Raw genomic sequence first — 99,795 nt, 5'->3', positions numbered from 1 at the left:
TCTGCAAGACGCCCCGCCGTGAACCGAAGGTCGAGATATCCGCTCAATTTATTCCCAGATGGAGCCTGCCATGCGCCGCCGTAGTTTTTTGATCAGTACCCTTGCCGCCACCACCCTGCCGCTCATGGCACAGGCCCGGACCGCGGCCTATGATCCGAGCCCGCAGATCGTCCCGGTGAAGGCGCAATATGTCGCCGGGGCAATTGCTGATCCTGCCGCGCAGCCATTACCTCTATTTCGTGACGGCGCCGGGTCAGGCGATGCGCTACGGCGTGGGCGTGGGCAAGGCCGGGCTGGAGTTCACCGGCACCGCGACCATCGACGTGAAGAAAGAATGGCCGACATGGCGCCCCACCAATGAGATGATCGAACGCGAGCCACAGACCTACAAACGCTTCATCGGCAATACCGACGCCCAGCCCGGCGGTCCCGGCAACCCCTTGGGCGCGCGGGCGCTCTACCTGTTCCAGAACGGCCGCGACACTTTTTTCCGCATTCACGGCACGACCCCAGCCCAATTCCATCGGGCGCTCGGTGTCGAACGGGCTGTATCCGCATGCTCAACGACCATGTGATCGACCTCTACCAGCGCGTGCCACTCGGCACCAAGGTCACGGTTCTGTAAGACCCTCGCGGGGGACAGCAAAAAAGGCCGGGCAGACGCCCGGCCTTTCCATTTTCATCTAGGCTGCGATCAGCGGTTCACTTCGTCCAGTTCCGCCACCCTCGACCGTGCCGAGCCCTTGCTGGCAGATCGACATGTCGGCGCGTTCGCCTTCAGACCTCGACATATTCACCTTCGGTAAAGGGAATGTCGTCGCTGACGATTGCCCAGACATCGCCGTCTGGCGTGGTCAGCGTGTGGCATTCGACGCCTTCATTCACCCGGCCCTCCAGCGCGATTTCCTGGCTGGCATCGGCCGATCCGGCGACGGATGAAGTACACCCGATTTATAGGTATAACCCCGGTCGGTATCGACGACCGAAGGTCAGATAATCCTGCGGCTCGGCCCATTCGGGCACGCGTACTTCGGTGCGCAGCTCACCATCGGCGGCCACCTGCACTTCGCGCAGGGCGCGCCATTCGGAAGAGGTTTCGCCGACGCCCCCACGGTCACCCAGTCCATTGGGGCGCAGGTTGCGTGCGATGAGGGTCACCTCGCTGCCGACCTCGGCTTCGGTCGGGGTCACGCGGATGCTGCCCTGCCGCTCGTTCTCTGCTGCGGCACCTCGAGCACATCGCCCACGGCCATGCGCAGCGGGTCAAGGTCCTCATTCTCGTTCAGAAGCTCGAAAAGCGAAATGCCGAGCGCCGAGGCGATGGCATAGGGCGTGTCGCCCTGCTCCACCCGGTAGGTGCCCTGGGCATTCGCGGTGCTGCGCGTCGTGTCCGTCCGACGTGCCGCCGCTGGCGCTGCCCTCAAAGGGCAATGCGGGTGCCCACTTCGATGTCGCGCACGTCACCGATCTGCGGGGTTCAGGTCCATAATGCGCGACAGCGAGACACGGCATTGCTGCGAGACCTTGTGCAGCGTGTCGCCGTATTGAATCTGATAGCTGTTGCCGCAGGCGCTCTGGGCGGATGCGGCGCTGGCCAGACCGGTCAGGGCCGTGGCGGACAGCGCGGAAGAGGATGAATTTGCGGAGGGACTGTGTCATGTCGTCCTCCTGTGGTGTCCTCTGCCCGTAAAACGAGCACCCCCGGGGGCCATGTTCCAAGATTTTTCCTCAGAAATGGAAAAGGGCCGGCGCAATGCACCGGCCCTTCCGCTCTGTCATGGGGGCCAAGGCTTACTGAAGGCGCCTTGTCGGTGATGTCATGGGTCCAGGCGCCTTCGGGTTCCTTGGTGATCATGCCACCTTCCATGGTGATCGCCGCGCTGCGGTCAAAGGCCGCCTCGTCCAGACGCCCGTCGCTGCCCTTGGTCAGCTTCACGATCTCGCCCATCATCCGGGTCTGATGCTTCTCGGTCCTGGGCGCCGGTCTGGTCATTCTCCAGCAGCGATTTCGGCGGCTTCTTCGACATTCTCCTCGGCGTATTTCCAGCCCTTCATCGAGGCCCGCACAAAGCGCGCCAGCTTTGTCGACCATCTCGGGGTCTTCGAGGTTCTCTTCGGTGGTATAAAGACCGTCCTCCAGCGTCGAGATGCCCTCGTCCTCATATTTGAAGACCACCAGATCCTCGGGCGTGAGACCCGCATCGATCACCTGCCAATATTCGTTGTAGGTCATGGTGGTGGCGCATTCGACCTGCTTTTGCAGCAACGGGTCGACGTTTGAAGTTGATCTTCTGGATCGTCACCCCGCCGTCAGAGCCGTCGGTGGGATAGCCCAGCTTGCCCATCCAGCTCAGCAGCGGAATCTCATTGCCAAAGAACCAAGTGCCCAGCGTGTTGGCCCGGGAAGTCCTCCGGGCTTTCGATGCCATGCTCTTTCAGACAGGTCAGCATCAGCCCCGATTTGGCGAAAGGCTGCGCGATGTTCACGATCCGGCGCGCCCTTCTCCCGCGCGGCCAGAGCGGAGGGCAGCCAGTCCACCATCACATCCGCGCCGCCCCCAAGCAGCACCTGCACCGGGGCAATATCCGGCCCGCCCGGTTTGATCGTGACATCGAGCCCCTCTTCCTCGTAGAACCCTTTGTCCTTGGCGACGTAATAGCCGCCGAACTGCGCCTGCGTGACCCATTTCAACTGCAAGGTCAGCTCATCCTGCGCCTGTGGCCATACCGCCCCAGAGGCCCAAAGCGGCCCCGGCTGCGATCTTCGTGATATTCTTCATTTTTATCTCCCTGTTGGTTGGTCGTCTTTATGTCCTTTGGCTGGGGTGCCAAAAGGGTCACCCGTCCTTCGATAAGAGCCATGATACCATAGAACGCCGATCCGGCTATCGCCGCGACAACAATCTCGGCCCAGACCAGATCAAGCGCAAGCTGCCCGACCGAGGTGGAGATGCGAAAGCCCATGCCCAGCACCGGAGAGCCGAAGAATTCAGCGTACGATGGCGCCAAATGAGAGCAAGCGTGGTGCCGATCTTCAACCCGTTGAAGACAAAGGGCAATCGCCGCAGGCAGGCGCAGCTTCAGCAGGGTGCGCCCAATAGCCCGCCGCATAGGTCCGCATCAGGTCGCGCTGCATGGCGTCACTGGCCTGCAAACCCTGCACCGTGTTCACCAGCATCGGGAAGAACACCATCACGACGACAATCGCCGCCTTGGACTGCCAGCCAAAGCCGAACCACATCACCATGATCGGCGCCATGCCGATGATCGGCAGCGCAGCGGACGAAATTGCCCACCGGCAAAAGCCCGCGTTGCAGAAATGGGAAACGGTCAATCGCCAATGCCGTGAGGAAAGCCGCACCGCAGCCGATGATGTAACCGCTCAGCGCCCCCTTGATGACGGTCTGCACAAAGTCGATCCACAGGATGTTCGAGCGAGGTGGCAATGCGGGCCGCGATCACCGAGGGTGCCGGCAAGAGCACCTGGTTGATGTCAAAACCGTGCACCACCCCTTCCCAGACCCGCGATCAGCGTCAGCCCAAAGACAATAGGCGCGGCCAGCGCCGCCCAGCGAGAGGGCCTTTGCCGGGCCAGCCAGACGTTGAGCGACAGCCCGGCGACCCATGCGACAATGGCAAAGAGAACCCAAAACATCATGCCATCCCCATCCGTTTCAGCGTCAGGCGCTGGACCAGGCCAATCAGACCCCACCATCAGCGCGGCCAAAGCCGCCGCCATCAGCAAGGCGCTCCAGATCTGCACCGTCTGCCCGTAGTAGCTGCCAGGCCAGCAGCCGGGCGCCGAGCCCCGCCACAAGCGCCCGTCGGCATCTCCCCGACAATGGCCCCCGACCAGTGAGGCGGCAACGCCCACCTTCAGCGAGGGTAAAGAAATAGGGCATCGAAGACGGCAACCGCAGTTTCCAGAAGGTCTGCCAGCCGCTCGCGTTCCATGTGCGCATCTGGTCCAGCTGCATCTGATCCGGGCTGCGCAGCCCTTTGACCATGCCCACGACCACCGGGAAGAACGACAGATACATGCTGATGATCGCCTTCGGCAGCAGACCCGAGAGCCCGACCGCATTCAGCACCACGATGATCATCGGCGCGATGGCGAGGATCGGGATGGTCTGGCTGGCGATCACCCAAGGCATCACCGACATGTCCATCGTGCGGTTGAACACGATCCCCACCGCCAAGAGCGTGCCAAGCCCGGTGCCCATGACGAAGCCCAGAAAGGTCGCGCTGAAGGTGACCCAGGTGTGATAGACCAAGGACCCGTTTCGAGGTCACTTTCTTCATCACCGTGGTCTTCCAAAGCTCCGCCCCCACCTGATGCGGGGCGGGCAATTTGGGCTTATCCTGCGACCATGTATCGGCCACCAGTTCCGAGGACTGTCAGCGTCTTATCCGCCCGCGCCGCCACATCCCGCGCCCATTGCGCGTTGGAGCGCAACCGCCCGCGCCATACCAGATCAGGATCAAAAGGCCCGACAACCGTTGAGAATGGGAATGACATTACGCATCAATCGTCCCCATGCCCGGCGCGGAGCCCTTCGCGCACGCGGTGCGCGATCTCCAGAAAAACTCCGGTGTTTCACGAATCTCCAAGGGGCCGTTCGCGCGGCAGCGGGCTTTCGATCACATCGGTGATCCGCCCCGGTCGCGGGCTCATCACCACGATCTTGGTCGAGAGATAGACCGCCTCGGGGATCGAATGGGTGACAAAGGCAATGGTCTTTTCGGTCCGCGCCCAGAGCTTCAGAAGCTGCTCATTCAAATGGTCCCGCACGATCTCGTCCAGCGCGCCGAAGGGCTCGTCCATCAGCAGGATATCGGCATCAAAGGACAGCGCCCGCGCGATCGAGGCGCGCTGCTGCATCCCGCCCGACAACTGCCAGGGAAACTTCTTCTCAAAGCCGCTCAGCTCGACCAGTTCCAAGACCCGCTGCACCCGCTCGGCCTGTTCCGCGCGGGGGATGCCCATGATTTCCCAAGGGCAGACGGATATTGCCGCCAATGGTCCGCCACGGGTACAGCCCGGCGGCCTGAAACACATAGCCGTAAGCCCGCGACCGGCGCGCCTCTTCGGGGCTGACCCCGTTGATCGTCACCACGCCCCCGGTCGGCTGCTCAAGGTCCGCCATGACCCGCAGAAAGGTTGTCTTGCCACAGCCCGAGGGGCCGATGAAGCTCACGAAATCGCCCTTGTCGATCTCAAGGTTCACGTCTTTCAACGCATGGATCGGCCCGTCATTGGTCTGAAAGGTTCAGATCCAGATTCCGGGCGCTGATCACGCTCTGGTTTTCTTGCACTAATTTTTCTTCCCTGTTGGTCGGCCGCTTTTGGCGCGGCACTTTACCTGTGTTGAGATACTTTTACATCATTCAGATCCCCGCCGGAATGTTCAACGGATCGCGCTTGATCATCTTGGGGCTGTTCAGTTCCCTTCCACTTGCTGAGCGCGACGTTCGCGCTCCGGGAAGGCCGGGCGCGGCACGAAACGGCCCCGACCGGGCTGCGGCTGGCTGTTCTGCCCCCAGGCCCAGATCACCTCGCCCCGGCTCAGCGTATATAGCGGCTCTGGCGCCGTGACCTCGAAACCTTCGAAGACGTTGTAATCCAGCACCGAATGATGGTTCGCGGGGCCTGATCGTCTTGGTGATCTTCGGGTCCCAAACCACGATATCCGCATCCGCCCCTTCGACGATCGCGCCTTTCTGCGGGTAGATATTCAGGATCTTGGCGATATTGGTCGAGGGTCGCGGCGACAAATTCATTGGGCGTCAGACGCCCGGTCTCCACCCCTTCGGTCCAAAGCACGGCCAAGCGCTCCTCCAACCCGTTCGAGCCGTTGGGGATGATCCGGAAATCATCACGCCCCGCGCGTTTCTGCTCGGTGCTGAAGGCGGCGTGGTCCGTCGCCACCACCTGCAAGCTGCCCGCCTGCAACCCGGCCCAGAGACTGTCCTGATGGTCCTTCGAGCGGAAGGGCGGCGACATCACGCGCCGCGCGGCGTGGTCCCAATCCTTGTTGAAATACTCACTCTCATCCAACGTCAGGAACTGGATCAGCGGCTCACCGTAGACCCGCATCCCCTTTTGCCGCGCGCGCCGGATCGCCTCATGAGTCTGCTCGCAGGAGACATGCACGATATAAAGCGGCAACGCCCGCGGTATCGGCGATGGTGATGGCCCGGTTCGCGGCCTCGCCTTCCAACTCCGGTGGGCGGGAATAGGCATGGCCCTCCGGCCCGGTGATGCCCTGGTCGAAATACTTCTGCTGCAACTCGGCCACCAGATCGCCATTCTCGGCATGGACCATCGGCAGCGCACCCAGCTCGGCACAGCGTTTGAAGGGAGGCGAACATCTCGTCGTCCTCGATCATCAAGGCGCCCTTATAGGCCATGAAATGCTTGAAGCTGTTCACCCCCATGTCGACCGCGTCTTTCATCTCGTTAAAGACATTCTCGTCCCAGCCGGTGACGGCCATGTGATAGCCGATGTCGCTGCAAATCTGCGGCGCCGACTTGCGGGTGCCATTCGTTGATCGCGTTCTTGATGCTGCCATCGGCGCCCGGCAGGCAGAAATCGACCACCATCGTGGTGCCGCCCACCGCCGCGGCCCATGTGCCGCTCTCAAAGGGTCTCTGCCGCCGTGGTGCCCATGAAGGGCATTTCCAGATGGGTATGCGGGTCGATCCCGCCGGGGATCACATAGGCCCCTTCCGCATTCGATATATTCATCGCCCTTCAGGTCTTCGCCAATCTGCTTGATCTTCTCCCCTTCGATCAAGACATCGGCTTTCCATGTCCGGTCCGCCGTGCAGACCATGCCACCTTTGATTACCTTGCTCATCTTTCTCTCCCCATTCTCTTTCTGGCCAAGATACTACCGGGGGGTCTGGGGCTGGCCCCCACACCGCCCCCCAATATCTCAGCCCTCTATCTCTGCGGTCTCCAACACCGCATGGAGCAGCACATCCGCCCCGGCCTTGGCCCAGTCCTTGGTGATCTCCTCGGCCTCGTTATGGCTCAGCCCGTCGACACAGGGGCACATCACCATCGCCGTCGGCGCCACGCCGTTGATCCAGCAGGCGTCATGGCCCGCGCCCGAGATCAGGTTCATATGACTGTAGCCCAACCGCTCCGCCGCCATTGCGCACCGCCCTCACGCAGCCTTCATCAAAGGCCACCGGATCGAAGCCGCCGACCTTCTCGAATTCAATCTCAAGCCCCCATATCATCCGCGATCTTCTGCCCCTCGACGCGCAGACGCTGCTCCATATCCTCGATCACTGCCAGATCGGGGCGAGCGGAAATCGACGGTGAAAACCGTCTTGCCGGGGATCACGTTGCGCGAATTGGGATAGACCTCGATATGCCCTGCCGCCCCCACCGCATGGGGCGCATGGCTCCAGGCAATCTCGCTGACCTTCTCCAGCACCCGCGCCATGCCGAGCCCCCGCATCGCGGCGCATCGGCATCGGGGTCGAGCCGGTGTGGCTGTCCTTGCCGGTGATCGTCACCTGCGTCCAGCTCAGCCCCTGCCCATGGGTGACCACGCCGATGTCCTTGCCCTCGGCTTCCAAAATCGGCCCCTGCTCGATGTGCAGTTCAAAGAAAGCATGCATCTTGCGCGCACCGACTTCCTCCTCCCCCTTCCAGCCGATCCGCTCCAGCTCATCGCCAAAGCTTTTGCCCTCCGCATCGGTCTTGGCATAGGCCCAGTCTTGGGTATGGATGCCCGCAAAAACGCCTGAGGCCAGCATCGCGGGGGCAAAACGCGTGCCTTCTTCATTGGTGAAATTGGTCACGACAATCGGGTGTTTGGTCTTGATCCCCAGATCATTCATCGTGCGCAGGATTTCCCAGCCCGCCCAGCACAGCCCAGAACCCCGTCATATTTGGCCGCCCGTGGGCTGGGTGTCGAGGTGGGAGCCGACATAGACCGGCAGCGCCTCGGGGTCCGTCCCCTCGCGGCGGGCGAACATATTGCCCAATCTGGTCGAGGCCCATGGTGCAGACCCGCCTCTTCGCACCATTTCTGGAACAGGGCGCGGCCCTCGGCATCCTCGTCGGTCAGGGTCTGGCGGTTGTTGCCGCCCGCCACGCCCGGGCCGATCTTGGCCATTTCCATCAAGGAATCCCACAGGCGGTCGGGATCAATCTTGAGGTTCTCTCCGGGGGCGGGCATAGGTCACTCCTCTGTCATCTTCGCATCGGCTTTTGCCGTGTTGTTTTTTTTACCATTTTGGTAAATCCACGATTGCGATTAGGTTATGGTCTGTCAAGAACTGCTTTGAAACAACCCGCCGCCGATCCACCAAACGCCTTTTTTCGCAGCACCACGAGGATCCCCGCCTTGCCCGCAAGCTCTGCCAAGAAACCCAGCCGCATTCAGTTGCGCAACCGTCGGGTGATTCTGGATGCCGCGCTAGAAGTCTTTTCAAAGCACGGCTATCGCGGCGCGACATTGGATCAGATCGCGGCCGAGGCGGGGCTGAGCAAGCCGAACATCCTGTATTATTTCGACGGCAAGGAAGACATTCACGTCACCCTGCTTTCGCGTCTGATGAAGACATGGCTCGACCCTCTGGTCGCGCTTGACCCCGATGGCGACCCGCGCGGCGAAATCCTTGATTACGTGGACAGAAAGCTGAAAATGGCGGGCGAACTGCCGCGCGAAAGTAGGTTGTTTGCCAATGAAATCCTGCAGGGCGCGCCGCGCATTTCGCCCGGAGCTGCACAGCCATCTCAAACCGCTTTTTGACGAGAAATGCGCGGTCATCGCAGGCTGGGTGGAGAGCGGCAAACTGCCACCGCTCGACCCGCAGCACCTGCTGTTCTCGATCTGGGCCACCACCCAGCATTACGCGGATTTCGAAGCCCAAGCGCAGGTGCTGCTGGGCGCCGAGGCGGACCACCCAGCCCCGGGCCGCGGCCCATCTCGCGGGCGATGTTCGGCGCGCTATTGGCGCAGCCAAAGGGATCGGCCAGCGTCTCTTAACCAGCTTTCCCGAAAAAACGACGGCTGTTTACGTTCCGTTAGGATTCCGGGCGCAGATTATCCCCGGGGTGAGGGCTCCTTTAAGATGTGAAAGGGGCAGAGATGACTGCATTACTGCTGACCAATACCATCGCCGCGCAACAGGTAGCGCAGGCGCAGAAAACCGGGGCCGCGCCAAATCTATCCGCGGCCACCCTATCCGCACCGGGGCAATCTCAGGCAGAGACGTTGGGCACGGCTGCCGGGCCCCAGGCGGTGGCCCCCGCGCAGAGCGGGCGTGACGCCCGAGCATCGGGGCAATCGTCCTGCTATTCGGGCAGCGGCAGCGGCGCAGGTGGCGCCGCGGCAGAGCAGCCCGTCTGGACCCGGCGCCGCCCGGATGCCACGCCGGAATCGGTGGTCGCAGCGCGGACGCAGACGACAGCCTCGGACCGTCTGGAGGAGATGGCCCGCGACGCTGCGCTGGCCGTGATCGCCGCGCGGCGCGAGGCCGCTTTGCTTGCGGGTGCGTCGCCATCTGCCGAGGTCATCGACAGGGCCCAGCAGAGCCGCGACATGGCAAATGAAATGCCAGACCCGCTGCCCACGGCCCCGGTGCTTCAGAAAAACTGACACCGGGACCATGGCCTGCCGATCTACTTCTGCCGCCTCGGGCGTCCTTGGCGGCAGGGTTGTTCGGATGGGTTGTCCAATTGGCATATTCCGGCGAGACGACATCGCCGTGTGCGCAGGTCCATCGCCCCTGCGGCCAGCGCATCCATCGAGATACAGTCTCTCCACCGGGCAGACATTGACGCAGAGGTTGCAGGCCACGCATTCCTCTTCGATCACCGTGAAAGTGCGGTCCTCAGACATGGCGATGGCTTGGTGGCTGGTATCCTCGCAGGCGGCAAAACAGCGGCCGACAGGAGATGCAGAGATCCTGATCGATCTTTCGCCTTGGCAACGTAGTTCAGGTTCAACTGGTTCCAGTCGGTGACATTCGGCACCGCGCGGCCCACAAGCTCATCGACCGAGGTCATGGCCCTTCTCGTCCATATATTCCGACAGGCCCGAGATCATTTCCTGCACCACCTTGAAGCCATAGGTCATCGCCGCCGTGCAGACCTGCACATTGCCCGCGCCAAGGGCCAAAAACTCCGCCGCGTCGCGCCATGTGGTGACGCCGCCGATGCCGCTGATCGGCAGGCCGTGGGTTTCGGGGTTGCGCGCAATCTCGGCCACCATATTGAGCGCGATGGGTTTGACCGCCGGGCCGCAATAGCCGCCGTGGGTGCCCTTGCCGTCGATCATCGGCTCCGGCGCAAAGAGGTCGAGATCAACCGAGGTGATGGAGTTGATCGTGTTGATCAGGCTCACCGCATCCGCACCGCCGCGTTTGGCGGCCTCGGCGGGGTAGAGCACATTCGTGATGTTCGGCGTCAGCTTCACGATCACCGGCATGCGGGTGTACATCTTGCACCAGCGGGTGACCATTTCGATATATTCCGGCACCTGCCCCACGGCAGAGCCCATGCCGCGCTCGGCCATGCCGTGCGGGCAGCCGAAGTTCAGCTCGATCCCGTCGGCGCCGGTCTCCTCCACATGTGGCAGGATCGCCTTCCACGCCTCTTCCTCGCAGGGCACCATGATCGAGGCGATGAGCGCCCGATCCGGGTAATCACGTTTCACCGCCTTCATCTCACGCAGGTTCACCTCCAGCGGGCGGTCGGTGATGAGCTCGATGTTGTTGAGCCCCAATAGCCGCCGGTCCGCGCCCCAGATCGCGCCGTAGCGCGGGCCGTTGACATTGACCACGGGCGGCCCTTCGGCGCCGAGGGTCTTCCAGACCACCCCGCCCCAGCCCGCCTCATAGGCGCGGCGCACGTTATATTCCTTGTCCGTCGGCGGGGCCGAGGCCAGCCAGAACGGGTTGGGGGATTTGATCCCGATGAAGTCGCTTCTCAGATCAGCCATGTTTTGTCTCCCTCTCGGCGCGGCCTCAGCCCGCCGCCCCCATCAATGTGGTGTGAATGTCCATCGCCGCATCGCGGCCCTCGGCCACGGCGGTCACCGTCAGATCATCGCCGCCGCTGGCGCAGTCGCCCCCGGCCCAGACCCCGTCGAGGCTGGTGCGCCCGGTGCCGTCGACCTTGATCTTGCGCCCGTCGAGGTCGGGCAGCCCCTCGCCCATCAGCGTCTGGCCAATGGCCTTGAACACCTGATCCGCCTGCAAGCGCAGGGTTTGACCGGTGCCTTTCATCGCGTCATCGACATATTCAAACTCGATCTCGCGCACTGCACCATTGCCATGCACGGCAATCGGCACCGCATGGGTCACGATCCGCACGCCTTTGGAGGCCGCGAGGTCCTGCTCAAAGACGCTGGCATTCATCCGGTCACGCCCGCGGCGGTAGACCAGCGTCACATTGAGCGCGCCCAGCAGTTTCGCCTGCACCGCGGCATCCACCGCCGTCATGCCGCCGCCGATCACCACCACATCGCGGCCAATGGGCAGTTTGGACATGTCGCCAGTCTGGCGCAGTTCGGCGATGAAATCGACCGCATTGGCGACCCCGGCCTTGTCCTCGCCTTCGGCGCCAAGCGCATTCACGCCCACCAGCCCCATGCCGAGAAACACCGCGTCATAGTCGTCCTTTAGCTCCTGCAGGGTCACGTCGCGGCCCACGGCCATTTCGTGACGGAAGTTGATGCCGCCGATCTTCATCAGCCAATCGACCTCGGCCTGCGCGAAACCATTGGGCGTCTTATAGGCCGCGATGCCATATTCATTCAGCCCCCCGGGCTTGGGCCGCGCATCAAGGATGTCGACGTCATGGCCCAGCATGGCCAAACGATGCGCACAGGACAGCCCCGCCGGCCCCGCGCCGACGACGGCCACGCGCTTGCCCGTGGGCGCGGCGCGCTCAAAGGGATGCAGCCCTTGGGCCTGCAAATGGTCAGTGGCATAGCGCTGCAACTGCCCGATCAAGACCGGCTTGCCTTCGGCGACCTCACGCACGCAGACCTCTTCGCAAAGCGTCTCCGTCGGGCAGACCCGCGCGCACATGCCGCCCAGGATGTTCTGGCTCAGGATCGTCTTGGCCGCCGCATCGGGGGTGCCGGTGGCGATCTGGCGGATGAACAGCGGAATGTCGATATCCGTCGGACAGGCCGTCATGCAAGGCGCATCGTGGCAGAAGTAGCAGCGGTCCGCCGCGACCAGCGCCTCATGTTCATCAAGCGGCGGATGCAGGTCCGAAAACCCTTCATCGTAGTTCTGCGGGGCCAGCCGCCCGGGTACGATTCCCGGCTCAAAGACATCACGTGCCATATCAAAATCCCTGTTGTTTCTTGCTGTTTTGAAAATGCTCACACGGAATCATTTTTTTATCAACTGGTAAATTTTTGGGAATGTGGATGGGCTGAATGGTGCTTCCCCCGCCCCTTTTGTGACAAAATCACGAAATTTCATGCGCGTATCCTTGCCGGTTGGCCCATAGGCGCGAAAAATCCTTGATTTTAAAAATAGGGATTCCAATATCGAAGATGCGACGCGAAGACTTATCGACCCGGCTGCCCTACGGCTCCACCGATCACGAATTCGACCGAGCCACGCTGCCGCATGTTGCGGGCAGATCAATTAGAGGGAGACTGCGGGTCATGGCTACTGGCACCGTCAAATGGTTCAACACGACTAAAGGCTACGGCTTCATCGCGCCGGACAGCGGCGGCAAGGACATCTTTGTCCATATTTCTGCGGTAGAGCGTGCCGGGCTGACCGGTCTGGCCGACAATCAGAAAGTGACATTCGATGTGGAAGCCGGCCGCGATGGCCGCGAGAGTGCGAGCAACATCGCGCTGGCCTGAACTGGCCGCATCATAGGTTTGAAACGGACGCTGCGGCGTCCGTTTTCGTTTCTGGGGGGTTACTCTTGCGCGGCCCGTTCGGCCAATTGCGCAACCGCCGGGCCGATGTCTTGCACGATCAGCGCCACGCCTTCGGCATTGGGGTGGATGCCGTCGCCCTGAAAATAGCGGCGAATGGTCTCGCTGCGCGCCGCGGCGCTGCCCTGTTCTGCGGCCAGCAACCCGGTAAAGAAATCGGGGTAAAACAGCGTGTCATACTCTTCTGCCAAATCCGGATAGAGCGCTTCAAACTGCGCCTGATAAGCGGCGCCATAGTTCCCCGGCGCGGACATGCCGACCAGCAGCACCTCCACCTCGGCCTGTTGTGCGGCGGCCAGAATCCCGTCGATGTTGCGCCGCGCCTGTGCCGGGTCGAGCCCGCGCAGCATGTCATTGCCGCCCAAAGTCACGATCATCGCATCAACCTCGGGCGTCAGCGTCCAATCGACCCGGGCGAGGCCGCCTGCGGTCGTATCGCCCGAGACGCCCGCGTTAACGATCCTCGCCTCGACCCCTTCGGCGTCCAGCCATCCCTGCAATTGCGGCACGAACCCCTCTTCGGCAGGCAGACCGTAGCCCTGGGTCAGACTGTCGCCCAGAGCCGCGATCACCACCTCTTCGGCCTGAGCGGTGCTGCCTAAAACAAAGGCAAAACAGATCAATACCTTGCGCATCCTCCACGGACCTCCATATCCAACTGATACCCAGAACAAAGGCGGCCCGATGAGCGACCCTGTCTATGATCTTCAAGATGTCACGCTGAGCCTCAAGGGCAATGCCGGGATCGTCGATATTCTGCGCGGCATTTCGCTAGAGGTCCAGCAGGGCGAGAGTATCGCGCTGACCGGGGCCTCGGGGTCGGGCAAATCCTCCCTGCTCATGGTCATGGGCGGGTTGGAACGGGCGACGGGCGGTCAGGTGATGGCGCTTGGCCATGATCTCAGCGCATTGCGCGAGGATGGGCTGGCGCGGTTTCGGCAGGGGCGGATGGGGATTGTCTTTCAATCCTTCCACCTCATCCCCACCATGACCGCGTTGGAGAATGTCGCCACCCCGCTGGAGCTTGCAGGGGCCGAAGATGCCTTTGACCGCGCGCGGGTCGAGTTGGAGGCCGTGGGGCTGGGCCACCGGATCAACCAATATCCCGCGCAGATGTCGGGCGGCGAACAGCAACGTGTGGCGCTGGCCCGGGCCGCCGCGCCGCGCCCGGCGATCCTCTTGGCGGATGAGCCGACCGGCAGTCTCGACAGCCGCAACGGGGCCGCGATCATGGACCTGCTGTTCGAGTTGCGCGACCGCCATGGGGCGACGCTGGTCTTGGTCACCCATGCCGATGATCTGGCCGCGCGCTGCGACCGGGTGGCGGAACTGCGCGACGGGCGTCTGGCATGAGCCTGCGCCTTGCGGCCCGTTTCGCCCGCCGGGAAATGCGCGGGGGGCTGCGCGGTTTTCGCCTGCTGCTGGCCTGTCTTGCCCTTGGCGTGGCCGCTCTGGCCGCCGTCGGCTCGGTCCGCGCCGCGATCGAGGCGGGGTTGGAAGCCGAAGGCGCAGCGCTTCTGGGCGGCGACGCGGAGCTTGATTTCACCTATCGTTTCGCCAGCGCAGAGGAACGCGACTGGATGGCCGCGCGGGCCGAGCGGGTGTCCGAGATCGTCGAATTCCGCTCCATGGCCGTGGTCGGCAATGGCGCTACCTCCGAGCGGGCGCTGACGCAGGTCAAGGCGGTCGATGACCTCTACCCGCTGATCGGTCAGATGGCGCTCGACCCTCCCATGCCGCTCGACCGCGCCCTCGCCCCCGTGGACGGGGTCGCGGGCGCGGTGATGGAACGGGCGCTCACAGATCGGCTTGGCCTCGCCCCTGGCGATGTTTTCGCGCTCGGAGAGGCCGAGTTCCGCCTGAGCGCGCGCATCATCCGCGAACCGGATTCGGCGGCCAGTGGCTTTTCGCTCGGCCCCCGCACGCTGGTCCTGCGCCGCGCGCTCGACGGCTCCGGCCTGCTGTCCGCCGGGACGCTGTTCAACAGCAAATACCGGCTCGACCTGCCGGATGGCACCCCGCTCGCGCCTTTGGAGGCCGAGGCCAGACAGCGCTTTGCCGAGGCCGGGATGCGCTGGACCGACGCCCGCAACGGCGCGCCCGGCGTGGCGCGATTTGTCGAACGGCTCAGCGCCTTTCTGGTGCTGGTGGGGCTTTCGGGTCTCGCCGTCGGCGGTGTCGGCGTGGCGGCGGCGGTGCGGGCCTATCTGCAACGCAAGACCTCTGTCATCGCCACCTTCCGCGCCATGGGGGCGACACGGGCGACGATCTTTCAAACCTATTTCATTCAGGTCGGTGTCTTGGCCGTGATGGGCGTGGCGCTTGGCCTCATGCTCGGCGCCGGGCTGCCGCTGCTGCTGTCGCCCCTGATCGAGGCAAGCCTGCCTCTGCCCGCCCGTTTCTCCCTCTACCCGGCCCCTTTGGCCGAGGCCGCGCTTTACGGTCTGCTCACTGCCGCGCTCTTCACCCTTTGGCCGCTGGCGCGCAGCGCCGATCTGCGCGCCGCGACCCTGTTTCGCGATGACTGGCAGCGCCAATCGCCCTGGCCCGCTGCGCCTTACCTTCTGGCCATGGCCCTGCTGCTGGCCGCCTTGCCGGCGCTGGCGGGCTGGTTCAACGGATCATGGTCGCTCACGCTTTGGACCCTCGGCGGCCTCACGGCGACGCTGGCGCTGCTGGCGCTGGCCGCCGCGCTCTTGCGGCTGCTCGCACGGGCCGCCGCCAAGCGTCTGCGCGGACACCCGCGCCTGCGGTGGGCGCTGGCGGCAATCGGCGGGCCGGGCGAAGGCGCCACGGCGGTGGTGCTGGCGCTTGGGCTGGGCCTGTCGGTTCTGGCCGCGGTGGGCCAGATCGACGGCAACCTGCGCCGTGCAATCTCGGGCAATCTGCCGGATGTGGCGCCGTCCTATTTCTTTGTCGATATCCAGAAGGATCAGATCGACGGTTTCACCGAACGTCTGACCGGCGATGCGGCGGTCAGCCGGGTCGAAAGCGCCCCGATGCTGCGCGGGGTGGTGACCGAGATCAACGGGCGCCCGGCCCGGCAGGTTGCGGGCGATCACTGGGTGGTGCGGGGCGACCGGGGCATCACCTATGCCGCGCAGCCGGGCGAAGACACGCGGATCACCGTAGGCGACTGGTGGGCCGAGGATCACAACGGCCCGCCGCAGATCAGCTTTGCCGCCGAGGAAGCCAAGGAGATGGGCCTTGCCCTTGGCGACAGCCTAACCATCAATGTGCTGGGCCGGGCCATCACCGGCGAGATCACCAGTTTCCGCGAAGTCGATTTCTCCACCGCCGGGATCGGCTTTGTGCTGACGATGAACCCCGCCGCGCTGGCGGGCGCGCCGCATAGTTTCATCTCCACCGTCTATGCCGACCCCGCAGCCGAAACCGCGATCCTGCGTGATCTGGCGGAGACCTACCCCAATATCACCGCGATCCGGGTCCGCGATGCCATTGACCGCGTGGCGGCGGTGCTCAGGGGGCTGGCCTCTGCGATTTCGGTGGGGGCGCTGGCGACGCTGGTGACCGGTTTCATGGTGCTGATCGGCGCGGCGGCCGCTGGCACCGGGGCGCGAAGCTATGAGGCGGCCTTGCTCAAGACCATGGGCGCATCGCGCCGGGCCATTGCCACCAGCTTTGTGCTGCGCGCCGGCCTGCTTGGCCTTTTCGCCGGGGCCGTGGCGCTGCTGGCGGGGATCACCGGGGGCTGGGCGGTGAGTCATTATATCATGGAAACCGATTTCGCCGTGGTCTGGCCCAATGCGCTGATGATCATCGCAGGCGGGGTGCTGGCGACGGTGCTGGCGGGCTTGGGCTTTGCGCTGAAGGCCTTGAACGCGCGGCCTGCGGATATGCTAAGGGCGCAGGAATGATCCCGCGCCCTTTGGCTGTCTTTATGGTCTGATTATTCCGCCGCTTCGGCGTAGTCTTCCAGCGGCGGGCAGGTGCAGATCAGGTTGCGGTCGCCATGCACGTTGTCGACGCGGTTGACCGGCGGCCAGTATTTGTCGACCCGGAAGGCCCCGGGCGGGAAGCAGCCCTGCTCGCGGCTATAGGGCCGGTCGCCCCATTCCACCACCAGATCCTCCACCGTATGCGGCGCGTTCTTGAGCGGGTTGTTGGCGCGGTCCATGCGGCCCTCTTCGATCTCGCGGATCTCTTCGCGGATCGCCAGCATCGCATCGCAGAACCGGTCGAGCTCGGCCTTGGTCTCGCTCTCCGTCGGCTCCACCATCAGCGTGCCGGCCACCGGCCAGGACATCGTCGGCGCGTGGAAACCGCAGTCGACCAGACGTTTGGCGACATCTTCGTTGGTCACCCCTGCGCTCTCCTCATAGGGGCGCACGTCGATGATACACTCATGCGCCACCCGGCCCGTGGGGCCTTTGTAAAGCACGTCATAAGCCCCTTCGAGCCGCTTGGCGATATAGTTGGCGTTGAGGATTGCGACCCTTGTGGCCTGCGTCAGCCCGTCGCCGCCCATCATCAGGCAGTAGGACCAGGAAATCGGCAGCAGCGACGGCGAGCCATAGGGCGCCGCCGAAACCGCCGCGCCTTCTTCATTCGGGTGGCCCGGCAGATGCGGGATCAGATGCGCTTTCACCCCGATCGGCCCCATGCCGGGGCCGCCGCCGCCATGCGGGATGCAGAAGGTCTTGTGCAGGTTGAGGTGGCTCACATCGCCGCCCAGATCGCCGGGGCGCGAGAGCCCCACCATGGCGTTCATATTGGCGCCGTCGATATAGACCTGTCCGCCGTGGTCATGGGTGATCTTGGTGACCTCATGCACGGTTTCCTCAAACACGCCGTGGGTCGAGGGATAGGTGATCATGCAACCGGCGAGGTTCTCGCTGTGCTGCTCGGCCTTGGCGCGGAAGTCATCGAGGTCGATGTCGCCATTGGCGGCGGTCTTGATCACCACGACCTTCCAGCCGACCATCTGGGCCGAGGCCGGGTTGGTGCCATGGGCACTCATTGGGATCAGGCAGATGTTGCGATGCCCCTCCCCCTGCTTGCGGTGATAAGCGGCGATGGAGAGCAGACCCGCATATTCCCCCTGCGCGCCGGAGTTCGGCTGCATGGAAATCGCGTCATAGCCGGTGATCTCGCAGAGTTTGTCGCTGAGATCGTCGATCATCTCCTTGTAGCCAAGCGCCTGATCGGCGGGCACGAAGGGATGGATGAGCGAGAACTCCCGCCATGTCACCGGCATCATCTCCGCCGCCGAGTTCAGCTTCATGGTGCACGAGCCAAGCGGGATCATCGCCCGGTCCAGCGCCAGATCACGGTCGGCCAGGCGGCGCATGTAGCGCATCATCTCGGTCTCGGCCCGGTTCATGTGGAAGATCGGGTGAGTCAGATATTCGCTCGTCCGCACCATCGCATCGGGCAGACGGTACTCGGGCGTGAAATCATCATCGGCCTGACGGATGCCAAAGGCACGCCAGACCGCCTCGATCGTGTCGGGGCGGGTGCGTTCATCCAGCGAGATCCCGACCCGGGTTTCCCCCACGCGGCGCAGGTTGATGCCCTCGTCCACCGCGGATTTCATCACCGCGGCCTGCAAGGGGCCAACATCGACGGTGATCGTGTCGAAATAGGCTTTCGGATCGACCTTAAAGCCTGCCGCTTCCAGCCCTTTCGCCAGACGCACGGTCTTGCGGTGGATGCGCTGCGCGATGGCTTTCAGCCCCTCCGGCCCATGGAACACCGCATACATCGAGGCCATCACGGCCAAGAGCGCCTGCGCGGTGCAGACGTTGGAGGTCGCCTTCTCCCGCCGGATATGCTGCTCGCGGGTCTGCAGGCTGAGCCGGTAGGCGCGATTGCCTCGGGTGTCGATCGACACGCCCACGATCCGCCCCGGCATGGTCCGCTTCAGCGCATCCCGGCAGGCCATATAGGCGGCGTGGGGGCCGCCGTAGCCTTCCGGCACGCCGAACCGCTGGGTGCTGCCCACGGCAATATCCGCCCCCATCGCGCCCGGCTCTTTCAGCAGGGTCAGCGCCAGCGGGTCGGCGGTGACGATGCCAATGGCCTTGGCCTCGTGCAGCGCGGTCATATGATCGGTGAAATCGCGCACATGGCCATAGGTGCCGGGGTATTGGAAGATCGCGCCAAAGACCTTATCGGCCTCCATCTTGTCGGGGTCGCCGACGATCACCTCAATGCCCAGAGGCGCGGCACGGGTCTTCATCACGGCGATGTTCTGCGGGTGGCAATCGCGGTCGACAAAGAACGCCTTGGCTTTCGACTTCGCGCCGCGCAGCGCCATGGTCATCGCCTCGGCACAGGCGGTGGCCTCATCCAGCAGCGAGGCATTGGCAATTTCGAGCCCGGTGAGGTCGCTGACCATGGTCTGGAAGTTCAGCAACGCCTCAAGACGGCCCTGCGAAATCTCGGGCTGGTAGGGCGTATAGGCGGTGTACCACGCGGGGTTTTCGAGGATGTTGCGCTGGATCGCCGGCGGCGTGACCGTGCCGTGATAGCCCTGACCGATGAGGCTGGTGAGCACCTTGTTCTTGCCCGCGATGCTGCGCATATGCTCCAGCACTTCGCGCTCACTCATCGCCTTGCCGAAATCGAGCGGCTCCTTGGCGCGGATCGCCTTGGGCATCGTGTCGTCGATCAGCGCATCAAGGCTTTCCGCGCCGACAGTGCCAAGCATCTGCGACATCTCGGAAGGGGACGGGCCGATGTGACGCCGGTTGGCGAAATCATAGGGCAAATAATCGGTGGGCTTGAAGCTCATGTCGGGTTCCTCGTCACGGCGCGGCAGCGGCGCCCCCTTGTTTAGACGCGCCGCCCAGGGGGGCGACGCAAGTGATCCGTTCGCGGTGTCGGGCGCGCCAACACCGGGGCCGTTCAGCCGATGAATTTCTGGTAGGTGGCTTCGTCCATGAAGTCGTCCATCTGGCTGGCGTCGGTGAACTTCAGCTTGAAGAACCACGCCTCGCCCTGCGGGTCATCATTGACCATGCTGGGGTTGTCGGTCAGCGTGCTGTTCACCTCGGTGATCTCGCCGTCGATCGGGGCCAGAATATCCGACGCCGCCTTGACGGATTCGATCACGACCACTTCGTCATCCTTGCTGACGGTGGTGCCCTCCTCGGGCAGTTCCACGAAAACCACATCGCCCAGCTGCTCGGCGGCATGTGTGGTGATGCCCACGACCACTTCGTCACCCTCGACGCGCAGCCATTCATGTTCTTCGGTAAATTTCATCTCAGTAATCCCTGTGTAGGTTCAGCGTTTGAAGTTCGCCGCGACGAACGGCATTTTCGTGACAGTCAGTGGCAGGCGCTTGCCGCGCACCTCGCCCCAGAGCGGAGTGTCGACCTTCGCATGCTCGGCGGTGACATAGCCCATGGCAACCGGGCCGCCAACCGTCGGGCCAAAGCCGCCGGAGGTCACTTTGCCCACCTCATTGCCGCCCTCGGCCGCATCGAAAAGCGCCACGCCTTCGCGCATCGGCGCGCGGCCCTCGGGGCGCAGCCCGACCCGTTTGCGCGGCGCGCCATCGGCCAGCTGTTGCAAGATCACCCCCGCGCCCGGAAAACCGCCAGCGCGCTCGCCGTCATTGCGGCGCACCTTCTGGATCGCCCAGTTCAACCCGGCCTCCACCGGGGTGGTGGTGGTGTCAATGTCGTGGCCATAAAGGCAGAGCCCGCTTTCAAGCCGCAGACTGTCGCGCGCGCCCAGACCAATCGGCGCTACCCCGTCCAGCGCCAGCAACCGGCGCGCCAGCGCCTCGGCATCCACATTGGCGACCGAGATCTCATAGCCATCCTCGCCGGTATAGCCCGAGCGCGAAATCGTGGCTTTGACCCCGTCAAGATCGACGTCCTGCGCCACATCCATGAATGTCATATCGGCCACCGAAGGCTGCAGCTGCGCCAGCACGGCTTCGGCCTGCGGCCCCTGCAACGCCAAAAGCGCGCGATCGTCGAGCACGTCAATCTCGCAGCTGTCCGACAGCGCCTCTTTCATCAGCGCGATGTCGTCATCCTTGCAGCCCGCATTGACCACGACGAAGATATGATCGCCCATATTGGCCAGCATCAGATCATCCAGAATGCCGCCCGTGGTATCGGTAAACATCGCATAGCGCTGGCGCATCTTGCCCAGACCCAGCACATCGACTGGCACCAACCGCTCCAGCGCCAGAGCGGCATCCTCATAGCTGCCCGATTTTGCACGCACCACGACCTGCCCCATATGGCTCACATCAAAGAGCCCGGCGGCGGCGCGGCTGTGCAGATGTTCCTTCATCACCCCAAGGGGGTATTGCACGGGCATGGAATAGCCCGCAAAGGGCACCATCTTGGCCCCCAGTTCCACATGTAAATCATGCAATGCCGTCTGCTTGAGATCGCTCATCCGGTTCGCCTTTCCTGTCGCTTCCGGATGACCTTTTGACCACGCCGGCACCTTAGCGCCGCTACCGCCGCGCATGATGCCCCCTCTGTCCTTCCGCCTGAGATCGTTATCCCTTCGGCGTGCGCATCCGCGCCTCTCTCCAGAGTCTTGGTCACGTCACGGTCCTGGGGCCTGAGAGTTTCCGGGGCGGTTGCTCCTTCGGCATCGGTGTGACCCGATTCTCCCGTGACGATTGGCCCTTTCGTATGCTGCGGCATACCTCTGCGTCAAGCATGCTTGTGGGCCGATGCGACACATGTTTTGTTGCGCCCGAGACGGCAATCGGAAAGCACCCCGCATGACCCCCTATTTCTTTGGCTACGGCAGCCTTGTGAACCGCAACACCCATGCCTACCCCGACGCCCGGCCCGCGCGGCTTGACGGCTGGCGGCGGCGATGGGTGCGCACCGAGGGGCGCGATATCGTCTATCTCTCCGTCGTGCAGGACCCGGCCACCCGTATCGACGGTCTGATCGCCGCCGTGCCGGGGGCAGATTGGGCGGCGCTGGACCAGCGCGAATACGGCTATGCGCGTCACGCCTCTGGCGGCGCGGTTGTGCATGATCTGGTCCCCGCCCCCGACATCGCCCATTACGCGATACCTGCCGAGAGCACGGTGGACAGCGGCGATCATGTGATCCTGCTGAGCTATCTCGACGTGGTGATTCAAGGTTTCCTGCGCGAATTCGGCACCGATGGCGCGGCGCGCTTCTTTGACACCACCGACGGCTGGGACACGCCCATTCTGGACGACCGCAAAGCCCCGCTCTACCCCCGCCACCAGACGCTGACGGCCGAGGAAACCGCCGTGGTCGACCACCATGTGAAACGCCTATCGGCGCGCGTGAAACAGCGCCATGAGGCGACCTTCGCGGCCAAAAATTTCTGACCGCGCGCCGGGTCTGCCGCCGCGCGCAATCGTGCGCCGGGCCAGCACCCAGGCCACCACGCCAAAGACCACCCCGGCGGCAAATTGCCCGATCAAGACGCCGGGGGCGCCAAACAGCAGCGAGCCAAGCCAGACGAGCGGGATCAGCGCCACCGCATTGCGCCCCCAATTGGTAAAGGTCGATAGGAAGGGCCGCCCCATGTTGTTGAAAGTGGCATTGGCCACAAACATCACCCCGGGAAAGAAAAACGCCAGCGCCAGCGGCCCGCAGAAAAGATAGATCAATTCCCGCGTAATGCCTTCGGCCTCGAACAGGGCGGCAATCATGTCGCGCATGAAATAAAGCGCCGTGGAAACCACCACGATCACCACGGCGACAAAGACCACCGCCGCGTCAAAGCCGCGCCGCACCCGGTGCAGATCCCCCGCACCAAAGTTCTGCCCGATGATCGGCCCCACGGAGCCCGAGAGCGCAAAGATCACGCCAAAGGCGACCGGCATCATCCGCGTCACAATCGCCATGCCCGCCACCGCCGCCTCGCCATAGCCCGCCATGGCGCGGGTGACATAGGCCTGCCCCACCGGCGTGGCGATCTGCGCAAGAATGGCCGGAAAGGCGATCGACAGCACCGGCCCAAGATCCCGGGCCATCCCCGCCAAACGGGGGGCGGCCACCCCGCCGTGGTGGCGAAACAGCGGCCACATCGCCATGCCCGCGATCACCACCCGCGCGATCGACGAGGCAATCGCCGCCCCGGTCAGCTCCAGATCCAGCCCAAAGATCAGGATCGGGTCGAGCAGCGCATTCACCACCCCGCCCGAGATCGTGGCGAACATCGCCCGCCGCGCATCCCCATGCGCGCGCAGCACCGCCCCGCCCATCATCCCAAGGATCAGAAACGGCACCGAGGGCACGACGATCTGCAAGAACAACACCGCCTGCTGCGCCGTCTCCCCCGTGGCCCCCAAGAGCCCCACCAAGAGCGGCAGCGCCCACCAGATCGCCCCCGAAAACAGCAGCCCAAAGACCGCGCCATAGCTCAGCGCATGGGTGGTCCGCTCCCGCGCCAGCGCGTCATCCCCCTGCCCAAGCGCCCGCGCCACCAGCGCCCCCGCGGCAATGCTGAGCCCGATGCCGAAAGAGGTGGTGAAAAACAAGATCGCCCCGGCATAGCCCACGGCCGCCGCCAGTTCCGATTTGCCCAGCATGGCGATGAAGATCATATCGACGAAATCGACCAGAAACACCGCCATCAGCCCGACCGAGGAGGTCAGCGACATCACCGTCACATGGCGAAACAGATTGCCCGTCAGAAATGTCGCCCGCGCACCCGCTGCCATCCGCCGCCTCCCGATGATCCCCGGCCCTACATCACACCGAAACAACAGGCTGCGCAATGGCACAGCCTGCCCGCAGGCGACAGCGCCCTCTTCTTCATTCTTTTAAAAATACCCGCGGGGGTCCGGGGGCAGCGCCCCCGGTTCCAACGCCCTGATCTAGCCGCGGGCCTTGATGTTTTGCAGCAGGGGCATGACCTGCGCCATCTCCGGCCCGTGCTCCTGCCCGGTCAGCGCCAGACGCAACGGCCGGAACAGGCCGCGCCCCTTGCGCCCGGTGGCCTCCTTGACCTGCGCGGTCCAAGCGCTCCAGGTGTTCTCATCAAAAGGCATCTCGGGCAGCAGCAGCATCGCCTGCGCCACAAACTCGCGGTCTTCCTCGGCGATGACCGGTTCGGCGCCATCGCGGAACATCGCCCACCAGGCGCCAAGATCTTTCAGGGTCGAGATATTCTCGCGCGTCACCGCCCAGAACTGCGCGGCCTTCTCCTCTGGCACCCCAAGGGCGGTGACGTCGTCCTTCACCGCCTCAAGCGGCAGCTGCTGCAAATAGCGCCCGGTCAGCGGGAAGAGGTCTTGCACGTCAAACTTCGTCGGGGCCGAGCCGAAGCGGTTGATGTCAAACCCCTCGATCAGCGCCGCCATATCGCTGCGCAGCTCCACCGGGTCCGAGGAACCCAACCGCGCCATCAGGCTCAACAGCGCGAAAGGCTGCACCCCCTGTTCGCGCAGATCGCGCAGCGCCAGCGTGCCGAGCCGTTTGCTCAGCGCCTCGCCCTGCGGGCCGGTCAGCAGCGAGTGATGCGCAAAGGACGGCACCGCACCATTGCCAAGCGCCTCCATGATCTGGATCTGCGTGGCGGTGTTGGTCACATGGTCCGAGCCGCGCACCACATGGGTCACGCCCATCTCGGTGTCGTCCACCACGCTCGCCAGCGTATAGAGGATCTGCCCGTCGCCGCGAATGAGCACCGGGTCACTGACCGAGGCCGCGTCGATCGAGATATCGCCAAGGATACCGTCGTCCCATTCGATCCGCGCATGCTCCAGCTTGAAGCGCCAGACCCCGTCGCCGCGTTCGGCGCGCAGGGCAGCTTTTTCATCGTCGGAAAGGTTCAGCGCCGCGCGGTCATAGACCGGCGGCTTGCCCATGTTGAGCTGTTTCTTGCGTTTGAGGTCCAGTTCCGTCGGGGTCTCAAAGGCCTCGTAAAACCGGCCCTTTGCGCGCAGATCATCGGCGGCGGCGTGGTAGCGGTCCAGCCGCTCGGACTGGCGCTCAACCCGGTCCCATTCCAGCCCCAGCCATTCGAGGTCCTGCTTGATCCCGTCGACATATTCTTCCTTGCTGCGCTCGGGATCGGTGTCGTCGATGCGCAGGATGAAAGTGCCGCCCGCCTTGCGCGCGATGAGGTAGTTCATCAGCGCGGTGCGCAGGTTGCCCACGTGGATATAGCCAGTGGGGGACGGGGCGAAACGGGTGACGGTGGGGTTGGACATCTGGCGTACTCCTGTTGCGCGCGGCTTGCCACAGGGCGCGGGCGTTGTCCAGTAAAGGCGGGGCGTGGGCCCCCGGCGGTTCACGTCGGCTGGACGGGCCAGCGGTCTTGCAGATTGGCCAGCCCTGCCCGGATAAGCTCGGCCAGAACATCGAGGTCGGCATCGGCCAGCTTGTTCAGATAGAGGCAGGACTTGCCGATCCGGTGTTTGCCCAAACGGGACAGGATCGCAGAGAAATCCGCATATCCCGGCATGATATAGATCGACAGTTTCGCCTTGCGCGGGGCAAAGCCGGTGGCAAGCGAGGTGCCGGAATGGCCCGAGGCATAGGTGTAGTCATAGGTCCCGTAGCCAAGGATGCCGCCGGAGTAGAGCCGGGGGGCGAAGCCGGTAACCTGCTGAAACAGCTGATCAAGCTTTGCCGCTTCGTGAAACCGCCGTTCAGGGGTGACCTGCTCCAGGAAAGCCGCCACCGCGCTCGCCGCCGCCCCGGACAAGGGGGTCAACCGCCGTCGGCGGCAGTGCTGGGCGGTGGGGTTTCCTCAGCCGTCACATCTTCGGTTGGCGCCGCCGCTTCGGGGGTTTCTGCGTCAGCAGGGGCTTCATCTGCAGGCAATGGCTCGGCGGGCGTCTCGGCCTCGGTCTCGCTTTCCACCGCTTCCGCCGTACCGTCACTCAGCGCGCCATTCTGCCAATCGCCCGAGGCTTCCTCGCCGCTGGCATAGCGCATGGTGCCGGTGCCTTGACGTTTGCCGGCCCTGAAGGTGCCCTCATAGACATCGCCATTGGCATAGGTCGCCACGCCCTGCCCCTCGATCTCCCCCTCGGTCCATTCGCCCTCATAGACAAAGCCGCTGGCCATGGTGATCTTACCCTGCCCATGCCGCTGCCCGTCGCGGAACTCGCCCTCATAGACCGTGCCATCGGGATAGGTCGCCTTGCCCTGCCCGTGGCGCTGGCCGTCTTTCCAGCCGCCCTCATAGCGGTAGCCATCGGCATAGGTCATCACCCCTTGGCCATGGTTGCGGGCGTCCTTGAACTCGCCCTCATAGACCACGCCATTGGTATAGGTCGCGACGCCCTCCCCTTCGATCACCCCGGCGACCCATTCGCCCTCATAGGTAGAGCCGTCGGGATAGGTGATCTTGCCGGTGCCATCCGCCAGATCATCGCGGAAGGTGCCGACATAGACCGAGCCATCGGGGTAGGTCACCTGACCCTCGCCCTCGATCTGCCCCGCAACCCAGGAGCCGGTATAGACATAGCCGTCGGTGCCGGTGAAAGTGCCCTGCCCGTCGCGGCGGTCATCCTTGAAATCGCCTTCATAGGTGTCACCGTTTTCATAGGTGACCTTGCCCTTGCCCTCGCGACGGCCCGCGACCAGCGTGCCTTCGTAGACATCACCATTGGGCTGGGTGAGCCTGCCGGTGCCATCGATCTGGCCGTCTTTCCACTTACCGACATAGACCAACCCATCCGGCATGGTCAGCGTGCCTTCGCCGCTGCGCTTGCCGGCTTCGATCTCGCCTTCATAGACCGCACCGTCTGGATAGGTGATCGTGCCAACGCCCTGTTTGACGCCATCAACCCAGTCGCCCTTGTATTCATAGCCGCCGGGGCTTTGCATCACGCCCTTGCCGTGGTGTTTGGCGTTGCGAAAGCCGCCCTCATAGCGCACGCCATTGGCATAGGTCGCAACCCCCTGCCCCATGATCGCACCGGCTTCCCATTCGCCCTCATAGGTGCCGCCATCGGCAAAGGTGATCTTGCCCAGACCGTCCGGCTTGCCCTTGGCGAAATTGCCCTCATAGACCGAGCCATTGGGGAAACGCGCCACGCCTTCGCCCTTGATCTCGCCCTCGACCCATTCGCCGGAATATTCATAGCCATTGGGCAGCTTATAGGTGCCGGTGCCATGCTGAAGACCGCCCTGAAAGGTGCCTTCATAGATGCCCCCGTCGTCATATTCCTTGGTCAGCACCTGCCCATCCTGCGCCCAGAGCGGCGCGGCCAGAAAGGCGATCAGACAGATGGACAGGCTGCGGTGCAACATGGGCGGTACTTCCCGATCTCGTTAAACGTCAGTTCCGCAAGAGGTTAAGGGTGATGCGAGCCAGAGGCAACGGCTTTGCAGGCGGCGCATGCCGGATTCAGCCGATCCGCCTTGCCACAGCCCCCCGTCCGGCCGGGCCCGGGGGTTTCGCCGCTGCCGCGATCTGCTACATCGCGGGAAGCCTATCTCAAGCCGGAGCCTGAAGCATGACAGACCGTTTTCGTCTCACATTGGGGCAGATGAACCCCACCGCTGGCGATCTGTCGGGCAATGCCGCGCTGGCGCGGCAGGCTTGGGAGGCGGGACGCGCCGCGCAGGCGCAGATGGTGGCGCTGCCCGAGTTGTTTCTGACCGGTGCAGTGGGCGATCTGCTGCGCAGCCCCGCCTTTCTGCGCGATGCCCAAGCGCAGCTTGAAACCCTCGCGCGGGCCTGTGCGGACGGACCTGCGCTTGGCATCGGCGCGCCCTGGCAGGAGGGTGACAGGCTTTATAACGCCTATCTGATCCTCGAAGAGGGGCGGATCACCCAGCGGGTGCTGAAACACCGGCTTGCCGCGGAGGAAGCCGCGCTCTTCGACGCGGGGCCGATCTCGGGCCCCTATGTGGTGGCAGGGCTGCGGCTCGGCAGCCCGATCGGCGCGGATATCGCAGATGCCGATGTGGCCGAGACGCTGGAAGAAACCGGCGCTGAGGTTCTGCTGTCCCCCCATGCCGCCCCCTACCGCCGGGGCATATTGGACCTGCGGTTCAACCACACTGTCGCGCGGGTGATCGAAACCGGGCTGCCGCTGATCTACCTCAACCAGATCGGCGCGGAGGGGCGCGAAGTCTGCGATGGTGCCTCCTTTGCGCTGAACCCCGGCGGACATCTGGCCCGGCAGCTCCCCGCCTTTGAGACCGCCGTGGCCCATATCGACCTCGCCCGCGGCGCTGAGGGCTGGCATGTGCTGCCGGGCGAGATCGCGGCGCAGACCGATGCGACCGAAAAAGACTACCGCGCGCTCGTGCTGGGCCTGCGCGATCACCTGCGCAAAAGCGGGCAGAGCAACATGCTGCTGGGGCTTGAAGGCGACGCCGGTTCGGCGCTGGTGGCCGCGCTCGCCGCTGACGCGATGGGGCCGGCGCAGCTGCGCTGTGTCTTCCTTCCCGGCCCGGAAACACCCGATGCCGCGCGGGGGCATGCCGAGTTCACCGCCGCGCAGCTTGGCTGCACCTTGGACGTCGCACCGCTCGCCACGCTTCAAAGTCAGCTGGGCGAGACGCTCGGCGCATTGAAGGGTGCAGAGGCACAGGGCGGTTTAGCTTTGACCGATGGGGTGCGGAGGCTTCTGCTCCAGACCCTCGGCGATGATCTTGGCGCGATGGCACTCAGCAACGCGAGCAAGACCGATGCGGCACTGGGCCGCCCTTCCGCGCAACAAGGCGGCCTTGCGCCGATCAGTGACCTCTATGAGAGTGAGGTACTCACGCTCTGCCAGTGGCGGAACCGGCAGCACCGCGCGTGGATGAACGGCCCGGCGGGCGCGGTGATGCCCTCCGACATCCTGTCCGCAACCCCGGACGCGCCCGACATCGACTCCCTTCTGAAACTGCTGCTGGAGGATAAGGTCCCCCCTGCCGACTGTATCGCTGCCGGATATGAAGAGGCGGTTGTTGAAAAACTGGCAGAGCAGGTCTTCCACGCCAGCCGCATCGCCGCCCCGGGGCCACAAATCTCCGACGCGAAACCCATGACCGCTGAGGGTCTCGCTGCCCAAAAGCGCTGGCTCGATTCACGATAACCACGCGCCCTGCGCAAAGGTTGCACGCCAATCTAAACAGTTGAAACCTAGCAATTTTCCGCCGATCTTCTGCGGTAAATTGCCGAGTTCCCCCCCGCTTTCCCCGCCCCGCGCAAATCGCCAGCAAGGGCGCGGAACCTTCCCGCAATGCTGGTGTTTTCATGGCACGACGCGCAACTGGCGGCGCGGGCATCCTCTTGGGGGGCCGCGCTGCGGAAAGAAAGGATATCGAGATGAATATCATGAAACTCGGAATGGTCTCTGCAATCGCTCTGGGTGCCGCGGCACCGGTCTATGCGCAGACGGCCGAGGCCATTGCAGCAACGGACCTCAACGTGCGGTCGGGCCCCGGCCCACAGTATGACATCGTCGGCGTCATCCCGGGTGGCAAAGCCGCCATGGTCGAAGGCTGCCTTGACAGCGCCTCCTGGTGCCAGGTGAATTTCGACGGCACCCAGGGCTGGTCCTATTCCGACTATTTGGCTGTGGAAGTTGAAGACCAGGCCGTGGCCCTGACCGAACGCCCCGCAAGCATCGAAATCGGCACCGTGACCTATGAAGACCCGGAAGGCACGGCTCGCAATGAAACCGCAGGGGCGACTGCTGGCGCCACGCTGGGTGCGCTGACCGCCGCGGCCGTGGGTGGCCCTGTCGGTGGCATCGTGGCCGGTGGCATTCTGGGCGGTGCGGCAGGCTCCGCAGCAGCGGAACCGGATGAGAAAACGATAACCTACGTCCGCGAGAACCCGGTCGAAACCGTGTATCTTGACGGCGAAGTCGTTGTCGGCGCGGGCATCCCGACCACGGTTGAGACCTATGCGGTGCCGGAATCCGAATACCGCTATGTCAACATCAACGGCGCCACCGTGCTGGTGGACAATGAGACGAACCTGATCGTCGACGTTGTACGCTAAACCGCGCAGATCGCATTCAGGACGGCCCGGAGAGCATTCTCCGGGCCTTTTTCATGCGCTGTTTCCTGCTGCGGCGGCAGGTGAATATGCCTAAGCTGCCCGCAACAGCAGAGGAGCCGCCCATGATCGCCGTTATCTTTGAAGTCTTCCCCGACCCGGACCGCCGCAATGACTATCTCGACATCGCCGCCGAGATGCGCCCGCTGCTGGATGAGATCGACGGTTTCATCTCGGTCGAACGGTTCCAGAGCCTGACCGACCCCGACAAACTGCTCTCCCTCTCCTTCTTTCGCGATGAAGAGGCGGTGCAGGCGTGGCGGCAGCTTACCGCCCATCGCGGCGCGCAACAGGCCGGGCGGGCGGGCATATTCACCGATTACCACCTGCGCATCGCCCATGTGATCCGCGACTACGGCATGTTCGACCGGACTGAGGCGCCGCGCGACAGCCAGGAGGCCCACCCCCCGCAGGACAGCTAGGGTCAGACCGTCTCGCCCGCGTCGAGCCGTTTCAACCAGGCTTCCGCCTCGCGCAGCACGGTTTCACGCCGGTCGGCCTCCATCCGGTCCCATGTCGCATAGCTGTTCTTCATCCGCATATTGCCCTGAAAACGGTCCCGGTGCCGGTCGAGGAAATGCCAGTAGAGCAGGTTGAACGGGCAGGCCTTCTTCCCCGTCTTGGCGCTGACGCTATAGGTGCAGCTTTTGCAGTAATCCGACATGCGGTTGATATAGGCGCCTGATGAAACATAGGGTTTCGAGGCGATCACACCGCCATCGGCAAACTGGCTCATCCCCACGGTATTGGGCGCCTCGACCCATTCATAGGCGTCGGCATAGACCTCCAGATACCATTCATGGACCTGATGCGGGTGGCCCCCGGCCAGCAGGGCAAAGTTACCGGTGACCATCAGCCGCTGGATGTGATGCGCATAGGCGTGTTTCCGGGTCTGCGCGACAGTCTGGCTGACGCAGTTCATCTGCGTCGGCGCGCCCCAGTAGAAAGCGGGCAGATCCCGGTCATGGCGCAGCGCGTTGCGGGTCACATAGTCCGGCCCTTCGAGGAAATAGATGCCGCGCACATATTCGCGCCAGCCGAGAATCTGGCGGATAAAGCCTTCGGCGGCATTGATCGGCACATTCCCGTTCTGCCAAGCCTGTTCCGCCGCGCGGCAGACCTCCATCGGGCCGAGCAGGCCGAGGTTCATATAGGGCGAGATCAGCGCGTGAAAGAGATAGGGCTGCCCCACCATCATCGCGTCCTGATAATCGCCAAAACGCGGCAGGGCGTGGGTGATGAAATGCGCCAGCACTTGCAACGCCTGATCGCGGGTGGTGGCCAGATCGAAAGGCTCCAGATCACCGAAATTATCGCCATAGCGCGCGGCCACAAGGTCCAGCACCGCTTGGGTCTCGGCATCGGGGGTAAAAGTGATTGGGGCTGGAAAATCCAACCCCTCTTTCGGCGGTTTGCGGTTGTCGTGGTCAAAGTTCCATTTCCCGCCCGCCGGGTCGCCGCCCTCCATCAGCAACCCGGTCTCGCGGCGCATCTCGCGGTAGAAATACTCCATCCTGAGCGCCTTGCGCCCCTCGGCCCAATCCTCGAACCGCTTGCGGCTGGCGATGAAACGATCATCCGGCAGCAGGCGCGTGGGGATCGGCGCATGGGTGAGCTTTTCGATCAGCCGCCATTCGCCCGGCTCTGTCGCGATCACCTCGGTTGCGCCGGTCTCTTCGGCGCGGCGCAGCAATTCACCCATGATCGAGCCCGCGTTCTCGGGATCGTCCAGCGGGGTATAACGCAGGGTCCAGCCCTCGGCTTCCAAGGCGCGGGCGAATTTACGCATGGCGGCAAAGACCAGCGCGATTTTCTTGGGGTGGTGGCGGACATATTCCGCCTCCTGCGCCACCTCGGCCATGACCACCACATCGCGCGTCTTATTCGCCTCGCGCAGGGCCGAGAGCTCCGCGGTCAGTTGATCGCCCAGGACAAGGATGAGCCGGCTTACCATGGCACCGTCTTTCCCGCCCAGTCGTAGAAACCGCCGCTGTCCTTTGGGGTCAGCCCGTCGATCACGGCCAGCAAATTCGCCGCCGCTTCAGAGGCCGGAACCGCCGGGTGGCGGTGCAGGTATTTCTCGGTAAAGGCGGTCTTGACCGTCCCGGGGTGCAGCGCCACGCAGATGCTTTGCGGGTGGCTGCGGCTGAGCTCAATGGCCGCCGTATGCACGATCTGGTTCACCGCCGCCTTGGCGCTGCGGTAGCTGATCCAGCCGCCCAGATGGTTGTCGCCAATAGAACCCACCCGCGCCGAGAGCACGGCGAATACCGCCCGCCGGTCGCGCGGCAGCAATGCGCCCGCATGGCGCAGTACCAAAGCCGGGCCGACCGCGTTCAGCGCGAATTGATCCATCATCGCTTTCTGGGTGATGGCACGGAGCGACTTTTCCGGCGCCCCCCCGTCGATCTCCAACGCACCGGTGGCGACGATCACCGCGTCGAAAGGGCCGCTCAGCCGCGCCATCGCCGCATTGACTGAAACCTCGTCCATAAGGTCCAGCCCGTCGTCCGAACGCGACAAAGTGGTCACCTCCTCCCCCCGCGCCCGGCAGGCTTGGGCGAGCGCTGCGCCAATGCCGCCACTGGCGCCGATGACAAGCACCCGCGCGCTCACCGCCGCTGCGCCTGCGTCTGATGTCGAGAATGATGCACGCCGAAAATGCCCTCCGCTTTCAGTGGAAATAGGCGGCGCTGACGCTGGGGCAAACAAAACCCGCAAGACCCCTTTTCATTTGAAAAGACGGGCGTATAACTACCCCTATGACACAGGCCGTCCATATCCCGACCCTGCCGCGCGACTGCGCGGGCCTGCTGCGCGCCAACTTGCTGCTCCTAACGCGCCTCTGAGCGTGCCCTTCGGCGCGCCCGCTCAGAGGGATGTGTTGCGCGCCATGGATACCAGCAAAGAAAGAACCCAGGATGACCGATATGACGAAACAGGACCGTGTGCTGATTTTTGACACCACCTTGCGGGATGGCGAACAATCCCCCGGGGCGACGATGACCCATGCCGAGAAGCTGGAGATCGCGCAGCTTCTGGATGAGATGGGCGTCGACATTATCGAGGCGGGTTTTCCCATCGCTTCGGAAGGTGACTTCAACGCGGTGAGCGAGATCGCCCGCCAGAGCCAGAATGCCGTGATCTGCGGGTTGGCCCGCGCCCAGCTGGGCGACATCGACCGCTGCTGGGAGGCGGTGAAACATGCCCGCCAGCCGCGCATTCACACTTTCATCGGCACCTCGCCCCTGCACCGCGCCATTCCGAACCTGACCCAGGATGAGATGGCCGACCGCATTCATGAGACGGTGAGCCACGCCCGCAACCTCTGCGACAATGTGCAATGGTCGCCGATGGACGCCACGCGGACCGAGCTCGATTACCTCTACCGGGTCGTGGAGATCGCCATCAAGGCCGGGGCCACCACAATCAACATCCCCGACACCGTGGGCTATACCGCGCCGCGCGAAAGCGCCGATCTGATCGCCAAGCTGCTGGAGAATGTGCCGGGCGCCGACGAGATCGTCTTTGCCACCCATTGCCACAACGATCTGGGCATGGCGACGGCCAACAGCCTCGCCGCTGTCGAAGCGGGGGCCCGGCAGGTGGAATGCACCATCAACGGTCTCGGCGAACGGGCAGGCAATACCGCGCTGGAAGAGGTCGTCATGGCGCTGAAGGTGCGCAATGACATCATGCCCTATGAGACGCGCATCGACAGCACCAAGATCATGAACATCTCGCGCCGGGTGGCGACGGTCTCGGGCTTCGCGGTGCAGTTCAACAAGGCCATCGTCGGCAAGAACGCCTTTGCCCATGAGAGCGGCATCCACCAGGACGGGATGCTGAAGAACGCCGAGACCTTCGAGATCATGCGCCCTGCGGATGTCGGCCTCACTGAGACCAATATCGTCATGGGCAAACATTCGGGCCGTGCGGCGCTGCGGTCCAAGTTGGAAGACCTTGGCTTTGAGCTGGGCGACAACCAGCTCAAGGATGTCTTTGTCCGGTTCAAGGAATTGGCCGACCGCAAGAAGGAAATCTACGAAGACGACCTTATCGCGCTGATGCGCACGGCGACCGACCCCGAAGAAGACCGCATTCGTCTGAAATCGCTGAAAGTGGTTTGCGGCACCGAAGGTCCGCAGAGCGCGGATATGGTGCTTGACGTGGATGGCGCGGCGCAGGCGACCAGCCAGACCGGCGATGGCCCGGTGGATGCGGCCTTCAACTGCATCAAGGCGCTGGTGCCACATACGGCGCGTTTGCAGCTTTATCAGGTCCATGCGGTAACCGAAGGCACCGACGCGCAGGCGACGGTGTCGGTGCGGATGGAGGAAGAGGGCCGCATCGTGACCGGGCAGTCGGCGGATACCGATACGGTTGTGGCGAGTGTGCGGGCCTATGTGCATGCGCTGAACCGCCTGCTGGTGCGGCGCGAGAAGGGCGGCACGGACAAGCGCGAGATCAACTATAAAGACGTTGGCTGAGGGATGGGGCGGGGGTAAGACCCCGCCCTTTTCTCCTGAGGGCCATCGCCTGCCCGCGGGTCGGCGATCCGACCTCATGTCGCCGCCACTTTATGGCTCAACCATGATCTGTGTTCGCATTGTCGCGCCCAGCCTCACCAAATCGCCTACCCGGTCGCACCAAAGGTGCGCCTTGAATGATGGCACGCCTTTGGCGTGACGGGCGGGCAGGCACCTGCGGTTTAATTCCGGGCAAGGCGGCATGGGAAACCATCGGGAAAGACGGTCTGCCCCCTTTGCACAGCTACCTGCGGGCTTGTAACACCAGAAGCCATAATGAACGAGGGCCAGCGCCTGCCCGCGGGTTGGCGATCCGACAAGCGCGTCGTGCCACTTTATGGTTCAACCATGATGTGCGCTCGCGAGGTTACGCCCAGCCTCACCAAATCGGCTGCCCGGTCGCACCAAAGGTGCGCCAGTGTATATCGGCACGCCTATGGCGTGACGGGCGGGCAGGCGATGGCCCGGCGCCTGCGGCTTGATTCCGGGCCCGGTGGCAAAGGGAACCGTCGGGAAAGAGGGTCAGCGTCTGCGGCTTACCTACGCGCCGCCCCCCTCAATACGGGTTCTTCGCCCCGCGATCCTCGCTCAGCGACGCCTGCCCCCGCTCCACGATCATCACCGTGGCATCCGCCAGATGCTGGCGCTGGATATGCTCATCTCCCGCCGCCACCCGCAGCTTATGCGCCTCCAGCATTACCTCGGCATGGCTCGATCCGCGCGGGGGAATGAACGTATAGCAGGCCAGTTCGATCAACAGCCCCAGCGGGTCTTTGAAATAGATCGAATGCATGAAGCCGCGATCCTTTACCCCCGAATGCCCGATGCCCCGCGCCTCCAGCCGCTCGATGGTCTGGTCGAACATCGCGCGGTCCACCTCGAACGCCAGATGATGCACGCAGCCGGGGTCCGTCGGCGTGCGCTTGTGGACCCGCTCCCGGGTCTCATTGGTAAAGATCGTGATCAAACGCCCATCGCCGGGATCGAAGTAAAGATGGCCCTCATCCGGATTGTCCAGATTGGGCTGGTCAAAGACAAAAGGCATGCCCAAGACCCCCTCCCAGAAGTCAATCGAGCTTTGCCGGTCTACCCCGGTGAGGGTGATATGATGCACCCCGAGTGTCTGGATTTTCTGCATGTTGCCGCTGACCTCCGTCCTGAATCCCCGTGAATCTCGCTCTGCATGATAGCGCGATGGCAATATCGCGCCACCTTTGCCGCCTTGCCCCTTTCACCCTGACCCCGCGCGTCCTATAAGGGCCAATAGCCCGTACATATTGCATGCGCCGGGTCCGTCCGAATATTTGCAAGGCTCCGCTATTCTATGACCATCCTCGATCAATTCCGCGGTCTGTTCTCCTCTGACATGGCGATCGACCTCGGCACCGCGAATACGCTGGTTTACGTCAAGGGTAAGGGCATCGTGCTGAGCGAACCTTCGGTCGTCGCCTACCACGTCAAGGACGGCGTCAAGAAAGTGCTCGCCGTGGGCGAAGACGCCAAGCTGATGCTGGGCCGGACACCGGGCAGCATCGAGGCGATCCGCCCGATGCGCGAAGGGGTCATCGCCGATTTCGACACCGCCGAGGAGATGATCAAGCATTTCATTCGCAAGGTGCACAAACGCTCGACCTTCTCCAAGCCCAAGATCATCGTCTGCGTGCCGCATGGCGCCACCCCGGTAGAAAAACGCGCCATTCGCCAGTCGGTGCTGAGCGCGGGCGCGCGCCGCGCGGGGCTGATCGCCGAACCGATCGCCGCCGCCATCGGGGCCGGCATGCCGATCACCGATCCCACCGGCAATATGGTCGTGGACATCGGCGGCGGCACCACCGAAGTCGCGGTGCTGTCGCTGGGCGATATCGTCTATGCCCGCTCGGTCCGCGTCGGTGGTGACCGGATGGACGAAGGCATCATCAACTACCTGCGCCGCCAGCAGAACCTGCTGATCGGGGAGACCACCGCCGAGCGGGTGAAAACCTCCATCGGCACGGCGCGGATGCCCGACGACGGGCGCGGCACCTCGATGCAGATCCGGGGCCGCGACCTGCTGAACGGTGTCCCGAAAGAGATCGAAGTCACCCAGGCCCAGATCGCCGAGGCGCTGGCCGAGCCGGTGCAGCAGATCTGCGAAGCGGTGATGACCGCGCTGGAGACCACCCCGCCCGACCTCGCCGCTGACATTGTTGACCGGGGCGTGATGCTCACCGGGGGCGGCGCGCTTCTGGGGGACTTGGACCTCGCCCTGCGCGAACAGACCGGGCTTGCGATCTCGGTCGCGGATGAGCCGCTCAACTGCGTGGCCCTCGGCACCGGCAAGGCGCTGGAGTATGAAAAGCAACTGCGCCACGCGATCGATTACGAGAGTTAACACTGGCAGAGTAGCCAGACCCGGCACGCGGCGACAACGCCCCGCCTGACCGGGTGGGAGTTTCAGCACAGATGGCCAGAGACCGGTCCAGTTCCAGCGATTTCACCGGCCCCCTGCGTCGGCTGCTTCTGGCTGTGCTGGTGCTGGCCCTGACCGGTGTCTTTCTGCTGTGGCGGATCGACAGCCCGCGGGTGGAACGGTTTCGCGCCCAGGTGACGGACCGTTTCGTGCCGAACCTCGACTGGGCCATGGCCCCGGTGACCGGCACGATCAACCTGTTGCGCGATTTCCAAAGCTATCAGCGGCTGAACGAACAGAACCGCGAGCTGCGCTCGGAACTGCGCCAGATGCAGGCGTGGAAAGAAGCCGCCCTGCAACTGGAGCAGGAAAACGCGCGGCTGCTGGATTTGAACAACGTGCGGCTCGACCCGCGGCTGACCTTTATCACCGGCACCGTGATGGCCGACAGCGGCTCGCCCTATCGGCAATCGGTGCTGCTGAACGTCGGCGCGCGCGATGGGCTGGTCGAAGGCTGGGCCACGATGGACGGTATCGGCCTTGTCGGACGCATCGCCGGCGTGGGCAAGAACACCGCCCGGGTGATCCTGCTGACCGACGCCTCAAGCCGCATCCCGGCAACGATCCAACCCTCGGGCCAGCGCGCCATGGTGACCGGTGACAACACCGCCGCCCCGCCGCTTGATTTTATCGAGAACCCCGAATTGGTCCGCCCCGGCGACCGGGTGATCAGCTCTGGCGATGGCGGGGTCTTTCCGGCGGGCATTCTGATCGGACAGGTTGCCGCCGATCCGGGCGGGCGTCTGCGGGTGCGTCTGGCGGCGGATTATGAGCGGCTTGAGTTCCTGCGCGTGCTGCGCCACCATGGCCATGAGGAAGTGCCTGACACCGCGCATGTGATCACCTCGGACGGGCCGCTGGCCGATCCGGCGGCCCCGGTGGGGATCACCCCATGACCGATCTGTCGCGCAGCCGTCTGTGGCTCATGCGGGGCGGTTTCGTCGCGCTGGTCCTGGTGATCCTTTTCTTTCACCTCCTGCCGCTCGAAACCCTGCCGCGCAGCTGGGCCGGGCCGGACCTGCTTTTGGCCTTTGCCTGTGCCTGGGGGCTGCGGCGGCCGGAATATGTGCCGGCGCTGATCTTGGCCGGGGTTTTCCTGCTGGCCGATCTGCTGCTGCACCGCCCGCCCGGTCTTTGGGCCGTGCTGGCCCTGATCGGGGTCGAGAACCTCAAGTCGCGGGGGCGGCATCTGCGCGACGCCAGCTTCGCTGCCGAATGGCTGACCGTCGCGGTGGTGCTGAGCCTCGTGATCCTGGGCAACAGGCTGCTCTTGGGTCTGGCGCTCTTGCCGACCCCGACCTGGACGCTGAACCTGACCGAACTGGTCGCAACCGTCGTGATCTATCCGCTGATCGTCTTTGTCACCCATGCTATCATGGGCGTGCGCAAAACCGCGCCGGGCGATCTTGATGCGCATGGCAAACGGGTTTGAACGGAGGCCGCTGGAATGAGACGCAACCGCGCTGACAATGACGCAAGCCACCTTAAACTGACCCGCCGCGCGGCGCTGCTGGGCGGGGCGCAGCTGCTGTTCATGGGCGGGCTGGCGGCGCGGATGCGCTACCTTCAGGTCGATCAGGCCGATCAGTTCCGCCTGCTGGCCGAAGAGAACCGCATCAACATCCGCCTGATCCCCCCCGCGCGGGGTGAGATTTTTGACCGCAACGGGCTGCAACTGGCCGAGAATGTCCCCTCCTACCGCATCGTCATGGTGCGCGAGGATGCGGGCGATGTGGAAAAGGTCATGGACCGTCTGGCGCAGGTCATCGAGATTGATCCGGAAGCCCGCGAACGCGCGCTGGCCGAAATGGCCCGCTCCGCCCCCTTCCTGCCGGTGACCATCGTCGATGACGTGAGCTGGGAGGTCGTCAGCAAAGTCAGCGTCAACGCCCCTGCCCTGCCCGGTGTCACGCCCGAGGTGGGCCTCACCCGCGTCTATCCGCGCAGCGAAGACTTCGCCCATGTGGTGGGCCGGGTGGGCCGCGTCAGCCAAGCGGATCTGGACGCGCTGGAAGACCCCGATCAGGTGCTGCGCATCCCGCGCTTTCAGATTGGCAAGATTAATGTCGAGGCCCGCGCCGAAAGCCTGCTGCGCGGCAGTGCCGGGACCAAGAATGTCGAGGTCAACGCGACCGGCCGCGTGATGCGCGAGCTGGAGCGGCGCGAGGGTCAGGCCGGGGCCGATCTGCAACTGACGGTGGATGCCAATCTGCAACGCTATGTGCAGGCCCGTCTGGGCGAAGAAAGCGCCGCCGTGGTGATTATCGACTGCGAGAACGGCGACCTCGCCGCGCTGGCCTCCTCGCCCAGCTATGACCCGAACCTCTTTATCGGCGGGATTTCTTCGGCCGATTACAACCCGCTGCTGAATTCCAAATACCGCCCGCTGGTCAACAAACCGGTGCAGGGCACCTACCCGCCCGGCTCGACCTTCAAGATGATCGTGGCGCTGGCCGCCATCGAAGAGGGCATCGTCACCCCCGACGATACCGCCTATTGCCCCGGCCATCTGGAAGTCGCGGGGCGGCGTTTTCACTGTTGGAAACGCGCCGGCCATGGCTGGGTCGATCTGCAGCAGTCGCTCAAGCAATCCTGTGACGTCTATTACTACGATCTGGCCGTGAAAGTCGGGATCGAAAAGATCACCGCCATGGCCAACCGCTTTGGCCTGGGCGTGAAACATGATCTGGCGCTGTCTTCGGTCGCCGGGGGGCTGACGCCCACGAAACAATGGAAACGCGCGGCGCGGGGCGAGGAATGGGTCGTGGGCGACACGGTTAACGCCTCCATCGGACAGGGGTTCAACCTTGCCTCGCCGCTGCAACTGGCGATCATGACCGCCCGGATCGCCACCGGCCGCGCGGTGGACCCGCGGCTGATCAAATCCATCGACGGGGTGGAACAGCCCAGCGGCGCCGGGGCGCCGATGGGGCTGAACGAGAACCACATGCGGCAGGTGCGCAAGGCGATGTATGACGTGGTCAATGACCGGCGCGGCACCGGCTACCGCAGCCGGATCATCGACGACACGATGCGCATGGCGGGCAAGACCGGCACCAGTCAGGTCCGCAACATCACCGCCGCCGAACGCGCCCGCGGGGTGACCCGCAACGCAGACCTGCCATGGGAACGCCGCGACCACGCGCTTTTCGTCGGCTTCGCACCTTTCGACAAACCGCGCTATGCGGTCGCCGTGCTGGTCGAACATGGCGGCGGCGGCTCCACCGCGGCGGCCCCCATCGCGCGGGATGTGATATTGCAGGCCATGGCCGGGGGCGAGCCCCCGCTTGACGCCTATCCGAAATCTGACCGCGGCCGGATCAAGACCCAGCAGGAAAAGCTCCGCGATCTGGCCCCCGGCACCGTCGCCGCGTCAGAGGGTGAGGATCAGGCATGAGCTATCTTGAACATACGGTCAAATCCGTCCCCACCGGGCTGCGCAAGATCCTGTTCATGAACTGGCCGCTGGCGATCTTGCTGACCTCGGTCGCGGGGATTGGCTTTCTGATGCTCTATTCCGTCGCGGGCGGGTCGTTCTCCCCCTGGGCCGAGCCGCAGATCAAGCGGTTTGGCCTTGGGCTCGCGATCATGTTCTCGGTCGGCATGGTGCCGATCTGGCTTTGGCGCAACCTTGCCGGGGTAGCCTATGGCGGGACGCTGATGCTGCTGGTCGCAGTGGAGCTTTTCGGCTCCGTCGGCATGGGGGCGCAGCGCTGGATCGACATTGGCTTCATGCGCTTGCAGCCCTCGGAATTGATGAAGATCACGCTGGTCCTGTTTCTGGCCGCCTATTACGACTGGCTCCCGGTCAAGAAAGTCTCGCGCCCCTTTTGGGTGCTGCTGCCCATTCTGATCATTCTGGTGCCGACCGCGCTGGTGCTGAAACAGCCCGATCTCGGCACCTCGATCTTGCTGCTGACGGCGGGGGGCGGGCTGATGTTCCTCGCCGGTGTGCATTGGGCCTATTTTGCCGCCGTCATCGCCGCCGCCATCGGACTGGTCACGGCGGTGTTCCAATCGCGCGGCACGCCGTGGCAATTGCTCAAGGACTATCAATATCGGCGCATCGATACGTTCATCGACCCCAGCCAAGACCCCTTGGGCGCAGGCTATCACATCACCCAGTCCAAGATCGCGCTTGGCTCGGGCGGCTGGTCCGGGCGCGGCTATATGCAGGGCACGCAATCGCGGCTGAACTTCCTGCCGGAAAAACACACCGACTTTATCTTCACCACATTGGCCGAAGAGTTTGGCTTTGTCGGCGGCGTGTCGCTCTTGTGCCTCTATGCGCTGATCATCCTGTTCTGCGTGGTCTCGGCGGTCAAGAACAAGGACCGTTTTGCCAGTCTGCTGACACTGGGCATCGCGCTCAATTTCTTTCTGTTTTTCGCCGTCAACATGTCGATGGTCATGGGGCTGGCCCCGGTGGTGGGCGTGCCGCTGCCGATGGTGAGCTACGGTGGCTCGGCCATGTTGGTGCTGCTCTTGGCCTTTGGCCTGGTGCAATCGGCACATGTTCATAGACCGAGGTAATTTATGACGATCAATATTCTTTTTGCCGCCAAAGCCGAACGCTGGGCGGGCTATAGGCAACCGCTGACCGACGCGCTGACAGAGGCGCTGCCGGGGCAGGATTTCAAGCTCGACACCGAATTTGCGCCCGAAGAGGTTGATTATATCGTCTATGCGCCGAACAGCGACTTGCAGGATTTCACCCCCTATACCCGCGCCAAGGCGGTGCTGAACCTCTGGGCCGGGGTGGAGAATATCACCGGCAATGAGACCCTGAAAATCCCCCTGACCCGTATGGTCGACTTCGGCCTGACCCACGGCATGGTCGAATGGTGTGCGGGCCATGTGCTGCGCCATCATCTGGGGATGGATACCGACATCCTGCGCAAGGACGCCAAATGGGAGCCGCGCACCCCGCCGCTGGCCCGCGAACGCGGCGTGGCGGTACTGGGCATCGGCGCGCTTGGTCAGGCGGTGACCGAGGCGCTGGTGGGTCTGGGCTTCGACGTGACCGGCTGGTCGCGTAGTGAAAAGCAGATTGAGGGCCTGCGCTGCCTGCATGGTGACGAAGGTCTGACCGAGGCGCTTAAGCGCGCCGAGATCGCCGTGCTGCTGATGCCCGACACGCCCGCCACGCAGAATGTGCTCAACGCCGAGACATTGGCGCAGATGCCCAAGGGTGCGTTCATCATCAACCCCGGACGCGGCCCGCTGATCGACGACGACGCGCTGCTCGCCGCACTCGACAGCGGCCAGATCGCCCATGCGACGCTGGATGTCTTCCGGGTCGAGCCCCTGCCCGAGGACCACCCCTATTGGGCGCATCCCAATGTCACCGTGACCCCGCATATCGCGGCGGCGACGCGCAATGACACGGCGTCAGAGGTGATCGCCGAGAACATCCGCCGCAGCGAGGCCGGGGAGCCTTTGCTGCATGTGGTGGACCGCGACCGGGGGTATTGACCCCCGGCCCCGCGTTCAGGCGGCCAAGCCGCGCCCCTTGAGCAGCGCTTCCACCCCCGGCAAACGGCCCCGGAAGGCGGTGTAAAGCTCTGCCGGATCGCGGCTGCCGCCGGTCGAAAGGATATGGGTCTCCAGCGCTTCTGCCCGCTCCGCGTCAAAGGCACCGCCTGCTTCCTCGAAAGCGGCAAAGGCATCGGCGTCCATCACCTCGGACCACATGTAGCTGTAGTAAGCGCTGGAATAGCCGTCGCCCGAAAAGACATGCGCGAACTGCGGCGTGGCATGGCGCATCCGGATCGCCTGCGGCATGCCGATGCCGTCCAGAACCTCGGCCTGTTTCGCCATCGGATCGGCGGGCGGCGCGCCATCATGAAACTCCAGATCGACCAGCGCCGAAGCGATGTATTCGACCGTCTGAAACCCCATGTCGAAGGTCGCCGCCTTGAGCACCTTGTCGAGCATCTCGCGCGGCATCGGCGCACCCGTCTTGGCATGGGTGGCGAATTTTTCGAGCACCTCGGGCTGGTCCAGCCAATGCTCATAAAGCTGGCTCGGCAATTCCACAAAGTCCCGCGCCACGGAGGTGCCGCTGACGCTTTCATAGGTCACATCCGAGAGCATCTGGTGCAACGCATGGCCGAATTCGTGAAACAGCGTGCGCGCGTCGTCATAGGACAGCAGCGCCGGATCGCCCTTGGCAAAGTTGCAGACGTTGATCACCACCGGGGACTGTTCGCGCGGGAACTTCGCCTGCGCCCGCATCGCCGAACACCAGGCGCCCGAGCGTTTCGAGCCGCGGGCGAAGTAATCGCCGATGAAGACCGCCACATGGTCCCCGCCCCGCGTCACCTCCCAGGCCCGGCAGTCGGGGTGGTAGAGCGGCACGTCGAGGGGGGCAAATTCCAGACCGAACAGCCGCTTGGCACAGTCAAAGGCCGCGTCGATCATTCGGTCGAGCTGGAAATAGGGTTTCAGCGCCGCCTCATCGAGATCATGCTCCGCCGCCCGGCGTTTCTCGGCGTAGTAGCGCCAATCCCAGGGCTCCAGCGGGCCGTTCACACCGTCTTCCTGCATCAATGCGGTCAGCACCTCGGCATCGGCATCGGCCTGCGCTTTGGCGGGCTTCCAGACCGACATCAGCAAGTCGCGCACCGCGTCCGGGGTCTTGGCCATCTCGGTTTCCAGCTTATAGGCCGCGAAATTGTCATAGCCGAGCAGCGCCGCGCGTTCCTTGCGCAGGGCCAGCGTTTCGGCGGCAATCGCGCGGTTGTCGGTCTCGCCGCCATTCGCCCCGCGCGCTTCCCATGCGCGAAAGGCTTTCTCGCGCAGATCACGCCGGTCGGAGAATTGCAGGAAGGGCACGATCAGCGAGCGCGAGAGCGTCACCACCGGGCCATCTGCGCCCTTTTCCTCTCCCGCCGCGCGGGCCGTGTCGACCACGAAATCCGGCAGGCCGGTCAGGTCGCCTTCGCCCAGCGGCATGAACCAGTCGCGCTCATCCGCCAGCAGGTTCTGGGTGAACTGCGTGCCCAAGACCGCCAGCCGCGCCTTGATCTCCTTCATGCGTTTGGCGGCCTCTCCGGTCAGCGCGGCCCCTGCGCGAACGAAACCGCGGTGGGTCAGCATCAGGACCCGGGCCTGCTCATCGGTCAGGTCCAAGCCGTCGCGCGCCGCCCAGACCGCCGCGATCCGGGCAAAGAGCGCCTCATTGCCCGAAATCGCCGATTGATGCGCCGCCAGCTCTGGTGAGAACTCCCGCTGCAAGGCCTCGCGCGTCGGGGTGCTGTCGGCCCCGGCGACGGTGAAGAACACGCTCAGCACCTTGTCGAGCGCCTGGCCGGAGGCCTCAAGCGCCTCGATCGTATTGGCGAAGCTGGGCGCGTCAGGGTTATTGGCAATCGCGTCAATCTCGGCCCGGTGGGCGGCCAGCGCCTCTTGCAGCGCGGGGGCGAAATCGTCGTCGGAAATACGGTCAAAGGGGGCGATGCCGAAGGGGGTGTCCCAATCGGCCAGCAGCGGGTTTGTCATGAAAGTCTCCTTTGCGCCCAAGATGGGGCGCGGGAGGAGGACTTGCAATCACCCGCCGCAGGTTTCGCAGCCCTTTCGCCGGGCGATCGCGATCTGGCGGCTTTCGCCATAGAGCCCGTCATAGATCATCATCTGCCCGCGCAGCACGCTGCCCGCGCCGGTGATCAGCTTGACCGCCTCCAGCGCCATCATCGTGCCGATCACGCCGGGCAGCGGGCCGATCACCCCCGCCTCGGCGCAGGAGGGCGCAAGCCCCGCGGCGGGCGCTTCGGGAAATATGCAGCGATAGCAGGGCGCGCCACGGGCCGGATCAAAGACGCTGAGCTGCCCCTCCCATTGGCTGAGCGCGCCCGAGATCAGCGGCACGCCGGCCGCGACGCAGGCGGCGTTGACCCGGTAGCGGGTGTCGAAATTGTCGGTGCCGTCGAGCACCAGATCATAGTCGGCCACCAGATCGGCGGCGATGTCATCGGTCAAACGGCGGTGGTAGGGGCGCACGGTGACATGGGGGTTCTGTGCCAGCATTTCAGCTTGGGCCGAGAAGACCTTGGGCATGCCGATGGCGGCGTCCTTGTGGATCACCTGCCGTTGCAGGTTGGCGTTTTCCACCGCGTCATCGTCGATCACCCCAATGGTGCCCACCCCCGCCGCGGCGAGATATTGCAGGGCGGGCGCGCCGAGGCCGCCCGCCCCGACAACCAGAACCTTGGCGTTCTTCAGCGCTTTCTGCCCTGCCCCGCCGACCTCGCGCAAGACGATGTGGCGGGCGTAGCGGTTCAACTCGCTGTCCGAAAATCGGCCCGGGGCCTGCGGTTCCGTCTCAGGCGTGGCCCGCGCCCGCAAGGTCGACAGACCCGAGCGGTAAAGCGCCACCAGCGCGGCAAAGCCGGCCAGCAGCAGCCAAGGCGCCGCGCTGCCCCCCGTGGCAAGGCGCAGCGGGTGATCCGCCGGAAAGACCAGATGCAAGGCCAGCAGGGCCACAAACATCACCGCGAGCAGCCCCGCCCGCAGCCCGCGCGGCATGCCGAGCAGACCGCCGCCAAACCAGATCGCCGCCGCGATGATCAGAACCGCTGCCATCAGGCCGCCCCCGTCGAGCCGAACCCGCCTGCGCCACGCGCGGTCTCGTCGAGGCGCTCGGCCAGATCGAACCCCGCCTGCACCACCGGCGCCACAATCATCTGCGCGATGCGCATGCCATGCTCGACCGTGAAGGCTTCCGCCGCGGTATTGCCGAGGATCACCCCCACCACGCCGCGATAGTCGCTGTCGATCGTGCCGGGGCTGTTGATCACCGTAAGCCCATGTTTCAGCGCCAGCCCGGAACGCGGGCGGACCTGCACCTCGAAGCCCTGCGGAATCGCCATGATAAGCCCGGTCGAGATCAGCGCCCGCGCGCCGGGGGCGAGAGTCACCGCGCCGCCGGGCAGATTGGCCCGCAGATCGGCCCCGGCGGCCCCGGTGGTCTCATAGGCGGGCGGCGGCAGGCTCTGGTCTGCGCCCTCGGCCCAGCGGAGTTTGATCGTTGTCATGGTGCCCCCCTTCAGGCCAGCGCTGCGGCGATACGGTCGGCAAGCCGGGCGGCGACGGCGTCCTTGCCCATGCGCGGCCAATCCTCGGCACCGTCCCCGGTGATCAGCGTCACCGCATTCTCGCTGCCGCCCATGATCCCGGTGCCGGGGGAGACATCATTGGCGACGATCCAGTCACAGCCCTTGCGCGCGCGTTTGGCGGTGGCATGGGCCAGCACGTCATTGGTCTCGGCGGCGAAACCCACGACGAGCGGCGGACGGCCCGTGCTGCGCTGGCTGATGGTTTTCAGAATGTCGGGGTTCTCGGCAAAGGAGAGCACCGGCAGGCCATCTTTGGATTTCTTCAGCTTGCGGTCGCTGGCCCCTTCGACACGCCAATCGGCCACCGCCGCGGCAAAGATGCCTGCATCGGCGGGCAAGGCGGCCTCTACCGCCTGCATCATCTCCGCCGCTGTCTGCACCGGCACCACTTTGACGCCCTCGGGCGCCGGCACCTCGGCCGGGCCGGTGACAAAGACCACCTCGGCCCCCAAAGCCGCAAGTGCCCGCGCAATCGCCGTGCCCTGCGCGCCCGAGGAACGATTGGCGATATAGCGCACCGGGTCGATCGGCTCATGGGTGGGGCCGGAGGTGACGACGATACGTCTGCCTTTGAGCGGCCCCGTCCCGAGCTGCGCCTCGACCGCCGCGACAATCTCCAGCGGTTCGGCCATGCGCCCGGGGCCGAACTCGCCACAGGCCATGTCGCCATCGTTTGGGCCGACCATGGTGACGCCATCGCCGCGCAGGGTCGCGATATTGCGCTGCGTTGCGGGATGCTGCCACATGCGCACGTTCATCGCGGGGGCAAGCAGTACCGGCGTATCGGTGGCCAAAAGAAGCGTGGAGGCCAGATCATTCGCCGCGCCCTGCGCCATCTTGGCCATGAGGTCCGCCGTGGCCGGGGCGACCACCAAAAGATCGGCAGCCCGGCTCAGCTGGATATGGCCCATCTCAGCCTCATCACCGAGGTCAAAGAGATCGCGAAACACCTTTACGCCGGTCAGGGCAGAAACCGAAAGCGGGGTGACAAACTCCTCTCCCGCGCGGGTCAGCACCGGGGTCACCCGCGCCCCGCGCTCGCGCAGGCGGCGGATCAGATCAAGCGATTTATAGGCGGCGATGCCACCCCCGATGATCAACAGAATATGTTTGCCCGACAGCATAAAGGCCCCCCGTTTGCATTCGGGAGACCTTAATCCGGGCGGCCGCGATCTGCCAGCCCCAGCGGGATGTTGCAAAGGGTCAGGCCAGGAAGGCAAAGACCTCGCGCGATTGCATCTCAAGCGACTTGCGCATCTTGCCAAAGGCCGCGGCCTCCAGCTGGCGCACCCGCTCTTTGCTCAGGCTCAGCTCATCGCCAAGGCTTTCCAAAGTGCGCGAGGGGTCCCGCAGTTTGCGCTCGCGGACGATGAACTGCTCGCGCTCCGACAGCCCCTGCATCGCGGTCAGCAACCAGTTGCGCAGCTGGGCGGTGTCATGCTCTTCCTCAACCCGCTCGGCGGCCTGCGCGCTCTCATCGGCCAGCGCTTCGATCCACTCGCGGCCCTCGTCTTCGGCAGATTGGGTCGCGTTGAGCGAATAGTCGGAGCCCGACAGGCGGCCTTCCATCATCTCAACGTCATGCAGCGGCACGCCAATCTCGGTCGAGATCATCTGGCGCAGCTGGTGTTTGTCGAGCGTCTCGCCCATGGCGGAGGCTTCGCGCTCCAACCGGGCCTGCACCCGGCGCATGTTGAAAAACAGGGATTTCTGCGAGGAGGTCGAGCCGGTCCGCACCATCGACCAATTGCGCATGACGTGGTCTTGAATGCTCGCCTTGATCCACCAGACCGCATAGGTGGAGAAGCGCACGCCCCGGTCCGGGTCAAATTTGTCCGCGGCTTTCATTAGCCCCAGACCCGCCTCTTGGATCAGATCGTTCATCGGCGCGCCGTAGCGCTTGAATTTGCCGGCCATGGAAATCGCCAGACGCATGTAGGCGGTGATCAGACGGTGCAACGCGGCCTCGTCCCGCTGGTCGCGCCAAGCATAGGCCAGCTCAAGTTCCGTATCCGCATCGAGCAACTCGGCCTTCATGGCAGTGCGGGTAAGTGAAAATTCGCGTGCGGTCTGCAATGACATATTGGATATCCCCCTTAAAGCATGGCTTGGCTTGTGATGCGCCGTTGAGAGAGATACGCAGAGCTATGCCATTTGGTTCAAATATTTGGTGAGAAGATGTTGCCAAGAAATACCTTTGCCCTAGGCGGCGCGGCTTCGGGGAAGTCTCAATGGGCCGAGGCGCTGGCAAATTCCTCTGGTTTAAGAAAGACTTACCTCGCCACCGGGCGCATTTGGGACGATGAAGTTCAAGAACGCGTGAAGATCCACCGCGCCCGGCGGGATGCCGGCTGGCGGACGGTTGAATGTCCGCTTGACCTCGCGGAACCGTTGTCGCGGCTCAGCAGTGGCGAGATTGCGCTGATCGATTGCGCGACCATGTGGCTGAGCAATCATCTGATGGAGGGTCGGGATCTTGCGCAGGCGCAGAGCGACCTGCTGCAGGCCCTGCGCCGCTGTCCCACCCCCTGGATCATCGTGTCGAATGAGGTCGGTCAGGGCATCGTGCCCGAGAACGCCATGGCGCGACAGTTCCGCGAGGCGCAGGGCCGGCTCAACATCGCGCTGGCGGCCGAGGCGGAGGCGGTGGTGCAGGTCATCGCGGGTCTGCCACAGGTGCTGAAAGGGCAGCTTCCATGACCGTGTGGCATTGGGTGCGCCACGGGCCAACCCATGAGAAGACCTTCGTCGGCTGGCGCGATGTGCCCGCTGATCTGTCGGATGCGGCGCAGATTGCACGGCTCAATGCACATCTGCCGCGCGCGGCGCTGCTGGTCTCGTCAGACCTTTGCCGCGCCGTGACCACCGCCGATGCGCTGACCCTGCCAAGCCGCGCGCGCCTGCCGAATGAGCAGGACCTGCGCGAGCTGCACTTTGGCGCATGGGACGGGCTGCATTTCAAGGAGGTCGCCGCCCGCGACCCCGAGCTCAGCCGCGCCTATTGGGAGAGGCCGGGCGATGTGGTGGCCCCGGAGGGCGAAAGCTGGAACCAGACCAAGGCGCGGGTCGATGCCGTGGTGGCCCGGATCAACGCCGCCCATCCGCAGGCCCATGTGATCGCCGTCGCGCATTTCGGCGTGATCCTGACCCAGATCCAGCAGGCGCTCGGCACCGACCCTCTGGCCGCGATGGCCCATAAGATCGACAATCTCTCGGTCACCCATCTGAGCCACACGGACGGCCAGTGGCAGATCCACGGGATCAACCAAGCGCCCTGAGCGCCTTCGCGTTAACCAATCCTAAACAAACCCTGCCTAATCCTTAACCACGTCAGGGCAGGAGAATGAGCGATGGTGGCGCGGGCCTATACGGTCGCATTTCAAGGGGTCGAGGCCCGGATGGTCGAGGTGCAATGCGCCGTGACCGCGGGGCTGCCCGGTTTCTCCATCGTCGGCCTGCCGGACAAGGCCGTGTCAGAGGCGCGCGACCGGGTGCGCACCGCGCTTGGCGCCATGGCCATCGCCCTGCCCTCCAAACGCATCACGGTGAACCTATCCCCCGCGGACCTGCCGAAAGAGGGCAGCCACTTCGACCTTCCTATCGCGCTGGCGCTTCTCTCTGCGCTTGATATCCTGCCCGATGACGTCACCCAGAATGTCGTCGCCCTGGGCGAATTGTCACTCGATGGCACGTTGGTCCCGGTGGTGGGCGCCCTGCCCGCCGCCATGGCCGCCGCCGCCCATGACCGCAGCCTGCTCTGCCCCGCCGCCTCGGGGGCGGAGGCGGCATGGGTCGGGGCGGCGCAGGTCATCGCCGCCAAAACCCTCGGTGACGTGGTGCGACACTATACCGGGCAGGTGCCGATCACCCCCGCCGAACCCGGTGAGGTGCCGCCCCCCTCTGCCTCCCGTGATCTGCGGGATGTGAAAGGTCAGGAACGCGCCAAACGGGCGCTGGAAATCGCCGCCGCGGGGCGTCACCACCTGATGATGGTGGGCACGCCGGGCTCGGGCAAATCCATGCTCGCCGCCTGCCTGCCAAGCATCCTGCCGCCCCTCACGGCCATCGAAGCGCTTGAGACCTCCATGATCCATTCGCTCGCGGGGCTGCTCGACGAAGGCGGCATCTCGCGCGGGCGCCCCTTTCGCGAGCCACACCATACCGCCTCCATGGCCGCGATCATCGGCGGCGGTCGGCGCGCCCGGCCCGGTGAGGTCTCGCTCGCCCATAACGGTGTGCTCTTCATGGACGAGTTTCCCGAATTCTCGCGCACCGTGCTGGAAACCCTGCGCCAGCCGATAGAGACCGGCGAAGTGATGATCGCCCGCGCCAATGCCCATGTAAAATACCCCTGCAAATTCATGCTGGTCGCCGCCGCGAACCCCTGCAAATGCGGCTATCTTCCCGACCCGGCCCGGGCCTGCGCGCGGGTTCCGGCCTGCGGCGAAGACTATCTGGGCCGCATTTCCGGCCCGCTGATGGACCGTTTCGACCTGCGCGTCGACGTGCCGCCCGTGCGCTATACCGACCTGAACCTGCCGCCAAGCGCCGAGGGGTCAGCCGAGGTCAGCGCCCGTGTGCGTGCCGCCCGCGACCGGCAAACCGCCCGATTTGCCGAGCACCCCACGATGTCCGCCAATGCCGATGCCCTGGGCGATTTGCTCGACAGCATCGCCAGTCCCGACAGCGATGCCCGCGCCCTGCTGCTCCGCGCGGCGGAGCGCTTTGCCCTCTCGGCCCGAGGCTACCACCGGGTCATGCGGGTCGCCCGCACCATCGCGGACCTCGACGGCGCGGCAGAGGTCCGCCGCCCGCATATGGCCGAGGCGATCAGTTTCCGCCTGCCCGATCCCGCCGGTCGTCTGGCGCAAGCGGCAAAGTCCTGATCCAGGCGGCGAGCGCCGTGAGCGTCTCCTGCGCCTCGGGCAGATGGTTTTGAAAAAGCGGCCAGACATGGGGCAGATCATGCTCTTCGCGCAGGGTCACCGACACCTCTGTCGCCTTGAGCCGCGCGGCCAGACGGCGGCTGTCATCCCGTAAAATCTCGCTATCGCTGACGCAGAGCCAGATCGGCGGTGCAGTCGAAAAATCAGCGAACAGCGGACTGGCGCGCGGGTCTCTCGCGTCCCTGCCGTTCAGGTAGAGCTGCGCCATTTCGCTCGCGCGTTCAGTCGGCAACAGCACGTCCCGCCCGGCATTCTCGCGAAAGCTCGCCCCCGAAAAGGTCATATCGAGCAATGGCGACAGACCAAAGACACCCGCCGGCAGCGCGCCCCCCTCCTGACAAAGCTCCGCCAAGAGGTTGAAGGCCAAAGCACCGCCCGCACTGTCACCGCCGATCACGATATTCTGCGCCGCGATCCCTGAATCGCGCAAAGCCTCCCAAGCCGCGCGCACATCCTCCAGCGCCTCGGGAAAGCGCGCCTCGGGCACCCGCGCATAGGTCGGCAAAACCGCCCGCGCCGCGCTGCGCGACGCGAGCCGCGCCAGCATGGCTTGATGGGTCTGCGGGCTGCCAAAGACAAACCCGCCCCCGTGGATGTAAAGAATGACCCGCGCGCCCGCGTTCGAGGGGACAAGCCACAGGGCGCGCGGACCCTTAGGCAACGTCCGCCAGACCGCCCGCACATCGCGCGGCCCGCGAAAAAACAACCGCGCCTGAAGCTCCAGAACCCGCCGCAGCAATTGCGGCGATCCGCGCGACAACAAGGGTTTCTCGGTCCAGCGCAGATAGCGGTTCAGCAGATGACGGCGCAGGCTCACCCGCGCCGCGCCTCGATCGCCTCCCAAATCTTGCCCGCGATATTCACCCCGTCAAAACGCTCCAGCTCCTGAATGCCGGTGGGGGAGGTGACGTTGATCTCTGTCAGATAGTCGCCAATCACGTCGATGCCGACGAAGATCTGACCCTTTTCCTTGAGCAACGGACCAATGGCCGCGCAGATCTCAAGATCGCGCTTCGTCAAACCAACCTTCTCAGGCCGCCCGCCGACATGCATGTTCGACCGCGTCTCGCCCGCCGCAGGCACGCGGTTGATCGCACCGACGGCCTCTCCATCCACAAGGATCACCCGTTTGTCCCCCTTCGAGACGGCCGGGAGAAACTTTTGCACAATCAAAGGTTCGCGCGAAAAGCCGGTGAACAATTCGTGCAGCGAGGTCAGATTGCGGTCGTTCGCATCCAGACGGAACACCCCTGCCCCGCCATTGCCATAAAGCGGCTTGAGGATCACATCCCCATGTTTGGCCTTGAACGCTTTGATCGTGTCAAGATCCCGGGCGATGGTGGTCGGCGGGGTGAGGTCCGGAAAATCCAGCACCATGAGCTTTTCCGGGTAATTGCGCACCCAGAACGGATCATTGACCACTAAAGTGCTGTCTTTCAGCCGGTCCAGCAAATGCGTCGATGTGATGTAATGCATGTCGAAAGGCGGGTCCTGACGCAGCCAAACCACATCGAAATCCGCAAGATCAACCTCGCGTTCCTCGCCAAACTGCGCATGTTCGCCTTGGATGCGCTGGACGGTAAAATCATGCCCCCGCGCCGTGATCCGCCCCTCTTGATAGGCAAGATGATCAGGAGAGTAGAAGAACAGCGAATGCCCCCGCGCCTGTGCTTCTTCCGCAAGACGGAAACTGCTATCCGCATTGATGTCCACGTCCCCAATCGGGTCCATCTGAAAGGCGATCTTCATTGGGGTCTCCCTGCTGCTTGCCTCGGTCACGTCCCGACCCAGACCAATGGCATAGGGTGAAAAGGACCTCCCTTAGATGGCGCAGCAGCTGCAGGGGCGCAATAGGTCAGCCCAGACCAAAGGCATTTTCAATGATTTCAGTGCCCCCCTGCCCGTCGACAAGGGCGACATCGAAACGTACCTCCGTCAGACTGCCGGCGGGTTCCCCGGCGAGAAACTCCTCCGCCGATTGGTAGATACGTTGCATCTGTCGCTGCGACAGGCTTTCCGCAGCGCGGGCAAAACTGCGGCTTTGCTTGACCTCGACAAAGATCAATGCCGCGCCATCCCGCAGGATCAGATCAATCTCCCCCGCCTGTCCGCGCCAGCGGCGCCTTGCGACGGCAAAGCCCCGTCTTTCATAGTCCTGCGCAATGCGTTGTTCGGCAGCCAGCCCCGCGTGATAGGCAAGCCGCCCCCGTTGTCGCTTTGTCGCAGAGCGTATCGGCGCAGTCGTGGTAACCATCAAACATCCCTCCTAACCCTCTTTGCCGAGCGCCAATGCGGCCTGATAGACCTGCCGCCGGGGCAAGCCATGGGCTTTGGCGACCAGATCCACCGCATCGCGCATCGAATGCTCTTGCAGCGCGCGCTTCAGGTCTGTGTCTAAGTCAAGTTGATTAACAGATTCTGAACGTCCCCGGTCAATCAGCACCACCACCTCACCTTTGGGCGCTTTGCCGAGGTAAATCTCTGCCAGGTTTTCCAGAGTGTCGCGCTGTACCTCTTCGAATTTCTTGGTCAGCTCGCGGCACATCGCGGCCTGCCGCCCGGCCCCCAGGGCCGTGGCCGCGTCCCGCAGCATGGCGCCCAGCCGTTTGGGCGATTCGTAAAAAACCAGAGTGCCCGGTATGTCCCGCAGCTTCTCCAGCGCCGTCAGGCGCGCGGCCTTGCTGCTGGGCAAAAACCCGGCAAAGAAAAACGCATCCGTGGGCAGGCCGCCCAGGGCAAGGGCTGTCAGCACCGCTGAGGGCCCCGGCGCAGTGGTCAGCATGACGCCTGCCTGCGCCGCGGCGCGGCTCAGCTCGAACCCCGGGTCGGCAATCAGCGGCATCCCGGCCTCAGAGGCATAGGCCACCGATTTCCCCTCCCCAATCGCTGCGATCAGCCGCTCTTGCACCGCGTCGCCGCTGTGGTCGTGCAGCGCCACCACCTGCCGCCCGGCGAGCGGCACCCCGTGGATTTCCATCAGCCGGCGCAGGCTGCGCGTATCTTCTGCCGCCAGCACATCCGCCGAGGCCAGCACGTCCAGCGCCCGCAATGTGATATCCCGCGCCGTGCCGATGGGGACGCCGACAAAATAAAGTCCTGGCGCTAGCTCTGTCTTTTGGAATTTCAACGCTGGACCCGCCTTTCGCAGTCACTATGATCGCGGCCATGTTCCGGCGGCATTTGCCGCCCTGTAACCACCGGGGAGTGAATACCGATGATTGCCTTTTTCCGAGCCATTCGCAAGAAGATGCACCTGCTGTTGTTGCCTCTCTTTGCGGCAATCCTCGCGGCCTGTCAGCCTGTCGCGATCACGGGCGCCAATTCCGGCGGTCCGCGCATTGATACCTCGGCCCCTGTGCCGGTGGCGCTGCTGGTCCCGCGCGGCGGGTCGGCCAGCGACAATCTGCTGGCGCAGAACCTTGAAAATGCCGCCCGGCTGGCGATGCGGGATCTGGGCGGGGTGCAGATCGATCTGCGCGTTTATGACACTGCCGGCAACGCGGGCCAAGCCGCCTCGGTGGCCTCTCAGGCGGTCAATGAGGGGGCCAAGGTCATCCTCGGGCCGGTCTACGGCGAAGCGGCCAATGCCGCGGGGGTGGCCGTGGCGGCCTCGGGCGTGAATGTGCTGTCGTTTTCCAACAACCCGACCATCGCGGGTGGCAACGTCTTTGTTCTGGGGCCGACCTTTGCCAATACCGCGAACCGGCTGGTGAGCTTTGCCAAGCGCAACGGCAAGGAGAAGATCGTTGTCCTGCATGGCCAGGACCTTGCCGGTCAATTGGGCCGCGATGCCATTCTGCAGGCGATCAGCGCCAACCGCGCCACCCTTGCCGGCACCGTGGACTATGCGCTGAGCCAGGAATCCGTGGTCGCCGCGGTGCCGCGGGTGAAAGCGGCGGTCGACAGCACGGGCGCCGATGCGCTGTTTCTGACCACCTCCTCGGCCACTGCCCTGCCGCTTTTCGCGCAATTGCTTCCCGAGGCGGGGGTGCAAGCGGCCAGCACGCAATACATGGGGCTGACCCGCTGGGATATCCCGCCGCAGACGCTGGACCTGCCCGGCGTGCAGGGCGGCTGGTTCGCCCGGCCAGATACTGTGGCCAGCAGAGCCTTTAGCGACCAGTACAGCGCCGCCTATGGCAATGATCCGCATCCGCTCGCCGGGCTGGCCTTTGACGGGATGGCGGCAATCGGCTCGCTGGTGAAAGCGGGCAAATCCAACGCGCTGACCGGCGCGGCGCTGACCCAGGGTGCGGGGTTCAAAGGCGCCAGCGGCATCTTCCGTCTGCGCCGGGATGGCACCAATGAGCGTGCCCTGGCCGTGGCGACGATCCGTGACAACCGGGTTGTCGTGCTGGACCCGGCCCCGCGTGGCTTTGGCGGCGCCGGGTTCTAAATTGGACCTGGCGAAACCGACAACATCCTCAGGCGCGGGGCCACACCCGCGCCTGATTTGCGCCCCCGAACAGATTTTCGATGGTGACAGCGTCTGGCGGGCGCTTTCACAGCTCGACACCACCCATGAAGGCGCGGCCCTGCGCGCCGATATCGTGGCGATCCTGCGCAGCACGCGCGAGGCAGGCCGCGCCGCCATTGCACAGGCTTTTGCTGAATCCCCCTTTGACGCGCGGGCGATGACCTCGTCCTATACCTATCTGACGGATCAACTGCTGCGCACCGTGCTGGGCGTTGCCAGCCATATCCTCCACCCCAATCCCAATCCGACCGAGGGCGAGCGTTTGGCGATGATCGGCGTGGGCGGCTATGGGCGGGGCGAGATGGCCCCCTTTTCCGATGTCGATCTGCTGTTCCTGATCCCCTATAAGGCCACTGCCTGGTCGGAGAGCGTGATTGAATCGATGCTCTATATCCTGTGGGATCTGAAGCTGAAGGTCGGCCATGCCACCCGCACCATCGAAGAATGCCTGCGCCTTGGGGCGGATGATTTCACCATCCAGACGGCGCTGCTGGAACATCGTTTCATCGACGGCGATCAGAGCTTGGCAGAGGCGCTTGCGACCAGCCTGAAAAACGATCTCTTCTCCGGCTCGGGCCATGACTTCATCGAGGCAAAGCTGGAAGAACGCGATAAGCGGCACCTGAAACAGGGCGAGCGCTATGTCGTGGAGCCCAATGTCAAAGAGGGCAAGGGCGGGCTGCGCGACCTGCATTCGCTGTTCTGGATCGCCAAATTCATCCATGACGTCGACCGGGTGGCCGATCTGGTCGATCTCGGCGTCTTCCGCGCCGATGAATACGATACTTTCCGCGAGGCCGAAGCCTTTCTCTGGGCCGTGCGCGGGCATCTGCACCTCCTCGCGGGCCGGGCCACCGAACAGCTGACCTTTGACATGCAGGTGCTGGTGGCCCAGGCCATGGGCTATGAGGACATGGGCGGGCGGCGCGGAGTAGAGGTCTTTATGCAGGCCTATTTCCGCCATGCCACCGCCGTGGGCGACCTGACCCGGATTTTCGTGACCGGTCTGGAAGCCAGCCATATGAAGGCCGAACCGCTGCTGGAGCGGATCTTTCGCCGCCGCCCCAAGATACGCGACGGGTTTCAGGTGGTGCACAACCGCATCGCGGTGAAGGATGATGCCGCGTTCCTGTCGGACAAGCTGAACCTGCTGCGCATCTTTGAAGAAGCCCTGCGCACCGGCATGTTGATCCATCCCGACGCCATGCGGCTGATCAAAGCCAATCTGGCGCTGATCGACGATGACATGCGCCGCACCCCCGAAGCCCGGCGCATCTTTCTTGATCTGCTGCTGAAACATGGCAACCCCGAACGGGCACTGCGGCGGATGAATGAGTTGGGCGTGCTCGGGGCGTTCATCCCCGAGTTCGAGCCGATCGTGGCGATGATGCAGTTCAATATGTATCACAGCTACACGGTCGATGAGCATACCATCCAATGTATCGCCCATCTGGCCCGGATCGAGAAAGGCGAGCTGGAGGAAGAACTGCCCGTCGCCTCCTCGATCCTGGAGCGCGGTGTGAACCGCAAAGTGCTCTATATCGCCTTGCTGCTGCATGACATCGGCAAAGGCCGCCCCGAGGACCATTCCATCATCGGCGCGAAACTGGCGCGGCGCATCGGCCCCCGGCTGGGGTTGAAGCGGGATGAGGTCGACACCGTCGAATGGCTGGTGCGCTATCATCTGCTAATGTCCGACATGGCGCAGAAACGCGACATCGCCGACCCGCGCACGGTGCGCGACTTTGCCAAGGCGGTGCAGACGGTGAAACGGCTCGACCTGCTCTGTGTGCTGACGGTCTGCGACATTCGTGGCGTCGGGCCGAACACCTGGAACAATTGGAAAGCCGTGCTGATCCGCGCGCTTTACCGCCAGACCGAACGGGCCTTGGAAACCGGGCTGGAGGACCTGAACCGAGAGAACCGCGGGGCCGAGGCCAAAAAGGCGTTGCGCGCGGCGTTGAAACACTGGCCGCGCAAGGCGCTGCAAAAGGAAACCGCGCGGCATTACCCGCCCTATTGGCAGGGGCTTCACGTCACCGCCCATGTCGCCTTTGCCGAGCTGCTGCGCGACATCGGCAATGACGACATCCGCATTGATCTGCACCCCGACGAAGACCGGGGCGCCACCCGCGCCTGTTTCGTCATGGCCGATCACCCCGGCATCTTTGCGCGTCTGGCCGGGGCGCTGGCGCTGGTGGGGGCCAATGTCGTGGATGCGCGCAGCTATACCACCAAGGACGGCTTTGTCACCGATGCCTTCTGGATTCAGGATTCCGAAGACAACGCCTATGAAGCCTCCCGCCTGCCCCGCCTGCGCGAGATGATCGAAAAGACCCTGCGCGGTGAGATCGTCGCCCGGGATGCGCTGAAATCACGCGATAAGGTCAAGAAACGCGAACGCGCCTTCAAGGTGCCGACCCATATCACCTTCGACAATGAGGGCTCCGAGATCTACACGATCATCGAGGTCGACACCCGCGATCGTCCCGGCCTGCTCTATGATCTGACGCGCACCTTGGCGGCCTCCAACGTCTATATCGCCAATGCGGTGATCGCGACCTATGGCGAGCAGGTGGTCGATACTTTCTACGTCAAGGACATGTTCGGCCTGAAATATTACGCCGAAGCCAAGCAACGCGCTTTGGAAAAGCGTCTGCGCGACGCCATTGCCGCCGGGGTCCAGCGTGCCGAAGACTAGCCTCCCCAACAAGCCGGACCCAACCGGCAGTTTCCTGCCACCCGCCATTTCCCGCTTTGCTTTTGAGCGCGGATCTTCAAACTTCTCCACACCCCGGCCCAAGCGCTGGAATTCATGAATGAGGGACATATGAGCGTATCACGCGCTGCACTGCCATACCGGCGTCTTCTGGCGCTCTGCGCCGCTCTTTTGCTGACCACCGCCTGCGCCAAAGCGCCTGATGGGATCGACAGCTTTGATTTCGGCGGGATTGATCCACAGCGCCATTTCATGGCCGTGCAGACTGCGCAGGACATGCGCGCCAAGGGTCAACGGGTTTGGTGCGTGCCCTTTGCCCGCAATGTCAGCGGCATCCAGATCCGCGGCAATGCCGAAACATGGTGGGGCAAGGCCAAGGGGCTTTATCCGCGCGGCAAAGAGCCTGTGGTCGGCGCCGTGATGGCCTTCCGCGCCACCGGGTCGATACCAATGGGCCATATCGCCGTGGTCTCCGAGATCGTCTCGCCGCGTGAGATCAAGGTGGATCACGCCAATTGGAAGCGCGATCAGGTCTCGCTCAGGATGGCGGTGATCGATGTCTCCAAGGCCAACGACTGGTCCGCCGTGCGTTTGGAAAGCCGGCCCGGCGCCTTTGGCAGCACCTATCCGATCAATGGCTTTATCTACCCCACCGGGGGGTAAGCGCCGCCGCACCCTTGCCGCGGGGTTTGCGTCCACCCCCGGCCACGCGCCGCATTGCGCCGCGCCAGCGCCCGCGCTAGGGACGGTGCAGCGCAATGTAAGGCTCCCCCGATGAAACCTATCCGTCTTATGTCCGGCTTTTTCACTGTCGGTGTCTGGACCTTGCTCAGCCGCGTGCTCGGCTTTCTGCGCGAAGTGCTGCTCTTGTCGCTGATTGGCCCCGGCCCGGTGATGGACGCCTTCGTCGCCGCCTTTCGCCTGCCCAATATGTTCCGCCGCTTCTTTGCCGAAGGCGCCTTCAACGCTGCCTTCGTGCCGATGTTCGCCAAGAAGCTGGAAGGCCAGGAAGGCGCTGGCACCTTTGCCCGCGACGCTTTCAACGGGCTCGCGCTGGTGGTGCTGGCGCTGACGGCTCTGGGGATGATCTTCATGCCCGCATTGGTCTGGGCCACCGCCGAGGGCTTTGTGGGGGACGCGCGTTTCGACCTCACCGTCGGGTTCGGCCGCATTGTCTTCCCCTATATCCTCTGCATGTCGCTGGCGGCGCTGTTTTCGGGCATTCTGAACGCCACCGGCCGCTTTGCCGTGGCCGCCGCTGCGCCGGTGCTGCTGAATATCTTTGTCATCGCCGCCATGAGCATCGCGGCTTTCACTGGCGGCGAAGTGGCGCTTTGGCTGGTCTGGTCGATCCCGCTGGCCGGTGTGGCGCAATTGGCGCTGACATGGCGCGCGGCGGCGGAGGCCGGCTTTCCGCTGCGCCCTTCCCGGCCCCGCTGGACCCCCGACATGCGCGCCCTCATCGTGATCGCCCTGCCCGCGGCCCTGGCCTCTGGCGTCATGCAGATCAACCTCGTGGTCGGGCAGTTGGTGGCAAGCCAATATGACAAGGCGGTCTCCTGGCTTTTCGCCGCCGACCGCCTGTACCAGTTGCCGCTCGGTGTGGTCGGCATCGCCGTGGGCATCGTGCTGCTGCCCGACCTGTCGCGCCGCCTGCGGGCCGGGGACGACGAGGGTGCGCAGACCGCGCTCAGCCGCGCGGCAGAGATTTCGCTGGCGCTCACGATCCCTTCGGCCGTGGCGCTGATCGTGATCCCCTTCGCGCTGGTCACCGTGCTGTTTGAACGGGGCGCGTCGAGCGTGGACGACACCGCCGCCATCGCCACGGCGGTGATGGTCTATGGCCTCGGCCTGCCCGCCTTTGTGCTGCAGAAAATCCTGCAACCGGTCTATTTCGCCCGCGAAGACACCCGCCGCCCGTTTCACTTTGCCGTGGTCGCCATGGTGGTCAACGCGGCCCTCGCCATCGGGCTGGCGCCCTGGGTCGGCTGGCTCGCCCCCGCCATTGCCGCCACGCTGGCGGGCTGGACCATGTTTGCCTGTCTCGCCCTCGGCGCACGGCGCTATGGCGCGGCGGCCAGGTTCGACGCGCGGTTTCACAAGCGCATCTGGCGCATCCTGATCGCCTCTGCCGCGATGGGCGGGGCGCTTTGGCTCGGCAATGCGGCGCTGCAACCGATGCTCGGCCTGCCGTGGTGGCGCGGGCTGGCGCTGCTCATACTGATCGCCATCGCGGCGGTCAGCTACTTCGGCATCGGCCAGGTGATCGGCGCCTTCCGCCTCTCCGAGTTCAAATCCGCCATGCGGCGCGGTTAACGCTGCTGCAACCGCGCCCGCAGTCGCGTCCATTCACCAGGCGCGACGACAAAGCTCAGGCCAAAGCCACAGAAAAACCCGGCCAGTTCCGCGACCCACAAGAGACCGGTTTCAAAAAAGATGCCCCAGAACAGCTGCAGGCCCATCAGCAGCGCAATCAGGGTAAAGGCCTGATACTGCGGCTCGCCCGACCCGATCAGCCGCCGCCACATGACGAAACTATAGCCCCCAATCAGCCCGTAGACATTGGGATAGGCGCCTGCCAGCCAGACCGGATCATTGAGCAGCGCGCCGTAAGCCAGCGCGCCGCCCAGACCCGACAGCACAAAGATCGCGACAAAAGCCAGCTGCCCCATCGCCTCGGCCACCATCTTGCCCAGAGCCAGGAGCAGCACCACAGCAAAGATCGCATGGGTGAAGCCCAGATGGATGAAAGGATAGGTCACAAAGCGCCAGATATGCTCGATGGGGAACTGCCCCGCGCCGATCATCGCGTCAAAGATCAACCCGGAAAACCCAAAGTCGCGCACCAGCCCCAGCCGCCAGCCGACGGCGCCGGGGCCGCCCACCAGCCCGGCCTCGGCCAAAGACAGCACCACCTCCACCCCGGCGATGGCCAGAAAAAGCAGGACAACCGCGGGCGGCAGCGGGTTTACGGGGGGCTGAAGATCAGGGTCTTGCATGGGCGCTCCTTGACGGGGTTCGCGGCCAGAAGTAAGCCTGCCGCGCAAGACTTTCCAGCCCAGAGGTACGTTGATGTCAGAGAACCAGTTCACCCCGCGCGTGTTTTCCGGCATCCAGCCCTCGGGCGACCTGCATCTGGGCAATTATCTCGGCGCGCTGAAACGCTTTGCCGACGCGCAGGAACAAGGCGTCCAGTCGATCTATTGCATGGTCGATCTTCACGCGATCACCGTCTGGCAAGACCCGGCGGATCTGAAGCGCAGCACCCGCGAGCTCTGCGCCGGTTTCATCGCCTCGGGCATCGACCCGGAAAAATCTATCCTGATCAACCAAAGCCAGGTGCCGGAACATGCGCAACTGGCCTGGGTCTTCAACTGCGTGGCGCGGATGGGCTGGATGGGCCGCATGACCCAGTGGAAGGACAAGGCCGGCAAAAACGCCGAGGCCGCCTCGCTGGGCCTCTTCGCCTATCCCGCGCTGATGGCCGCCGACATCCTGATCTACCATGCCACCCATGTGCCGGTGGGCGAGGATCAGAAACAACATCTTGAGCTGACCCGCGACATCGCCGCCAAGTTCAACCACGACTATGGCGTCGATTTCTTCCCGCTGGTCGAGCCGGTGATCGAAGGCGCCGCCACCCGCGTCATGTCCCTGCGCGATGGCAGCAAGAAAATGTCGAAATCGGACCCTTCCCCGGCCAGCCGGATCAATCTGACCGATGATGCCGACACGATCGCCAAAAAAATCCGCAAGGCCAAGACCGATCCCGACGCCCTCCCGTCAGAGGTCGCGGGCCTGGCCGACCGCCCCGAAGCGCGCAATCTGGTGAACATCTACGCCGCGCTCAGCGACCAGACGGTCGAAGAGGTCCTGGCAGAGGTCGGCGGCCAGCAATTCGGCACGTTCAAACCCGCGCTCGCGGACCTCGCCGTGGCGAAAATGGGCCCGATCACCGCCGAGATGAGCCGCCTGATGGCCGAGGAAGCCGAGATCGACCGCATTCTGGCACGCGGCGCCGAACAGGCCCGCGAGATCACCGCACCGATCCTCAAACGCACCTATGAGATCATGGGCATGGTGGGCTAAGACGCCCAGCCTGCCGCCCCCTCCGCGCCCACCAACCCCGGTCGCGGAGGCCCTCTTCCCCTTCATCCTTTCTTAAATACCGTCCCCACCCCGCCCCAAGGACAGGCTGCGCGTTCTATCCCACCCGCCCCATGGACAATCCCGCTGCCCTGGGCCAGTTTCGCAGCAAAAGGATAGGGGGCAATACGATGGCCACGGGCTTTTTCTGGGACGAACGCTGCTTCTGGCATGCAGGCGGGAACTATGTCTTCACCCTGCCGGCGGGCGGGCTGGTGCAGCCCATGGCCGCCGGTGGCCTGCCGGAAAACCCCGAGACCAAACGGCGGTTGAAAAACCTGCTCGACGTGACCGGGCTTCTTGCGGAACTCGACACCAGCAGCGCCGAGCCTGCCAGCCACGATGCCTTGGCGCGGATCCATCCCGAGAGCTATCTGGCGGAGTTCAAGCGCCTGTCGGACAGCGGCGGCGGCGAGCTGGGCCGCTGCGTGCCCTTTGGCAAAGGCGGGTTCGAGCTCGCCGCCCTCTCCGCCGGGCTGGCGGTCGCGGCGGTGGATGCGGTGGCGACAGGGGCGCTTGATAACGCCTATGCGCTCAGCCGCCCCCCCGGCCACCACTGCCTGCCGGATGACCCGAACGGCTTTTGCCTGCTCGCCAATATCCCCGTCGCGATTGAGGCCGCACAGGCCAAGGGGCTGGCCAAACGGGTGGTGGTGCTGGACTGGGACGTGCATCACGGCAATGGCACCGAGGCGATCTATTACGACCGTGACGATGTGCTGACGATCTCGCTGCACCAGATGGGGAACTACCCGCTCGACACCGGCGCGCTGGAGGATCGCGGGCGCGGCGCGGGCGAAGGCTATAACATCAACCTGCCGATGCATGCAGGGTCAGGCCATACCGCCTATCTTCATGCCATGGACCGGGTGGTGATCCCGGCGGTTGAGGCTTTCAACCCCGATATGATCATCGTCGCCTGTGGCTATGACGCGGCGATCATCGACCCGCTGGCCCGCATGCAGGCCACCGCCGCGACCTTTGCCGAGATGACCCGCCGCATCCGCGACACCGCTGCAATGCTCTGCGAGGGCAAGCTGGTGCTGGTGCATGAGGGCGGCTATTCCGAAGCCTATGTCCCCTTCTGCGGCCATGCGACGATTGCCGCCCTGGCGGACAGCCAGACCAAGGCCACAGACCCGCTGGCCCGGACCTTTGACATCCGCCAGCCCACCCCCGCCTTTGACGCCTTCCTGCGCCAGTCGATCGACGATATGGCGCGGCAACTGGACCTATGAGAGACCGCCATGCCCAAAGCTGATCCCGCCGCCCTTGCCTTTTTGCAAAACCGCCGCTCGCGCCCGGCAAAGACGCTCCGCCCCCCGGTGCCCGACGAAGAGGCGCTGCGCCCCCTGCTCACCGCCGCCGCGCGCACGCCGGATCATGGCAAGCTGGAGCCCTGGCGTTTTATCGTGATCGACAGCGCCGCCATGGCGCGTCTGGCCAGCGTTGTGGAGCGCCGTGGCGCAGCGCTTGGCCTGCCGGAAGAAGACATCACCAAGGGCCGCAGCCAGTTCGATCAGGGCCATCTCGCGGTGGCGGTGGTCGAGGTGCAAAAACCCTCGCCCAAGATCCCGCCGCTGGAACAGACCTATTCCGCCGGCGCTGTCTGTCTGGCGCTGCTCAACGCCGCATTGGCCGCGGGCTGGGGGGCCAATTGGCTGAGCGGATGGCCGAGCCATGACCGGGGCTTTTTGCAAGAGGGCCTTGCCCTCGCGCCGCATGAGCGCATCGCGGGCATCATCCATATCGGCACCGAAACCGCCGCCCCGCCCGAGCGTCCGCGCCCCGACATCGACCGGATCACCACATGGCTCTAGGGGTCATCCTGCGGTCCTTCACCCGCGCCATGGGGCAATTGGGCGACCGCCGCTTTCGCCGCGTGCTTCTGCTGGGGGTTGGCCTGTCGCTGACGCTGCTGATCGCGGCCACGGCGGGCTTTGCCTATCTGGTGGAATGGGTCACGCCCGATAACACCACCCTGCCGGGGCTGGGCGAGGTCAACTGGCTCGATGATCTGCTCAGCTGGGGGGCGCTGTTTCTGCTGCTGGGCCTGTCGGTCTTTCTGATGATCCCCGTGGCCTCTGCGATCTCGTCGATGTTCCTCGACGATGTGGCGGATGCGGTGGAGGATGTGCATTACCCGACCCTGCCCCCCGCGCATCGGCTGAGCCTGGGCGATTCAATACGCGACGGGGTGAATTTCCTCGGTGTGCTGATCGGGGCGAACCTGCTGGCGCTGATCCTCTACCTGCTCTTCGCCCCGGCGGCGCTGTTCATCTTCTGGGGGCTGAACGGTTTTCTGCTGGGCCGGGAGTATTTCACCCTCGCCGCGCTGCGCCGCCATGACCGGGCCGTGACCAAACGCCTGCGCCGCCGCCATGCGGGGACGATCTGGATCGCCGGGGTGCTGATGGCGGTGCCGCTCTCGGTGCCGCTCATCAACCTATTGGTCCCGATCCTGGGCGCGGCGACCTTTACCCACCTGTACCATGCGCTGGTGCCGCATTCGGATGCAGCCAGCCTTCGATATCCGCAACGCTGATCCAGCCCGACAGGATGATCGTGGCGCTGATCGCCCAGAGGATGACAGCCACCAGCGTGGTCCAAAGCGCCTTGCGCCCAAGATGATGATGCTCCGGCGCCCCGGCATGGGTGCCGGGCACGACCGCGCCGAGATCGCCCTGGGTCTGCACCCGGATCGGCAGGGCGATCATGAATGTCATCGACCAGATGACGGCAAAGAGAACGAGTCCCGATACGATACCCATGCTCAGACCTCCTCAAGCTCGACGAGCGCGCCGTTGAAATCCTTGGGATGCAGGAACAGCACCGGTTTGCCATGGGCGCCGATCTTGGGCTCGCCCGAGCCCAGCACCCGCGCGCCGGTGGATTTCAGATGGTCCCGCGCCGCGATGATGTCGTCGACCTCATAGCAGATGTGGTGGATGCCACCTGCGGGGTTTTTCTCAAGAAAGCCGTTGATCGGGCTGTCATCGCCCAAAGGATGCAACAATTCGATCTTGGTGTTTGGCAGTTCGATAAAGATCACGGTGACGCCGTGATCCGGCTCTTCCTGCGGGGCACCGACGGCGGCGCCAAGCGCCTGGCGGTACTGATCCGCCGCCGCGTCGAGGTCTGGCACCGCGATGGCCACGTGGTTGAGACGTCCGATCATTCTGGGTTCTCCTGCTAAGTCGGGCGCAATATGCCCCCCGATCCGCTGAACGACAATGCGTCACGTTAACGCGTCGTTAGGCAACGCGGCGTAACCATGGCCACGCGGATGCTGTTGGAGGCGATGATGGACGATCTTGACCTTTTTCCGAAAACAACCCCTGCCCCCACGGCGGCGCGGCCCCTCTTGGGCCTGACCGTTCTGGTGGTCGAAGACAGCCGCTTCGCCTGCGAAGCGATGCGCTTGCTCTGCCTGCGCTCCGGTGCGCGCATCCGCCGGGCTGACTGCCTGCGCTCGGCGCGGCGGCATTTGCAGGTCTACCGCCCCTCTGTCGCGCTTGTCGATCTGGGCCTGCCCGATGGCAGCGGGCTGGACCTGATCGCGGAACTGACGCATGGCCAGCCGCGAATCGAAGCGATCATCGCCATCTCTGGCGACAGCCATATGGAGCCGGACGCGCGTGCGGCGGGGGTCGATGGGTTCCTGGCCAAACCCATCACCTCGCTTTCGTCTTTTCAGGAGGCGATCTTATCCACCCTGCCGAGCCACCGCCGCCCCATGGGCCCGCGCGTACTGCCGGATGAAAACGTGGCCCCCGACCGCATCGCCTATCAAGATGACATGGCCCATATCGCTGACGTTCTGGATGACCCCCCTGATGAACACGCACTCGACTATGTCGCGCAATTTCTCTGCGGCGTGGCGCGGGCCGCAGATGACAGCGTGCTTGAGGCCGCCGCGCGCGCCCTGGCACATAAACGCGCCCTGGGACAGCCCGCGCGTTCGGAGACAGCGGCATTGGCCGGATTGATCCAACATCGGCTCTCGGACAAGATGGCGATCTAGCGGCGTCGGGCCGATCTTGCCCCCCGTTTTGAAGCGGTCACGGGAGCGTCTATTGCTGTGAGGGCAGAGGCGCGCCGGCGCTCACGGCATTGTTTCTCGGCAGGCAGCGGCCAGCCGGCGCCCTCAGCGACGGAACACCCCCGCCCCGTGGAAGAAAACACCGCGAAAGAAACGAAACCGCCCCACATTCATGCCACATTCAGCGTCCAGCCTTATGTTGTCTGCAAAGACCGGATGAGAGGAGCGTGACATGAGCCAGCCGAGAGAGCCAGAGCACCCCCCGGCCGCGTCGAAACCGGTCGATTGGATCGTGCTCAGCGCGAATGCCCTTGGGCTTTTCGTGGTGGTTCTAGCGTCGCTTCATGCCAAAGCCGATGGCATCATCCAACATGTCGCAAGCTCGGCCCCCAGCGGGGCGATCTTCTAGCGGAGGAACCGGCAGAGCGCTGTGGCGTTATAAGAAGGTGCCACCAAAGGATATTGCAATGCCCTCCATTTATGATGCGATCAAAGACGATCACGACGATCACCGCAGCCTGCTCAACACCATCGCCGACACCGAAGGCGACAGCGCCGAGCGCCGCGAAGCTTGGGACCGGTTTTACAACGACGTGAAATCCCATGCGGCGGCGGAGGAAGAAACCTTTTATTCCAAACTGATGTCGGAAACCTGGGGACAGGATCACGCTCGCCATTCGGTGCATGAGCATCAGCAGCTCGATGACCTGATGGAAGAGCTGCGGGAGACGGAAATGTCCTCATCCGCCTGGCTGACCACATTCAAGAAGCTGAAACATGACTATGAACATCATATGGACGAGGAAGAGGAAGAGCTTTTCACCCGCGCCAAAAAGGTGATCGGGGAAGAGGACAATGACAAATTCGGCGCGGCCTTTCTTGAGCGCAAGGAAAAGGAAGCCAAGCTGATTGACGAAAAGCGCGAAGACAGTCTGGAAGACTGACCGCCGCACCCACCCCATGTGAAACAGAAAACGCACCGGCCCGCGCCGATGCGTTTTTGCGTCTGTCAAACCGAAGGGGCCCGCGCTTATTCCTGCGGGATCACCCGCAGGCCCAGTTCCATCAGCTGATCGCTGGTCGGCTCGCTGGGCGCGTCCATCATCAGGTCTTCGGCACGCTGGTTCATCGGGAAGAGGATCACCTCACGGATGTTCGCCTCTTCGGCCAGCAGCATTACGATCCGGTCGATCCCGGCTGCGCAGCCACCGTGGGGCGGGGCGCCGTATTGGAAAGCGTTAACCATGCCGCCGAAACGCTTGCGCACCTCGTCTTCTCCGTAGCCCGCGATCTCGAAGGCTTTGAACATGATCTCTGGCTTGTGGTTCCGGATCGCGCCGGAGACGAGCTCATAGCCGTTGCAGGCGAGGTCATATTGATAGCCGAGCACCTCAAGCGGATCGCCTTGCAGCGCCTCCATCCCGCCTTGCGGCATGGAGAAAGGGTTGTGTTCAAAGTCGATCTTGCCGGTCTCTTCGTCCTTTTCATAAATCGGGAAATCCACGACCCAGGCAAAGGCGAAACGCTCCTTGTCGGTGAGGCCCAGCTCTTCGCCGATCACATTGCGCGCGCGACCTGCAACGGCCTCAAAGGACTTGGGCTTGCCGCCAAGGAAGAAGGCCGCATCGCCGACGCCCAACCCCAATTGCTGGCGGATCGCTTCGGTGCGCTCGGGGCCGATGTTCTTGGCCAAGGGGCCTGCCGCTTCCATCCCATTGCCCTGATCGCGCCAGAAGATATAGCCCATGCCGGGCAGACCTTCCTTCTGCGCGAAAGCGTTCATCCGGTCACAGAACTTGCGGCTGCCGCCGGTGGGCGCGGGGATCGCGCGGATCTCGGTGCCGTCCTGCTCCAGCAGTTTGGCGAAGATCGCGAAGCCGGAATCGCGGAAATGGTCCGAGACCACCTGCATTTTGATCGGGTTGCGCAGGTCGGGCTTGTCCGAGCCATACCAGAGCGCCGCGTCCTTGTAGGAAATCTGCTCCCAGGTCTCGTCGACCTTCTTGCCGCCGCCGAACTCTTCGAAGATGCCCGCGATCACCGGCTGGATCGTGTCGAACACGTCCTGCTGGGTGACAAAGGACATCTCCATATCAAGCTGGTAGAAATCGGTGGGCGACCGGTCGGCGCGCGGGTCTTCGTCGCGGAAGCAGGGCGCGATCTGGAAATATTTGTCAAAGCCCGAGACCATGAGCAGCTGTTTGAACTGCTGCGGGGCCTGCGGCAGGGCGTAGAACTTGCCCGGATGCAGACGCGAGGGCACCAGAAAGTCGCGCGCGCCCTCGGGGGAGGATGCGGTGATAATCGGCGTCTGGAATTCGCGGAAGTTCTGATCCCACATGCGCTTGCGGATCGAGGCCACCACGTCAGAGCGCAGGGTCATGTTCTGCTGCATCTTCTCGCGGCGCAGGTCGAGGTAGCGGTAGCGTAGCCGGGTTTCTTCCGGGTATTCCTGATCGCCAAAGACCTGAAGCGGCAGTTCGGCAGCAGCACCCAGCACTTCGATGTCGCGGGCATAGACTTCGATCTCACCGGTGGGCAGCTTGGGGTTCACAAGGCTTGCGTCGCGGGCCTTGACCGTCCCGTCGATGCGCAGACACCATTCGGCGCGGACCTTCTCCATCTCGGCAAAGGCCGGGCTGTCGGGGTCGCAGATCACCTGGGTGATGCCGTAATGATCGCGCAGATCAAGGAAGAGAACGCCGCCGTGATCTCGCACACGGTGCACCCAGCCGGACAGGCGCACGTTGTCGCCTTGGTTCTCGAGGCTCAGATCGGCACAGGTATGGCTGCGATAGGCGTGCATGATGGTCCCTTCCTAGGGCTAATTCCGGTTTTGCGCAGGTACACCTATTGGCGGTGGGGAAGTCAAGTGCGCGCTGCCAATAACGCCACGCCGCACCGCAAAAACGCGGGCATCCCGGCCATGAACGCCGCCCCTCGGGCTTCAGACGTGCTGGCCGCCGTTCACCTCGATCTCTGTGCCGGAAACATAGGAGCTTGCCTCGGTGCAAAGGAAATAGATCGCGCGGGCGACCTCTTCGGGCTGGCCCAGGCGCCGCATCGGCACGGTTTCGATGATCTTGTCGGTGCCTTCGCTGAGGATCGCGGTTTCGACCTCGCCGGGGGCCACGGCGTTGACGCGGACCCCGAGCGGGCCGAAATCATGCGCCATCTCGCGGGTCAGCGCGGCCAATGCGGCCTTGGAAGTGGCATAGGCGGCCCCGGCGAAAGGATGCACACGTGAGCCCGCGATGGAGGTCACATTCACCACCGAGCCGCGCCCGAGCGACAGTTCCTCCCGCAGCCCCCGCGCGAGCACGACGGAAGCGAAGAAATTGACGTGAAAGACCTCCCCCCAGACCCGCAGGTCGGTGTCGAGCGTGTTGAGCCGCCCGCCATCCGCGTCCTTTGGCGAAATGCCCGCGTTATTGACCAGCGCGTGCAGCGGCTGCCCATCAAGCAGGGTCTTGATCCGCTCGACGGCATCGATCGTCTTGTTGGGATCGCTGAGATCGACCTGCACATGGTCCTGGGCCCCGCCCGGCCAGGGGCATTCCGGCGAAAACGCCTGCCGCGAACAGCCGATCACGCGCCAGCCGTTTTCGGCAAAGGTCTTGGCGGTGGCATGGCCAATGCCCCGGCTCGCGCCGGTCAAAAGAAGCGTTCTTGGCCCCTGTGCCGCATTGCTCATCCGTCATTCCATCCTTGGTGAGGCGCCAGCGCGGCCCCTATTCGGCCTGCGCCAGCGCGCGTTCGTATTCCTGCCCCGGAATCGCGTCGAGCAGGCTTTGGGTATAGGCGGTGTCGGGGTGATGCAGCACTTTGCTGACCGGCCCGGCTTCGACGATCTGGCCTTTTTGCATCACGATGATCCGGTCGCAAATGCGGGCCGCGACGCGCAGGTCATGGGTGATGAAGAGCATCGACAGATGCAGCCGGGTTTTCAGCTCGGCCAGCAGGTCCAGCACCTGCGCCTGAATGGAGACGTCCAGCGCCGAGACGGCCTCATCCGCAATGATGATCGAAGGCTCCAGCGCCAGCGCGCGGGCGATGCCGATCCGCTGCCGTTGCCCGCCCGAGAACTCATGCGGGAAACGCTTCATCGCGCTTTCGTCCAGCCCGACCAGTTCCAGCAGTTCGCGGGCCTTGGCCTTGGCCTCTTTGTCGGGCGTGCCATAGGCGATCAGCCCTTCGGTCAGGATACGCGACACGCGGGCGCGGGGGTTGAGCGAGGAAAACGGGTCTTGGAAGATCATCTGCAACTTGCGCCGCTGCGCGCGCAACTCAGCCCCCGACATTTCCGCGATGTCGACGCCGTCCATCAGCACGCGGCCCCCGTCGGGGTCCAGGAGCCGCACCAGACAGCGGCCGACGGTGGATTTGCCCGAGCCGGATTCCCCGACGATGCCGATGGTTTCGCCTGCGTAAAGCTCGAAGCTCACGTCCTGCACGGCTTTCACCACCCGGCGCTTGCCGAAAAGCGTGCCAGAACCGGTCGAAAAGGTCTTTTGCAGCCCTTCGACCTTTAGAAGCGGTTTGCGTTCGACCTCCTCCGCGGCTTCGGTTTTCGTCAGCCGGGGAATCGCGTCAATCAGGGCGCGGGTATAGGGGTGCTGGGGTTTCAGCAGCACCTCTTGGGCCGGGCCAGCCTCTACGATCTCGCCCTTTTTCATGACGATCACCCGGTCGGCGATATCGGCCACCACGCCAAAGTCATGGGTGATGAAGATCACCGCCATGCCGCGTTTGCGCCGCAGGTCTTCGATCAGCGTGAGGATCTGCGCCTGCGTGGTCACATCGAGCGCGGTGGTCGGCTCATCCGCGATCAGGATGTCCGGCTCCAACGCCAAGGCCATGGCGATCATCACCCGCTGGCGCTGTCCGCCCGAGAGTTGGAACGGATAGGCGCGGATCGCCGCTTCGGGGTCAGGGATGCCGACCTCCTCCAGCAGTTTCAGCGCCCGCGCCCGCCGCTCGGCCCCGGTGAGCGCGCCATGCGCCTCGAAGACCTCCGCGATCTGCGCGCCGATGCGCATCAGCGGGTTCAGCGCGCTGAGCGGCTCTTGAAAGATCATCGAGATGCGGCTGCCGCGCAGCTTCAACATCTCTTTCTCCGACAGGCCAAGGATCGACTGGCCGTCGAAGGTGATGCTGCCCTTTTCGGGCAACACCCCCTGCGGCAAGAGCCCCATCACCGCATTGGCCGACATGGATTTGCCCGACCCGCTTTCGCCCACGATGCAGAGGATTTCGCCCGGGGCGAGGTCAAAATTGATGTCCTTCGCGGCATAGAGCCGATCGGCCCCCACCGGCAGAGCGATGGACAGGTCACGGATGCTAAGCAGGGTCATTCGGATTTCCTCGTCAATCGCGGGTTCAGCGCGTCGTTCAGCCCCTCGCCGATCAGGTTCAGCGCCAGCACGGTCAAAAGGATCGCCATGCCGGGCAGGAAGGACAGCCACCAGGCGGTGCGGATCACGGTGCGCGCGGCCCCGATCATATAGCCCCAGGACATGATGTTCGGATCGCCCAGCCCCAGAAAGGACAGCGAGCTTTCCAGCAGGATCGCCTGCGCCACCATGAGCGAGGCCAGCACGATGATCGGCGGCAGCGCGTTGGGCAGAATATGCCGCGTGATGATCTGCATGTTGCCGAGGCCCGAGAGGCTCGCCGCCTCGACAAACTCGCGGGTTCTGAGCGACAGCACCTCGCCGCGCACCAGACGCGCCACCGGCGGCCATGACACGATGGAGATCGCGATGATGACAAAGGTCAGGCTGGGTTGAAAGATCGCCAAGAGCACGATCGCCAAGGCAAAGCTGGGGATGGTCTGAAAGAACTCGGTAAAGCGCATGAGCGCGTCGTCGATCCGACCGGCGAAATACCCTGCCGCCGCGCCCACCGGCACTCCGATCGCCAGCGCCACGATGGTCGAGACCAGCCCGACCAGCAGGCTCACGTAAGCGCCATGCGCGAGCCCCGCCAGAACATCGCGGCCAAGCGCGTCGGTGCCCAAGAGCAACCCGTCTTGGGTGAAGGGCGGCAGGAAGGGACGCTGCACCATTTTCCACGGGCTTTGCGGGAAGAGGATGGGCGCGAGGATGGCGGCGACAACCACGAAGGTCAGGATCACCAGACCAATGACCGCGCCCCGGTTATAGCTGAAACGTTTCCAAAAGCTCATCATGTCGTCAGCCTTATCCGCGGATCAACAATGACATAGATGACATCCGTGATCAGGTTGAACAGCAGCACCATGGCCGCCGAAATATAAAAGACCCCGAGGATCACATTGTAATCGCGCTGGTTGATCGCCTCGAACATCAGCCGCCCGATGCCGGGCCAGGCAAAGACGGTCTCAGTCAGGATCGCCCCGCCAAAGATCTGCCCGGCCTGAAGCCCGGCCAGCGTGATCACCGGCAAGAGCGCGTTGCGCAGGATGTGCCGCCGTTGGATCACGCCGCGGTTCAGCCCCTTGGCGCGGGCGGTTTTGACAAAATCGAGCCGCGAGACTTCGAGCATCGAGGCCCGGGTCATGCGCATGTAGATCGCCGTGAAGAACAGCCCCAGGGTGGTGGCCGGCAGGACCAGATGTTTCGCCACATCCAGCACATGGGCCAGCCCCGTATAGCCCGCCCCGATGGTCGAATAGCCAAAGCCCGGCAGCCATTCGAGCCAGACCGAAAACACCAGCGTCGCCATCAGAGCGACCCAAAAGAGCGGCGTGGCATAGAACAGCAGCGCGAAAGAGGAGATGAGCGTGTCGCCCCACCGCCCCTGCCGGGCCGAGGCCGCGACACCGGCGGTCACGCCCAACACCAGCGACAGCACAAAGGCCACCCCGGTCAGCAAGAGCGTCGCCGGCAGACGGTCGCCGATCATCTCGGCCACCGGCATCTGCTGGCGGAAGGAATAGCCAAGGTCGAGCTGCACCGCGCCTTTGATATAGAGCCACAGCTGCATGTAGAGCGGTTGATCCAGCCCGAAACGCGCCCGCAGGTCTGCCAGGAATTTCTCGTCAGCCGCCCCTGCTTCACCCGCCATGACCGCCGCAGGGTCGCCCGGTGCCGCATGGATCAGCAGGAAATTGAAGACAAGGATTGCCAGCAGGATGAACACTGCTTTGAACAACCTGCCCAATATGAAACGTATCACGCTATCCGCCCCGTTTTAGTCCAAGATGCGCCCGAGCCGCCGCAACGGCTCGGGCCTTGAGCGTTTTCGCTCTTATTATTTGTCGATCCACACGTCGCGGAAACCGTCATTCACGCCAAAGGCGGTGTTGACCGGGTTCTTCACGTCACAGCGGTAGATCGTGGGGAAGCCCAGCTCCAAGAGCCAGATGTTCGGCACGTCTTCGACGATCTGATCCTGGATTTCCTTATAGGCCGCCTTGCGCTCTTCGGGGCTGGCCATCAGCGCGGCTTCGGCAAAGAGCCGGTCGGTCTCGGGGTTCTGATAATTCGCCACGTTGTTCCAGGGCGAGCCGGGGGCGGCATTGTCGCCCATATAGGTCCGGGACACGCCAAGGGCCGGATCGCCGTATTGGTAGAGATAGGTGAAGGCGAGATCATAGTCGCGGTCCGCGACCTTCTGGTTCCAGCCTGCCACATCCGAGGGCACGATTTCGGTCTTCATGCCGATCTCGCTCAGGTTCTGTTTGACCGCCTCGGCCCAACGCTGCCAAGTCTCACCGTAAGGCAGGCCCAGAATGCGGATGGTCTCGCCGTTATAGCTGCTCTCTTCGAGAAGCGCCTTGGCCTTTTCCGGATCATAGGAGATGTCCGGCGTGTCGCCGTCATAGAAACGGGTGGAGGACGACAGCGGGCCGGTGGCGATTTTGCCCAACCCGTTCCACAGCGCGTCTTTGGCGAACTGGCGGTCGACAGCATGCATGATCGCCTTACGCACCTTCACATCGTCGAGCGGCTTATTGTCGTTGTTGACCCACATCCAGGACAGCGGGCCAAAGTATTCCCAGCCCTTGTCGGTGATGCAGGTGTTGTCCATCGCCTGAATCCGCGCCACGTCGAAGTTCTCGACCGAGCCGCCGGGCAGCACATCGACCTTGCCGGTCTCATAGGCCACGGCGCGCGAGGCCGCGTCGGGGATCACATGGTAATAGACTTCGTCAACGTAGGGTTTCCCCTCCATATAGTAGTCTTCGTTCTTCACCAGATGGATGAAGCTGCCCTTTTCCCATTCGTTGAACTTGAAGGGGCCGGTGCCGATAGGCGTGTTGTTCGCCTCATTGTTCGCGAAATCCGTGCCTTCGTAGATATGTTTGGGGATCATCGGCGCGGTGCCGGGCTCAAAGATGCCGATGAAGGGGCCGAAGGGTTGCTTCAGGTTAAAGACAACCGTGTGATCGTCGGGCGTCTCGATGCTCTCGACATGTTCCATATAGGTGCGCATCCGCGAATGGCTTTCGCGCAGGAACTTATCCATGGAGAATTCGACATCTTCCGAGGTGAAAGGCTCGCCGTCGTGGAACAGCACACCTTCGCGCAGCTTGAAGGTATAGGTCTTGCCGTCGTCTGAAATCTCCCATGATTCAGCCAACTGGCCTTCGGGCTTCAGATCAAAATCATAGCGCAGCAGGCTTTCATAAATGTCGCCGCCGACCATCTGTGTCGGGCCGTTCTGCACAAGGCCGATCATCAGGCTGGGCGGTTCCGGCTGGATCACGACGTTCAGCGTGCCGCCGGATTTGGGTTCGCCGTCTTGCGCGGCCAGTGGGCCGGCCAGGGCCAGCGCCAGAACGGCTGCGGTCAATTTGGTGGTGTGTAGCATGTAGTTCCCCATTGGTTTTCGGTTAAATCCCGCTCCGCGAAAACCGATCTTGCGTCGGCTTCTTCCCGTGGAACGGTGCCGCGCTATGCGCGGGCGTCGGCGTGTTCATTCATCTGCGGTGAATGATTCAATATATCTGATGATCCCCTCCTTTGCGTCATCTATGTCAGCCCGCATTTCCGCAGCAGCGGCTGCGGGGTCGCGATTCTCACAGGCTGCAATAATTGCCTGGTGATGTCGAACCAGCCCGACTTTCTCGCGTGCGTAATATCCGGCGATCAATGGCCCCATGCGCAGCCACAACCCGCTGAGGATGGACAGCAGGATCGGCATTTCCGCCGCTTCCGCCAGCGCGAAATGGAACTCCTGATTGTATTTGACCGCCTGCGGCCAGCGCGCCGCCACGGCGGCGGCCTCATTGCGCTCCACGATCTTCTTGAGGTGGCGGATTTCCTTTGGGCCGACCCTCTCGGCGGCGCGGCCTGCGGCAAAACCCTCCAGCTCGCGCCGGATGCTTGCGATCTCCAGATATTGCCGCTTGGTCAGGACCGGCACCCGCACGTCGCGCACGCTGCGCTGCACCAAAGCCTCGTCCCGCAAGAGCCGCTGCACCGCGTCGCGCACCGGGGTCGAACTGGTGCCAAGCCGCTCTGACAGGCCGCGAATGGTGACCTTTTCATTGGGACAAAGCCGGCCCTCGACCAAGTCCTGACAGACCCGATCATAGATCGCATCGCCCAATGAAACTTGACTTATTTCGGCCATCGCGCCCTCGTCCTTACCGGTCAATCGGCGACCAGTTTTGATGCATGATGCATCATTTCTATTGAGCCTGCAATTTAAAACTGCAATGCTCCGCCGCAACAACAGCAGCCCACAGGGAATGTGATGAAAGTCTTTTTCGACGCGCGCCAGCTTGGCCATGCGCCAACCCATTATTTTCGGCGCGGCGCTGCCATGCCGCATCAAGAACAGCCGCAACGTGCTGAAATTTTACGCGATATTTTAATTGGCGAAGGGTTCGAGATCACCAAGCCGCAAGACCACGGGCTGGCCCCGATCAAGGCCGTGCACAACCCCGATTACGTCGATTTCCTGCCCACGGCGCATGCCCGTTTCGTCGAAAGCGCAGGGCCGGATGCGCTGGCGATCCCCACGATGCACCCCGGCCTGCGGCGCGGCAAAGAGCCCAAGGATATTCACGGCCAGTTGGGCTGGTGGATGACCGACACTTCGACCCCGCTGACCGAAGGCTCCTGGGATGCGGCCTATTGGTCGGCCCAGACCGCGGTGCAGGCTGCCGAGGCCGTGGCCTCTGGCGACCGCGCGGCCTATGCGCTCTGCCGTCCGCCCGGGCACCACGCGATGCGCGACTGTTCCAATGGGTTCTGCTTTTTCAACAATGCCTGTATCGCCGCCCATCACCTGACCCGGACCTTCAAGAAAGTCGCCCTGATCGACATTGACGTGCATACCGGCAATGGCTCGCTCGACATTCTTTATGAGCGCGGCGACATTTTCTTCTGCTCGCTCCACCCTGACCCCGCGACCTACCCCACCTTCTACCTCGGCCACGCCGATGAAACCGGTGAGGGCGAAGGCGCGGGCAAATCGCTGAATCTGATTTTGGAACAGGGGGCAAGCCAGGACGCGGTACTGGCCCTGCTCGACAAGGGCATTGCCGCGATCCGCGACTTCGGGGCCGAGGCGCTGGTGGTCTCGCTCGGCTTTGACATGGCCGCCGATGATCCGCTTGCCGCGGTAAAGGTCTACCCCGACGGTTTTGCCGAAATGGCGCGCCGGCTGGCGGCGCTGAACCTGCCGACAGCATTAGTGCAAGAAGGCGGCTATCTGGGCCCGTCGCTGGCCGATAACGCCAAATCCTTTCTCACCACATTCCGCGAGGTCACAGCATGAGCGAGACACCCAAAGAGATGAACGGCGCCGAAAGCGTTGTGCGCAGCCTGCACGCGGGCGGGGTCGATGTCTGTTTCGCCAACCCCGGCACCTCGGAGATGCAATTCGTCGATGCGCTGGACCGCACCAAGCTGATGCGCTGCGTGCTGGGGCTGTTCGAGGGCGTGGTGACGGGCGCCGCCGATGGCTATGCGCGCATGGCCCGCAAACCGGCGGTGACCTTGCTGCACCTGGCGCCCGGCTTTGCCAATGCCGCCGCCAATCTGCACAACGCGCGCAAGGGCCGGGTGCCGATCCTGAACCTCGTCGGCGATCACGCCCTGCGCCACCAGCAATATGACGCGCCCTTGTCTGCAGATGTCGAAGGCGCCTGCGCGCCCTTCAGCGATTGGGTCCGCTCGGGCCGGGATGCGGGCAGCTTTGCGGCGGATGCGATGACAGCGCTCGCCGTGGCCCAAAGCAAACCGGGCAAGGTTGCATCGCTCATCGCGCCCGCCGATATCGGATGGGATGCGGGCGGGAAGATGGCCGATGTCGTGGCCCCTGCCGCCCCGGCCCCGCTGGATGAACGCGCGTTGGATGCGAGCGTCGCCGCCCTGGAAAGCGGGGAGCGCACCGTGCTGCTGGTGGGATGCTCGGTCGTGGAAGACCCGGGCGCCATGGCCCTGCTGCATGGGATCGCGGAGAAGACCGGGGCCGATATCCTTGCCCCGACCTCTAACCGCCGTTTGGAACGCGGGCGCGGGCGCTTTGCGGTCAAGAAAATCCCCTACCCGATTGACGCCGCCCTTCAGTCCCTCGCGCCCTACAGCCGCGCGATCCTGATCGAGACCCCGCCGCCCGTGGCCTTCTTTGCCTATCCCGGCAAACCCAGCCTGCTGCTGCCGGTGGGCTGCAACAGCGTGACACTGGCGGCGGTTGATGGCGATGGTCCTGCCGCCATCGCCGCGCTGGCGGACCGCATCGGCAGCAAAGCCGCGACCCCGCCCGCCTATGACCGGCCAGCCGCGCCGCAGGCCGGGGGCATCAGCCTGCACAATCTTGGGGCGGCACTGGCCAATGCGCTGCCCGAAGATGCAATCGTGGTGGATGAAGCGGTGTCTTCGGGCGGCGCCACCTTCCCTGCGGGCGACAGTGCCGCGCCGAACACATGGCTCGCGATCACCGGCGGTTCGATCGGCATTGGCATCCCCCTCTCCGCCGGGGCCGCCATCGCCTGCCCGGACCGCCCGGTGATCACGCTGCAGGCCGATGGCTCGGCCATGTACACGATCCAGGGGCTTTGGACCCAGGCGCGGGAAAACTCCAATGTCACGACGATCATCCTAGCCAACCGGTCCTATGAAATTCTGAAGGGCGAGCTGCATAACGTCGGCGCGCAGCCCGGCCCGGATGCGTTGAGCATGCTGAACCTCGACCGCCCGGAACTGGATTTCGTGGCCATGGCCAAGGGCATGGGCGTGCCGGGCAAACGGGTGGAGGACATCGCCGAGCTGATGCGCACCATCGAAGACGCCGCGAAAGAACCCGGCCCCTTCCTCATCGAAGCGATGCTGTAACCCCTGAAAGGAAACGACATGTCCCTCGATCCTGATCTGAAATCCCGCATCCTTCAGGCTGTCGAAGACGGTTTTGCCGAGCAGGTGAGCTTTACCCAGAAGCTGGTGCAGATACCGTCGCTGCGCGGTCATGAACATGCGATCCAAGACCTGCTGTTTCGCAGCCTGCAAAGCCGCGGCTATGCAATGGACCGCTTCCAGATGGACCGCGCCGCGATTGAGGCGCATCCCGGCGGCTCGAAATACTCCGACGATCACTCCGACGCGCCGATCGTCGTGGGTATCCACCGCCCGCGTGATGAGGCTGGCCGCTCACTGATCCTGCAATCGCATCTCGACGTGGTCCCCGAAGGGCTGCACGACATGTGGGAGGACCCGCCCTTTTCCGCCAAGATCAACGGCGATTGGATGTATGGCCGCGGCGCGGGCGATATGAAGGCGGGGGCGGCGGCGAATATCTTTGCACTCGACGCGCTGCGCCGCATCGGGCTGCAACCGGCGGCCACGGTCTATGTGCAATCCGTGGTGGAGGAGGAATCCACCGGCAACGGCGCGCTCCAGACCTTTCTGCAGGGCTATACCGCCGATGCAGTTTTCATCCCCGAGCCTGAGGAAGAGATGCTGGTCCGCGCCAACACCGGCGTCATCTGGTTTCAGGTGCAGGTCCGCGGCGTGCCGGTCCATGTGCGCGAGATGGGCGAAGGGGCCAACGCCATCGACGCGGCCAGCCGCGTCGTCACCGCCCTGCGCGAGATGGAGGCGGAGTGGAACGCCGAGAAGGGCCAGCACCCGCATTTCGAAGACGAAGCACATCCGATCAACCTCAACATCGGCAAGATCGAAGGCGGCGATTGGGCGTCTTCGGTGCCGTCATGGTGTAACATCGACTGCCGCGTCTCCATCTATCCGGGCCGCAGCGCCGAGGATGCCGCGCGCGAGATTACCGAGCGGGTCAAAGCCTTTGCCCAGAGCGACAGTTTTCTGTCCAATAACCCACCCAAGGTGGTCTTCAACGGTTTCCACGCCGAAGGCTATGTGCTGGAACCGGGCAGCGATGCCGAAGCGGTGCTGGAACGCGCCCATGAGAGCGCCATCGGCGCGCCGCTGCAGTCCTTCATGTCGCCGAGCTATCTCGATACGCGGGTCTATGCGCTTTACAACCAGATCCCCGCGCTCTGCTACGGGCCGAAATCGCGCAATATTCACGGGATCAACGAAGCGGTCAGCCTCAGCTCGGTCAAGAAAATCACCCAGGCCATGGCGCTGTTCATCGCGGAATGGTGCGGAACCGAGGATATCGCCCCATGACAGAGGCCGAGACCGCATTGTCGGGGGGGCTGCCGCCGTTTCTAAGCAATGTCGCCGTCAGCGCCCCCCCGGCTGACGCCGATCTTCTGGCCCAGGCCTCCCCGGCGGTTGACCCCGAGCTGGCGGCGGAGATCGCGCGGCGCCACTATGGCATCTCCGGCGCTGTCAAATCGCTCTCTGCCGAGAAAGACGCGAATTTCCTTCTGCGCCTGCCTACGGGCGAGGCGGCGCTGCTCAAGATCACCAATGCGGCTGAGGACCGCGCGGTGACCGACATGCAGACCGCCGCCCTGATGCATCTGGCCGCGACGGACCCCGGCCTGCCGGTGCAGCGCATCTGCCGCAGCCTGAAGGGCAACGCCTGCGAAATCGCGCAGGCGCGGGACGGTCAGAACCATGTGGTTCGGCTGATGACCTTTCTCGAAGGCACGGTTCTGAGCAATGCGACGCCGGGCGCTGCCTTGTTTCACGCTCTGGGCGATTTTCACGCGCGGGTCACCCTTGGCCTGCGCGGGTTTTTCCACCCCGCCGCCGGGCATTTCCTGCAATGGGACATCAAACAGGCCGGTCATCTGCGCCCCCTGCTCAGCGCCGTGCAAGACCCCGAACTGCGCGCGCAACTGGGTGATATCCTTGATCGGTTCGACGCAGAGATTGCCCCCCGCCTGCCCCATCTTCGCGCGCAGGTCGTTCATAACGACTTCAACCCGCATAATCTTTTGGTAGATGGGGTGGAGGCGAGGCGCCCCGTGGGCCTGATCGACTTTGGCGATATGGTGTATACCCCGATCGCCTGTGACCTCGCCGTGGCCTGTTCCTATCAAATCGCGGAGGGCAGCGATCCGCTTGGCGCGATGTGCGAAATGGTGGCGGGCTATGCCGCTCGGCTGCCGCTTGAGGCGGAGGAAATCGCCCTGCTGCCTTTGCTGATCCGTCTGCGCCATGCCACCACATTGGCGATCGGCGCCACCCGCGCAGAGCGCTACCGCGACAATGCGGCCTATATCCTGCGCAATGCCGCCGCCGCCCAGCGCGGGCTGGCCGCCCTGAACAGTCTTGGTGACAGGGCGGTACGCAGCGCCCTGCAGAATGCCGCGCAGAAGGAATGACCGATGAGCATGATCAACGCTTATGACACCACCCGCAGCACGGCGCTGGACCCGGAAGACAAAGCGCTGATTGACCGTCGTGCCAAAGCGCTCGGCCCGGCGTATCGCCTGTTTTATGAAAAGCCACTGCATATCCAGCGCGGCGAAGGGGTCTGGCTCTGGGACAAGGACGGGCGTAAGTATCTGGACGCCTATAACAACGTCGCCTCGGTCGGCCATTGCCACCCCCATGTGGTGCAGGCCATCACCGCGCAACTGGGCGTGTTGAACACCCATACCCGCTATCTGCACGAAGCCGTGGTGGCCTATGCCGAACGGCTGCTCGACACGATGCCCGACGCCCTTGGCCATGCGATGTTCACCTGCACCGGGTCTGAGGCCAATGACATCGCCCTGCGCATCGCCCGCAGCTATACCGGGCGGCAGGGTGTGATCGTTACCCGGCTTGCCTATCACGGGCTGACCGAAGCGGTGGCCGAGATATCGCCCTCGCTTGGCGAATACACACCGCGCGGCTCTCGCGTCCGGCTGATCGACGCGCCCGATGGCCTGCGCATTCCTGCCGCTGACCAGGGGGCAAGGCTTGCTGCTGATCTGGCCCGCGCCATTGCGCAGATGCGGGCCGAGGGTATAGAACCCGCCGCCTTTATCGTCGATACGCTCTTTTCCAGCGACGGGCTGCACCCCGATCCGGCAGGGTTCCTGCAGCCCGCAGTTGATCTGATCCGTGCCGAAGGCGGTCTGTTCATTGCCGATGAGGTCCAAGCGGGATTTGCCCGGACCGGAGAGACCTTCTGGGGCTTTCAGCGCCACGGGCTGGTGCCGGACATTGTCACGATGGGCAAACCCATGGGCAACGGCTTTCCGGTGGCGGGCGCCGCGATGCGGCCTGAGCTGGTCAAGGAGTTTGGCGAGAAGGCACGTTATTTCAACACCTTCGGCGGCAACCCGGTGGCGGCAGCGGCGGGCATGGCGGTGCTGGATGTGATCGAGGGCGACGGTCTTCAACCCCATGCGCAAAAGATGGGCGCCTTTCTGAAAGCGGGGCTGGAGGAGATCGCCGCAAAACACCCGGCGATCGGCGATATCCGCGGCACCGGGCTGTTCTGGGCGGTGGAATGTGTGACATCGCGCGAGACGCTCCAGCCCGACGCGCATTGCGCCTCTTTCGTGGTCAACCATCTGCGCAACAATGGCGTGTTGATCAGCGCGACAGGTCCGGGCGCCAATATTCTGAAAATCCGCCCGCCGCTTGTGCTACAAGAGAACGAAGCGCGGTTCTTTCTTGACGCTGTTGCCGCAGCCTTTGCCGCCGCCGGGCGTGCATAGGGGGAGGATCTGCACCCGATACTGCGCGCTGCCGCCCGCCCCTGCAGGCCCATTGCAAATCGCGGCACATAGGACACCACTGACAACCCTGCCACCCGATAGAATTTCCAGCCAAGGCCCACCTGCTATGAATACCGCCCTTTCTCAACCTGCCTACCGCTGGGTCATCGTGACCGCCGCGGCCTTCATCCTCGCTGTTGCCATGGGGGCGATTGTAAACGGCATGTCGGCCTTTATCGTGCCGATGAATGACGCCTTTGGCTGGGGCCGGGGCGACACGACGCTGATCAATCTTTTCGGCATTCTGGGCCTATCCTTTGGCGGCTTGATCATGGGGCCCTTGGCCGACCGTCATGGCACGCGGCCTGTGGTGCTCTTTGGCTCGGTCATGCTGGGGCTATGCTATCTGCTGGCCTCTACGCTCACCGCGCTTTGGCAATTCTATCTGCTGTTCTTCGTCGCCGGGTTTCTGGGCGCGGGCGCCATTTTCCCGCCGATCATGGCGGCCGTGGGCAATTGGTTCGCCGTGGGCGCCGGGGTGGCAATCGGCATTGCCTCGGCGGGGCAGGCTTTGGGCCAAGGCGGCGTGCCATTCGTGTCATCCATGTTGATCACATCGCTTGGCATCGACGGCGCTTTCGCCGCGACGGGGGTGTTCATATTGGTCACGCTGGTGCCGCTCAGCTTTCTTTTGCGCCAGCCGCCGCCGGTCGCTACCACCGCCGAAGGGGGGGCCCAGACCCCGTCAGAGACCTACCTCCCGAGCAATGTGGTCATCACCCATCTCAGCGCCGGGATCATCCTGTGCTGCACCTGTATGGCGGTCCCGCTGATGCATCTTGTGCCGCTGATCCAGGACCGTGGCTTTGCGCCGGATCAAGCCGGCAGCGTGATTTTCGTGATGCTTCTGGTGGCGATCATCGGACGTCTGGCCTTTGGCAAATTGGCCGATGTGATCGGCGCCCTGCCCGCCTATATGACAGCGACCGCCTGGATGACCGCGCTGGTCTTTGGCTTTGTCCTGATCGAGACATTGCCGGTTTTCTATATCTACGCTGTGATCTACGGCTTCGGCTACGCAGGGGTCATGACCGGGGTCCTTGCCGCCATCCGCGCGCTTGTGGCGCCTTCCAACCGGGGTCTGGCGTTTGGCATCGTCACCATGTTCGGCTGGTTCGGCCATGCGATCGGCGGCTATCAGGCCGGGGTGCTTTACGACCTCACCGGCAGTTATACCGCCTCCTATGCGGTCGCCGGTGCTGCGGGCCTGTTGAACCTGGTGATCGTCGGCCACCTGCTGCGGCTTTGGCGGCAGGGCAGGCGTGCGGAGCAGGGTCAGGCAGCGGCAGCTGTCTAGGTCGGCGAGGGGCCGCCGCCGCTCTCCACCGAAGATGCCAGACGGATGTGGAGTGCGAGGCTGTCGCAGCCTGCCAGAAGCGGGCTGATCTCTATGTCCGGGTCAGTCCGTTATTGCCGCCAGTGCAATAGTGAATGCCCATTTATCTCTATTTCGCACAGGCTGGCCCGGCCCTATGTTGCGCCCCGATGCCAAGTCTGGGCTACCGCACCGGCAGGGGCACTTCTGCCCTTCCGGTCTTCACATAGGCCCGCTGTTCGACCCATGAAAAAGGAGATCGAGATGACCCTCCAAGACCTTGAAACCATCTGGGCACCGCGGATGCGGAGCGTCCTTCGTATCGCTGCCGGATTGACCTTCCTGTGCTACGGCTCGGAAAAGATCCTTGGCTTTCCCGCAGGCCGCACGCCTGAAATCTTCTCGATGTCTTGGAACGCGGGCCTGATTGAACTGGTCACCGGGGCGCTGATCGCCTTGGGGCTGTTCACCCGCCCCGCGGCCTTTCTCGCGTCCGGCACGATGGCCGCCGCCTATTTCATCGCCCATGCGCCCCGCAGCTTCTTTCCCTCCATAAATGACGGGGCCGGGGCGATCCTGTTCTGTTTCGTGTTCCTCTATCTGCTCTTCGCTGGCCCCGGCCCGTGGAGCGTCGATGCTATCCGGCGTGGCAATAGCCGCAAGGTCTGACAGCAGACCGATTCCCGCACAGAGGGGCCGGTGCCATGCCGCTTGAACGGGGCGCTGGTCATCAAAAAATCTGCCCCCAAAGCCCCTGCCCTGCTGTCTCAGGCAAAACACGGGCGCCCGCCCACCTTATCTAGATATTGACAGCCCGCCGCCAATGCACTCTACATGATGTTGCTTTGGTGTCTGCGATTTGCGTCGCAGGCGAATAGGGAAGCCGGTGAAATCCCGGCGCTGCCCCCGCAACTGTGAGCGGCAAGCCGAGGCCCGAAACCACTGGTGCAGCAGCACTGGGAAGGCGGGCCGAGGCGTTTGAGCCGTGAGCCAGGAGACCTGCCAGAGCACCGAAAACGACGACCGCGGGCGGAGGGCCCCGGGCGCGTGATGCCCGGTGCGATCTCGCGCGCCGTCGTGTTTCGTGTCCCTGTCCTGCCGTGCGCCAGAACATTGGGAAGTATCACATGACCATCACCGTTTATTCCAAACCGGCTTGCGTTCAATGCACCGCCACCGTCCGCGCGCTCGACGCGCGCGGGCTGGCTTATGACCTTGTCGATTTGACCCAGGATGCCGCCGCGATGGACCGGGTTCAGGCTCTGGGCTATCGCCAGGCACCTGTGGTGATCTCGGGCGATGATCACTGGGCCGGGTTTCGCCCCGATATGATCAGCCGCCTGTCCTGAACCGGGTCAGACCGATGCAGCTTGTCTATTTCTCGGGCGGGTCGGGCAATACCGCGCGCATGATTGCCCGACTGGGCCTGCCGGCCATAAGGCTGCCGCTGCGCATCAGCGCGGCTCAGCCGCAGGTCAGCGCCCCCTTCGTTTTGGTCTGTCCCACCTATGCCGATGGGATGGGCCGTCACGCCGTGCCGAAACAGGTGATCCGCTTTCTGAACGCCCCCGCAAACCGCGCCCTGCTGCGCGGGGTGATCGCCGGGGGCAACCGCAACTTCGGCAGGAATTTCGCCCGCGCCGGAGAGGTCATCGCCGCGAAATGCGCGGTGCCCCTGCTCTACCGGTTCGAACTGGCCGGAACCGACACCGATCTTACCCACATCCGTTCCGGCCTCGCCCGGTTCGCCGCCGCTCAAAAGGACACGACATGCTTGATGCAAGCCTAAGCGCCGATCTTGATTACCACGCGTTGAACGCGATGCTGAACCTCTATGATGACGCGGGGCGCATCCAGTTCGAAGCCGACCGGATGGCCGCGCGGCAGTATTTCCTGCAACATGTGAACCGCAACACGGTCTTCTTTCACTCGCTCGACGAAAAGCTGCGCTACCTTGTGGATGAGGGCTATTACGAGCCGCAGGTGCTGGCGCAATATGAGCGCAGCGATCTGCATGCCATCTGGGACGCCGCCTTTGCGCTGAAGTTCCGCTTCCCCAGCTTTCTGGGCGCATTCAAATATTACACCTCCTACACGCTGAAAACCCGCGATGGGCAGCGTTATCTGGAACGCTATGAGGACCGGGTGGTGATGAACGCGCTGACCTTGGCGCGGGGCGATGCGGATCTGGCCATGCAGCTGATGCGCGAGATCATCGAGGGGCGGTTCCAGCCTGCGACCCCGACCTTCCTCAATGCCGGCAAGCAGGCCCGCGGGGAGTTCGTCTCCTGTTTCCTGCTGCGGCTTGAGGACAATATGGAAAGCATCGGGCGCGGCATCAACTCGGCTCTGCAACTGTCCAAACGCGGCGGCGGGGTGGCCTTGATGCTGACCAACATCCGCGAGCATGGCGCGCCGATCAAGGGGATCGAGAACCAGTCGTCGGGCGTGATCCCGGTGATGAAGCTGCTGGAGGATTCCTTTAGCTACGCCAATCAGCTTGGCGCGCGGCAGGGCGCGGGCGCGGTCTATCTCAACGCGCATCACCCCGACATCCTGCGCTTTCTCGACACCAAACGCGAGAATGCGGATGAGAAGATCCGGATCAAGACGCTCTCGCTCGGCGTCGTCATTCCCGATGTGACTTTTGAATTGGCCAAGAAGAACGAGGATATGTATCTGTTCTCGCCACATGACGTGGAAAAGGTCTATGGCTGCGCCTTCTCTGACATCTCCGTCACCGAGAAATACGCCGAGATGGTCGATGACCCGCGGATCCGAAAGTCCAAGATCAACGCGCGGGCCTTCTTCCAGACCCTTGCCGAGATTCAGTTCGAAAGCGGCTATCCCTATATCATGTTCGAGGACACGGTGAACGCGGCCAACCCGATCGCGGGGCGTATTGCCATGTCGAACCTCTGCTCGGAAATCCTGCAGGTGAATGAGGCATCGCAGTTCAACGACGACCTGAGCTATGCCCTGATGGGCAGCGATATTTCCTGCAATCTGGGCAGTATGAACATCGCCCGCAGCATGGATGGCGGTGATCTTGGCGCGACGGTCACCACCGCGATTCGTGCGCTGAATGCCGTCTCCGAAATGTCAGCGATCGACAGTGTGCCGTCGATCCGCAAGGGCAATGACGACGGCCATGCCATCGGCTTGGGGCAGATGAACCTGCACGGCTATCTGGCCCGCGAGCACATTCACTACGGCAGTGCCGAAGGGATCGATTTTACCAATATCTACTTCTGCACGGTGCTGTTCCACGCGCTCACCGCGTCCAACGCGCTGGCAGAGGAACGCGGGCAGAGGTTCAGAGGTTTTGAACAATCGACCTATGCCGACGGCAGTTTCTTTGAGAAATACGTCACCCGCGACTGGTTGCCCGAGACCGACCGCGTGCAAGACCTCTTTGCCCAAGCGGGCATCGACCTGCCCCGGCGCGAAGACTGGGCGGCGCTGCGCGACAGGGTGATGCAAAGCGGGCTCTACAACCGCAACCTGCAGGCGGTGCCGCCCACCGGCTCGATCAGCTATATCAACAATTCCACCTCCTCGATCCACCCGATCACGGCCAAGGTCGAGATCCGCAAGGAAGGCAAGATCGGCCGGGTCTACTACCCCGCGCCCTATATGACGAACGACAATCTCGAATTCTACCGCGACGCCTATGAGATTGGCCCCGAAGCGATCATCGACACCTATGCGGCCGCGACGCAGCATGTCGATCAAGGGCTCTCGCTCACCCTGTTCTTCCCCGCCGATGCCAGCACCCGCGACATCAATCGCGCCCAGATCTACGCCTGGAAGAAGGGCATCAAGACCATCTATTACATCCGCCTGCGCCAAGAGGCCCTTTCGGGGACCGAAGTGCAGGGCTGTGTTTCCTGTTCGCTTTGAGGTTTGCCATGAAAGATTTCATCTCCCCCCGCCCCGTCCCGCGCGCCGTCAACTGGAACCGCATTGAGGATGACATCGACCTCGATGTCTGGAATCGTCTCACGGTGAACTTCTGGCTGCCCGAAAAAGTGCCGCTGTCCAATGACGTGCAAAGCTGGTCGCAGCTTACCGACGAAGAGCGGCAGTTGACCATCCGCGTCTTCACCGGGCTGACCCTCTTGGACACGATCCAGAACGGCATCGGCGCCCCGGCCCTGATGCCCGATGCGGTCACCCCGCATGAGGAAGCGGTGCTGAGCAACATTGCCTTTATGGAGGCGGTACATGCGCGGAGCTATTCTTCGGTGTTCTCGACCCTATGTTCGACCTCTGAAGTCGACGAGGCATTCCGCTGGTCGGCGGAGAACGAGCATCTACAGGCGAAATCCCGGCTGATCCTTGATGAATACGACAGCCCCGCCAGCCCCCTGAAAAAGAAGATCGCCAGCGTCTTTCTGGAAAGCTTCCTGTTCTATTCAGGCTTCTACCTGCCGATGCATTGGTCGAGCCGTGCGCGGCTGACCAATACCGCTGACCTGATCCGCCTGATCATCCGCGATGAGGCGATCCACGGCTATTACATCGGCTACAAGTTCCAGCGCGGCTATGAACGCCTGTCAGAAGCCGAGCGTGCGGAATTGAAAGAATTCGCCTTCTCCCTGCTCTTTGACCTTTACGACATCGAGGCGCGCTATGCCGAGCAGCTCTATGACGGCTTGGGGCTCACCGAGGATGTGAAGAGCTTTCTGCATTACAATGCCAACAAGGCGCTACAGAACCTCGGGTTCGAGGCGCTGTTCCCGGATGATGCCTGCAAGGTGAACCCGGCGATCATGGCCGCGCTCTCGCCAAACTCGGACGAGAACCATGATTTTTTCTCGGGCTCCGGGTCGTCCTATGTCATCGGCAAAGCCGTTGCCACGGAAGACGAAGACTGGGATTTCTGATCTCAAGGGGTCAGCCCAGACCCGCCGATGATCTGGCGGGTCTGGGCGATGTGCTTACCAGGAAGTGATAACGGTGCCTTGGTAGCTCTCGTCGATGAATGTTTTCACTTCGTCGGAGTGATAGGCTTTGAGCAATGTCTCGACCCAAGCGGCCTCTTCGTCCCCTTCACGCACAACGATTACGTTCACATAGGGGTTTTCGGCGCTTTCCATCGCGATGGAATCCTCTTTCGGGTTCAACCCCGAGGCAATCGCGTAGTTGGTGTTGATCAGCGCGGCGGTGAGGTCCGCGAGCGAGCGCGGCAATTGCGCGGCGTCCAACTCCTTGAACGACAGGTCTTTCGGGTTCTCGGTGATGTCCAGCACGGTCGGGGTCAGCCCGGCGGCGGGGTCGACCTTGATCAGGCCAAGCTCTTGCAGCACCAGCAGCGCCCGGCCGCCATTGGTCGGGTCATTGGGGATGCCAAAGGTGGCGCCTTCTTCCAGCGCGGCAATGTCCTCGACCTTGTCGGAATAGACGCCCATCGGGGTGGTGATCGTATTGCCAACCACGGTCAGCGCGAAACCACGGTCTTTCATCTGGGCTTCCAGATAGGGCACATGCTGAAAGGAATTCGCCTGAATGTCGCCATCGGCCAGCGCTTGGTTCGGCACGACATAGTCGGAAAATTCGATCACATCGATCTCCAGCCCCATGGGTTCGGCCACCCGGGCGACCTCTTCCATGATCTCGGCATGTTCCCCCGGCGAGACGCCAACTTTGATTTCCTCGGCGGAAAGGCCGGTGGCCATAAGGGCAAGGACAGAGGTAAGGGTTGTCAGACGTAGCATTCTATTCTCCTTGGAATGAGAGAGCGGGTGTGAGGGATGTAGGGCTTATTGCCCGCCGCTTTTAGGGGCGCGTTTGTCCACCGCGATGGCGATGCGCTCGCCGATGGACTGCACAAGCTGCACCAAGACGATCAGGATGACCACCACGATCGCCATGACATCGGGCATGAAACGCTGGTAGCCGTAGCGGATGCCAAGATCACCCAGCCCCTCGCCGCCCACGGCCCCGACCATGGCGGAATAGCCGATCAGGCTGACGATGGCGAGCGTGAGACCCAATGTGATCCCGGGCAAGGCTTCGGGCAGCAGCACCTTTCTGATGATCTGAAGCGGCGTGGCCCCCATGGCGCGGGCGGCTTCGATCAGACCTGAATCCACCTCGCGGATCGCGTTTTCCACCAGCCGCGCGATGAAGGGCACGGTGGCAATGGTCAGCGGCACAATGGCGGCCGTGGTCCCGATGGAGGTGCCCGCGATCATGCGGGTGAAGGGGATGATCGCCACCACGAGGATGATGAATGGCACCGAGCGTGTGGCATTGACCAGTAGCCCCAGCACCTTGTTCACCCAGGGCGCGGACAGCAGTTCGCCGCGCTGCGACGTGGCAAGGAAAAGCCCCAGCGGCAGGCCAAAGAGCGTGCCAAGAATGGCCGAGACCGCGACCATATAGAGCGTTTGCCCGGTCGCCTCGATCAGCAGATTGATAAGATTAGCCGACATAGCCCAGCACCTCCGTCAAGAGCCCGTGACGTTCCAGAAAAGCCCGCGCCTCCCCGGCCTGCGCGAGCGGCATCGACACCAGCAGATTGCCGAAAGGCCGGGTGCCGATCTCCTCCACCGCGCCGGCGAGGATATTGACCGGGATGCCCATTTCCTTGGTCAGACGGGCCAGCATCGGGTCGGTGGCATGGGCGCCCGCAAAGGTCACGCGGATCACCTCTTCGCCGCCCTGCGCGGGCGGGCTCTGGGTCAGCCGATGTTTCACGAAAGCGGGCAGCGTGACCCCGGTCACACCCGACAGGAAGGAACGGGTCGTGGCATGTTGCGGGGCGGTAAAGATGTCATAGGTGGCGCCATGTTCGACGATGCGGCCCGCGTCAATCACCGCCACATGGCTCGCGATGTCGCGCACCACGGCCATCTCATGGGTGATCAGTAGGATCGTCAGCCCCAGATCGCGGTTGATGTCTTTCAGCAGCGCCAGCACGGTCTGGGTTGTTTCCGGGTCCAGCGCCGAGGTCGCCTCATCCGACAGCAGCACCTTCGGCTCGGTCGCCAAGGCGCGGGCGATGCCGATGCGCTGCTTCTGCCCGCCCGAAAGCTCCGCCGGATAGCGCCCTGCCTGCGCGGTCAGCCCAACCCTCTCGATCAAATCGGCGACCCGCGGTTTAATCTGCGCCGAGGGCACGCCGGCGACTTCGAGCGGCAGGGCGATATTGCCCGCCACCGTGCGCGAGGACAGCAGATTGAAATGTTGAAAGATCATCCCCACGTCACGCCGGATGGCCCGCAGCTCGGCGCCCTTGGCTCTGCCCACGTCCTTTCCTGCGACCTGCACGTTCCCGGAGGTGGGCCGCTCCAACCCGTTGACCATGCGCAGCAACGTCGATTTCCCCGCGCCCGAGCGCCCGATGATACCGGTGATCGCGCCGGGTTCGACGGTCAGGGAAACCCCCTCAAGCGCATTGACGGTCACCCCGCCCGCTTTGGTGAATGCCTTCCCCACCGCATCAAAGGCAATCGACGCGCCTTGGGTCTTGTTTTCAGTCATTTCAGGTCCAGGCTGCCAATGGATGTGGTCGCGCTGTCATAGATAGAAATAAGCCCGATGTTGCAAGGGGGGAGTTGCATAGCCGGCATGCCTGCACGGTCTGTGTCAAAGCGCCGGTGTGGTTGGGAAACTACTGATGCACAGGCTGCTTCATCAAAGACCAAACCCTTTGGATGCCTGAGCGCGGAAAGACGGCAGCATCGTGCCATCATAGCCCTGTTGCGGCACCCCATGCCATAGCGCGTTCAAGATAGCCTCTTCGACGGCTTCCACCGTGGCGACGAAAAACGCGTCCATACAGCGCTCATCCAATCGCTTGGCTTCATGGATGTCAGCACTGTCGCGGCTAACGCTGTTTGCGGTTGTGAACGCGAGAGCGATGTCGCCGCTCTGATGGCCAATGTGGCTGCCCAAACGCCCAAGCGCTGCGGAACTTCGACGCGCCACCCGCGTCAATTGTCGCGATTCCATCGGGGCGTCAGTCGCAAGAACAATGATGATTGACCCACGGTCGGGATCGTCATTGCCCTCCTCGGCCGGGGGCGGCAACTGACGCCCCAAAACCCGCAGCGCGGATTGCTGGCCGAAGTTTGACAAGACCAGCGCGCCAAGGGTGAACCCGACGCCGCTTGCAAGCCTTACTTGCCGCGATGCCGAACCCAGTCCGCCGGCGTAGCCAAACGTCTTCATCCCGCTGCCCGCGCCCACAGTGCCCTGCGCAAAGGTGCTTCCACAGGCGTTCAGTGCGGCCTCTGCCTGCGCCTCACCTATCGCCAGCGCCTGGATGTCGTTAACCTTGCCATCGTTACATTCCAACGACAGCGGGTTAACCGTGCATAAGCTGCGCCCAATCTCGGGATTTGATGCGACGGCCCGCCGGATGAGCGCTGTGCTACAGGGGCCGACGCCAAAAGTATTGGTCAACAGGATCGGCGTTTCGATCTCCCCCAGTTCAGCCAGTTGTACCAAACCAACGCTTTTGCCAAAACCATTGATAACCGATAGCCCTGCCGTAACAGGCTGGCGGAACATATCCCCCCCATGCGGCAAGACCGCAGTCACGCCGGTACATCGGCCCTCCCCCCGCACATCGGTATTTCCAACTTGAACGCCGGGAACGTCGCAGATCGTGTTGTCCGCGCCCGTGGGCAGAGTCCACCACGTCGCGCAGTCAAATGAATGTCGCATGATCTGCACCGCTTAGCTGTCGTCGAGTTTGGGGTCCAACGCATCGCGCAGGCCATCCCCAAGGATGTTAAAACACAGGACAGTGAGGAAGATCGCCAGCCCGGGGAAGAAGGTCAGATGCCATTCACCAGCCAGCATATATTCCCGCCCGGTTGCAAGCATGGCACCCCACTCGGCAATCGAAGGCTCCACACCCAGACCGATGAAGGACAGGCTGGTGGCGGTCAGGATAGACGTGCCAATCCGCATGGTAAAATAAACGATAACCGCGCCGAGCACACCCGGCAGAATATGTCTGAACATGATGATCCAGTTCGATGCACCCGCCGCACGCGCCGCTTCGACATAGGTCGATTCCTTCAAGCTGAGGGTGCCAGAGCGCACGATCCGCGCGAAAGCAGGCACACTAAACACCGCCACGGCGATAATGACATTGGTCAGCCCGGCACCCAGAATGGCCACGATTCCAATCGCCAGCAGGATACCGGGGAAAGCGAATAGAACATCGGAAATCCGCATGACCACGGAATCGAGCCACCCGCCGTAGTAACCCGCGAAAAGGCCGGCGACGATGCCGATCACCGCCCCGATGGTCACCGAGACAAAGCCGATGTACATCGACAGTTTCGCCCCATTCAAAATCCGCGCAAAGATATCGCGTCCGAATTCATCAGTTCCAGCCCAATGCAGCAGCGACGGGCCTTCAAGCGTGTTTTTATAGTCAAACTGGTCCGGTCCAAAGGGCAGGATCCACGGCGCCAGCACACCGCCGAGCAGCATGAGCAGCAAAAAACCTCCGGCGATCATCGCGCCATAGCGGGTCGAGAAACGGCGACGGAATTCAACGAGTGGTGAGCGCGCGGTCTTTTCGGCACGGGCCGGCGCGCCGCTCATCGGGTCTGCGACATCAGTCATGGCGCGCTCCTATTTGTAGCGAATAGCGGGGTTGATGAAGCCGTACAGCATGTCCACCGCCAGATTGATTAAGAGGAATTGCAGCGAAAACAGCATGATCTCGGATTGCACGACCGCGTAGTCACGAAAGTTGATTGCATCCAGCAAGAGCGAGCCGAGCCCCGGCCAGCGGAACACTTTTTCCACCACGATGGAGCCGCCAAGCAAAAAGCCGAACTGCAAACCGGCCATGGTCACGACGGGGATCAAAGCATTGCGCAGGGCATGCTTCCACACGACGATACGCTCTTTCAGCCCCTTGGCGCGGGCGGTTCGAATGAAATCCTCCCGCGCGACGTCAATCACGGCAGAGCGGGTAAAGCGGGCCATGACGGCTGCCACACCTGCCCCCAAAGTAAGCGACGGCAGAATGAGATCGGATGGCTCATCAAAACCGCTGGTCCCCAGCCATCCCAGATTGACCGAGAAGAGCTGCATCAACAGCAGACCGAGCCAGAAGTTCGGCATGGAGATGCCCGACACAGCGGCGAACATCCCCGCATGGTCCCCCGCGCTGCCCCGGCGCACCGCCGAGATCACCCCGGCGATCAGGCCAAAGAGCACCGACCATGTCAGCGCGGAAACCGATAGCCAGAAAGTCGGCATGAAGGCGCGTCCGATCATCTGCGAGACCGGCTCACCGGTGCGGAGTGACGTGCCAAGGTCCAGTGTGACAAGGTTACCAATGAAGTTAACGTATTGCGTCCAGAGCGGCGCATCGAGGTTCAGCGCCCGGCGGATGGATTCCACCTCAGCCTGCGTTGCCGTTTCACCGGCCAGCAAACGCGCGGGATCGCCGGGCAACGCATGAACGAAAAGGAAAACGAAGATCGAAATCAGGAAGAGCACCGGCACCATCGCGGCGAGCCTGCGGAGAAAGTAGTTTAGCATGTGACGGACTCGTAGTTCTGGCCCGGCGCCTGCAGCGCCGGGCCGGTTTCAGGCATTATTCGTAAGCGGCTTTGGCATATTGCATGGTGCCATCCGGCATCTGGAAGACGCCGGTCAGCCCCTTCTTGCGCCCTGCCATCTTGTTCTCAATGGCCAGCCAAACGACGGGAGAATCTTCCCAGATCTGCTTTTGCGCAATGGCATAGGCGTCTCCACGCGCTTCAGCATCGCCCGTATTCAGCGCGTCCTGAATCGCCTTGTCGACAGTCTCATTCGAATAGAACGCCATGTTATATATCTTGGGAATCCACCCTTCGGTCGCATAGACTGGCCGGAGATGCCAATCCGCATCCCCGGTCGAAGGGGACCAGCCGCCCATCAACATATCAAAGGTCGCGGTCTCGGGATCCATGGAAGAAAAGACCTTCTCTGACCGGGTGGCGCCTTCCATCGGGACGATCTTCACCTTGACGTTGATCTGCGACAATTGCTGCTGAAGGAACTGAAGCATCCGCACGCCAGTGGAGTTGTTAATGCCCCAGATTTGGATCTCGAAACCGTCCTCATAGCCGGCTTCTTTCATCAGGGCGCGCGCCTTGTCGAGATCGGTTTCGAGCGGTGTCTGGGCCTCATAAAACCGGGTGTCGGGCGCGATGGGGCTGTCTGGCACGATGCCATGGCCCGAGTAGACCACATCGACAAAGGCTTGCTGATCAATGGCAAGATTGAAGGCTTTGCGCACGCGGACGTCTTGGAAATGCTCTTTTTTCGTGTTCATCGAGGCTGTCCAGACTGTGATGCCCGGCACTTCGAGAACCTCATGACTATCGGCATCGTTCACACGCTCGGCCAGTTCGGCAGGCAGCACATGGGTGAACTGAATCTCATCAGAAAGCATCATGGAAACGCGCGTGGCGCTTTCAGTGACCGGGTAGAACGTGACTTTGTCCACTTTGGGCCAATCGCTGTCCCAGTACTCCTCGTTCTTTTCCACGACCACCCGCTCGCCGGGAACCCATTCCTTAAAGACAAAGGGGCCGGTGCCGACCGGATTGCGATCCACGTCTTTGCCCAGTTCTTCGAGAGCTTTGGGGCTGTGGATCACGACCGAGGGGTGGGCGACTGTGTTGATCATCGCGCCGAAAGGCTCTTTGAGGTTCAGCACAACAGTGTAGTCATCGGGCGTCTCGACGGTGTCGACCACTTTGAAAAGGCTGTTCTTGGCAAGGTTCTGCGACTGATCTGCGAGCCGGTCGAAGTTGGCCTTGACGGCGGCGGCGTTGAACGGCGTGCCATCATGAAATTTTACGCCTTCGCGCAGCTTGAAGGTAAAGGTTTTCGCGTCCGCGCTGCCTTCCCATTCGGTGGCAAGCTGCGGGACCAGTTTCATATTTTTGTCAAAGGTTATCAGGCGCTCCAACACGCCACTGGCGACCGAATAGTCGACGTTATAGTTGGAGTTATGCGGGTCCATGCGCTGGAAAATCTGATCCATCGCGATGTTCAGGTCCGCCGCCGCCAGCGACGTGCCGAGCGCGGAACTGGCCAGCAGCATGGCACTCAGCGCGGTGCGTTTGAAAAAAGATGTCATGTCGGAAATCCTCTCGTTGTTGGCAAGTCGGTCAGTTTTTATGAATCAGGCGGCTTCTGTGTCGTCCGCAGGATTGCGGGCGACCAGATGACCGGGTGCCACCTCGATCATCTGGTTAATGACAGGAGGCTGACCAATGGGCCGCACCGGACTGGGCACTTCGCCGGTGATAAGCGGACGGCTGCGCTGACGGATCGAAGGGTCCGGCACGGGCGCCGCGGCCATGAGCCGCTGGGTATAGGCGTGCTGAGGGTTCTCAAAAACCGCCCGCCGAGGTCCACTTTCGACGATTTGCCCCAGATACATCACAGCGACACGCTGGCTAATGCGTTCGACCACCGCCATGTCATGGCTGATGAAGAGATAGGCCAAACCAAAGCGTTTCTGCAGATCCATCATTAGGTTGATCACCTGCGCCTGTACCGAAACATCAAGCGCCGAAACCGCTTCATCCGCGATAATGAGCTTAGGATCCGTGCCCAAAGCCCGGGCAATGGCGATACGCTGGCGCTGTCCGCCTGAGAAAGCATGCGGATAGCGGCTGGCATGATCTGCGCTCAGCCCCACCTCTTCAAGCAGCCACACCGCCTTATCAAAGGCGTTTTGCTTGGTCTCCAGGCCATGCAGCAACATCGGCTCCGCGATGGAGTAGCCCACCGTCAGCCGCGGGTTAAGCGAGGCGTAGGGATCCTGAAAGATAAACTGCACCTCCCGGCGCAATCTTTGCAATTCAGAGGTCGAAAGCTGCGTGAGGTCCTCGCCGCCAAAGGTCAGCCGGGTCGACGACGCTTCGACCAGTTGCAAGATCGACCGACCGGTGGTCGATTTCCCACATCCGGATTCACCGACCAGACCCAGCGTTTCGCCCGGCCAAATATCCAGATTAAGCTGTTCCACCGCATGGACCCGTTTTTTGACCCGGCCAAACAGGCCTTCACCAATATCGAAACGGGTCGTCAGCCCGCGCACCGACAACAGCGGCGGCGCGCTATAGTCAATCGCGGTGGTCGGCGTTGGCGCGATATCTGTTGCGTCTTGTCCCGGAATAGCAAAGGGCTGCGGCGTATCGGTGCCGCGCATCGACCCCAGCCGCGGCACGGCTTTGAGCAAGGCTTGGGTATATGGGTGCTGCGGGGCGTTGAAGATGGTCTCGACGTCGCCCTCTTCTACCTTTTCGCCGCGATACATGACGATAACGCGATCAGCGATCTCGGCCACCACGCCCATGTCATGGGTGATGAAAAGAACTGACATGTTCTCTTCGTCCTGCAATTCACGGATCAGCCGCAAGATTTGCGCCTGTATGGTAACGTCCAGCGCGGTGGTGGGCTCATCCGCGATCAGCAATTGCGGGCGGCAGGACAGTGCCATGGCAATCATCACACGCTGACGCATTCCGCCCGAAAGCTGATGCGGATGGCGCTTCATTACCTGCGCGGCGTCCGGAATGCGCACCTTGTTGAGGGTCTCAAGCGCGATGGCGCGCGCCTCGCTTCGGCTTTTGTTTTGGTGGGTGACCACGGCTTCGACGATCTGATCCCCAATGGTAAAGACGGGGTTAAGCGAGGTCATCGGCTCTTGGAAAATCATGGCGATATCATCGCCGCGCATCAAACGCGCGTTCTCCATATCAAGATTGCCGATATCAATCACGCTGTCGTCGCGTTTGCGAAAGGAGATATTTCCGCCTGCAATGCGCCCGCCGCCGAATTCGACCAACCGCATAACCGACAGAGCGCTGACTGATTTTCCAGAGCCGGATTCTCCGACAATCGCGACAGTCTCGCCTTTATTGACGTGCAGGTTCAGCTTTTTGACAGCACGCATCTCTGAACCGGGCTTGCCAAAACGGACATCTAGGTCCGCGATTTCGAGCAGTCGGTTCGATTGCATAAGACATGTTCTCCCACGGCGCTTGTGCATTGACGCAATAGAACCCGCCGATCCGAGCAGAGACCAACGCCAAAACGGCATTGACTATGCATATTCGGCATAGTTCTACCCTTGCGGGAAGGCGGCATTCGTGGAGAGGTAATGATATGGATATCAAATGGATCGAGGACTATCTGGTTCTAGCCCGGGCACGGAACTTCTCCAGAGCGTCTGACGAGCGCAACGTCACCCAACCTGCCTTCAGCCGTCGGATACGGGCGCTTGAAACATGGCTTGGCGTGCCGCTGTTTGACCGTCGCACCTATCCGATCACCCTGACGGAACAAGGCCGAGCCTTCCGCGAAACCGCGGAGCTGGTCCTATCCTCCCTCCATACGGACCGCGCCGAGTTCTTGCAGCAGGTTCATCATTCTCGCCCCGACCTGCGCATCGCGGCGGCAACCACGCTGAACCTCAATTTCATACCCGAATGGCTCAAAAGCCTTGAGCCGCAGACGGGGCATCTGACCACCCATATTTCTACGCAGAACTTCCACGATATGGTGCAGCAACTGGCCGACGGCATGGTGGATTTCGTGATGCAATACGCCCATGCCGATGCGCCGCTACTGTTTGAGCAATCGCGCTTCGACTCCCGCGTTCTGGCGCATGACCTGCTGATTATGACGTCCCCGGTCGATGCCGCGGGGGCGCCGCTCTTTGATCCGAGCAAAGCTGGCCCCGAGCACCCGCCCCTGCCCTATATGGGCTACTCAAGCGACGGATATTTCGCTGATATCGAAGCATTGCTTCTGAACCGCCACCTGCAAACCGGCCCGGCGCTTGAACGATTGGGCCAGAGCCCCACCTCCGAAGTGCTCAAGCGCATGGCCTTGTCCCACGGCGCCCTTGCTCTGCTTCCCGAAAGCTGCGCACGGGATGCGCTTGACCAGGGGCAGTTGGTCCGGGTCGGCGGCGAGGATTGGGCGACGGCGCTCGAAGTGCGGCTCTATCGTTTGCGCGGCAGCAGACGCGCTGCGGTTCGCAAGATATGGCAGGCCACCACCCCCATCGAAGAAACCAACACCCCCATGGGAGAAAAAGCATGAAAATCTTCATTTCGGTCGATATCGAAGGGATCGCAGGCGTGAACGAACAACTGCAAGGCCAGCGCGGCAATCCCGAATACGAAGTGGCGCGACGACTGATGACGCAAGAGGCAAACGCCGCGGTCGCAGGTGCTTTTGACGGAGGTGCGACATCGGTCACTGTGGCGGACTCGCACGGACCAATGCGCAATATGATCGCCGAGGAAATTGACCCCCGGGCCGAACTGGTTTCAGGCAAACCGCGACCGCTTTCCATGATCGAGGGGCTTACAGAGACCTACAGCGGCGTCGTGCTCATCGGATATCACGGCGCGGCCGGAGAGTTTGGCGTGCTTGCCCATACGATCTCTGGGCTGGCCTTTGCCGAAATTCGCATGAACGGAGAGATTGTCGGCGAGCCAACCCTCTTTGCCGGCTACGCCGCCGAAATCGGTGTTCCGCTGCTTGCGGTAAGTGGCGACGACCACCTATGCAAAGAGATCGCGCACCAGTTTCCCCATGCCAGCCGGATCTCGACCAAGACGGCACTCGGCGCGCACGCCAGTAAAAGCCTGTCGCCCGCCATGTCGCGCCAGCGCATTAAAGAAGCTGTCACTAAAGCGGTACAGGCAGCCGAGAACACCATTATTTCACAGCCCTGTACGCCGCCTCTGAAGGTCGAAGTCCGAATGATGCGCCAGCTTTTCGCCGATGCAGCCGCACTGCTGCCGCAGATTGAACGCCTGTCCGCAAATCATATCCAATTCACCGCGGCCGATCATGCCGAGGCGATTGGTACACTTTCCGCACTCGCCCTGATGGCTTCGGCGCTATAAGGGCAGCGGCGGTATCCCAAATGCAAGATCGTAAGATCGCTTTCGCGCTATGGTTCTGTGTGATGCAGGTCGCGCACCAACGCTCAATGCTGCGCGTCAGCATGGAAGCTTCGTCGAGCTTCCGCGCCTTGCCTAGCACTGCGCTAGGTCTATGCTCGTCGCATCGAGTTGCTGT

Annotated in this window: 85 protein-coding genes, 9 pseudogenes and 2 riboswitches; of the genes and pseudogenes, 44 read left to right on the top strand and 50 right to left on the bottom strand. The window is 63.3% G+C overall.

The window, feature by feature from the left end:
- Positions 1-188 precede the first annotated feature (188 nt).
- Positions 189-625: pseudogene (locus AB4M76_RS01095) on the top strand (L,D-transpeptidase).
- 152 nt (positions 626-777) lie between these two features.
- Here the strand turns inward: AB4M76_RS01095 and AB4M76_RS01090 are convergent.
- The 10 genes and pseudogenes from AB4M76_RS01090 to AB4M76_RS01045 all read right to left on the bottom strand — a co-directional run bounded on the left by AB4M76_RS01090 (position 778) and on the right by AB4M76_RS01045 (position 8,199).
- Positions 778-885 carry a hypothetical protein gene (locus tag AB4M76_RS01090; protein ID WP_368440001.1) on the bottom strand — a complete coding sequence of 36 codons (108 nt, stop codon included), beginning with the start codon at positions 883-885 and terminating at the stop codon, positions 778-780.
- 66 nt (positions 886-951) lie between these two features.
- On the bottom strand, positions 952-1,191 hold the full coding sequence (locus tag AB4M76_RS01085; protein WP_368440000.1) for a hypothetical protein: 240 nt from the start codon (positions 1,189-1,191) through the stop codon (positions 952-954).
- A complete protein-coding gene (locus AB4M76_RS01080) occupies positions 1,188-1,424 on the bottom strand; it encodes a LysM domain-containing protein (protein WP_368439999.1) in 237 nt (78 codons plus the stop codon). The genes AB4M76_RS01085 and AB4M76_RS01080 overlap by 4 nt, the downstream gene beginning before the upstream one ends.
- A 36-nt stretch (positions 1,425-1,460) precedes the next feature.
- Positions 1,461-1,550 (bottom strand): LysM domain-containing protein, encoded by a 90-nt coding sequence (locus AB4M76_RS01075; RefSeq protein WP_368440006.1) that lies wholly within the window; start codon positions 1,548-1,550, stop codon positions 1,461-1,463.
- Positions 1,551-1,795: 245 nt separating this feature from the next.
- Positions 1,796-2,780: pseudogene (locus AB4M76_RS01070) on the bottom strand (ABC transporter substrate-binding protein); the annotation flags it as partial.
- Between the two features lie 27 nt (positions 2,781-2,807).
- Positions 2,808-3,655, bottom strand: a pseudogene (locus AB4M76_RS01065) (ABC transporter permease).
- Positions 3,655-4,526 (bottom strand): annotated as a pseudogene (locus AB4M76_RS01060) (ABC transporter permease). Before AB4M76_RS01060 ends, AB4M76_RS01065 begins: the two co-directional pseudogenes overlap by 1 nt.
- Positions 4,526-5,316 (bottom strand): annotated as a pseudogene (locus AB4M76_RS01055) (ABC transporter ATP-binding protein). The pseudogenes AB4M76_RS01060 and AB4M76_RS01055 overlap by 1 nt, the downstream one beginning before the upstream one ends.
- A gap of 72 nt (positions 5,317-5,388) precedes the next feature.
- A pseudogene (gene hydA / locus AB4M76_RS01050) lies at positions 5,389-6,861 on the bottom strand (dihydropyrimidinase).
- A gap of 78 nt (positions 6,862-6,939) precedes the next feature.
- A pseudogene (locus AB4M76_RS01045) lies at positions 6,940-8,199 on the bottom strand (Zn-dependent hydrolase).
- 168 nt (positions 8,200-8,367) lie between these two features.
- On the opposite strand from AB4M76_RS01045, the pseudogene AB4M76_RS01040 reads away from it, so the two are divergent.
- Together AB4M76_RS01040 and AB4M76_RS01035 are read left to right on the top strand one after the other, a co-directional pair.
- Positions 8,368-8,923, top strand: a pseudogene (locus tag AB4M76_RS01040) (TetR family transcriptional regulator C-terminal domain-containing protein); the annotation flags it as partial.
- A 191-nt stretch (positions 8,924-9,114) separates the two neighbouring features.
- Entirely contained in the window at positions 9,115-9,624 is a 510-nt protein-coding gene (locus AB4M76_RS01035) for a hypothetical protein (RefSeq protein WP_368439998.1), read from the top strand.
- A 55-nt stretch (positions 9,625-9,679) separates the two neighbouring features.
- On the opposite strand, the pseudogene preA reads toward AB4M76_RS01035, so the two are convergent.
- A pseudogene (gene preA, locus AB4M76_RS01030) lies at positions 9,680-10,968 on the bottom strand (NAD-dependent dihydropyrimidine dehydrogenase subunit PreA); the annotation flags it as partial.
- 25 nt (positions 10,969-10,993) lie between these two features.
- Complete coding sequence (locus AB4M76_RS01025) at positions 10,994-12,325, bottom strand: NAD(P)-dependent oxidoreductase (protein WP_368439997.1); 1,332 nt, start codon at positions 12,323-12,325, stop codon at positions 10,994-10,996.
- 329 nt (positions 12,326-12,654) lie between these two features.
- On the opposite strand from AB4M76_RS01025, the gene AB4M76_RS01020 reads away from it, so the two are divergent.
- Positions 12,655-12,861 carry a cold-shock protein gene (locus AB4M76_RS01020; protein WP_067623368.1) on the top strand — a complete coding sequence of 69 codons (207 nt, stop codon included), beginning with the start codon at positions 12,655-12,657 and terminating at the stop codon, positions 12,859-12,861.
- A gap of 59 nt (positions 12,862-12,920) precedes the next feature.
- Here AB4M76_RS01020 and AB4M76_RS01015 read toward each other — a convergent pair whose 3' ends face one another.
- Positions 12,921-13,574, bottom strand: a complete 654-nt coding sequence (locus tag AB4M76_RS01015) for an arylesterase (RefSeq protein WP_368439996.1) — start codon at positions 13,572-13,574, stop codon at positions 12,921-12,923.
- 49 nt (positions 13,575-13,623) lie between these two features.
- On the opposite strand from AB4M76_RS01015, the gene AB4M76_RS01010 reads away from it, so the two are divergent.
- Both AB4M76_RS01010 and AB4M76_RS01005 read left to right on the top strand, forming a co-directional pair.
- On the top strand, positions 13,624-14,292 hold the full coding sequence (locus AB4M76_RS01010; RefSeq protein WP_368439995.1) for an ABC transporter ATP-binding protein: 669 nt from the start codon (positions 13,624-13,626) through the stop codon (positions 14,290-14,292).
- Positions 14,289-16,817 (top strand): ABC transporter permease, encoded by a 2,529-nt coding sequence (locus AB4M76_RS01005; protein WP_368439994.1) that lies wholly within the window; start codon positions 14,289-14,291, stop codon positions 16,815-16,817. Before AB4M76_RS01010 ends, AB4M76_RS01005 begins: the two co-directional genes overlap by 4 nt.
- 32 nt (positions 16,818-16,849) lie before the next feature.
- Here the strand turns inward: AB4M76_RS01005 and gcvP are convergent, their stop codons facing one another.
- The 3 genes from gcvP to gcvT all read right to left on the bottom strand — a co-directional run bounded on the left by gcvP (position 16,850) and on the right by gcvT (position 21,324).
- Positions 16,850-19,696: an aminomethyl-transferring glycine dehydrogenase gene (gene gcvP, locus AB4M76_RS01000; RefSeq protein ID WP_368439993.1), complete on the bottom strand. Its 2,847-nt coding sequence runs from the start codon at positions 19,694-19,696 to the stop codon at positions 16,850-16,852.
- 113 nt (positions 19,697-19,809) lie between these two features.
- Positions 19,810-20,169, bottom strand: a complete 360-nt coding sequence (gene gcvH, locus AB4M76_RS00995) for a glycine cleavage system protein GcvH (RefSeq protein WP_368439992.1) — start codon at positions 20,167-20,169, stop codon at positions 19,810-19,812.
- A gap of 21 nt (positions 20,170-20,190) precedes the next feature.
- The gene (gene gcvT, locus AB4M76_RS00990) at positions 20,191-21,324 is read right to left on the bottom strand and encodes a glycine cleavage system aminomethyltransferase GcvT (RefSeq protein ID WP_368439991.1); all 1,134 of its coding nucleotides are present in this window, start codon (positions 21,322-21,324) and stop codon (positions 20,191-20,193) included.
- A gap of 149 nt (positions 21,325-21,473) precedes the next feature.
- A riboswitch (glycine riboswitch) is annotated at positions 21,474-21,560 on the bottom strand.
- 101 nt (positions 21,561-21,661) lie between these two features.
- Between gcvT and AB4M76_RS00985 the strand changes: the two genes are divergently transcribed.
- Positions 21,662-22,252, top strand: coding sequence for a gamma-glutamylcyclotransferase family protein (locus tag AB4M76_RS00985; RefSeq protein WP_368439990.1), 591 nt, complete (start codon positions 21,662-21,664; stop codon positions 22,250-22,252).
- On the opposite strand, the gene AB4M76_RS00980 is transcribed toward AB4M76_RS00985, so the two are convergent.
- The 4 genes from AB4M76_RS00980 to AB4M76_RS00965 form a co-directional block, all read right to left on the bottom strand.
- The gene (locus AB4M76_RS00980; protein ID WP_368439989.1) at positions 22,196-23,593 is read right to left on the bottom strand and encodes an MATE family efflux transporter; all 1,398 of its coding nucleotides are present in this window, start codon (positions 23,591-23,593) and stop codon (positions 22,196-22,198) included. The genes AB4M76_RS00985 and AB4M76_RS00980 overlap by 57 nt on opposite strands.
- 156 nt (positions 23,594-23,749) lie before the next feature.
- Positions 23,750-25,087, bottom strand: coding sequence for a glutamate--tRNA ligase (gltX, locus tag AB4M76_RS00975; protein WP_368439988.1), 1,338 nt, complete (start codon positions 25,085-25,087; stop codon positions 23,750-23,752).
- 80 nt (positions 25,088-25,167) lie between these two features.
- Positions 25,168-25,560: a DUF1801 domain-containing protein gene (locus AB4M76_RS00970; protein WP_368439987.1), complete on the bottom strand. Its 393-nt coding sequence runs from the start codon at positions 25,558-25,560 to the stop codon at positions 25,168-25,170.
- 29 nt (positions 25,561-25,589) lie between these two features.
- Positions 25,590-27,140, bottom strand: coding sequence for an MORN repeat-containing protein (locus AB4M76_RS00965; protein ID WP_368439986.1), 1,551 nt, complete (start codon positions 27,138-27,140; stop codon positions 25,590-25,592).
- A 206-nt stretch (positions 27,141-27,346) separates the two neighbouring features.
- Here AB4M76_RS00965 and AB4M76_RS00960 point away from each other — a divergent pair, with 206 nt between their 5' ends.
- From AB4M76_RS00960 to AB4M76_RS00950, 3 genes are all read left to right on the top strand, one after another.
- Positions 27,347-28,921, top strand: coding sequence for a nitrilase-related carbon-nitrogen hydrolase (locus tag AB4M76_RS00960; protein ID WP_368439985.1), 1,575 nt, complete (start codon positions 27,347-27,349; stop codon positions 28,919-28,921).
- A 233-nt stretch (positions 28,922-29,154) separates the two neighbouring features.
- Positions 29,155-29,835: a DUF1236 domain-containing protein gene (locus AB4M76_RS00955; protein WP_368439984.1), complete on the top strand. Its 681-nt coding sequence runs from the start codon at positions 29,155-29,157 to the stop codon at positions 29,833-29,835.
- Positions 29,836-29,957: 122 nt separating this feature from the next.
- Complete coding sequence (locus tag AB4M76_RS00950) at positions 29,958-30,314, top strand: antibiotic biosynthesis monooxygenase (protein ID WP_368439983.1); 357 nt, start codon at positions 29,958-29,960, stop codon at positions 30,312-30,314.
- A gap of 2 nt (positions 30,315-30,316) precedes the next feature.
- Here AB4M76_RS00950 and AB4M76_RS00945 read toward each other — a convergent pair whose 3' ends face one another.
- Complete coding sequence (locus AB4M76_RS00945) at positions 30,317-31,846, bottom strand: cryptochrome/photolyase family protein (protein ID WP_368439982.1); 1,530 nt, start codon at positions 31,844-31,846, stop codon at positions 30,317-30,319.
- On the bottom strand, positions 31,840-32,508 hold the full coding sequence (locus AB4M76_RS00940) for an SDR family NAD(P)-dependent oxidoreductase (protein WP_368439981.1): 669 nt from the start codon (positions 32,506-32,508) through the stop codon (positions 31,840-31,842). The genes AB4M76_RS00945 and AB4M76_RS00940 overlap by 7 nt, the downstream gene beginning before the upstream one ends.
- A 305-nt stretch (positions 32,509-32,813) precedes the next feature.
- On the opposite strand from AB4M76_RS00940, the gene AB4M76_RS00935 reads away from it, so the two are divergent.
- The gene (locus AB4M76_RS00935; RefSeq protein ID WP_368439980.1) at positions 32,814-34,382 is read left to right on the top strand and encodes a 2-isopropylmalate synthase; all 1,569 of its coding nucleotides are present in this window, start codon (positions 32,814-32,816) and stop codon (positions 34,380-34,382) included.
- A 595-nt stretch (positions 34,383-34,977) separates the two neighbouring features.
- Here the strand turns inward: AB4M76_RS00935 and AB4M76_RS00930 are convergent.
- Positions 34,978-35,559: a VOC family protein gene (locus AB4M76_RS00930; protein ID WP_368439979.1), complete on the bottom strand. Its 582-nt coding sequence runs from the start codon at positions 35,557-35,559 to the stop codon at positions 34,978-34,980.
- A gap of 186 nt (positions 35,560-35,745) precedes the next feature.
- Between AB4M76_RS00930 and AB4M76_RS00925 the strand changes: the two genes are divergently transcribed.
- The 6 genes from AB4M76_RS00925 to AB4M76_RS00900 all read left to right on the top strand — a co-directional run bounded on the left by AB4M76_RS00925 (position 35,746) and on the right by AB4M76_RS00900 (position 42,345).
- Positions 35,746-36,792, top strand: coding sequence for a rod shape-determining protein (locus tag AB4M76_RS00925; protein ID WP_368439978.1), 1,047 nt, complete (start codon positions 35,746-35,748; stop codon positions 36,790-36,792).
- A gap of 71 nt (positions 36,793-36,863) precedes the next feature.
- Positions 36,864-37,766: a rod shape-determining protein MreC gene (mreC, locus tag AB4M76_RS00920; RefSeq protein WP_174857948.1), complete on the top strand. Its 903-nt coding sequence runs from the start codon at positions 36,864-36,866 to the stop codon at positions 37,764-37,766.
- Positions 37,763-38,302: a rod shape-determining protein MreD gene (locus AB4M76_RS00915; RefSeq protein ID WP_368439977.1), complete on the top strand. Its 540-nt coding sequence runs from the start codon at positions 37,763-37,765 to the stop codon at positions 38,300-38,302. Before mreC ends, AB4M76_RS00915 begins: the two co-directional genes overlap by 4 nt.
- A gap of 15 nt (positions 38,303-38,317) precedes the next feature.
- Complete coding sequence (mrdA, locus tag AB4M76_RS00910) at positions 38,318-40,267, top strand: penicillin-binding protein 2 (RefSeq protein ID WP_368439976.1); 1,950 nt, start codon at positions 38,318-38,320, stop codon at positions 40,265-40,267.
- Complete coding sequence (gene rodA / locus AB4M76_RS00905; protein WP_368439975.1) at positions 40,264-41,403, top strand: rod shape-determining protein RodA; 1,140 nt, start codon at positions 40,264-40,266, stop codon at positions 41,401-41,403. The genes mrdA and rodA overlap by 4 nt, the downstream gene beginning before the upstream one ends.
- Before the next feature lie 3 nt (positions 41,404-41,406).
- Positions 41,407-42,345 (top strand): 2-hydroxyacid dehydrogenase, encoded by a 939-nt coding sequence (locus AB4M76_RS00900; RefSeq protein ID WP_368439974.1) that lies wholly within the window; start codon positions 41,407-41,409, stop codon positions 42,343-42,345.
- A 15-nt stretch (positions 42,346-42,360) separates the two neighbouring features.
- On the opposite strand, the gene AB4M76_RS00895 is transcribed toward AB4M76_RS00900, so the two are convergent.
- The 5 genes from AB4M76_RS00895 to AB4M76_RS00875 all read right to left on the bottom strand — a co-directional run bounded on the left by AB4M76_RS00895 (position 42,361) and on the right by AB4M76_RS00875 (position 48,068).
- Entirely contained in the window at positions 42,361-44,373 is a 2,013-nt protein-coding gene (locus tag AB4M76_RS00895; RefSeq protein WP_368439973.1) for a M3 family metallopeptidase, read from the bottom strand.
- 48 nt (positions 44,374-44,421) lie between these two features.
- Positions 44,422-45,453 (bottom strand): ThiF family adenylyltransferase, encoded by a 1,032-nt coding sequence (locus AB4M76_RS00890; RefSeq protein WP_368439972.1) that lies wholly within the window; start codon positions 45,451-45,453, stop codon positions 44,422-44,424.
- Complete coding sequence (gene dut / locus AB4M76_RS00885) at positions 45,453-45,905, bottom strand: dUTP diphosphatase (protein ID WP_368439971.1); 453 nt, start codon at positions 45,903-45,905, stop codon at positions 45,453-45,455. The genes AB4M76_RS00890 and dut overlap by 1 nt, the downstream gene beginning before the upstream one ends.
- Before the next feature lie 11 nt (positions 45,906-45,916).
- Positions 45,917-47,110, bottom strand: a complete 1,194-nt coding sequence (gene coaBC, locus AB4M76_RS00880; RefSeq protein ID WP_368439970.1) for a bifunctional phosphopantothenoylcysteine decarboxylase/phosphopantothenate--cysteine ligase CoaBC — start codon at positions 47,108-47,110, stop codon at positions 45,917-45,919.
- Between the two features lie 79 nt (positions 47,111-47,189).
- On the bottom strand, positions 47,190-48,068 hold the full coding sequence (locus AB4M76_RS00875) for an RNA polymerase factor sigma-32 (protein ID WP_368439969.1): 879 nt from the start codon (positions 48,066-48,068) through the stop codon (positions 47,190-47,192).
- Positions 48,069-48,164: 96 nt separating this feature from the next.
- Between AB4M76_RS00875 and cobU the strand changes: the two genes are divergently transcribed.
- From cobU to AB4M76_RS00860, 3 genes are all read left to right on the top strand, one after another.
- Positions 48,165-48,686, top strand: coding sequence for a bifunctional adenosylcobinamide kinase/adenosylcobinamide-phosphate guanylyltransferase (gene cobU / locus AB4M76_RS00870; RefSeq protein WP_368439968.1), 522 nt, complete (start codon positions 48,165-48,167; stop codon positions 48,684-48,686).
- Entirely contained in the window at positions 48,683-49,264 is a 582-nt protein-coding gene (locus tag AB4M76_RS00865) for a histidine phosphatase family protein (RefSeq protein ID WP_368439967.1), read from the top strand. Before cobU ends, AB4M76_RS00865 begins: the two co-directional genes overlap by 4 nt.
- A 72-nt stretch (positions 49,265-49,336) precedes the next feature.
- Entirely contained in the window at positions 49,337-50,872 is a 1,536-nt protein-coding gene (locus AB4M76_RS00860) for a YifB family Mg chelatase-like AAA ATPase (RefSeq protein WP_368439966.1), read from the top strand.
- On the opposite strand, the gene AB4M76_RS00855 is transcribed toward AB4M76_RS00860, so the two are convergent.
- The 4 genes from AB4M76_RS00855 to rsmI all read right to left on the bottom strand — a co-directional run bounded on the left by AB4M76_RS00855 (position 50,817) and on the right by rsmI (position 54,059).
- The gene (locus AB4M76_RS00855) at positions 50,817-51,749 is read right to left on the bottom strand and encodes an alpha/beta hydrolase (RefSeq protein WP_368439965.1); all 933 of its coding nucleotides are present in this window, start codon (positions 51,747-51,749) and stop codon (positions 50,817-50,819) included. The genes AB4M76_RS00860 and AB4M76_RS00855 overlap by 56 nt on opposite strands.
- On the bottom strand, positions 51,746-52,681 hold the full coding sequence (gene gshB, locus AB4M76_RS00850) for a glutathione synthase (protein WP_368439964.1): 936 nt from the start codon (positions 52,679-52,681) through the stop codon (positions 51,746-51,748). Before gshB ends, AB4M76_RS00855 begins: the two co-directional genes overlap by 4 nt.
- A gap of 106 nt (positions 52,682-52,787) precedes the next feature.
- The gene (locus AB4M76_RS00845) at positions 52,788-53,186 is read right to left on the bottom strand and encodes a YraN family protein (protein ID WP_368439963.1); all 399 of its coding nucleotides are present in this window, start codon (positions 53,184-53,186) and stop codon (positions 52,788-52,790) included.
- Between the two features lie 12 nt (positions 53,187-53,198).
- The gene (rsmI, locus tag AB4M76_RS00840; protein ID WP_368439962.1) at positions 53,199-54,059 is read right to left on the bottom strand and encodes a 16S rRNA (cytidine(1402)-2'-O)-methyltransferase; all 861 of its coding nucleotides are present in this window, start codon (positions 54,057-54,059) and stop codon (positions 53,199-53,201) included.
- Between the two features lie 87 nt (positions 54,060-54,146).
- On the opposite strand from rsmI, the gene AB4M76_RS00835 reads away from it, so the two are divergent.
- From AB4M76_RS00835 to murJ, 4 genes are all read left to right on the top strand, one after another.
- On the top strand, positions 54,147-55,328 hold the full coding sequence (locus AB4M76_RS00835; protein ID WP_368439961.1) for a penicillin-binding protein activator: 1,182 nt from the start codon (positions 54,147-54,149) through the stop codon (positions 55,326-55,328).
- A 1-nt stretch (position 55,329) separates the two neighbouring features.
- The gene (locus AB4M76_RS00830) at positions 55,330-58,110 is read left to right on the top strand and encodes a [protein-PII] uridylyltransferase (protein ID WP_368439960.1); all 2,781 of its coding nucleotides are present in this window, start codon (positions 55,330-55,332) and stop codon (positions 58,108-58,110) included.
- A 129-nt stretch (positions 58,111-58,239) separates the two neighbouring features.
- Complete coding sequence (locus AB4M76_RS00825) at positions 58,240-58,791, top strand: CHAP domain-containing protein (RefSeq protein WP_368439959.1); 552 nt, start codon at positions 58,240-58,242, stop codon at positions 58,789-58,791.
- A gap of 111 nt (positions 58,792-58,902) precedes the next feature.
- Complete coding sequence (murJ, locus tag AB4M76_RS00820) at positions 58,903-60,444, top strand: murein biosynthesis integral membrane protein MurJ (RefSeq protein ID WP_368439958.1); 1,542 nt, start codon at positions 58,903-58,905, stop codon at positions 60,442-60,444.
- On the opposite strand, the gene AB4M76_RS00815 is transcribed toward murJ, so the two are convergent.
- Positions 60,441-61,127 carry a rhomboid family intramembrane serine protease gene (locus AB4M76_RS00815; protein ID WP_368439957.1) on the bottom strand — a complete coding sequence of 229 codons (687 nt, stop codon included), beginning with the start codon at positions 61,125-61,127 and terminating at the stop codon, positions 60,441-60,443. The genes murJ and AB4M76_RS00815 overlap by 4 nt on opposite strands.
- Before the next feature lie 73 nt (positions 61,128-61,200).
- Between AB4M76_RS00815 and trpS the strand changes: the two genes are divergently transcribed.
- From trpS to AB4M76_RS00795, 4 genes are all read left to right on the top strand, one after another.
- The gene (trpS, locus tag AB4M76_RS00810) at positions 61,201-62,217 is read left to right on the top strand and encodes a tryptophan--tRNA ligase (RefSeq protein WP_368439956.1); all 1,017 of its coding nucleotides are present in this window, start codon (positions 61,201-61,203) and stop codon (positions 62,215-62,217) included.
- A gap of 188 nt (positions 62,218-62,405) precedes the next feature.
- Positions 62,406-63,512, top strand: a complete 1,107-nt coding sequence (locus AB4M76_RS00805; protein ID WP_368439955.1) for a class II histone deacetylase — start codon at positions 62,406-62,408, stop codon at positions 63,510-63,512.
- A gap of 9 nt (positions 63,513-63,521) precedes the next feature.
- Positions 63,522-64,094 carry a nitroreductase family protein gene (locus AB4M76_RS00800; protein WP_368439954.1) on the top strand — a complete coding sequence of 191 codons (573 nt, stop codon included), beginning with the start codon at positions 63,522-63,524 and terminating at the stop codon, positions 64,092-64,094.
- The gene (locus AB4M76_RS00795; protein ID WP_368439953.1) at positions 64,085-64,819 is read left to right on the top strand and encodes an EI24 domain-containing protein; all 735 of its coding nucleotides are present in this window, start codon (positions 64,085-64,087) and stop codon (positions 64,817-64,819) included. Before AB4M76_RS00800 ends, AB4M76_RS00795 begins: the two co-directional genes overlap by 10 nt.
- Here the strand turns inward: AB4M76_RS00795 and AB4M76_RS00790 are convergent.
- A complete protein-coding gene (locus tag AB4M76_RS00790) occupies positions 64,752-65,045 on the bottom strand; it encodes a DUF1467 family protein (protein WP_368439952.1) in 294 nt (97 codons plus the stop codon). The genes AB4M76_RS00795 and AB4M76_RS00790 overlap by 68 nt on opposite strands.
- A gap of 2 nt (positions 65,046-65,047) precedes the next feature.
- Positions 65,048-65,452, bottom strand: coding sequence for a methylmalonyl-CoA epimerase (mce, locus tag AB4M76_RS00785; protein WP_368439951.1), 405 nt, complete (start codon positions 65,450-65,452; stop codon positions 65,048-65,050).
- Positions 65,453-65,578: 126 nt separating this feature from the next.
- Between mce and AB4M76_RS00780 the strand changes: the two genes are divergently transcribed.
- The 3 genes from AB4M76_RS00780 to AB4M76_RS00770 all read left to right on the top strand — a co-directional run bounded on the left by AB4M76_RS00780 (position 65,579) and on the right by AB4M76_RS00770 (position 67,260).
- A complete protein-coding gene (locus tag AB4M76_RS00780) occupies positions 65,579-66,298 on the top strand; it encodes a response regulator (protein ID WP_368440005.1) in 720 nt (239 codons plus the stop codon).
- A gap of 250 nt (positions 66,299-66,548) precedes the next feature.
- A complete protein-coding gene (locus tag AB4M76_RS00775; protein ID WP_368439950.1) occupies positions 66,549-66,725 on the top strand; it encodes a hypothetical protein in 177 nt (58 codons plus the stop codon).
- A 58-nt stretch (positions 66,726-66,783) separates the two neighbouring features.
- Complete coding sequence (locus AB4M76_RS00770) at positions 66,784-67,260, top strand: hemerythrin domain-containing protein (protein ID WP_368439949.1); 477 nt, start codon at positions 66,784-66,786, stop codon at positions 67,258-67,260.
- Between the two features lie 86 nt (positions 67,261-67,346).
- Here AB4M76_RS00770 and aspS read toward each other — a convergent pair whose 3' ends face one another.
- From aspS to AB4M76_RS00735, 7 genes are all read right to left on the bottom strand, one after another.
- On the bottom strand, positions 67,347-69,122 hold the full coding sequence (gene aspS / locus AB4M76_RS00765; protein ID WP_368439948.1) for an aspartate--tRNA ligase: 1,776 nt from the start codon (positions 69,120-69,122) through the stop codon (positions 67,347-67,349).
- 141 nt (positions 69,123-69,263) lie between these two features.
- The gene (locus AB4M76_RS00760; RefSeq protein ID WP_368439947.1) at positions 69,264-70,010 is read right to left on the bottom strand and encodes an SDR family NAD(P)-dependent oxidoreductase; all 747 of its coding nucleotides are present in this window, start codon (positions 70,008-70,010) and stop codon (positions 69,264-69,266) included.
- A gap of 37 nt (positions 70,011-70,047) precedes the next feature.
- On the bottom strand, positions 70,048-71,670 hold the full coding sequence (locus tag AB4M76_RS00755; RefSeq protein ID WP_368439946.1) for an ABC transporter ATP-binding protein: 1,623 nt from the start codon (positions 71,668-71,670) through the stop codon (positions 70,048-70,050).
- A complete protein-coding gene (locus tag AB4M76_RS00750) occupies positions 71,667-72,506 on the bottom strand; it encodes an ABC transporter permease (RefSeq protein WP_368439945.1) in 840 nt (279 codons plus the stop codon). Before AB4M76_RS00750 ends, AB4M76_RS00755 begins: the two co-directional genes overlap by 4 nt.
- A complete protein-coding gene (locus tag AB4M76_RS00745; RefSeq protein WP_368439944.1) occupies positions 72,503-73,474 on the bottom strand; it encodes an ABC transporter permease in 972 nt (323 codons plus the stop codon). Before AB4M76_RS00745 ends, AB4M76_RS00750 begins: the two co-directional genes overlap by 4 nt.
- Before the next feature lie 75 nt (positions 73,475-73,549).
- Positions 73,550-75,112: an ABC transporter substrate-binding protein gene (locus AB4M76_RS00740; protein WP_368439943.1), complete on the bottom strand. Its 1,563-nt coding sequence runs from the start codon at positions 75,110-75,112 to the stop codon at positions 73,550-73,552.
- A gap of 105 nt (positions 75,113-75,217) precedes the next feature.
- Positions 75,218-75,877 (bottom strand): GntR family transcriptional regulator, encoded by a 660-nt coding sequence (locus AB4M76_RS00735; RefSeq protein WP_368439942.1) that lies wholly within the window; start codon positions 75,875-75,877, stop codon positions 75,218-75,220.
- A gap of 123 nt (positions 75,878-76,000) precedes the next feature.
- Between AB4M76_RS00735 and AB4M76_RS00730 the strand changes: the two genes are divergently transcribed.
- The 11 genes from AB4M76_RS00730 to nrdF all read left to right on the top strand — a co-directional run bounded on the left by AB4M76_RS00730 (position 76,001) and on the right by nrdF (position 88,598).
- Positions 76,001-77,029 (top strand): histone deacetylase family protein, encoded by a 1,029-nt coding sequence (locus AB4M76_RS00730; protein WP_368439941.1) that lies wholly within the window; start codon positions 76,001-76,003, stop codon positions 77,027-77,029.
- On the top strand, positions 77,026-78,588 hold the full coding sequence (locus AB4M76_RS00725; protein ID WP_368439940.1) for an acetolactate synthase large subunit: 1,563 nt from the start codon (positions 77,026-77,028) through the stop codon (positions 78,586-78,588). Before AB4M76_RS00730 ends, AB4M76_RS00725 begins: the two co-directional genes overlap by 4 nt.
- Positions 78,589-78,606: 18 nt before the next feature.
- Positions 78,607-79,896: an ArgE/DapE family deacylase gene (locus AB4M76_RS00720; protein WP_368439939.1), complete on the top strand. Its 1,290-nt coding sequence runs from the start codon at positions 78,607-78,609 to the stop codon at positions 79,894-79,896.
- Positions 79,893-81,005 carry a phosphotransferase gene (locus AB4M76_RS00715; RefSeq protein WP_368439938.1) on the top strand — a complete coding sequence of 371 codons (1,113 nt, stop codon included), beginning with the start codon at positions 79,893-79,895 and terminating at the stop codon, positions 81,003-81,005. The genes AB4M76_RS00720 and AB4M76_RS00715 overlap by 4 nt, the downstream gene beginning before the upstream one ends.
- A 3-nt stretch (positions 81,006-81,008) precedes the next feature.
- Positions 81,009-82,334, top strand: coding sequence for an aspartate aminotransferase family protein (locus AB4M76_RS00710; protein WP_368439937.1), 1,326 nt, complete (start codon positions 81,009-81,011; stop codon positions 82,332-82,334).
- A 127-nt stretch (positions 82,335-82,461) separates the two neighbouring features.
- Positions 82,462-83,691 (top strand): MFS transporter, encoded by a 1,230-nt coding sequence (locus AB4M76_RS00705; protein ID WP_368439936.1) that lies wholly within the window; start codon positions 82,462-82,464, stop codon positions 83,689-83,691.
- Positions 83,692-83,973: 282 nt separating this feature from the next.
- The gene (locus tag AB4M76_RS00700) at positions 83,974-84,378 is read left to right on the top strand and encodes a DoxX family protein (protein WP_368439935.1); all 405 of its coding nucleotides are present in this window, start codon (positions 83,974-83,976) and stop codon (positions 84,376-84,378) included.
- A gap of 160 nt (positions 84,379-84,538) precedes the next feature.
- A riboswitch (cobalamin riboswitch) is annotated at positions 84,539-84,731 on the top strand.
- Positions 84,732-84,836: 105 nt separating this feature from the next.
- Positions 84,837-85,058 (top strand): glutaredoxin-like protein NrdH, encoded by a 222-nt coding sequence (gene nrdH, locus AB4M76_RS00695; RefSeq protein WP_368439934.1) that lies wholly within the window; start codon positions 84,837-84,839, stop codon positions 85,056-85,058.
- 14 nt (positions 85,059-85,072) lie between these two features.
- Positions 85,073-85,498, top strand: a complete 426-nt coding sequence (gene nrdI / locus AB4M76_RS00690; protein ID WP_368439933.1) for a class Ib ribonucleoside-diphosphate reductase assembly flavoprotein NrdI — start codon at positions 85,073-85,075, stop codon at positions 85,496-85,498.
- Positions 85,480-87,612 carry a class 1b ribonucleoside-diphosphate reductase subunit alpha gene (gene nrdE / locus AB4M76_RS00685; protein WP_368439932.1) on the top strand — a complete coding sequence of 711 codons (2,133 nt, stop codon included), beginning with the start codon at positions 85,480-85,482 and terminating at the stop codon, positions 87,610-87,612. Before nrdI ends, nrdE begins: the two co-directional genes overlap by 19 nt.
- An 8-nt stretch (positions 87,613-87,620) precedes the next feature.
- Positions 87,621-88,598 carry a class 1b ribonucleoside-diphosphate reductase subunit beta gene (gene nrdF / locus AB4M76_RS00680; RefSeq protein WP_368439931.1) on the top strand — a complete coding sequence of 326 codons (978 nt, stop codon included), beginning with the start codon at positions 87,621-87,623 and terminating at the stop codon, positions 88,596-88,598.
- Between the two features lie 54 nt (positions 88,599-88,652).
- Here nrdF and AB4M76_RS00675 read toward each other — a convergent pair whose 3' ends face one another.
- The 8 genes from AB4M76_RS00675 to AB4M76_RS00640 form a co-directional block, all read right to left on the bottom strand.
- Positions 88,653-89,429, bottom strand: a complete 777-nt coding sequence (locus AB4M76_RS00675; protein ID WP_368439930.1) for a MetQ/NlpA family ABC transporter substrate-binding protein — start codon at positions 89,427-89,429, stop codon at positions 88,653-88,655.
- 45 nt (positions 89,430-89,474) lie between these two features.
- The gene (locus AB4M76_RS00670) at positions 89,475-90,149 is read right to left on the bottom strand and encodes a methionine ABC transporter permease (RefSeq protein WP_368439929.1); all 675 of its coding nucleotides are present in this window, start codon (positions 90,147-90,149) and stop codon (positions 89,475-89,477) included.
- On the bottom strand, positions 90,139-91,200 hold the full coding sequence (locus tag AB4M76_RS00665; RefSeq protein WP_368439928.1) for a methionine ABC transporter ATP-binding protein: 1,062 nt from the start codon (positions 91,198-91,200) through the stop codon (positions 90,139-90,141). Before AB4M76_RS00665 ends, AB4M76_RS00670 begins: the two co-directional genes overlap by 11 nt.
- 153 nt (positions 91,201-91,353) lie before the next feature.
- A complete protein-coding gene (locus AB4M76_RS00660; RefSeq protein WP_368439927.1) occupies positions 91,354-92,388 on the bottom strand; it encodes a P1 family peptidase in 1,035 nt (344 codons plus the stop codon).
- A gap of 12 nt (positions 92,389-92,400) precedes the next feature.
- A complete protein-coding gene (locus AB4M76_RS00655) occupies positions 92,401-93,303 on the bottom strand; it encodes an ABC transporter permease subunit (protein ID WP_368439926.1) in 903 nt (300 codons plus the stop codon).
- A gap of 9 nt (positions 93,304-93,312) precedes the next feature.
- On the bottom strand, positions 93,313-94,233 hold the full coding sequence (locus AB4M76_RS00650) for an ABC transporter permease subunit (protein WP_368439925.1): 921 nt from the start codon (positions 94,231-94,233) through the stop codon (positions 93,313-93,315).
- Positions 94,234-94,288: 55 nt separating this feature from the next.
- Positions 94,289-95,824, bottom strand: a complete 1,536-nt coding sequence (locus AB4M76_RS00645; protein ID WP_368439924.1) for a glutathione ABC transporter substrate-binding protein — start codon at positions 95,822-95,824, stop codon at positions 94,289-94,291.
- A 45-nt stretch (positions 95,825-95,869) separates the two neighbouring features.
- Positions 95,870-97,747: a dipeptide ABC transporter ATP-binding protein gene (locus AB4M76_RS00640; protein WP_368439923.1), complete on the bottom strand. Its 1,878-nt coding sequence runs from the start codon at positions 97,745-97,747 to the stop codon at positions 95,870-95,872.
- 116 nt (positions 97,748-97,863) lie between these two features.
- Here AB4M76_RS00640 and AB4M76_RS00635 point away from each other — a divergent pair, with 116 nt between their 5' ends.
- Positions 97,864-98,805, top strand: a complete 942-nt coding sequence (locus AB4M76_RS00635) for a LysR family transcriptional regulator (protein ID WP_368439922.1) — start codon at positions 97,864-97,866, stop codon at positions 98,803-98,805.
- Positions 98,802-99,620, top strand: coding sequence for a M55 family metallopeptidase (locus tag AB4M76_RS00630; protein ID WP_368439921.1), 819 nt, complete (start codon positions 98,802-98,804; stop codon positions 99,618-99,620). The genes AB4M76_RS00635 and AB4M76_RS00630 overlap by 4 nt, the downstream gene beginning before the upstream one ends.
- The last annotated feature ends 175 nt before the right edge of the window (positions 99,621-99,795 follow it).

The organism is Sulfitobacter sp. PS-8MA (assembly GCF_040933935.1).
In the GTDB taxonomy this organism is placed as follows: domain Bacteria; phylum Pseudomonadota; class Alphaproteobacteria; order Rhodobacterales; family Rhodobacteraceae; genus Sulfitobacter.
The sequence above is the reverse complement of the archived record's forward strand: the minus strand, read 5'-3'. Positions and strand labels throughout refer to the sequence as shown.

Excerpts from the sequence above, each read along its gene's own strand:
- AB4M76_RS01035 (WP_368439998.1), top strand. The coding sequence starts at position 9,115 with ATGACTGCATTACTGCTGACCAATACCATCGCCGCGCAACAGGTAGCG.
- AB4M76_RS01025 (WP_368439997.1), bottom strand. The coding sequence starts at position 12,325 with ATGGCACGTGATGTCTTTGAGCCGGGAATCGTACCCGGGCGGCTGGCC.
- AB4M76_RS01020 (WP_067623368.1), top strand. The coding sequence starts at position 12,655 with ATGGCTACTGGCACCGTCAAATGGTTCAACACGACTAAAGGCTACGGC.
- AB4M76_RS01015 (WP_368439996.1), bottom strand. The coding sequence starts at position 13,574 with ATGCGCAAGGTATTGATCTGTTTTGCCTTTGTTTTAGGCAGCACCGCT.
- AB4M76_RS01010 (WP_368439995.1), top strand. The coding sequence starts at position 13,624 with ATGAGCGACCCTGTCTATGATCTTCAAGATGTCACGCTGAGCCTCAAG.
- AB4M76_RS01005 (WP_368439994.1), top strand. The coding sequence starts at position 14,289 with ATGAGCCTGCGCCTTGCGGCCCGTTTCGCCCGCCGGGAAATGCGCGGG.
- gcvP (WP_368439993.1), bottom strand. The coding sequence starts at position 19,696 with ATGAGCTTCAAGCCCACCGATTATTTGCCCTATGATTTCGCCAACCGG.
- gcvH (WP_368439992.1), bottom strand. The coding sequence starts at position 20,169 with ATGAAATTTACCGAAGAACATGAATGGCTGCGCGTCGAGGGTGACGAA.
- gcvT (WP_368439991.1), bottom strand. The coding sequence starts at position 21,324 with ATGAGCGATCTCAAGCAGACGGCATTGCATGATTTACATGTGGAACTG.
- AB4M76_RS00985 (WP_368439990.1), top strand. The coding sequence starts at position 21,662 with ATGACCCCCTATTTCTTTGGCTACGGCAGCCTTGTGAACCGCAACACC.
- AB4M76_RS00980 (WP_368439989.1), bottom strand. The coding sequence starts at position 23,593 with ATGGCAGCGGGTGCGCGGGCGACATTTCTGACGGGCAATCTGTTTCGC.
- gltX (WP_368439988.1), bottom strand. The coding sequence starts at position 25,087 with ATGTCCAACCCCACCGTCACCCGTTTCGCCCCGTCCCCCACTGGCTAT.
- AB4M76_RS00965 (WP_368439986.1), bottom strand. The coding sequence starts at position 27,140 with ATGTTGCACCGCAGCCTGTCCATCTGTCTGATCGCCTTTCTGGCCGCG.
- AB4M76_RS00960 (WP_368439985.1), top strand. The coding sequence starts at position 27,347 with ATGACAGACCGTTTTCGTCTCACATTGGGGCAGATGAACCCCACCGCT.
- AB4M76_RS00955 (WP_368439984.1), top strand. The coding sequence starts at position 29,155 with ATGAATATCATGAAACTCGGAATGGTCTCTGCAATCGCTCTGGGTGCC.
- AB4M76_RS00950 (WP_368439983.1), top strand. The coding sequence starts at position 29,958 with ATGATCGCCGTTATCTTTGAAGTCTTCCCCGACCCGGACCGCCGCAAT.
- AB4M76_RS00945 (WP_368439982.1), bottom strand. The coding sequence starts at position 31,846 with ATGGTAAGCCGGCTCATCCTTGTCCTGGGCGATCAACTGACCGCGGAG.
- AB4M76_RS00935 (WP_368439980.1), top strand. The coding sequence starts at position 32,814 with ATGACCGATATGACGAAACAGGACCGTGTGCTGATTTTTGACACCACC.
- AB4M76_RS00930 (WP_368439979.1), bottom strand. The coding sequence starts at position 35,559 with ATGCAGAAAATCCAGACACTCGGGGTGCATCATATCACCCTCACCGGG.
- AB4M76_RS00925 (WP_368439978.1), top strand. The coding sequence starts at position 35,746 with ATGACCATCCTCGATCAATTCCGCGGTCTGTTCTCCTCTGACATGGCG.
- mreC (WP_174857948.1), top strand. The coding sequence starts at position 36,864 with ATGGCCAGAGACCGGTCCAGTTCCAGCGATTTCACCGGCCCCCTGCGT.
- AB4M76_RS00915 (WP_368439977.1), top strand. The coding sequence starts at position 37,763 with ATGACCGATCTGTCGCGCAGCCGTCTGTGGCTCATGCGGGGCGGTTTC.
- mrdA (WP_368439976.1), top strand. The coding sequence starts at position 38,318 with ATGAGACGCAACCGCGCTGACAATGACGCAAGCCACCTTAAACTGACC.
- rodA (WP_368439975.1), top strand. The coding sequence starts at position 40,264 with ATGAGCTATCTTGAACATACGGTCAAATCCGTCCCCACCGGGCTGCGC.
- AB4M76_RS00900 (WP_368439974.1), top strand. The coding sequence starts at position 41,407 with ATGACGATCAATATTCTTTTTGCCGCCAAAGCCGAACGCTGGGCGGGC.
- AB4M76_RS00895 (WP_368439973.1), bottom strand. The coding sequence starts at position 44,373 with ATGACAAACCCGCTGCTGGCCGATTGGGACACCCCCTTCGGCATCGCC.
- AB4M76_RS00890 (WP_368439972.1), bottom strand. The coding sequence starts at position 45,453 with ATGGCAGCGGTTCTGATCATCGCGGCGGCGATCTGGTTTGGCGGCGGT.
- dut (WP_368439971.1), bottom strand. The coding sequence starts at position 45,905 with ATGACAACGATCAAACTCCGCTGGGCCGAGGGCGCAGACCAGAGCCTG.
- coaBC (WP_368439970.1), bottom strand. The coding sequence starts at position 47,110 with ATGCTGTCGGGCAAACATATTCTGTTGATCATCGGGGGTGGCATCGCC.
- AB4M76_RS00875 (WP_368439969.1), bottom strand. The coding sequence starts at position 48,068 with ATGTCATTGCAGACCGCACGCGAATTTTCACTTACCCGCACTGCCATG.
- cobU (WP_368439968.1), top strand. The coding sequence starts at position 48,165 with ATGTTGCCAAGAAATACCTTTGCCCTAGGCGGCGCGGCTTCGGGGAAG.
- AB4M76_RS00865 (WP_368439967.1), top strand. The coding sequence starts at position 48,683 with ATGACCGTGTGGCATTGGGTGCGCCACGGGCCAACCCATGAGAAGACC.
- AB4M76_RS00860 (WP_368439966.1), top strand. The coding sequence starts at position 49,337 with ATGGTGGCGCGGGCCTATACGGTCGCATTTCAAGGGGTCGAGGCCCGG.
- gshB (WP_368439964.1), bottom strand. The coding sequence starts at position 52,681 with ATGAAGATCGCCTTTCAGATGGACCCGATTGGGGACGTGGACATCAAT.
- AB4M76_RS00845 (WP_368439963.1), bottom strand. The coding sequence starts at position 53,186 with ATGGTTACCACGACTGCGCCGATACGCTCTGCGACAAAGCGACAACGG.
- AB4M76_RS00835 (WP_368439961.1), top strand. The coding sequence starts at position 54,147 with ATGATTGCCTTTTTCCGAGCCATTCGCAAGAAGATGCACCTGCTGTTG.
- AB4M76_RS00825 (WP_368439959.1), top strand. The coding sequence starts at position 58,240 with ATGAGCGTATCACGCGCTGCACTGCCATACCGGCGTCTTCTGGCGCTC.
- murJ (WP_368439958.1), top strand. The coding sequence starts at position 58,903 with ATGAAACCTATCCGTCTTATGTCCGGCTTTTTCACTGTCGGTGTCTGG.
- AB4M76_RS00815 (WP_368439957.1), bottom strand. The coding sequence starts at position 61,127 with ATGCAAGACCCTGATCTTCAGCCCCCCGTAAACCCGCTGCCGCCCGCG.
- trpS (WP_368439956.1), top strand. The coding sequence starts at position 61,201 with ATGTCAGAGAACCAGTTCACCCCGCGCGTGTTTTCCGGCATCCAGCCC.
- AB4M76_RS00805 (WP_368439955.1), top strand. The coding sequence starts at position 62,406 with ATGGCCACGGGCTTTTTCTGGGACGAACGCTGCTTCTGGCATGCAGGC.
- AB4M76_RS00800 (WP_368439954.1), top strand. The coding sequence starts at position 63,522 with ATGCCCAAAGCTGATCCCGCCGCCCTTGCCTTTTTGCAAAACCGCCGC.
- AB4M76_RS00795 (WP_368439953.1), top strand. The coding sequence starts at position 64,085 with ATGGCTCTAGGGGTCATCCTGCGGTCCTTCACCCGCGCCATGGGGCAA.
- AB4M76_RS00790 (WP_368439952.1), bottom strand. The coding sequence starts at position 65,045 with ATGGGTATCGTATCGGGACTCGTTCTCTTTGCCGTCATCTGGTCGATG.
- mce (WP_368439951.1), bottom strand. The coding sequence starts at position 65,452 with ATGATCGGACGTCTCAACCACGTGGCCATCGCGGTGCCAGACCTCGAC.
- AB4M76_RS00780 (WP_368440005.1), top strand. The coding sequence starts at position 65,579 with ATGGACGATCTTGACCTTTTTCCGAAAACAACCCCTGCCCCCACGGCG.
- AB4M76_RS00775 (WP_368439950.1), top strand. The coding sequence starts at position 66,549 with ATGAGCCAGCCGAGAGAGCCAGAGCACCCCCCGGCCGCGTCGAAACCG.
- AB4M76_RS00770 (WP_368439949.1), top strand. The coding sequence starts at position 66,784 with ATGCCCTCCATTTATGATGCGATCAAAGACGATCACGACGATCACCGC.
- aspS (WP_368439948.1), bottom strand. The coding sequence starts at position 69,122 with ATGCACGCCTATCGCAGCCATACCTGTGCCGATCTGAGCCTCGAGAAC.
- AB4M76_RS00760 (WP_368439947.1), bottom strand. The coding sequence starts at position 70,010 with ATGAGCAATGCGGCACAGGGGCCAAGAACGCTTCTTTTGACCGGCGCG.
- AB4M76_RS00755 (WP_368439946.1), bottom strand. The coding sequence starts at position 71,670 with ATGACCCTGCTTAGCATCCGTGACCTGTCCATCGCTCTGCCGGTGGGG.
- AB4M76_RS00750 (WP_368439945.1), bottom strand. The coding sequence starts at position 72,506 with ATGATGAGCTTTTGGAAACGTTTCAGCTATAACCGGGGCGCGGTCATT.
- AB4M76_RS00740 (WP_368439943.1), bottom strand. The coding sequence starts at position 75,112 with ATGCTACACACCACCAAATTGACCGCAGCCGTTCTGGCGCTGGCCCTG.
- AB4M76_RS00735 (WP_368439942.1), bottom strand. The coding sequence starts at position 75,877 with ATGGCCGAAATAAGTCAAGTTTCATTGGGCGATGCGATCTATGATCGG.
- AB4M76_RS00730 (WP_368439941.1), top strand. The coding sequence starts at position 76,001 with ATGAAAGTCTTTTTCGACGCGCGCCAGCTTGGCCATGCGCCAACCCAT.
- AB4M76_RS00725 (WP_368439940.1), top strand. The coding sequence starts at position 77,026 with ATGAGCGAGACACCCAAAGAGATGAACGGCGCCGAAAGCGTTGTGCGC.
- AB4M76_RS00720 (WP_368439939.1), top strand. The coding sequence starts at position 78,607 with ATGTCCCTCGATCCTGATCTGAAATCCCGCATCCTTCAGGCTGTCGAA.
- AB4M76_RS00715 (WP_368439938.1), top strand. The coding sequence starts at position 79,893 with ATGACAGAGGCCGAGACCGCATTGTCGGGGGGGCTGCCGCCGTTTCTA.
- AB4M76_RS00710 (WP_368439937.1), top strand. The coding sequence starts at position 81,009 with ATGAGCATGATCAACGCTTATGACACCACCCGCAGCACGGCGCTGGAC.
- AB4M76_RS00705 (WP_368439936.1), top strand. The coding sequence starts at position 82,462 with ATGAATACCGCCCTTTCTCAACCTGCCTACCGCTGGGTCATCGTGACC.
- AB4M76_RS00700 (WP_368439935.1), top strand. The coding sequence starts at position 83,974 with ATGACCCTCCAAGACCTTGAAACCATCTGGGCACCGCGGATGCGGAGC.
- nrdH (WP_368439934.1), top strand. The coding sequence starts at position 84,837 with ATGACCATCACCGTTTATTCCAAACCGGCTTGCGTTCAATGCACCGCC.
- nrdI (WP_368439933.1), top strand. The coding sequence starts at position 85,073 with ATGCAGCTTGTCTATTTCTCGGGCGGGTCGGGCAATACCGCGCGCATG.
- nrdE (WP_368439932.1), top strand. The coding sequence starts at position 85,480 with ATGCTTGATGCAAGCCTAAGCGCCGATCTTGATTACCACGCGTTGAAC.
- nrdF (WP_368439931.1), top strand. The coding sequence starts at position 87,621 with ATGAAAGATTTCATCTCCCCCCGCCCCGTCCCGCGCGCCGTCAACTGG.
- AB4M76_RS00675 (WP_368439930.1), bottom strand. The coding sequence starts at position 89,429 with ATGCTACGTCTGACAACCCTTACCTCTGTCCTTGCCCTTATGGCCACC.
- AB4M76_RS00670 (WP_368439929.1), bottom strand. The coding sequence starts at position 90,149 with ATGTCGGCTAATCTTATCAATCTGCTGATCGAGGCGACCGGGCAAACG.
- AB4M76_RS00665 (WP_368439928.1), bottom strand. The coding sequence starts at position 91,200 with ATGACTGAAAACAAGACCCAAGGCGCGTCGATTGCCTTTGATGCGGTG.
- AB4M76_RS00660 (WP_368439927.1), bottom strand. The coding sequence starts at position 92,388 with ATGCGACATTCATTTGACTGCGCGACGTGGTGGACTCTGCCCACGGGC.
- AB4M76_RS00655 (WP_368439926.1), bottom strand. The coding sequence starts at position 93,303 with ATGACTGATGTCGCAGACCCGATGAGCGGCGCGCCGGCCCGTGCCGAA.
- AB4M76_RS00650 (WP_368439925.1), bottom strand. The coding sequence starts at position 94,233 with ATGCTAAACTACTTTCTCCGCAGGCTCGCCGCGATGGTGCCGGTGCTC.
- AB4M76_RS00645 (WP_368439924.1), bottom strand. The coding sequence starts at position 95,824 with ATGACATCTTTTTTCAAACGCACCGCGCTGAGTGCCATGCTGCTGGCC.
- AB4M76_RS00640 (WP_368439923.1), bottom strand. The coding sequence starts at position 97,747 with ATGCACAAGCGCCGTGGGAGAACATGTCTTATGCAATCGAACCGACTG.
- AB4M76_RS00635 (WP_368439922.1), top strand. The coding sequence starts at position 97,864 with ATGGATATCAAATGGATCGAGGACTATCTGGTTCTAGCCCGGGCACGG.
- AB4M76_RS00630 (WP_368439921.1), top strand. The coding sequence starts at position 98,802 with ATGAAAATCTTCATTTCGGTCGATATCGAAGGGATCGCAGGCGTGAAC.